The organism is Rhodococcus sp. 06-418-5 (assembly GCF_002258285.1).
GTDB lineage: Bacteria > Actinomycetota > Actinomycetes > Mycobacteriales > Mycobacteriaceae > Rhodococcoides.
The window spans coordinates 113750-224284 of sequence record NZ_NOYE01000018.1; the positions used below are offsets into that span (position 1 = coordinate 113750).

Genomic DNA, 110535 nt, shown 5'->3' on the forward strand with positions numbered 1-110535 from the left:
CATGGCCGCAGTGCTCGAATTCCTCAAGCCTGCTGAGAGCTGACCGTCAGGCGAGGGCGGCGTAGCTCGCGCGCACGTACTGCTCGGCTCGGTCGGAGCCGATGATTCCGGGACCCATTCGGTTCATCACGTAGGAGATGGTCAGGTTCGAGTCCGGGTGCAGAACGGTCAGCGATCCGCCCCAGCCGCCCCAGAAGCAGACCTTGCCGTCGGGGATGTAGGGCATCGATTCGGGCTGTGGCAAAGCGAAACCCAGGCCGAAGCGCAACGGAATGCCCAGGGCCAGATCGACTCCGTCGGATTGCTCCTCGAAGATCGTGTCGATCGTCTCCGGGCGCAGCAGTCGTACGCCGTCCACGGTTCCGCCTCGGGAGATGACGGACAGGATTCTCGCGACCGATCGGGCATTGCCGTGCCCGTTCAGTGCGCCCATGTCCGCGGCGCGCCACGCCGGGGTGTTCGCCGACGAGGCCTGCACCAACGGACCGAGAAAGGTCCTGCGACGCACCAACGTCGGATCGGGTACGCCATCATCGGTCGGCGGTGGTGGCGGTACGACGTCGGCGATCCGATCCCAGTCGGACTCGGCGGCACCGATCTGGAAGTCGGCACCGAGAGGGCCGGCGATCTCGTCGGCCACGAACTGCCGCAACGATGTTCCGGTGACTCGGCGGACGACTTCTCCGATCAGGTGGCCCTGGCTGGCCGCGTGATAACCCGAGGTAGTACGCGAATCCCACCACGGTGCCTGCGCCGCCAGCCGCGAGGTCGAGAGTTCCCAGTCGTAGAGGTTCTCTTCGCTGAACGGTCGGTCCCAGCCCGAGACCCCGGAGGTGTGCGATAACAGGTTCCGGATCGCGATGTCTTCCTTGCCTGCGGTCGCGAACTCGGGCCAGTACGACGCCACCGGCGCATCGGGATCGAGCAGTCCGCGATCGATCAGCATCAATGCCGCCAGGCACGTCACCATTTTCGTCGTCGACCACACGTTGGTGATGGTGTCCGACTCCCACGGCAGGCGACGTTCGGTGTCGCGGTAGCCGCCCCACAGGTCGACGGCGGTGTGGCCGTCGATGTCGACCACGATCGATGCGCCCAGTTCGGTACCGCTGTCGAGGTTGGCGCTCAGGTCTTCTCGTACCGCGGTGAAGCGTGCGTCGCAGTGACCGTCAATCGTCATGTGTTGCACCCAGAATGCGGTGGACCGCCAGTTCGACGTACCCGTCGGCGACGTCCTCGATGCTCAGCTCGCCGCCGTCGTGGAACCAGTTGCTGATGCCGTTGAGCATGTCGGTCAGGGCGAACGATGCCAATCGCGCGTCCGGGACGGTGAATTCGCCACTGCGCATTCCGGCGGTGATCACGTCGCGGACGCGTCGTTGGTACTGGCGGCGGTAGTCCTCGATAACGGTGCGGTGCTCAGGGGTGAGCGAGGCCAACTCGTGCAGGCCGACGATGTACTCGACCCGTCTCCGGTTCAGATGCACCAGGTGCGCACGCACCAGAGACGACAGGCGTTCGGTGGGGGTCCCGGCCGCGTCGAGCAGTGGCAGGTTCTCCTCGGCCGGTTCCTGCGTGACCGTCAGACAGATCGCGAAGAGGATGTCTTCCTTGGACGGGAAGTGGTGGTAGAGGCTGGCGCCCTTGATACCGACGGCGTCGGCGATGTCGCGCATCCCCACGTTCGAGTAGCCCTCACGCGCAAAGATATTGGCGGCATTGGCGACGATGTCGTCTCGTCGTTGGCGGGTGCGTTGCTGTCGGGGGAGAGCGGTGACCTCGGCCGGTTGCGTTGAATCGGGCTGCGTCATACGGTCTCCTCGACCGCCGCCAACAGTCGCAGTTCACGCTTGAGGATCTTGCCCTGCGGGTCGACCGGCAGTTCGGCCACGATGTGTACGGACTTCGGGGCCTTGTACGACGCCAACTCGGTGCGGCAGTACTCGATGATCGCGGCCGGGTCGGCGGTCACTCCGTCGCGTGCGATGACGAAGGCGGTGACGGCCTCGGACCAGTACGGGTCGGGTACTCCGACGACGGCGGCGCGCAGCACGTCCGGGTGCGTGTGGATGGTGCGTTCCACTTCCTGCGACGACACGTTCATCCCTCCCGACTTGATCATGTCCTTCATTCGATCGTAGAAGAACAGGTTGCCGTCGGCGTCGATACGGACCATGTCGCCGGTGTGTACCCAGCCGTCCCGGAACACCTCGGCGGTGCGTTCGGGGTCCTTTAAGTAGCCGAGCATCACCGACGGAGTGCGGCAGAGCAATTCACCGATCTCGCCCTCGTTGCCTGCGGCGTCGACCACCTTGATCTCGAGGTGGGTGACGGGCTTGCCGATCCACGACGCGTCGCCGTCGGGGATGTCGTCGAGGGTGGAGAACCAGCCGACCGAGCCGAGCTGCGAGAGTTCCGACTGGCCCCAGTAGGTGCCCCAGATGGCCTCGGGGGCGGCGGCGGCCCAGGCGCTGATCGTGTGTGGTGACACCTGGCCACCGTAGGTGAGGCAGCGCCTGACCTGGCTCACGGCCTCGGGGCCGAACTGCGCGTCACGGGCCAGGGCCAGGTAGAACGTCGGCGTCTGGGCGATGACGGAGATCTTCTCGGCGGCGATGATGCGCAGGGATTGCGCCGGGTCGACTGTCGCAGGCAGCACGAGCGTGGCACCCATCAGCGTCAGGGTCGTCATCGAGCCGAGTCCGGCGATGGTGTGGAACGGCATGACGAACAGCCAGGTGTCCTCCGGTCCGGTGCGCAGGCCCCAGCTCCACGCGGGCGCGGTGGAGATGAGGAAGTTGCGGTGCGGGATCATCACGCCCTTGGGGGCTGCCTCGGTTCCCGAGGTGTAGATGACCATCGCGACGTCGTTCTCGTCCATCTCGACGTCCGGCTCGGTGGACGGGGTGTTCGCTGTCAGTGTCTTGTATTCGGACCCGAACGTCACCAGGGTGGTGGTGTCCGGCTTCACCGAGGAGATGATCTCGGCATAGGCCGGATCGGCCACCACCACAGTCGGTTCCGCATGTTCGAGCTGGTGCTTCACCTCGGCCGCGCGGTACATCACGTTGATGCCGGTGAAGGCTGCTCCGGCTTTGAGCGTGCCGTAGTACGCGACCACCACGTCGACGCTGTTGCGCGCCATCGATGCGACGCGGTCGCCAGTGGTCACTCCGAGATCGACCAGCAGGTTCGCGAACCGGTTTGCACGAGAATCGAGATCGCCGTAGGTCGTGACCTCACGCGTGCCGTCCGCCGCGTAGCTGATGAACGCGACCTTGTTCGGCTGAGTGCGCGCATGACGACGCAGTTGATCGCCGATGGTGGCGCGTCCGATGGGGGAGCGATGGTGGGTGGCAGTACCGGGCACGGCGGACTCCTTCAGATACGAGCTTCTACAGGGCGGGGGAGAGTGCAGCGGAGTCGAACATCGGCTGCGAGAACGTCTCTGCCGCAACGATCTGCTCCACGGGATCGCGAGTGAGCTTGCGCGGGAACGACTTCTCCGGATAGCCGACGGCGATGTGTGCGGCGGTGATGTATTCGTCCGGGATGCCGAGCAGTTCGCGGATGGCCGGTTCCTCGTGGCACAGCAGCGTCGTCACCGCGGTGGCGACGCCCTGATCGCGCAGGCTCAGGCACAGGTTCTGCACGGTGGGGTAGATGGAGGCGCCGCCGACGACGGAGAGTCGTCCGAGTTCGTGGTCGGTGGGGTGCAGTCCGTCCAGCGCGGCGCAGACCACCACAATGGCGGGCACCTCGGCGAGGTGGCGGGCGAAGTAGTCGGCGTCCTGCACGGTCTTGGGCAATGCGCCGACGGCGACGGTTCCGCCGGTGATGCCGGCGAAGTACGCGTCCCACATCGGCAGGTAGAGATCGGCGAGGGCCTGCTTACGGGCGGCGTCGCGCACGACGATCCACCGCACGGGCTGACGGTTGCCGCCCTGCGGGCCGAAGCGGGCGACGTCGAACGCGGCCTTGAACACCTCGTCGGGAACGGGATCGCTGAGGTACCGCCTGCAGGTGCCGGTGGTGCGCATCGCCTCGGTGAGTTCCATGGGTGAATCCCTTCGCCTGTCCGCTGTTAGGTAGTGCCATGAAGCATCATGTGGCGTGGGCCACATTGTCAAGGGTCAAAAAGCTGTGAACGTCGGGATTGCGAATCCCTTGCGCAGAATTGCCTAACCGTGGTTAGTTGAGCTGTCGGAGTCGGATGGAGCAGCGCGCAACAGGAGGTACCGGTGTCCACAGACGCAGCAACGGCAGCGGAAACCGTGGGTGGGGTTGATCGGGACCGGCTCGCACGGGCTCTCTCTGCGGCCAACCTGCCCACGCTGGTGGCGGTGCTCTATCAGTTGACTGGCGATCGCACGTGGCTCGCCGATCCGTATCGCCCCACGCGCAGTCGGGGTATGGACGACAACGACAGGGGCGGATTCGACGACGCAGTGGCCGACCGCATCCGTGCCGCGGCCCTCGATGCAATCTGCGCCTTCCACGAGGGCGAGCCCATGGCGGTGCCCTCGCCGGACTCGGAGCACCTCGTCGAGATGATCAGCCTGGCCGTCGGCGAACAGGTGCCTCCCGAGTTCGGCGTCATGGTTGCCGAGGACATGGGCTTCGTGGTTGCGGAGACTCCGGTGGCCGCACCGAACGATCTGTCGGTGATCGTGATCGGTGCGGGTGTCTCCGGGATGCTCGCTGCCATCAAGCTGCACGAGGCGGGCATCAGCCACGTCGTACTGGAGAAGAACTCCGATGTCGGCGGTGGATGGTTCGAGAACACCTACCCCGGTGCGGGCGTCGACACACCGAGTCACCTGTACTCCTACTCCTTCGCGCCGCGGGCCTGGAGCACGCACTTCGGCAAGCGCGACGAGGTGTGGGAGTACCTCAGCGACGTGGCGTCCGAACACGATCTGCGGCATCGCATTCGGTTCGACACCGAGGTGGCGACCGCCGAGTACGACGCGCAGCGACAGGGCTGGACCGTCACGACGGTCGACGGCGAGACGCTGACCGCCGATGTGGTGATCACCGCAACCGGTCAGCTCAATCGGCCTAAGGTGCCGAATATCCCCGGCCTGGAGTCGTTCGACGGCCCGATCTTCCACACCGCGAACTGGCCGGCCGATCTGGATCTGACCGGTAAGCGCGTCGCCATCGTCGGTACCGGGGCCAGTGCCATGCAGGTGTTGCCGGCCATCGCGTCGACGGTGGGGCATGCGACGGTCTTTCAACGCTCACCTCAGTGGGTTGCGTCGAGCGACGTCTATTTCACCGAGATGAGCGACGACGCCAACTACCTGATGGATGTCGTTCCGTTGTATCGCCTGTGGTACCGAACGCGGTTGGCCTGGAACTTCAACGATCGGGTGCACAGCTCGCTGCAGGTCGATCCCGAGTGGGAGCATCCGGCGCGCTCGATCAACCCGGTGAACGACGCCCATCGACGCGTGTTCACGCGCTACATCGAAGCCGAGCTCGAGGGCCGACCAGATCTGATCGAGAAGTCGTTGCCCGATTACCCGCCCTTCGGTAAGCGGATGTTGCTCGACAACGGTTGGTACGCCGCGCTCAAGCGTGACAACGTCACCCTCGTCGCCGACGCCGTCGCGTTCATCACCACCAACTCGGTTGTGGCACGCGATGGTTCGGAGACCGAGGTCGATGTGGTGATCCTCGCGACGGGCTTCGAGACCCACAAACTGTTGACGCCGATCGACGTGCGCGGACGATCGGGGGACTCCATCCGCGATATCTGGGGCCCCGAGGATGCGCACGCGTATCTCGGTATCACCGTCCCGGACTTTCCGAACTTCTTCATCACCTGCGGCCCCGGAACCGTACTTGGCCACGGGGGCAGCTACATCACCATCGCCGAATGCCAGGTTCGCTACATCGTCGATGTCTTGATCGACATGGTGGACAAGCGAATCGGAGCCATCGAGTGCAAGGCCGACGTGGAAGCGGAATACGTTCGCAAGCACGACGAGGCGCACGCCAAGATGATCTGGTCGCACGGCGGCATGGACAACTGGTACCGCAACGATGCCGGACGCGTGGTCTCGACGTTGCCGTGGCGCATCGTCGACTACTGGGAGATGACGCGGCGGGCCGATCTGGACGACTTCGTCGTGGAGCCTCGACGGGATGAGGCTCGCTGATCAGTTGGACGTCGCCTGCTGCATCGACAGCACGAATCCGTGCCCGCCGCCCGCGTCGCAGATCATCGCCTCGACGCGGGAGAAGCACGTGAAGCCGTTGAAGGCGATGGAAGTGTTGTACTCCAACACTTTCTGACCCTCGGCTCCGAACACCCCCTGGTTGAAACACGTGGGGGTGACGTGTCCCGGGTCGAGGTAGAAGCCCTTCGACAGCATGTCGACGCTGAACGTGGTGTTCGGTGCGCAATCGTTGCCTGCGCCATCGGGTACCGGCGCATCGGATGCCTGGCAGCCGGAGGAGAACGGGCCCGATCCGATCTTGCAGTACACGTTGCCGGACGGGGACTTCCATGCAACTTGGTTGTCGGGCACCGAGTAGCTGGCCGGGTCGACCGGTGTGATGGGCGCGGTGTTGTTCGCGGGATTGTCGGCCGTCGGTTCCGTACCGGTCGCCGTGGGCGTGTCCGTCGGTTCGTCGGCACCATCGGTGTTCGACGGCGCTGCGATGGTCACCTGTGGTGGCGTGGGCATCTGCGCGGTGACGCTGGTGCTCTGGGTCGGCGCGGCAGCCGGGGTGTCCTCGCCGCCACAGGCCGTCAGCGCGAAAGCGGTCAGTGATGCCGTGGCAGCGAGGAGGGCGGTTCTGCGGAACACTCGGAGCTGCCTCATCAGAACGCGATGTTGACGTCGCGGGAGATCATGAAGCCTCGGTCGCCGTCGTAGCAGGTGATGCCCGCTTCGGTGGAGCGACAAAAATTGCCGGTGACTCCGATGACCTGACCGTATTGGAGAACCTGGGTGTCGCCGTTGTTCGGATCGCCGACGAAGATGCCCTGATTGGTGCAGATCTGTTCGACGGTGCCGTCTTGGTTGATCTGCACCCCGTAGGTGTTGTTCGCCGTGTTCGCGCATTCTCGGCCGGTGTTGCCCGGTACCGAGTAGCGGACCTGGCAGCCCACGATGGACCCGGGAGCGTTGAACGAATTGAATGCGCAGAACACATTTCCGCTGGGTGATTGGAAGAAGTACTGGCCGCCGGGCTGCTCGTAGTCGCGCGCATCGACGTTGACGTCGTCGCGGTTCGGGGCGGGCGGTACTGCTGCTGTGTCCGCAGCGGCGGGTTCTGCTTGTACCGGGGTGACTATGTCGGGAGCCTGTGCGATCCCGCCTGCGCCGCTACCACCGTCGGATTCGGTGGACCCGTTTGCCGACGGAGCAGCCGCTGCGCTGGTGGCAGGCGTGGGTGGGTTGCTCGCCGGCTCGTCGGAGCCGCAGGCCGTGGATGCGAGAGCAGTAGCGGCGATCAACGCGCTCATGGCCACGATATTTCGGACTTGCCTCATTCGATGGTCCTCACCGGTGGCTGCGGAGTGCGTCACCTCTGATCAGTGAATCGAACGGGCCAAGTGGTCTGTTAACGTCAGTCGTGTCACGACCCCATCACGAATCGGTATACGGGTGGTCCTTTTGTCGCTGTGACTGCGAGGGTGGGTTCGGTAAAGACTCAAGAACCACTTGATGTTTCAGGTTCAACCTGGAGTTCGTGGTGCGAGGCCACAAACGGTCCGGTATGTCGTTGTGCGACATGATCGAAAGGCGTGCTGTATGCGAAAGATATTGCGGCGAGCGGTCGTATCGATCGCACTCGCAGTTCCCCTGATGCTCGGCATCGGTACGGGAACGGCCGTGGCAACTCCGCAGACCACGCTGCTCCAGATTCCGGTGGTCACCGGCTTCCAGATCGCACCCGGTGCCGTGCCCGGCGGGTTGTTCCAGACCATTCCGATGAAGGCCACCGTGGGCGGCGAGCCCGGTGTCGCGCGCTTCTCGGCGTCGACCATTGCGCCGTTCGCCGATCAGTATCCGTACAGGTACTTGAACCTGAACTGGCGAAACCTGGCTACAGGTGCGACGGGCGCAGCTGATCTACGGCATTGGCAGGACGAGCCGACACCATCGCCGAGTGGACCCTACGGACGGGAAGATCTGCCCCTGGAGGTAGTCGCAAACACCGGGCCGGGTCCTGTGGTCGTAACGGTGACGCACACGAAGGACTACTCGAACGGCGGTCAGTGGGGCTCGCCGTACCTCGACACTCTTCTCCCCGGCGCGGGCGTAGTGCTCGTTCCCTGATTCGACCCCGACGAAAGGTTTCACGATGCAGCCATCGATGCGACGGGCCGCAGCAGTAATTGCGGTTTCGATACCCCTGGTCTTCGGCATTGGTGCCGGAACCGCAACCGCTGCTCCGCAGGAGTCGGTACTGCAGGTGCCTGTCGTCACCGGACCGGAATTCGTCCCTGCGGGCGTTCCCGGCGGGCTGATCCAAACAATTCCGATTCGCGCGGTGGTCGGCGAGAAGCCGGGTGAGGTGCGTTTCTCGGCCGCCGACATTCGGCCGTACTACTACCAGTTCAACTACCGGCACCTGACGGTTAATTGGCGCAACCTGTCTACAGGTGAGGCGGGTTCCGCAGGCTTGCGGCACTGGAACGACGAGATCGATCGGACGCAGCCGGCCAATCAGGGTGGTCCGCAGGCCTACCGCCTGCCGACCGAGGTGACGGCTCAGACGGGTGCAGGTCCGGTCTTCGTGACCGTCACCCACGACCGCGAGAATCCCGATGCGTCGAACGCCCTCATCCCCGGATTGGGAGTGTTGTTCGTACCCTGACGCGCGGTGTTGTAGGCGGTCAGGTACCCAGATCGCCTGCGATATCGGCGGCGGCGAGCATCGAAACCAAGAGCGGCACAACTCGTTTGGCGGCAATTCGATAGTCGCCGCGGCCGTGCTGCTCGACGATGTTCGCCGAACTGAGCGTCTTGAGGTGGTGATAGATCTGACCGGACGAGCCGAGTCCCACTGCTGCAAGGAGTTCTGCAGCATTCGCCGGGCCGCGCAGCAGTGTTCGCACGATCTGCAACCGCACCGGATGTCCCAGGGCAGCAAGCACTTCCGATGCCGATGGAACTGGTAACTCCACGATGGCGTCGGGGGAGTAACCGATGTCCCAGCGGACCGTTCCGTGCAGATGCACGTCGCCTTGGTAGGCGACCATGCCGCCCGTCGACGGGGCGGCCTCGGGCTGCTCGGGAGCGTCGCGTCGTTCGAGCTCGGCGACGCGGGCTTCCAGCTCTGCCAGTCTCGACTCGAACTCTGTGCTCACACCACGCAGGCTATCCGGTCGAGAACCTCGGGCGAGAGCATCGCCTCGACGATGAGTTGCTGTTGCACGCCGAATTGGGTCATGGCCTGATCGAATCTGTCGGCGGGGAGGCCATCGATCAGCCACACGGCCGTGGCGACTGTTCCGTCGTTGCGGCGCAGCTCGAATCCCTGGGTCAGTACTCCGGGGAGGCTGCCCCCTTTGAAGCCGATACCGCGGACGCTGTCGCCGGCAGGTTGCCATTCCAGTTGACGCAGAATGGTGTCGGATGCTTCGCCGTAAGTCCCGTCCGCGAAGGCGCGATACATTCCGTTCAATTCTTCGGCCGAACCGCCGCGGAAACTGCTCTGAACCCTGGATACCTGGTCCTCGTAGGTCGGCACTTGTACGGACGCCTCGGCCTGGGCCCGGAACTGCGGGTCGAATGCCCACTTCTGAGCGGTCTCCCAGGTATCTGCATCGGCGAGTCCAGGATCGAAGATCGAGAGCATGTCGGCCACCATGCTCGGTGCCTCGAAGTTCTCCCAACCTCCTGCGGCTGCGGCGTCGACGAGTGCTTGATCGCCGAGTCGGTAGCGGAGGTAGTCGGGCACCGAATTGTCGCTCTCCTGGATCATGGCCGAGACCATGTCGTCGATGCGGACCGTGGCGTTGGGGTCGGTTGCGTTGGTGCCGGCGTTCGCAATGCCCAACCGGGTCAAGGCCTTCGGATGTGCATTGGCGTCGGTGCGGGGTAAGTACCAGCGTTCCCAATCCGACAGGGCCACTTGCTCGTTCGGGTCGATGGTGCCGTTCGCGACTGCCTGCGCGTACGCGGCGAGATGCACCACCTTGATCGCGGATGCGAGTACCTGCTCTTGGTCAGCCCGATGTTCGACGGTTCGGCCGCGCCCGTCGTCGATGACGAGGCTGACGGTGTCGGGAGCCTGATCGATCAGCCCGATCCACCCGTCCTCGGTGGCGAGGTCGGTGGACGTGACGGGAGCGCAGTAATCCGGCGTCGGGGTAGTGGTGGCGGTCGTTGCAGTTGTGTCGGTGTCGGTGTCGGTGTCGGTGGCGCATCCGCCCACCAACAGCGCAGCTGCACAGGCTGTCGAGATCCAGGTCGAGCGTCGCATCGAATGCTCCTAATCTGTTATTCCGTAATTACGGAATAACCATAGAAGCTGATATGTGGCTCGGCAACCCCTCGTCAGGGGATCGAACTGTTCAGAACAGCGTCGGTGCGGTGTAGCGGCCGTGTCGTGCTTCGTTGAGTCGGGCGCTCCAGCGCTGCACGAGCCACATTTCGACGAGCTCGGGGCTGGTGCCGATGTCGGTGGCCCATGCGGTGATGAGTTCGACGTAGCGGTCGTAGCGGCGATGAGTGAATCCGGTGACCGACGGGTCTTCGAGCCACCCTTCATGGATGAGGGTCGAGACACCGTATTGGTCGATCAGTTGTGCCGGTCCGCCGTAGACGGAGGCTTTTACGGCCCACAGGAACGTGGCCATCAGGGACATTCCGACGCCGGGTGCGTCGGGCCATCCGGACCAGGTCGAGTTCGGATGGTCGGGCACGACGCGATTGCGGACGCAGCTGTCGAGCACAGCGAGAGTCTTGGCGACGGGGTTCTCGTCGGGACGGCTGAGGTGCGGGTTCATGACGTCCGGGAATCGGCGCATTGCTCTGCGGTGCCGATGGCTGCCCTGCCAGGCCGCGCAGAGAAACAGCAGTCCGAGCGAATGGTGTTCGCCTTCAGTCAGATCGGTGCCGACTCGAAGGTCGTTGCGCTGCACGGTGGCACCGCCGTACTCGACGATTTCGCCGTCGAGGTTGCGCCCGCGCAGCCGCAGATCATGCCCTGCCCTGTCGAGGTGGCCGTTCCACCAATCCAGGTCCACCTCCACACCGTCGTCGAGGACATGCAGGTCGTAACTGCGGTGCTGACACCACTGCACACAGGCCGTGGGCGGCGGGAACCCCTCGTCGAGTCGTGACATACCGCCATCGAAGCATCCGGTACCGACACATCCGGTGGCGTTTCCGATGTACCTGCGAACTGTCGGTCCCATATGGAACTGTGGAGGCTGGTTAGTGATCAGAACGAACAGGAGAGTGCCGGTGCCCGGCGAGGTGGAGAAACAAAGTCAGCGGGCTTGGTTGGCAATGACGAAGCAGAGCGAGGACTACCGGCGTTTGGGTGGAGGGGTGCGATACGACGACGACCCGACCTCCCATTACAGTTGGGACAGTAATGTGCCGAATTCGCGGCAAGTGTCGGTGGGCGATATCCTTGTGTTCTGGGACCAGCGTGAGCTGCTAGGTGCCTCTGTGATTGAGGATATATCGGAACGTCCTGGAATTAAGTCGATTGGGCGATGCCCCAACTGCAATAAGACAAACTATCTTTCGAGAAAGAAAATCAAGCCCAGATTTCGTTGTTATGATTGTGGCGCTCAGTTCGAAAATCCAAACTTCACCGAAACGGTCATTGTCAGCTACCGTTCCTCACACAATCGGAGCTGGGTTGATCTAGCAGGTGTCTTGACTGGCGAGGAACTGCGAGGATTGTGTTTTCATCGGCACTCGCAGAACAGTATTCGTGAACTGCATCTCGATGATTTTAAGGCGGCCGTCGGCAGACTTGCAATGGGTAACCCCTTGCAAGTAATCGAGGCCTGCACTTCGCAGATCGTTGGCGGCCATTTGGATCGTGTTGTAAGGGTCCGTGTCGGGCAGGCCGGTTTTCGTGCGACTCTCCTGCGTGAGTATGGACACGAATGTGCTTTTACTGGCACTGCGCCACCAGCTGTTTTGGAAGCTTGTCACCTCTACAATTACGCATCCGTCGGGCAGCACGATGTGGCAGGAGGTTTAATTCTGCGACGTGACGTGCACAGACTTTTCGACACCGGATTGCTTGCGGTGGACAAAGGCGGCAAAATAGATGTAGAGATTTCACTTCTAGGCTTCCCGATATACGCGAAACTACATGGAAAGCCAGTGCTCGCCAAGTTAAAGGATAAGCAATCTTCATGGCTGCGTCTGCATTGGAATCAATGGCGTTAGCATTAGTCGGACGCGCGGAACTTTGCGGTCATCCATGGCCCCAGATTAGGGGCCCGCGATCGCCGCAATTTGCGTAATCCAATGCCTAGGTCCAAATTGGATGTATTGCAGTTTTCTAGCGAATTCAATCAACGTTAATAACGCTGTAACGGACAAGATGAAGTTTTTCGGTGGGGTTGTTCGACGTTTGGTAGTAGTTGTGCCATTGTCAACTCAGCGACTGAGAGACGTTCTGATGAGGGTAATAACGAATGAAAGCGTTTCGTCTTCGCGCATCACCGATGTGATTCGTCGACCGCATGCGCGTATTTCGATGCACCGGTTCACCGGCGATGTCCGTCCCGCTGCGAACTGTCGCTCGCATATGGAGCTGTGGGGTCTGATTAGCATTCAGAACGAACAGGGGAGTGCCGTTGACCGTTTCCGACAATGCTGTCGACAGGCCACTGGTCGACTTGGTGATCGACGCCATCGATGCGGACTATGACCTGTCCGAAGGCGTAAAGTACTACGTGCTGGCCGCCCTCGAAGGGCCGAAAGCACTGCAAGAGCTGCTCGACGGCGTCTCGACTCCACATGTCCCCGAGCCATCGAGCGACAGGACTGTCGAAGAGCCGGTCGGTGCGTTCCTAACGTCCATCGGTGTGGGAGGCTTCCGCGGTATCGGTCCGAAGGCAAGGCTCGAACTGCACCCTGAACCCCGGCATCGCCGTCGTGAGAGGACGCAATGGGTCGGGTAAGTCGAGCTTCGCCGAGGCCCTCGAATTCGCGGTGACCGGCGAGGGCTATCGATGGAAGGACAAGGCCTCACTCTGGGCTGACAGCTGGCGCAATCTGCATCACGGACTCCGCGTGAGGTGCGGACAGGGCTCACGTTTGAAAGGTCCGAGCCGACGGTCGTAGGCATCGACGGAACCGCCGATGCCGAGCTCGAGAACTGTACGACGTGGACGCAGGTGGGTAACCAGAAGCGCAGCAGAGGAACCGACACGCTCGGCTGGAAATCTGCGGTCGAGCTACACCGACCGATTCTGTCGTACGACGAACTCGGAAAGCTCTTCGACTCCGTGCCGTCGGCCCTGCACGACGCTATCGCGCGAAATTTCTCGGCCTCGACGAGATCGCGCAGCCGAGAAGCTAGTGGCGGACACATTGAAGGGCTTGAAGGGGCCTCTTCAGCGGGCTGCGGACAGCCTGCGTGAACTGAAAGCCAGTCTGGTCGACTCGACCGATGATCGCGCGAATCCGCTGTAGCACTGATCAAGAAGAGAGTCGCCGATCTCGACGCCGCACTGGCGCTGGCGACCGGTACCGATGCCTCTGCGCCACCCGCGTTGAGTGCACTCAAGAAGATCGCCGCACTCACTGCGCCCACTCGGCAGCGGGTGAACGGGGTTGTTGCAGAGCTTGGTGCGGCGACAACGGAGACTGCGGATTAGGCCAGTGAAGCGCTGTCCGTAGTGGACAGCGCAGCGGTCTGCTCGACGCCGCCGAGCATCTGCCCGGCGAGACGGGAACGATCGAGTGTCCTGTCTGCGAGGCAGGAACTCTCGATGACGCGTGGGCGGCGCATTCGCGGGCGCAGCTGGCGGACCAGAGCGAGAAGCTCTTAGGTACAGGGCAATTTCGGTATAGATGCACGGGCATGTCGCCCGCCACTTGACGTGATGCCCAACACGTCGTATTCGACCGTAAAGCGAGGCCGCTTGCTTCGGCTGTACAACAATGGGCCACGGGACACGTTGCGGGAATGCGAGCAGGGTGTGTCCGGAGCGAGCATCTCGTCGGGTTATCGAGTGACCGCCGAGGCGGTGACCGGTGCAGGGAGACGCGTGTGTGAGGCTAGCGGCGACGCTCGGCATGCACGGTCGTCGCTGAGAAGTGGAAGTGGTGGTGTCGAGTGTTGCTCTGTTGAAGGAAAGGATCCGGGTGAGCCTGGCTCACTGTTAAGCGTTTACATCAATGCCTGGTGGCAAAGCGTTAGCTACTGTCGACGGTGTCTATGGCCTCTGAAGTTGATCGAAACCATCTCCATTGATGCATTTTCGGGCATAATGCCCCTATGGCCTCTGATCGAGCGAGTGAAGGTGACGTGTCAGCGGGGTTAGCATCGGACGCACACGATCCCAGTTTAGAGCACGACGATAGGTGCGTTTCGTGTGGTTTGAACCACCCGGTGGAACTGCCGGAAAAAATCTTAGAAGCAGCGCGAAGTCGAAATTTGGTGATTTTTGCAGGCGCTGGAATCAGTACTGAAACTCCTGCTGTATTTCCGAGAAATTTTTACCAAAGCATCTCGGAGGAGCTAGGTCTGTCCGATTCGGAGCTAAGCTTTCCTGACGTTATGCAGAAGTTTCAGGACAAATTTGGGCGTGTCTCCCTCATTCAAAAACTTAAGGATCGTCTAAGCTACATAGATTCCTTCAGGTCTACCCGGTACGAATCGAAGAAATTTCATCGCGAACTCGCTACAATGCCATACTTGGTCGACATCATAACCACCAATTGGGATGATAGTTTTGAAACTGAGTGTGCCGCTACGCCATTCGTAGTGGGAGAAGACTTTGCGTACCAGGGGGTTTTGGGACGCAAAGTCTACAAAATGCACGGATCAATCAGTTTGCTCTCGTCCATAGTCATAACCGAAAGCGACTATAAAAAATCCCTCCACTCTCTTTCGAGTAATGTTCTTGGCTCGTCAATCCGGCAGATGATGGCCACCCGAACGGTTGTCTTTATCGGTTACTCGTTATCGGATTGGAACTTTAATCGAATCTACTCTGCATTAAAACATGACATGGGGGACTATTGGACTCCTTCATATGTCGTTTCTCCGTTTGATAACCCGAATATCAATTCTCAGGAGCTACTGCATATAAGGACAAGCGGGCAGCAATTTCTTGTGGAGCTCAAAGGCCGGATGCTTGAGGAAGGATTTATACCGGACGCCCAGTATGCGAAGGTAGCCGATGCATTGGATGAACTCGCAGAAGCTATCGATATCGTATCGCGCTACCCAGCCAGTCGGCATCCTACTATCGTCCATTGCTGGGCTTATCAAGAAGGCCTTCGGGACGCTTTAGCGCGCATAATCGACCTTCGTCCTACTGGTTCGTACTCTGATTGCCATCATGTTTCCCATCTGATCCAGAGCTATCTTAGCTTGGTTCAAAAGGCAATAGGTCTTGGGGAATTTTTTAATGCGGCATATATGGATGGGTACCTAGCCGGATTGCTGTATTTAATCGATGCCGACAGCGAATTCGGTCCTCTGGCGTTGTACTACATATACGGAAGCGATAGTGAGATGAGGTCAATCGAGGAACTTGAGTTGGCACTACAACAGTCCAGGCGTCGAGCGCCGAAGCCAAGGGCAGAAGCAAGAAGGTTGGCTCAGGGAGTCCCCGACGGGATGGTTTTGCATCACGGCCCTCGGATAAGGGTCGCCATGGACTGATGTAGAAGTATAGTTTTCAACGTTGCTTAGACCCCTGGGGCGAGGCTACATTTAAGCGCCGAAGTTCGATAATCGGAATCGTCACGCGCAGGGGTCAGAATATCTTCAGCGGAACGTTGTCTGCACGCGGTTACCTTTCTCAAGGTTAATGAGAGCTTTGATGTACTTTTTTGAGTTTAGGGCAGGTGCGCCGCGTTCCATCTAGGATGCCGAGCTGTTGTCTCCGAAGGCGACGTCGATTGCTGCGTGGGTACGGCCGACTTTGAGTAGCGTGCCTGTTACTTGGGTCGACTGATTATGGCAACGTGGTGGTCTTTGCTATGTGGAGCGAATTTCGCTCGATCAGCGAAGAAGCCCATCGGGCCACCTCTTTTGATGGTTCTTGTTGAACGTTCTTAGATTGCCCCGGATTTGCTTAAGTTCAAGAGTTGAGGGCACGTCATCGTCGTGGCTGCCGGGATTCAGCACCTTAGGCAGCACGGTCCACTTTCCGGCCTCATCGTCTGTGACGGCGAACCCTCTCACCAAGGGGACGAGGTCTCCAAGCTGGGTCGCCTCGTTCTCCACATCGGACACTGCTGTGGCCATACCGGCCTCTGACCGGTTAGTAGCAACTATCTGTTTCGCGAGGCGTTCAGCCGCTGACCGGTAGGCGTTGCATGCAGCTCGTCTGCCTCCTGCGGTCGGTGCATTCAGGTTGTCCTCGGCCTGCAACATGAACCTACTGAACGCATCGGATGTCTGCGTAGGTTCGGTGCCAGAGATGACGTCGAGCAAATTTAGATCGTACGTCAGGGGGTCGATGTCCGTATGAGTACTAGCTGCCCAGTCAGCAAGCTTCGGATCGTAGGTAGTCAGGATAACCTGTCGCCCATTGCGAAGAAGGTCGCCAATAGTGTTTTGAACGAACGTCAGACGGTGATCTCCGTCACTACCGGGTATCGGATCATCGAGAATTACCGCACGTGCACCCGTGAGCTGGACTCGCGCAAGGAAAGTCGATAGACCTAGCGCGTTGAGTTGCGAATCGCTGTATACCCCCAACGCATCGCGTTCGACCGCATCAGCCTGCGATTGGGGCTGTAGGGCCGCGACCAGGTTCACGAATACCGCACCTGCTGCCCGGCGCTTGACCCCAGCAAAACCCACAAGTTCGCCTGGGCGGATAGTCAGCCACCAGCGTTCGATGGTGCTGCTCATCTCAGTGAACCTTGCATCGAGTACATTGCTCGATGCTTTCTTAAGGACGCGGTCGACGGTGTTCAAGCGTTTGACCAGCACACTTCGGTTATTGGCCGTGCGCAGCTCACCTAGTACGTTGGGGGCAAGATCAACTGCCTTCAGGAGGGCAGCGGCCCCGTCCATAGGCTGTACCCTTTGTAAAGCAGCTTTGACGAGGTCACGCAAATCTGTTAGAGGCTCGCTACGCTGGAGGAGCAGATCTAGCACTTCGGTTTGCTTTTCGATGTCTCGTCGCGGAACTGAGATGTCAGCCAGAGTCGCGGCGTGACGTTCCACGTCTTTTTCAAGCTGTTGCATGGAATGGTCGAAAGTATCTATTAGCGAGAGAAGAGTTTTTTGCTCCCGTACAATTTTGTGTGCGCATTCAATGGCCGCGCCTAGTTCTGGTCGCTCCTTGCCCAACAAGGCTTTAATCTTGGCGGCCGCAGTCTCTATCGCCGCCTCGTCCCACGTCCCAGCCTTTGGCGCGGATTCTGCTACTTCCGTCCGCCAAGACTTCCAAGCCTGACGGACTGTCGATATGTCTATCCGCGTGGACCGGACCGCCGAGTTGATTTCGTCTCCGTTTAGCAAGCTCTGTTTTAGAACTGAAATACGTTCAGGCGTCAATGAATTCGGTGTAGCGCAGATTGGGCAGTCTGCCACCTGATCTAGAGTTTCGTATTTCGGAACCGCCAGCAAAGCAGTGAGAACCGGCAAGAGGGTGGCTAGGTTCTGGTCCACATTTTTCATTGCCTTCGAGTACGCAGTCGTGTCCAGAGTCTCTGGTACGGGCAGTACTGTAGATGGCCGGGAGAACGCGGATAGCGGGAAAATATGGTCCTTCTCCCGAGCGACTATATTCGCCAGTGCTGCGCTTAACTCTATAAGATCCGTAGCATCAGGCGCTAGCTCCCGACCAGCTGACAGCAGGAGTGAAACAATCTCGGTATAACTGGATTCAGATGTTGGATCTATGGCGAGTACCTTGTTGATCACCTCACACATGGCGGGATGGGTCACGTTTCGCAACGCGGCGACTGCCGGGCCGTCAGGAGCCGGCTCGAATTTTGCTCGCTGGATTGCAATACGTTGACGGAGTAAATCAAGATCGGTGAGAGTGAGCAGGGCCTTGAAGTACGCCGCCCGCTGCTTGGGCTCAGTGGATAAAACGTAACGCAGCGTGTGCTGGAGTAGGACGGGCGCGCCCATTACACCGTCGCCGAGTAGGAGCCCGTAGCCGGGTAATTCGTTGCTGGGGACCCCGTCGATTGTAAGTTGCGAAGTGCAATCAGCCGCGCCGGCAAAGTCAGCCGTGAGGTTTCGGCGAACTTCGTGCACGACGCCGCTGGTCTGATCGCGAATACCTGCTGCCACCCAAACTCGGTCGTCTTCATCGGCGAGGTGAGCGTTCCTCAGACTTCCGTTGTACTCGGCCTTTGCTCCCCCGAACAGATCCCTGCGGCTAGATCGACCTGTCAGTAGAAACTCAATTGCTTCGGCGAAACTAGTTTTACCTTGGCTGTTTCCCGCGTGTATCACAACCAATTGTGCGGATAAATCCATCCGGCGAATGTCGGAACCGAAGGACCGAAAGCCGCGTATTTCCAACCAGACCAGAGCCGGGGCAGAAGCTTTACTCATGGCCCACCCACTGATGTAAGACAGTGAGGAGGTGGGTGTCAAGCTCGGCTTCGGTAGTCGCCAGCTGTGCGACGGCAGCGAGGGCGCGTGCGTCGTCGCCTTTGGCGTCTGATGGCAACGCAGAAACCAACGCGTCGAGGTTCGGCAGGAGTTCGCTCATAATGAAACGGGATCGAGGTGTAAAACCCAGGCAAGGATGGGCTGTGCCTCGGCCATGCCTGGCATCCTGCATCGGGGCGTCGTCAGACCGACCCGGTGCGTGCATATACGCACTTCGTGTGCCTCCATGTTGTCGCAGAGACATAAACCGTACCAGACGGTACGACTGCGGGTGCCCCGAGTTAGTTCGTGTGGCGCACTTAGACAAAACGGATGGGGTGTGTCTCAGGTCTGGTTGAAGTGCGACCGGAGAGGTCTGTTTCTCCCCGTAGAGCCCATCTTTGAAACATCGTCGCTCGGTACTACTCGTTGCGGTCGCAACCGTGCTGACCGTTTACCCAAGCTAAGCGTGTAGGAATGCGGCGCGCGATCAACAAGACTGGGGCATGAGAACAACCGCTCCAATCGGGCACCTCGACTTCAAGGTCGACATTATTGCGAGTGCGATCTTGAAAGGTTTAAGTGCCTTTTACCTGCCTCCGTCGAACAGGCGTGGACGGATTCTGCTGAACTGCGCGCTCGTGTGGACGGCCTTCCAAATTATCATCGCCAGATTTCGTAATCCGACCCCGGGATCGGTGCCGAATTCGGCAGCAGCTTCTCTAGACGTGCCGAAAGCTTGAGTCGTACGCCTGGGCGGCTCGGTTGATCATATTGGCGTAATGAAACTGGTTGCCCGGTTGCGGTGCGGGTGGGTTCGTCACCAGCGTGACCGGACTGCCGTCGTTCTTACAGTCCAGGACGATGATGCCGAGCGCGTCGAAGCCTCGTTGACCATCGTGCGAACCGGACCGCCGGTGGATCTCCTCGATCTTGGCGATCGTTCGTTCGGTGTCTTTGGGTTGATTATGGGTGCTCACGACTCGGTGACCGGGGATCTTGTTCAGGTCGCTACTCACAAAAGTGTTCGCATGATTAATGATCGAAAGACCAACAGCAAGAGCATTATTGCTGTCGCCGTGAATTGTCTGAAAGCTGGACGTCAGTTCGTCGTGCAGCCGTGGCAGAGCTCGAATATGGGCGGTCATGGTCGCCTTAGCCTCTAGTGCAACGAGGACAACAGACCCGGCGACACCGATAGGGCTGGTGGGGAGTCCGTCGAGCCTTGTCTGTTCGGCCGCTGTCAGCTTTATTCCGAACTTGTCCGCCATGGTACCTAGGTCGACGGTTTTCGCTCCTTCCTCCTCGCTGGTTCGGGCGACGACCAGATCGAGATTCTTCGTTCTGTTCGAAGTCCAATCGTTCAGTTTTCGGTTGATCCCGAACGCAACTTTGCCCTCTGCGGCGTGTGCTCGCATCAGAGATGAAGAGGTGAGCAGATCGAAGAGAACGGCCCAACAAGCAACCTTTGAATGATGGTCGCTTCGTGAGTTGTACTGCCACCACTGGCCCTGCTTATCCTCGACGTTGGGGCCCGACAACGTACGCGCGAGGATGTCTGGACCGAAAGTCACGCTGTCATGCCCGTCGTCGTCATGGCGTCGAGGTGGTCTTCGACCTCGGCGAGGAAGTTCGGTGCGAACCGCAGTGAGCCAGCCTTCGCCCGCTTGAGAAAACCTGCGGTTGCACGTAGCGACAGTGGTGCGGAATCTTCGAGAAATTTCTCAATAGGGTCCAGTGGCTGAGCTTCCGGCCACATTGATGTCACACCACCAGCGATGAACGAGCCGGTTTTGTCGCCCCATGCCGCTGCCGGCCAACGACCGGTGACTTCGAGATCGGCTTGTCCGTCATATAGTTGGTGGGTCTGGATCAGCTGCTCGCCGACCCACTTGGACATCCGTGTACTGACTGCATTGCCGACCAGCCTCCATCGGCTGCCTGCACGAGCGCCAGCGTCGATCGCAGGGAGAGTCCAGCCGACCGGAAAGCCCTGAAGCCTCTCGGCGCCGTTGATTCCGAGCGTGACGATGCCGCGGCCCGGCAGCCAGACCGCGGGAGGGCTCGCAATTCCGATCGTCGATCCCGATTTGATCGTGGGCACTCCGTTGACGGCCCAGCCCAGACCGGTTCTGCCTTCAGTCCAATAGAAGCCGCAAGGGTCATCGCCGTTAAGGAGGTCTGTTGGCGGCCGCGCGTTTCCGCTGAACAGAACTGCTCGGGGATCTTCGGTACGGGAAGCAAGCAACACGACGCGATGTCGCCGTTGGGGTAGCCCAAATGCCCGGGCGTCGACTACTCGATACGCCCAGCGGTAACCCAGCTCGGTCAACGTTTGAGTCAAATGGTGCATCGCTGCGCCGCGGTCGAGTTGGAGCATGAACGGTACGTTTTCGAGCAGCAGCCATCGCGGCCCCTGTTTCCGTTTGATAAGTCGAAACACCTCGCCAACCAAACCGGAGCGCGAACCGGTAATGCCAGCGGTCCTACCGGCTTGTGAAAGGTCCTGGCAGGGGAAGCCCGCTGCGACCAACTCGGTGCTCGTGGGGAGCGCACGCAACTTCCGAACGTCGGCCACCGTATCAACGCCGTCGAACTGCGAGTTCAGCACTTGCCTGGCCGCAGGATCAATTTCGCACATGAGGGTCGTCGTAAATCCAGCCTGGTTGAGACCCATCTCCAACCCACCGATGCCCGCAAAAAGCCCTACCGCGTCCACATGACCTCCACCTATTCCTTCTGAACGACCGTACGGCAGGGGTCCGACATTTGCTCGCTGCCACGCGGCATTCGGGCGTCGACTGAGGGCTCCGGCTCCTCAGACGTGACTGCTTCAATGCGGGTGTCGCAAGCACCGGAGCGGCAAGAAACCCGGGACCGGTTTAATCCGCTCAATTGCCCGTGCACCCGCTCGATCGATCCCGATGTGGTGCCGAGGTCTGACAAGAGCCTTCTCAGGGTGGAGTCTTGACTGCTGTAAACCGCTTCGGATTCAAGTGGTGTGAAGTAGTCGAAGGTGCTGTGGAGTCGGCGTTGCTTAAACCACCCTTTTGTCTGAACAGGCTCGTAGGACAGATACAGAAGAGAGTTGCGTCGATGGGCTTCCCGCGGATAGCAGTGCATCGCAAGGCCGCGGGCGATCCGCCTGGCCCGTTCGATCAGGGTGCCCGACGGCTACGCATCGTCCTCGACGTAGCGCCGGACCAGCGCCGGATCGAAGAGTGGAATAGAAGCATCGATGCCCCGGTCGACATGCCGGACCCGGAGATCTTTCTGTGGTCGCTGACAGAGGGCGAAAGTATCGACCGCTACTGGATCGGCACGGCCAACGACCCGGCAGACGCCGGCCGGGTCGTCATACCGCCAGGCCCCCTCGCCCCCAACGCCCACGACTACCTGCAGTTCTCGACCATCGAAGGACAGGGGCGACGGACCGGGTACGCGATCTCGCCCTACAGTACCTACGATGCGATCGCTCAGCGGGACGCTGGAGCCGAGGGAGTGAGCGCCGGGCAGTGGTTGACGGAACTTCTCGTCGCTAGGGCTAGCAGCACCATATGCGCAGATCTGCTGGCAACCACCAATCCGCGCATCCTGTCCAGCCAGGCGACCGACATTACGAACGCGCGCCCCTATTCCGCAGCCCAGGCCGTGGGGGTCGTCGGGCTGTACCTCCGCAGCAAGGGGAAATACCCCGTCATCGGACCGGAGCAACTGGTATTCGACGAGCACTCGACGTTCCTTCTGGCAGTCGAGGAACTACTCCCGTCGTGGCGGGTGTGGGCCTCCGAGCTCAGTCAACACAGTCGCGCGACCGGCGACGACACACCTGCACTGCTGGCGCAGACGGTCAGGGAACGCACCATCCGGATGTTGCGGTGCCGCGACCAACTGCTCATCGCATCTGCAGCGACGCAGACCAACACCACTGCGGACCGTGTGGTCGAATTTCTGGACTACTTTCTGGCCAATCTCGTCGGGGCTTTCGACGCTGCGGCTAGGGCCGCCCACCTCGTCTACGCTTTGCCGAAGGATGAACGTAGACGGGCAAGTTGGCAAAATAAGCAGTGGCTGAAAAAGCTGTGCAACGCCAACCTTATGGCCCTTTTCAAACGAGGCAGCGACGGCTATCGGCTGTTCGAGGTCTGTCGCATTCTCCGGAACACTGTCCACAGCGAAGGGCTTTCGCCTATTGCGTTGCAGGAACCACAGGTTGCGCACCTGCAGACTCTCGTGAGGCTGCCCCAGGAGGAAGCCGACGACCTTGTCCGCCTCTTCGACCAGCTCGGCGGACACGACGCTTGGGGATTGCGACGTTTGGGTATCGGGATCGGGGACTACATCGACGCGGCGACGTTCATCGAGCGGCTCATCCCAATGGCCATGGCTGTGCTGGATAAAGCCTTCGAGAACATGCCGACCTCGACGCTAACTGGCATCGGTCACTTTCGGACAGGCCCTGGTCCAGCGGACAATGCGCACGACAGCCCGGGGACGCGTGCACGTGTCATGCTTCTGCTCGGTCTGACTCAGGTGTCGTGAGTCGTTCTTCGCATCAGTTGGTTGCCGACAGTACTTACACGGCTATGCCGAAACCACGGATCAGAATCCGGCCGATACAGGTAGCCCGTTGAGAGCATGGCGGTGAACGTACTCGGGTGCGGTGTGCCGCGGGTCGAGCTACAGGTAGTACTCCGGATCATGGCTCTTGGTGGCGAGATTGACGCTACCGACGGCGTACGGAAGAGTGGCATTCTCCCCAGTGAACGGGTCCACCTTGACTGACAGTTGTGTCTTCGCGATCTTGGTTCATAGGGCCAAATAGAACCTAGGCTGGGCGAAATCAGAACTGGGCCGATGAAGACTGTGCGCATCCTGCCGGCCGATGACCCGACCGCTTCATGCAGAATGCAGTTGGGGTGACGGCCGTTGTCGAGGTGTCAGCGGCAATGATACGTAAGTAGCGGTGCCAGAACTGGTGGATGGGCTCCGATTCCGCGAAGGAACTCAAGGGGCGAGCAAAATAGTCCTACTTACCGGCCTCCATACTTCGAGGTGATGCGGCTTTCCAACCACTGCAGCGCAATCGTGGGTGGCAGTGCCATCACGAGGATCAGCACAACCGTGCCCATGATGTTTTCCATGCGTACCAGGCTGACGTTACGCAGGAGTTCGTATCCGATGCCGCTGGAGGACGAGAACATCTCGGCGAGAAGCAGTCCCAGGAACGCCAGGCCGAAGGTCATGCGCATACCCGTCGCCAATGTCGGAAGCACCGCGGGAATGACGATCTGACGGATCAATCTGGGCCAGCTCACCTGTAGCGACGCCGCCATCTTCAGGTGGATTCTCTGGACAGATGCCGTGGCCTCGACAGCGACGAGGAACATCGGGATGAAGGCGGCGTAGAAGGAGAAGCCGAACCGGCTCAATGCGCCGATACCCAGGAACGACAGGAAGATCGGGTACAGCACGATCTTCGGGATGCTGTTGATCGAGTAAACGATCGGGGCGATGGTACGGGTCCAGAACGGACTCAGGCCGAGCGTCAGGCCCAGCAGTGAACCCACGACGGTGCTGGCCAGAAACGCGAGCACGAGAATGCGCAGCGAGTCACCGACATTGGCTCGGAAGTCCGCCTTGCCCAGGTCCTCGACGAGCGAGGCCATGGCCTCGGCAGGCGTCGGGAAGATGAGACTGTCGACCAGAACGGCCGCGACCCACCAGATCAGTACCGCGAGGACGGCCACGACCAGAGGAGGAAGGAACCGTCGAGCGTTGGTGCGGCCCGCGGACGAGGTCACCTTCGCGGGAATTGTTGGGACGGTGGCCACTCTGTCCAAGGTGCTGCTCATCAGCGGCGCCTCCAATCGAATCGGTTGAGCGCGAGAGAGATCAGCGAGGTCGAGAGCAGAGCGATCAGCGCCACGATGAGTATCCCGGCGTACATGTCGGCGATGTCGAACCCGTCGTAGGCAATGGAGATGAAGTGGCCCAGGCCCTGAGTCGACAGGATGAACTCACTGGCCAGCACCGAGATGACGGCGTACGAGAGCCCCAGTTTGAGTCCGGTCACGATGCTCGGCAGCGCATACGGAAGCAGTACCGATCGGAAGTACTGCCACCGCGTGAGCATCAGTGTGGTGCCGAGCTTGGTGACGATCGGCGACACTGAGTTGAAACCGGTGCGGGCATTCAATGCGACCACACCGAAGGCGAAGATGGTGGACAGGATGGCGATCGGGGCCACACCGGCACCGAACAACACCACCATGATGGGGTAGAGCGCGAACGTCGGGACGGCGTAGTAGACGTTGAGGTACGGCTGAAATGCTCTGTCCCACAGCTCATACCGCCACAGCACGTAGGCGGCGGCGACACCGAGTACGGAGCTGAGCACAAACGCGAGAACGATGATCCCCAGCGTCCGGCCCAACTCGTCGATCAGGAAGTCCGGATCGGTCAACAGACCCAGCGACGTCGAGATCATGTCGGTCACCGGAACGATGTCCAGGGGTGAGGCGAAGAACCGTGCCGAGATGTCGATGGCCACCAGAGCCGCGACGAGGATGAGCACCGTCCATCCCCATGCGGGGAGACCGAGTTGTTTGGAGGGGGCAGGCCGGATGTATCCGGGGACCACGGATGCGCGCGTGCTCTCGCGCGTGGGGGCACTCATGGTGCGATGCTCATGGTCTTCTTGGCCTCGTCCCGCAGCCGCGACCAGATGCGTTCGTGCAGAGCGACAGCGTCGGGACTGGCCAGTACGTCCTCGGACCGTGGACGCGGGAGGTCGATGTCCACCTCATCGATGAATCGACCGGGCCGCGCACTCATCACCAGCACCCGATCGGACAGCAGTACTGCTTCCTGGATGCTGTGGGTGATGAACAGGACTCCGCACGTGAGCTTTTCGACAATCTTGAGTAGCTCGTACGACATGACCAGGCGCGTCTGCTCGTCGAGTGCGCCGAAAGGCTCGTCCGCGAGAATGAGGTCGGGCTCCATGGACAGGCAGCGCGCGATCGCCACACGCTGGCGCATACCGCCGGACAACTGGGTGGGGTAGTGGTCGCCGAACTTGGACAGGCCGACCGTCTCGAGGAGCTCGTCGGCGCGGGACCGACGCTCCTTCTTCCCGACACCCCGAACTTCGAGAGCGAACGCGACGTTGTCGCGGACGGTCCGCCAGGGCAGCGTCGCCGATTCCTGGAAGATCACTGCAGTCTTGGACCGAGGGCCGGTCAGTGGTTGGCCGTCGACGTGCACGGTGCCGCCGTCGTGATCCTGTAGGCCGGCGAACACTTCGAGGAGAGTGGACTTACCGCAGCCACTCGGTCCGACGACGGAGACGAATTCGCCTCGACCGATGGACAAGTCGATCTCGTGGAGGGCGGTCACATCACCGAAGCGCCGCGACACCGACGAGGCGACGGCGATGGCAGAGGTGGTGTCGGAACGGGGTCGAGTCGCTGCGTGAGTCACGTCGCTACCTTCTGGTGGTGGGAAATTGCTGTCAGGAGTCGCAGTCGCCGGGGACATCGTTCTCGACTCCTTCGGCGAGGAACTCCGGGTCGAACAGAGTGCAGAAATTGGGTACGCGATCGCTCCCCGACGCTTCCACGCCGTCCTGGGCGGATTCGACGGACGCTGTGTCGAAGCCGCCGCCCCACGTGCCGACCGAGGACGCGCGTTCGACCACTGCGGTGGCCGACTCCACGTCGAATCCTGTGTACGCCGCGTAGATCTCCGCGGCGGCAACAGGATCGGCCTCGATCGACGCGACCGCCTCCGTGTAGCCGGCGTTGATAGCACGCACGACGCCGGGGTTGCTCGCGGCGTAGTCCTTGGTCGTGGTGATCGTCGACTGCAGGAACCGCGACATGTAGTCGGGGCTGCTGACGATCAGCTTGAAGTCCTCGGGCCGCTGTTCGGCGACGATCGAGGGGACGAGGGCGATATCGACGTTGCCGGCTTCGAGCAGTGCGAAGCCTTCGCCGATTCCGCCGGACGCGACCCGCTCGATCTGGCCGGCGTCGACGCCCGCGAGAGAGGGAATGAGGCGGGTGAGGGCGTCGGAGGCCGAGTTGGGGCGGGTGTAAGCCCACCGGCGGACGTCCTCGATGGAATTGATGTTGGGGTTGGAGGCGAGCGCGTAGAAATTCATCGGGTACGGCCCCTGAGTGCCACCGCCGACGATGCGCAGTTCGGAGCCGGCCGCGTCCGCCTGCACGATCGACGGGTAGCTGACCTCGCCGATGGGGATGTTGCCGTCGAGCAGCGTGCGCATGGTCGCGCTGCCGCCCTTACCCGGCACGATGTTCTCCACGATCACACCGTGCTTCTCGAACAGTCCCTGCTTCTGCGCGACAAGCCAAGGGATGCTGTAGATTTCGGCCGCTGCCGAGACGGTGACGTCGATCGTGACCGGGTTGGCCGGGTCCGCGTCGGGACCGGGATCGGATCCACAGGCCACCAATGCAGTGGACAGCGTCAGTGCTGCCATGATGGACGTGGCTCGGCGTAAGTGCATCTGCGTCCTCGCTGGATGATCGGCGTCGCACGGAATGGATGTAGTCCGCGTATCGCCGGGGTCTGGAATGTCGGCTGCCACAGTGTGAGGCGTGGTGAGACCTAAGTAACAGCTGCGACCTACCTAAACATAAGATATATAGACCGTCAAGGGGCGTGTATTTGCGTCTTGATGCGTAGATTCGGACAGTTTCGGTCGCAAACATCTGATGTATGAAGCTGAAATTGGGTCAACCGGCACCGCGCACGCGATCGGTGCATGACCGTGGTTCGGCCAGGCTAGGCTCAAGCCGATCGTCAGCCGTCGTCGAGAAGCAGGGGGAGAAGTGGCCGAACCGGCATCGCTCAAGGGCTCGGCCAAGAGCGTCCCCGCGTATGCGGTTCTCGCGGGACATCTGCGTACGCGCATTCTGTCCGGTGAGCTGCAGCCAGGGGAGCGACTCCCCGGCGAGGCCGAGCTCACCGCCGAATTCGGCGTCGGGCGCAGCACCATTCGTGAAGCGCTCCGATCCCTGGCCAGCCAGAATCTGATCGAGACGACCCGGGGAGTCACCGGGGGAAGCTTCGTTGCCGTCCCCAGCGTCGGACACATCAGCGAGCACCTGGAAACCGGTGTGGCGTTGATGGCCGCCGCCGAGACCGTCACCGTCGACCAGCTCATGGAAGTGCGCAACCTGATGGAGGTTCCCGCCGCAGGTATCGCGGCGTTCCGCCGCACGGACGAGCATCTCGAGCAGCTCAACGCGACGATCTTCGACCCCAACGACGTGCAGGGGCCCGAAACCTTCGCAAAGAACCAGGAATTCCACCTCGTCCTGCTTCGCGCAGCCCACAACCCGCTGCTCGAGCTCATCACCGCTCCCGTCTTCCGTGTCCTGTCCGGCCGATTCGGTCGCGATCACGCGCCCGAGGGCTTCTGGCAGTGCGTCGACAGCGACCACCGCGGACTGCTCGACGTGGTGGAGGCCGGTGATTCGATGGCCGCCATGGATTTGATGCGTAAGCATCTCGACCACCTCGGCGACTCGTACCGACAGATGGATCGACTCCGCAACCCGTAAACATCTGCTCTTTATCAGGATGATCCGCCCGAAGTCCGTCGATTGCCGGTTTTGCCGAACCCTTGACGCCGTAAACATCTGATGTTTATGGTCTAGGTAAGGCACTCGCCAAACCGACACGAGGAGACACGGTGGCAATCCATCCGGCCGTTCTGGGGCGCTTCTTCGACGACTACGCCGTGGGGGACATCTACCAACATCCCTTCGGGCGGACGATCTCGGAGACCGACAACACGTGGATCACGCTGCTGTCGCTCAACACGAACCAGAACCACTTCAACGCGCACCTGGCATCGCAGAACCCCATCACCGATGGGAAGGTCATCGTCAACTCCGGCTTCACAGTCTCTGTGGTACTTGGGCTTTCGGTGATCGACATGAGCCAGAACGCAATCTCCAACCTCGCCTTCACCGACATCAAGATGTCCCACCCGGTCTACGCAGGCGACACGCTCTACGCCGAAAGTATCTGCACCGGACTGCGCAAATCCGAGTCACGCCCCTACGCCGGCATCGTCTCGATGATCACCCGCGGCCTCAATCAGGATGGCGTCGAAGTCATTTCATGGAAGCGCTCGGTCATGGTCGCCACCCGCGACAGTGGCATCGGGCAGAACTACTTCCCCGAAGCGCAGAACGGCCCGCTCGAACTCCCCACGACGAAAGATTCCGACGCATGAGGCCACTCGAAGACGTACGCATCATCTCCCTCGAGCAGTACGGGGCAGGCCCTTTCGGCAGCCTGCATCTGGCTGACCTCGGCGCGGATGTCATCAAGATCGAGGACCCCAGTGTGGGCGGCGACGTCGGCCGCTACGTCCCGCCCTACAACGAGGGCGAGGACTCGCTGTTCTTCGAGAGCTTCAACCGCAACAAGCGCAGTCTCTCCCTTGATCTCTCGACCCCGAGTGGCCGAGCGGTGTTCGAGGACCTCGTCCGTACCAGCGACGCCGTCTATTCCAACCTCCGCGGTGATGTGCCCGAGAAGATCGGCATCACCTACGACCAGCTCAAGCACCTCAATCCCGCGATCGTGTGCTGCAGTCTCACCGGCTTCGGTATGACCGGCCCTCGCGCGAAAGAGCCTGGCTACGACTACATTCTTCAGGGTCTCGCCGGCTGGATGAGCGTCACCGGCGACCCGGACGGCCCGCCCACCAAATCCGGTCTGTCGCTGGTCGATTACTCCGGTGGATTCGTCGCTGCCATTTCGCTGCTGTCGGGATTGCACGCTGCCCGACGCGACGGCATCGGCGGGGACTGCGACGTCTCGCTGTACGACACGGCGATGTCACTGCTCACGTATCCCGCAACGTGGCACCTCAACGCCGGCTTCGAACCGATCCGCACGAAGAACTCCGCTCACCCGTCCCTGGTGCCGTTCCAGGCCTTCGAGGCGACGGACGGCTGGCTCATCGTCGGCTGCGCGAAGGAGAAATTCTGGGACCGCTTGGTGGTTGCCATCGATCGCCCGGACCTCGGTGCCGATCCGCGGTTTACAAACTTCTCGCTGCGGGGCAAGAATCAGGACGTTCTCTTGCCAATCCTGGAAGCGGTGTTCGCTACGAATACCGTCGAGCACTGGCTATCGAAGCTCGGCCCGGCCGGGGTGCCGACCGGTCCGATCAACGACGTCGAGCGTGCGCTGACCGAACCTCACACGCTCGCACGCAATCTTGTGGTCGAGACCGAGCACCCGGTGTACAACACGGTTCGCCAGGTCGCCTCACCGGTGAACTTCGGTTCCGAGGCCAAGCAGTACCGCCGAGCGCCGCAGCGCAACGAGCACTTCGACGACATCGTGCGCGACCAACTGGGCTACGACGACGAACGCGTCGCAAAACTGAAGGCGGAGGGTGCCTTCGGAACGGCGAAGGACGAGGTTCGGGCGTGACCTCGGCGATCCTGGCGGAGTGGGCATCGGGTGTCACCGTTGCCGACCTGCCTGAGAACGTCCGGCACGCGGCCGCGCGTCACCTACTCGACGGCGTCGGCAATACCGTTGCGGCCCAACGCCTCGGCTACGGCCGACCGGGCTGGACAGTGGCCGACGCTCTCGGCGGGCCACCAGAGGCGCGGCCTCTCACCGGCACGCGGGGCTTGTCCGCGCCGGCGGCAGCCTTCGCGACCGGGGTGATGCTGCACTCTCTGGACTTCGACGATACGCATGCGGGCGCGCTCGTCCACGCGACGGCCGTATCTCTTCCCGCGGCATTCGCCGTCGGGCAACAGGTGTCGGCCTCGGGTTCGGATGTGCTGACCGCCGCGGCTCTCGGTCTCGAAACCGCCTGTCGCCTCGGTGAAGTCAGTCCGCACGGCTTTCACGCTCGGGGCGTGCACGCCACGGCAGCGGTGGGTCCGTTGACGGCCGCACTCGTTGCCGGACATCTCTCGAAATTCGACACCGAGACGTTGGTCAACGCTCTGGGGATCGCCGGATCGTCGAGTTCGGGATTGCTCGAGTTTCTCGACACCGACGCCGATACCAAGGCGCTGCATCCGGGATCGGCGAGTATGAACGGTGTTCTGGCCGCTCGGCTCGCGGCCGCCGGTGCCACCGGCCCGTCGTCGGTTCTCGAAGGTCGACGCGGAATCTACGCTGCGTTGACCGACCGGCCGACGAACTTTGCGGCACTGACCGAGGGACTCGGCACGCGGTGGGAAGCCACCCGGATCGGCATCAAGCCGTACCCCAGTTGCCAGCTGATGCACGTCACGCTCGACGCAGTGACGAAGGCGCTCGGGGACAGTTCGGTTCAAGCCAGAGACGTGGCCGACATCGAGGTCTTCGTTCACCCCGATTCGAGTCCCTTCGTGTGCGGCCCGAACACCGGTGTTGCGTCGCCGCGCAGCACCTACGACGGCAAGTTCGATCTGCCGTGGAGTGTGGCCGCGCTACTGCACGACGGAGCCATCACCGTCTCGACCTACACCGACGAATCCATCGCACGCGAGGACGTCCTCGTCACCGCCCGCAAGGTACGGGTAACGAACCTCCCGTCCGAGGTTCCCGCGGCCGCCGCGTCGGGCAGGGCGGTTCTCACCCTCACCGACGGTCGAGTGCTCGACGCCTCCGTCGGCGGCAGTCAGGGATCCGCCGGGTTCCCGCTGAGCGACGACCGTCTGCTGGAGAAGTTTCTCGCCAACTGCGGCAACGATTTTCGTGCCGGCGAGCTCGCCGACCGCATCCTCGGTCTGGTCGACGAAGCCGACTTGACCGCCATTCTCGATCTCGCCGCAGCCATCGCGCCGGCACCTTGACGCTTTGATCGACGACACCCCAATCGACAGGACTTCATCATGGACTTCACGTACGACGAACAGCAGATGGCATTCCGGAAAGCGTTGCGCACCTTCGTCGACAAGGAAATCATCCCCGTCGCGAACGAGTGGGAGAAGACGGGGCGATACCCCACCGAGATCGTCGAACACATGAAGGCCATGGGCCTGTTCGGGATCACGACGCCGGAGGAGTACGGCGGTCTCGACCTCGACAAGGTCTCGTTCACCCTCGTCTACGAGGAGCTCGCCCGCGGTTGGATGGGAGTCGCCGGCATTCTCGGTAGCCACAACCTCTCGTGCTGGATGATCGGTAAGCACGGTACCGAGGAGCAGAAGAAGACGCTGCTGCCCAAGCTCGCGTCCGGTGAATGGCGCACGGGAGTCGGCCTGACCGAGCCCGGAGCCGGAACCGACCTACAGGGAATCAAGACCACCGCCAAGCGCGACGGCGACCACTACGTCGTCAACGGCGCGAAGACATGGATCACCAACGCGCGACACGCGAATGTGCTTCCGGTACTGGTCAAGACCGACACCACCACGACCCCCGCGCACAAGGGCATGTCGCTGCTGCTGATCGACACCACGACCGACGGGTTCGAGGTGCAGCGCGACATGGGCAAGCTCGGCTACAAGGGCACCGAATCGTGTGAGATCACCTTCACCGACGTGCGCGTACCCGTCGACGCAGTGCTCGGTGGCGTCGAGGGGCGTGGTCTGCAGCAGGCACTGTCCGGTCTCGAGATCGGACGCCTGAACATCGCCGGACGGAGCGTCGGCATCGCTCAGGCCGCCTACGACGCCGCCCTCGAATATGCGAAGCAGCGCACCGCATTCGGTCAGACCATCGCCGAGTTCCAGGCCATTCAGCTCAAGATCGCCGACATCGCGACCCAGCTGCAGGCTGCGCGCCTGATGACGTACTGGGCTGCATCACAGGCAGATTCGGGTAAGCGCGTGGACATGGAGGCCGGCATGGCGAAGTACTTCGCCTCCGAGGCTGCCATCACCGCCAGCCTCGAGGCCATGCGCATTCACGGTGGCTACGGCTACTCGACCGAGTTCGTCGTCGAGCGCCTCTACCGTGACGCTCCGCTCATGGCTATCGGTGAGGGCACGAACGACATCATGCGCACCGTCATCGCGAAGTCCCTCGTCGCGGGTACGGGAGTGATCGGATGAGGACGGCTCTGACGTACCTCTACGTTCCCGGGGACGTGCCGGAGCGCTTCGACAAGGCACTGGCATCGGGCACGGACGCGGTGGTGTTGGATCTCGAGGACGCCGTCACCGCGGCGAACAAGGACCATGCGCGGGCGACGGTGGCCGAGTGGGTTGCCTCCGGCGAACCGGGTGACGTCCAGATCTGGGTGCGGGTGAACCCAGGGCCGTTGCAGGAGGGTGATATTCGTGCAGTGTTGCATCCGAACCTGACCGGCATCTGGCTGCCGAAGGTGTCGTCTGCTCGCGAGATCGAGCAGGCCGACGCTCTTCTCGACGACAGTAGCGCGGTGGTCTCGCCTCTGATCGAGACTGCCGCCGGAGTGTTCGCCGCTCTGGAGATTGCCCGTGCGCCTCGGGTCAAGTTTCTTCAGATCGGTGAGGTGGACCTCGCCGCCGATCTGGGCGTCGACGGCTCCGCGGAGTCACTGTCGTTCGTGCGGGCTCAGGTGGTGGCAGCCAGCGTGGCGGCTGGAATCGATCCGCCGCCGGCCGCGGTGTCGCGAAACTTCCGCGATGCGGATGCATTCGAGGCTGATACTCGAACGTTGGCCGGTCTCGGATTCGTCGGCCGTGCGTGTATCCATCCGGCCCAACTCGCACCGGTGCGAACAGTCTTCGTGCCCTCGGAAAACGAGGTGCGTGAGGCCGAGGAACTGTTGGCAGATTTGGAACGTGCCACCTCGGGTGTGGCCGTCGACAGCAAGGGATTCCTGATCGACGAGGCAGTGGCCCGAACCGCTCGACGAGTGGTGGAGCGTGGTACGAAGGACTCGGCCAGGACCTGACCTTCGGTCGTGTAGCCCAGGATTCGGCACTCAACGGAGCAAATAATAGAGGTAATAAAACAACCAAACGATTGGCATAATATAAGCTCGGTCTATGGCATCCGAACAGATTGGTGACCGACCGTGGACCGTCGTGACTGGAGCGACGGGAGGAATCGGTTCCAGTTGCGTCCGTCGACTGTCGGTCCAAGGCAAACCTATTGCGTTGCTGTACAGATCGAGCTCGGAGAAGGCGCAGGCACTCGAGAAGTCGGTCGACGAGGCCGGTGGACTCGCCCGGAGCTGGAAGACCGACCTCACGGACCCGAAAGCCGTGAAGGCGGTTGTCGACGAGATCGATAATGCGGGTAGCGGAATCGGAGCGGTCGTGCACGCTGCAGGACCGTTGGTTCCCATGACGCATTTGTCGAAGGTCGAACCATCGACGTATGCGGAGCATCTCACCGACGAGGCCGCATCATTTTTCAACCTTGTTCACGCGGTGCTACCCGCATTGCGACGCTCGCAGGGCAACGTTGTTGCGGTGACGACGGTCGCGACGAGCCGGTATCCCGTACGTGACGGTCTGTCTGCTGGTACCAAAGGCGCTGTCGAACAATTGGTTCGCGCCTTCGCCGTCGAGGAGGGTCGTTTCGGGGTCCGATTCAACAGTATCGGGCCCGCAATACTGGGGGACGGGATGGTGCAGAAGCTCCGCGTGCAGGGCGAGCTTACCGAAGCTGACCTCGAGGAAGTGTTGCGCAGAACTCCCATGCGCCGCTTCGGAAGTACGATGGACATCGCGAACGCCGTCGCTTTCCTTTCGTCGGACGAAGCAAATTGGATCACGGGGCAGAAGCTCAATGTCGATGGGGGATACTCGATCTGAGCGGATACCGGGAGGGCGGCCAACCGCCCTCCCGGTATTTCACGGCATGAAGTGCCCGCCGTTCACGTCCAGAACCGTTCCGGTCACGAAACCCGCACCATCGGAGATCAGATACTCGACGGCCGCAGCGATGTCTTCCGGTACGCCCAGACGGCCGGCGGGGAGCTGCGTCGCATGGGCCTCCGCGTCTCCGAAGCTGCGGCTCTGCGGTGTGTCGATACGCCCCGGTGCCACACAATTGGCAGTGATACCGTGTCGGCCAACCTGGCCTGCGAGGACGCGTGTGAATCCGATCAGGCCGGCCTTGGTCGCACCGTAATGCGCGCCGGACAACAGCGACCGGGTGCGTCCTCCCTGCGACGAGAAGTTGACGATGCGGCCCCAGCCGCCGCGCTTCATCAGTGGCAGCGCGGCGCGGCACATCAAGAAGCTGCCCGTGAGGTTGACGGCCAAGACGCGATCCCACTCACCCAGATCGATGTCCTCGACCGGCTGCGACCGCCCACCGTGCGATGGACTGATGCCTGCGTTGTTGATCAGGACGTCGAGCCGGCCGTACTCGTCGTCGATCGATCGAATGGCTTTCGCGACCTGGGCGTCGTCGGAGACATCGGTTGCGATTCCGTGAACACCCTGGGCTGCAGCAAAATTTGCGAGTTGGGATGCATCGTGATCGAGGCCGACCACCTGGTGGCCGAGCGCAGCCATCCGCTCGGCCACCCCGCGACCGATGCCCTGGGCGGCACCGGTCACGACGACTACCCGCCGAGAGCCCATCAGTAAGTTGCTCGCAGTGCCGTGTACGAGTAGTCCGACCGGTCCCGCGCCGGTGAGGTGATCTCGGCACCGGGGCTGTGCGCCTCGATCAACCGCTGGCCTTTCGCGGGGTCTGTGGGCTCCACTACCTCGTCGGTCCGGCTCCACTCTCGAATCGACCGGCGGTGTGTAATGGCCCAGACCCCATCGCGCCGCTCGAACATGTCGACGTAGCGCCCTCCGGACTGGGTGTCGACACTCCCTGTATTCGTTGCGGTTCGAAAAGTCAGGCTCCAGTAGCATTCGGTGCCGGCTCGGTCGCCTTGCAGATCGACGACGACATTCGTGACCACGTGCCGAGTGAGCTCCATTCCCGCATGAACCGGCCACAGCCACTCGAGGAAGTCGTCCGCGGTACCGACGAACAGCGGAGCATGATCGTCGGTACCGTCGGCGTGCCAGCACGACCTGGTCAATTCCTTGTCCATCCGGTCCAAACCCCGGCAATACCGAAACAGAACTCCGTTGATCTCGGCGAGATCGCTCAGTTCGTCGAGGTTCATGCGTTGTCCAGTTCTGCGCTGCTCTCCACCGTGGTCCCCTTCGGGATTTCCGGCCGGCTGTGTCCGATCTTCCTCGACAACAACAGAATTCCAGCCGCGGCGAGCAGGGTCGGGATCATCGTGAGGGTGAAGATGTTGACGGCACCGAGCCCGATGGCGATGAGGAACCCGCCGAGAGTCGGCCCGATTATGGAGCCGATACGGCCGACTCCGTACGCCCAACCGACGCCGGTGGCCCGGGCAATGGTCGGGTAGGCGGATGCTGCGACGGCGCTGATTCCGGTTTGACTTCCGGAGACGCCGACACCGACAACGAATACCGCGATGAGCATGAGTGGAACGATGTGGAATGCAACGGCGACCACACCGATGAACACCGCACCGAGAACGTAGGACGTAGCGATCACACCGAACGGGCGCTCGCGGCGGTCGGCCAAGCGGCCGATGGTGATTCCGCCGACTACTCCGCCGAGATTGAACAGCGCCGTGGCCACCAGCGCAACGGAGGCGGTCAAGCCGGCTTCCTTGAACAGAGATGGCATCCAGCTGAGGACGAAGTAGATGACGAGCAAGTTCATGAAGAAGATGCTCCACAAGATCACTGTTCGTGACGTACGGCCCTCGCTGAACAGCGCGCCGACCGACGATTTGTTGCTTGCAGTTTCGGGGAGGGTGAGAGAGCTGCCGGGCGGTACGGACCCGGGGGAGACCTGATCCAGGATGTTCGCTGCCTCGGCAGTTCTACCGTTCACCGTGAGATATCGGACCGATTCCGGCAGCGTGAAGTACGAGTACACCGCGAGGAACAACGGGAGAATGCCGCCGACGACGAAGAGGAAGTGCCAGCCGAAGGTCGGAATCAGATAGGCGGCCAGGAACCCGCCGAAGAAACCACCGAGCGAGAACCCACAGACGACGATGGTGACGACGGTGGATCGAATTCGGCCCGGTGCGTATTCCGATGCGAGTGCGATGAGATTGGGCGTGATGCCACCGAGACCGAGACCGGTCATGAAACGGAGGATCATCAACATCTCGACCGATGTCGACATCGATGTCGAGAGAGTGAACACGGCAAACGCGACAGTGCACCCGACGATGACGTTGCGTCGTCCGTACCGGTCGGAAATCGGTCCGAAAATCATGCCGCCCAGCATCATTCCGACCAAGCCGAGTGAAAAGACCAATCCGAACGACGACACCGGTACGTCCCAGTCCGCGGCAATGGCGGGTGCTGCGAAGCCGATGCTCTGAGCGTCGAAACCATCGATGATCGCAATCGCGATGCACAGCCCGATTGCCTTCTTCTGTATTCGTGAAAACGGCGCGTTGTCGATGACGCTGGTGACGTCGATGGATCGTGTGTTGGACATGGAGTGTCTCCCGAGGGTGGACGGCACCAATCGAGTGTGCCGCAATCTGATGGCGAAGGGCTACGCATCTCGTGATTCGCATCACAGCGAACGGTGCAGACGCTATCGTGGCAACTGATTTATTGCAACCAATCGTTTGGTGTAATTATTACGACTATTCAGGAGGCTCACGTGGTGGTCGATGATCGTTGGGATGTGCTCGATGTACGGACGAAGCTCGTCCAGGGCATCGACAGGCGCAACTGGGCGCAGTTCCGTAGTTGCATCACGGATGCCGTCCGGTTGGATTACAGCGCCCATGACCCGAGTCGGATTCCGGGTTCGGTCACGGGCGATCGGTGGACGGCGTATTGCCGAACACTCTTCACCGGACTGGATGCCACGCAGCATTCGTTGACGAATCCTCTGGTGCACATCACCGGCGAGACCGCTACGTCAACGGTGTACGTGGTGGCGGAGCATATGTTGCGCACCGGCGGCGACGCTAGGTTCTACACGCTGGGCGGATTCTACGAGGACACGCTCGTTCGTACCGATGGGAAATGGCTGCTCACCGATATGAGGCTCGCGGTGACGTGGAGTCGAGGTGATCGGTCGATATTGGCCGAGGCTGTGCAGCGTGGCGCGACTGCGCTGGGGGCATCGGCGGTGACGACTCCGCCGGGCGTCCCCGATTAGATAAATCAAACAATCGGTTGGCAGAATAAAGAATCTGCACTATCGTGATTCGCATCACCCCGACGGTTCGAGGATTGGCATCGATGACTACCGCTCCGGACACGAACGATCTCACGCTGCACGCGTCGCTGGAACGCGCCGCGAAGGCCCATCCCCACAACCTGTGTTTGGTCGTGGGCGAGGAAAGTTGTACGTACGAGCAGCTTTTCGTGGACAGCTGCGCGGCTGCGTCCTACCTCCACGCGCACGGTGTCGGCCCGCAGTCCAGGGTCGGCCTGCTGGTCCCCAACTCCTTCGGGGCGGTGCAGACGCTGTTCGCGTGCTCGTCGCTCGGTGCGGTGGCTGTTGTGCTGAACACCAGATTTTCCTCGCGAGAGCTGGCGCATGTACTTGCCGATTCGCGCATCGACACCCTCGTTGTCTCGGCCATGCGCAACGACCGCATCGATTTCGTCGGTCAATTGACCAGCGCGCTGACCGAGCTCGCGCACGTGGATCTGGGCGGTCCGATCGACATCGAATCGGCTCCGAGCCTGAAGCGGGTTCTGGTTCGGGATGTGACATCGGAATCCGAAGCACCGACGTCGATCGTGCCGGAAATGCTCGGGACTGCGACCGGCACCGATGTCGCGCTGATGATCTACACCTCGGGAACGACCTCGTTGCCCAAAGGTTGCCAGTTGACGCATCGATCATTGGTGCGCGGCGGGCACTCCATCGGCCGGTACCGCTTCGAGCTGACTGCCGAAGACCGACTGTGGGATCCCCTGCCGTTCTTCCATCTGAGCTTTGTTCTCCCGTTCCTGGCGTGCGTGGACGCTGGTGCGGGATTTGTGACTCAGCTGTACTTCGAGCCGCGGGCGGCATTGCAACAGATCGACCGGTGGGGGGTCACCTCGGCATGGCCCGCTTTTCCAGCAGTCACCGAGGCGCTGCTCGATCACTCCGACTACACCGAGGAATCGTTGAAGAACGTACGGGTCATGCTCAACGTCGCACCGCCTGATGCGTTGCGCAAGTTGCAAGCTCGCACTCCCCACACCGTTCAGGTCAGTGCCTACGGGTGCAGTGAGGGCGGGGGAGTCAGTGCCGTCAACGAAATCGACGAATCACTGGCCGATCGGGTGCTGTCGCAGGGGCGCGCATTTCCCGGTGTCGACATCGCTGCCATGGACAGCTTCACCGGTCGAATCCTCGAACCGGGCATGGTCGGTGAATTGGTCATCAGGGGCTGGGGTGTCTTCGCGGGCTACTGGAACGACGATGCCCGCACCGGTGAGGTGCTCGACGAGTCCGGATGGTTGCATACCGGCGATCGCGGGTCTGTCGACGAGCTCGGCCGGGTTACCTACCGCGGCCGCTTGAAAGACATGATCAAAGTGGGCGGCGAGAATGTCGCTGCGCTCGAGATCGAGAGTGTTCTGGTTTCGCATCCCGATGTTCTGGTTGCCGCTGTGGTCGCTGTGCCACACGACCGTCTGATCGAAGTTCCGGCGGCGGCAGTGGAATTGCGAACGGGGGCGGTGTTCGACGCCCAGATGTTGCTCGATCACTGTCGAGTCTCGTTGGCGCGATACAAGGTTCCGCACTATGTCGTCGCGAAGAAGACGTGGCCGATGTCGGCCACCAAGATTCAGAAGTACCGATTGCGGGACGAGATGTGCGTCGAGCTGGGTCTCGAATCGCAGTCGTCCGCGCCGGCCTGAGCTTGCTTGTCCGGCGCATCAAAACCTGCTCTATTAATTCAAACCACCGATTGGTATATTAAAATCATGATGGACAGAGAGCCAACCGTCACTCCCGATCCGAGGCCGCGTGTCGAGACGGTTTCAGGTTCGGCCGCGGTCGTGGGCGTGCGTTGTGGAACGTGCGCCTACCCGACTTTCGCAGCGTTGATCCGGTGTCCGGTGTGCGGTGCCGACACCGAGAGTTCTCGGTTCGCCCCGACCGGCACAGTGTTCGCGTCGACCTGCGTGCGCGTGCGTGTGCCGGACCGTCCAAGCCCCCGCGGGCTCGCGTACGTCGATCTCCGGGATGGGCCACGAGTGTTGGTCGAGACGCCCATCGACGAGTCCCCGGTGCAGGTGGGTGCTTCCGTGACGATCACCGGCGTCAACGGCTTCGGCGATCTTCAGGGGAGTGTCGATTCATGACCGCACATGTATGGGGCGTCGGAACCAGTTCGTTCGGACGGCAGCCGTCGCTCTCAGCCCCGCAGTTGGCCGAAAGCGCAGTGCGGGAGGCGTTGGCAGACGCCGGGCTGACCGGCATCGACGCGGTGTTCGCCGGAACGGTCTTCGGTGCCCCGGGCACGGCCCAGCGAGCTCTGTCGTCGATGGGCATCACGGGCGTTCCGATCGTGACGATCGAAAACGCCTGTGCCACAGGATCTACTGCACTTCACGAGGCCCGCTGGGCCATCGAGAGTGGGCGTTACGGCACCGTTCTGTGCCTCGGTATCGAAACCATGACCGCTCACTTCGCCGGACCCATCACACCGGAGTCGACCGATTCCGAAGGTCGCAGCGGTATGGCGTTGCCTGCGGTGTATGCCTCGGTTGCCAGCCGGTACGCGGCGTTGCACGGGCTTGCCGACATCGACTTGGCTGCGGTTGCGGTCAAGAACAGGCGTCACGGATCGCTCAATGACCGCGCGCAGCATGGGCGCACCGTCACGGCGGACGAGGTTCTGGCCTCGCGGATGGTGGCAGATCCATTGACGCTGCTGCAGTGCTGCGACCTGTCGGACGCTGCTGCGGCAGCAATCCTCGGGCCTCGACGCCGCACGAGCCGCGACATTCCACTCAGGGCCACTGCCCTTCTGTCCGGGCACCTGTGGGATCACCGCTCCGTACAACCTTGGGGTTACGAACTCGTCCGAGATACGGCGCGGATGGCATACGACGCTGCCGGTATCGGACCGGAGGACGCGGACCTGGTGGAGTTGCACGACGCCTTCACGATCGGAGAGCTCGTCACGTCTGAGGCGCTCGGCATCGCTGGCGAGGGCAAAGCTGCGTCGTTGCTCCACGAGGGGCATACCTCGCTGGGCGGAGCGCAGCCGATCAATCCCTCCGGTGGGTTGCTCAGTCGGGGGCACCCGCTCGGAGCCACAGGGCTGGCACAGGTTGCAGAGGCCGTGTGGCAACTGCGAGGTGACTGTGGTGCACGCCAGGTCGACGGTGCCGACGTCGCCGTGGTCGAAACGATGGGTGGCGGCACCGCCGGCATCGACGGAAACGGCTGTGTCGTAGCCGTACTGGGAGGATGAAATGAACACGATCGAGACGACGGACCACAACATCCTCCGCGAGGATCGGGTGGCCGATCCCTACGAGTACTTCGCGTACATGCGCGCCGAGCATCCGGTGCATTGGAACGAAGAATTTCGCGCCTGGTTCGTGTACCGGCACGCCGATGTTACTGCTGCGCTGCGTAACCCGGCTCTGTCGTCGGACCGGATCAAGCCGATCTACGAGTCCAAGTTGACGCCGCAGCAGCAGCGCGAGCGTAAGCCGACGTTCGACATCCTGGGCAACTGGATGGTCTTCATGGATCCGCCCGACCACACGCGGCTTCGCAAGATGGTCATGCCGGCCTTTGCCCCCAAAGCCGTCGAACGCATGCGTCCCCGGGTGGAATCCGTCGTTCGGGAAACGCTCGACCGAGTGGTCGACCGTACCGAGCTGGATCTGGTCGAGGATGTGGCCTACCCGATTCCGGCCGTGGTCATTGCGGAGTTGATGGGTGTGCCACCAGAGGACCGCGATCTGTTCAAGCGCTGGTCCGACCAAATTCTCGTGCTGGTTTTCGGTGCACGTGGCGTCGAAGGCCGGCGTGCCGAAGCGCAGCAGGGTCTGACCGATCTCGCCGACTACTTGCGTGAATTGATCGCCACATTCCGGAAGATGCCCGGCGACAACCTGATCAGTGCGTTACTGGCGGCGGACGAAGACGCGCCGCTCACCGACGACGAAATCGTTTCCACGTGCGTTCTGTTGGTCTTCGGAGGACACGAAACGACAACGAATCTGATCGCGAACGGAACCAAGGTTCTTCTCGAGCACCCGCATCAGCTCGCTCGACTACGTGCGGATCGTTCGCTGATCAGAGGCACGGTCGAAGAACTGTTGCGCTTCGACGGTCCGTCGAAGATGGAGATGCGACGCGTCATCGCGCCCGTGGACCTCGGCGGGCAGACACTCGGTGTGGGCGAGCAGGTGTATCTGGTTCAGGGTTCGGCGAACCGTGACGATGCTGCGTTCGAGTCGCCCGAGACTTTCGACATCACACGAACGCCGAACCGGCACGTGGGCTTCGGTTTCGGGCTGCACCATTGCCTGGGTAACTTTCTGGCGCGCCTCGAGGCGTCCGTCGCCATCGAGTCGATTGTGGACAGGTTGCCCGGGCTCGTCCCGGCAACCACACTTCCGCATTGGCACCCGACGTTGATCAGTCGGGGAATGACCGCCTACCCGGTGCGGGTCGAGTCGTGACCACGGGGGGATTGGCCGGTCGGACGGCACTGATCACCGGCGCATCCGGCGATATCGGACACGCCACGACCGTCGCCCTCGCCGCTGCCGGTGCCGACGTGGTGTGTGTGGGGCGCCGACTGGAACCGCTCGACAAGGTCGCCGCTCACGTCCGGGAAATCGGTGGCCGCGCTCTCGTCGTCGTCGCCGATGTCACCGACGAAGACGCCGTGAAAGCCGCGGTGGCTGCCGCGAACGACGAATTCGGCCACCTCGACATCGTCGTCAACAACGCTGGCGGAGCGCGATTCTTGGCACCCATCACCGATATGGAACAGCAAGGCTGGGACAAGACGATCGCACTGAACCTGACTGCTCCGTACCTCGTGAGCCGCGCTGCATCGTCCGGCATGATCGCGCGCGGGAGCGGGGTGATCGTCAACATCGGATCTCTCGCAGGACTGCAAGCCCAGGACTCGATGGCGCACTACTCCGCCGCAAAAGGCGGTCTTCAAATGTTGACCAGATCGATGTCGAAAGAATGGGGCGCCCACGGCATCCGCGTCAACACGGTCGTACCAGGTCTCATTCGAACCGAGGGATGGTCTCACTACGAGGGGACAGGCGCGATGGACGCCCTGTTGGATCAGGACATTCCGCTCGGACGCTGGGGCCGGGCCGAGGAAATCGCTATGCCCGTGGTGTTTCTCTGCAGCGACGACGCCTCGTTCATCACCGGGTCCACGCTCGTCGTCGACGGAGGAGCACTCGCATGACCGCATTCACAGTCGACGACGTCCAGGCTCTGCCCGGCCGCACGCTGCCGGGTGGGTCGTTCGTCATCGAGCCCTATCAGCAATGGTTGATGAACGACGTCGTGCTCGGCATGCAAACCGGTGATCGCACAGCGCATCCCATTTTCGTGTACGTCGCGGCAACAGGTGCGATGGGACTGACCTGGGACGAGCTGTTCGAGATGTGTGGCGCGTCCGCTGCAGACGGGCCCATGTTCGGTGAGAGCGAGACCATTGTCGATACTCCGCTCCGGGTGCAGCGGGGTTACGAGGTACGCGGCCAGTTCTGCAGTGCCGAGCGCAAGCAGGGCCGCAAAGCGGGGACGTTCGACATCGTCGGGTTCGAGCTCGAGATCGTCGACGGCGATCACGTAGTCGCCCGCACCCGAAACTCGATCGTGTTCCCCAGGAGGACACCATGACCGACGTTCTTGATTTGCGTTTCGGCGCAACGCTTCCGACAGTCGTCTTGCCGGCCGTCAGCGCGGAGAAGATGAAGACAATGGCCGCGCTGTTGTCGGACAGCAACCCGATCCACTTCGACGTCGATGCTGTTCGCGCGCTCGGAATGGGTGAGCGGCCGGTGAACCAGGGGCCGACCAATATGGCCTACATCATGAATTACCTGGGCGAGGTGTTCGGGTCGGTGAACGATGTTCGGAAACTGTCGGTGCGTTTCGTCGGAAACGTCTGTGCTGGAGACGTTCTGGAAGTCAGCGGCACGGTCGACGACGTCGACGTAGATCTCTGCACCGTGACGGTCGAACTGCGCATTCAGGGTGGGCCACTCGCGTTGACGGGCCACGCGAGCGTCGCCAGAAGGGCTGTCGCGTGATGACCATGGACATCGGTGTCGGGTTGTGGACCATGCAGTCGACGGTCGCCGACCCTCGCAACCATCAGCGCCTCTATGCCGACATGCTCGAATCCGCCCGCGAACTCGAACAGCTCGGCTTCGACTCGATGTGGTTCGCCGAGCACCGGTTCTGGTACGACGGGTGGTGCCCGTCTCCGCTGACTGCGATTGCCGCTGCAGCGGGCGTCACCTCGACACTTCGATTCGGCACCGCGATGTTGCTGCTCCCTCAACACGATCCCGACCGAATCGCGTCGATGGCGCAAGAAGTAGCGGCGATGTCCGGAGATCGGCTCGAACTTGGAGTCGGTCTGGGACATCGAGACGCAGAATTCGACGCGCTCGGACTTCGACGACGGGACCGCGGACGCCGAATGGAGGCCGGTCTGGACCGACTGCTCGGCGGAACGCACCCCATGGATCCAGCGCGGATCTGGATCGGCGGAATGGCCGATGCGGCGATCGAGAGAATCGGCCGCCGTAATGCGTCGGCTCTGCTACCTCAGACCCTGTATCCGGACGAACTCGACGCTGCCGTTGCGCGTATTCATCGAGCGGCAGGTGGCCGGAGTGCCGGCCGGATCGGGGTTTTGAAAGACGTGTTCGTCGACGTCGATGGTGCCCGCGCGCGCGAGACTTTCCTGCCCGCACTCGAATCGCATTACCGGGAGGAGGCAGGAGCCTGGTGGGTCCTCGACGGTGACGCCAACGGCTTCACCCGGCCGGAACTGCTCGACAAGCAGATGCAGCGCATCACGCGCACGGCCATCGTCGGTAGTCCGGACGAGGTCTCCGCTCAACTGTCCGCGCTCGCATCGGCGGGGGTGGATACCGTCGTCGCCCGATTGAACTTCGATGTGCTTACCCCCCAGCAGTATCGAGACAGTCTCATGCTCTTCGCGTCTGCGGTCCTCCCTGTGGCGGTGTCCGCATGAAATTGGGAATCGCCGTCGACCCATCGGCACTGAAGCGCGGCGACCTCGCTCGTTGTGCGCAGCTTATCGACGACAGCGCACTCGATCTCCTGTGGCTCGAGGCACCGTCCGACCGGACCGCGGCGGTGGTGGCGGCCGCGGCAAGTCTGGCCGGCACGACAGAGCGGGTCACCATCGGTGGTCGGTTGTACCTCGGCCACACTCACCCCATTTACACGGCTGAAGAATGTGCGGTCCTCGACAACCTCTTGGGCGGCCGATGGATTTCGTCTCTGGCCCCGGCTCCAGGGCACGAATCCAGCTTCGACGAAGCGGCGCGCATCATCCTGAAGGCCGCACGGTCGCGGCCGTTCGTGCACCGCGGAGCGGTGTGGACCGTGCCGGCTCAACTTCGCGCCAACACTCATGCCCCGGACGACGCGGTGATGGTCACCCCCTCCCGCGTTCGTTCCGACGGCACCTGGGTCCAGGCCGAGTCGGCTGAGGCGCTGGGCGCGCCTTACCTGGCAGACAATTCTGCGCCGAGAGGTCGCGGACTACGACCTGCCGTGTTCGACGTGGACAGCGTCGACGGCCACGACGCGGTAGTGCGCGTGGTCGAGGAATTGCGCGCAGCCGGACGCGACGACGGCGTAGACACGGCCATCCTTCGCCTCCCGGCGGTGGGCGCGAGCAACGCAGCGTTCGTGATCGACAAGATCGCCCGCCGAATTCGAGCGGCCGTGCAATTGCCTGCTCTGCCCGCGGGCCTCGAGCAGTTCTGGGACCGACACAACTTCGACGAAGAACTGGTGAGCATCGATGTCTGAACACACTCGACCGGCGGTCTACATCGTCGACGCCGTACGAACACCCACCGGACGCCGCGGCGGCGGTGCGAGCGCGATCCATCCTGTGGATCTCGCCGCACATACGTTGCGGGCACTGATCGAACGGACCGGGATCGATCCCGCTGCCGTCGACGACGTCATCATGGGATGCGTCGGGCAGATCGGGGCTCAGGCTTGGAACACAGGGCGCAACGCATGGCTGTCGGCAGGGCTCCCCGAGGAAGTACCCGCAGTCACCATCGATCGCCAGTGCGGCTCGTCCCAACAGGCAGTTGCCTTTGCGGCGCAGGGGATCAGGTCCGGCGACTACGACTTGGTCGTTGCCGCCGGCGTCGAGTCGATGAGTACCGTGCCGCTGAACTCATCGGGGACGGTCGGGCCGGACCTGAACATGCGCTATCCCTTCGACGGCGAGGGCTGGCAAGCTCGATTCGGCGAGCAGGAGATACATCAGTTTCGCGGTGGCGACCTGATCGTCGAGCAGTGGGGTATCACCGACGACGAGATGGTGTCGCTCGCCGAACGCAGTCACCGAAATGCAGCGCGGGCGTGGGACGAGGGCCGATTCGACGCCGAGGTTGCCCCACTCGGCGAGCTCACCATCGATGAGGGGTTCCGGCGAACACTCGATACCGAGAAGATGCGGGGTCTGGCACCGATCCGTGCTGGTGGTCGTCACACCGCGGCCTTGGCGAGCCAGCTGGCCGACGGATCGTCGGCGATCCTTCTCGCGTCGGAAGCGGCTGTGCGGCACCACGGTTTGACGCCGTTGGCCCGTGTGCACTCGAACGCCGTCGTCGGCAGTGATCCCGTTCTGATCCTTTCGGGTCCGATACCTGCTACCCGGAGGGTACTGAAAAGGGCCGGCCTCGAGATCGACGACATCGACCTCTTCGAGTGCAACGAGGCTTTTGCCGGGGTCGTTGCCGCCTGGTCCAAGGACACGGGTGCACCGATCGAGAAGACGAACGTCAACGGCGGCGCAATGGCTTTGGGTCATCCACTCGGAGCCAGCGGAGCCAAACTGATGACGACCCTCGTCCACGAACTGCGTCGCTCGGGAGGGCGATGGGGACTGCAGACGATGTGCGAGGGCGGGGGCCTGGCCAACGCCACGATCATCGAAAACCTCGACACTTAACCACTTTTCACCCACTCAATAGGAGAACATCATGGACTTTTCGTTGACGGACGAACAAGAGCAGTTCCGCAAATCGCTCCGCGCATGGATCGACTCGGAATTGGACAAGAACACCGCTCGGGAATGGGAAGGGCGAGAATTCGAGTACCCCTTCGAGCTGTGGGACAAGATGTCGAAGCAGGGCCTGCACGGCATAGGTCTGCCGGAGGAATACGGTGGACAGGGCGGCGACGTGATGACTCAGATGATCGTCGCCCGCGAGCTCGCGCGGACGCTCGGAGGACTCACCTGGATTTGGGGCGTCTCATCGTTCTGCGCCAAATCCGTTGCACTGTATGCCCAGGAAGAAGTCAAGCAGGAGCTGCTGCCGAAGTTGGCGGACGGTGAGATCCGTATGTCCATCGCCCTGACGGAACCGTCGGGCGGTACGGATGTGCTGGGCTCGATGAAGACCGTCGCCAAGAAGGTAGACGGTGGGTGGCGCATCACCGGACAGAAGATCTGGTCCACGGCAGCCCATGTCGCGGACTACCTCATGCTCGTTGCGAAGAGCGACCCGAACGCGGACAAGGCGAGTCGCGGTATGACGATCTTCTTGGTACCCGGCAAAGCCGAGGGCATCACCACTCGTCAGATTCCCAAGGTCGGCATGAAGTCGGTCGGTTCGTGCGAAGTGTGGCTCGACGAAGTGTTCGTCGAGGACCGTCTCGTCGTGGGCGAGGTCAACAAGGGCTGGTACCAGATGCTCGAGACTCTCAACAACGAGCGAATCATGGTGGGTGCCCTCTGCACCGGAGTGCTCGACGGTGTCTTCGAGGACGCGCTGGCCTACCTGAAGGAGCGCGAAGCGTTCGGTAAGCCCATCGGCCAGTTCCAATCGCTGCAGCACTTCGTAGCCGATATGGCGATGTGGCAGAAGCAAGCCGAGTTGATGACCAACTACGCGGCCTGGCGTCAGGAGCAGGGCTTGCCCTGTGGCACCGAATCGACGATGGCAAAGGTGGTAGCGTCCGAATTGGCAGGCAAGGCAGCCGATCTGGGCATGCAAATCCTGGGCGGAATGGGCTACGCGCTCGAGACGGACATGCAGAGGTACTGGCGAGATGTGCGCCTTTACCGCATCGGACCCATCACGAGCGAAATGGCGCGCAATCAAATTGCCGAGTCCTACGGTCTGCCGAGATCGTTCTGAGGTCTCTCATGCGAATAGCAAATTCGGTCGTCGTCGTCACCGGCGGAGCGTCGGGACTCGGTGAGCAGGTCGCCAGAATGGTCGTCGCCGAGGGCGGTCGCGTCGTGATCCTCGACCGTCCGGAGTCGGCGGGGAATGAACTGGCAACCGAGATGGGTGACGCGGCCGCCTTCGAGCCGGTCGACGTCTCGGTACCCGATCAGGTCGAGCGTGCTGTCTCGCGGTCGGTCACCCGATTCGGACGCGTCGATGTGCTGGTCGGATGCGCAGGCATCAGTCCGCCGGGACGGGTGGTCAACAAAGCGAAGCGTCCGTTCCCGCTGGACCGGTACCGCCAGTGCCTGGACGTCAATCTGATCGGTGCGTTCGACGTCATTCGTACCTGTGCTGCGGCGATGGTAGAGAACGAGCCGGACGGCGACGGCAGCCGAGGAATCGTCATCAGCATCGGCTCGATTGCGGGTATCGAGGGTCAGGTCGGCCAGGCCGCTTATGCGGCTTCCAAGGGCGGCTTGATTGCCATGACGTTGCCGATCGCCCGTGACCTCGCAGAGTGGGGGATCCGGTCGATGACGGTGTGCCCGGGCAGCATGGACACCCCCATGCTGGCCGCGGCCGCGCCGTCGGTCCGACAGAGCTTGATCAGCGAGGCCGTTTTCCCGAAGCGGTTGGGCGCGGCGTCCGAGCTCGCTCGACTGGTCCAGCACATAGTCGAAAACGGCTTCTTGAACGGGGAAGTGATTCGCCTCGACGGTGCGTTGCGACTCGGACCTTCGCCGGCGTCGTAGGGTGGGGAGATTCGCCGTTGTCGAGAGGGGTGTGCATGGTCGAGGAAGCGACGCGCCGCGGGCCGGGCCGTCCGCGCAAGGACCAGCCCGATCCACAGCGGTTCCAGGAGATCCTCGATGGTGCCGCCACGGTTTTCCTCGCCCGTGGCTACGATGCGTCGAGCATCCAGGAGGTAGCCGACGAGGTCGGCATGCTGAAGGGAAGCCTCTACCACTACGTCAAGACCAAGGAAGACTTTCTCTACGAGATCATCAAGCGTGCCTTCGACGCTGCGCTGATAGAGGTTGGCAATGCCGTCGACTTGGACGGCAATGCTCTCGATCGATTGACTGCGTTCGTTCGTGCGCATGTCGAGTTCACCGTCGCCAACTTCACATCGATGAGCATTCAGTTCCGCGAGCGACGTGCGTTGTCGGAGAACCGACGTCGTGAGATCACCGAGCTCGGTGACGCATACACGGGCCTACTGCGATCGATACTTGCCGAGGGCCGTGCGGAGAAGTTGATCAGCGACAGCCTGGACGTCTCGTTGGCTACCTGGACCATTCTGGGGCAGCTCAACTCGCTGGTGAATTGGTTCCATGTGGGCGGCCGGATGTCGGTCGAGGAACTCGTACAAAGGCTCACCGGGATGATCTTGGCGTCCGTGGTCTCGGACGAAGGCGTGAAGCGGGCCGGGTCACTCGAGGCGGTACGAACCTCCGGTCCTGCCGCATTGCGCGCGACTCGGTAGCAACGAATCTTCTTGTGGGCTTCGGTCACTTGTAGGTATACAATTACACCAACCGATTGGTTGAATTAACTTGAGGAGGCTCGATGGCCAGCGTTCATATCGACCACGTCTCGATGTGTGTGAAGGACCTAGATCGTGCAATTGCGGACTGGCAGGACATTCTCGGTGTCCTCACCCCCGAACTGACCACCACCTTGACCCGGGGGAACGGTGCCTCCGACGGGACCGCGATGAATTGGGCCACGTATCAGAATCCGGATCCCACCGGAGTGTCGATTCAATTGTGGGCACCTGCGACCGACGACTCCTGGGTGCACAAGGTGTTGAAGAAGCGCGGCGAGTTCGTGCACCACATCGCGTTCCTTTCGACGAATTTCGGTCACACCGTGCAGCAGTGCCGAGATGCAGGTTTGCCGCTCGTCCTCGACGAAAGCAGCTCGCCGGACACCATGCCCTGGTTGCACTGGAACTTCATTCCCGAGGAGAAGTGCCATGGCGTTTTGATCGAACTTGCAACTCGCTACCAAGTAGGCGGCGACAAGTGGCTGCCGCACCCGGGTAACGAAGAGAACAAGAAATTCCAACAAGAGCTCGTCGGGCAGTTCTACCGGTAGGGAGTGCGACATGAAGATTTCAGTCGACCTGGCTCTGTGTCAGGATTACGGTCAGTGCGTTTACGCAGCGCCGACGGTGTTCACATTGAACGACACTGGCCTCGAGTTCGAGTCGAATCCCTCTGAAGATGACCGTACGGATGTGGAAGCAGCCGTCGATGCGTGTCCACTGCAGGCGATTTCGATAGTCGGCAGCTGATGTCGTGCGGTATCGCCATTGTGGGTGCGGGTCTGGCGTCGCTGCGGACAGTCGATGCACTGCGCGCCGAGGGATACACAGGTGACATCACGGTGTTCGGTGCCGAGAAATACATGCCCTACACCAGGCCGCCGATATCGAAGGCGTTGCTGCACGATTCCGCGGTACACGACGCAGTGGCTCTGACGAGACGGTCGACCTCCGCGCGTGACCGGTGGCTACTCCGAACACGCATCGTAGGCAGCGATTTGACGAAACGGACCCTGACAGCCGACGACGGCTCCACATTCGGGTACGAGGCGCTCGTAGCGGCGTCGGGCGTGGAACCGCGGCGGCTTTCGGCGACCGCCGGCCGAGCGGACTGCAGGAGTCTGCGATCGCTCGACGATGCACAGTTCGTCCAAGCGAACGTCGCAGACGGTGCCACGGTCGTCGTCCTGGGTGCCGGCTTCATCGGCTGTGAGGCCGCGGCGTCATTGACCGGCAGGGGAATTCGAGTTCACGTGGTCGCGCTCGACGACGCGCCGATGGTGCGGCCGCTCGGTGCTCTCGTCGGCGGCGAAATTCGGCGCAGGCACGAAGCCCATGGTGTGGTCTTCCATCTCGGCGTCGGTGTCTCCGCGGTTGAAGGCGACGACTTTGCACCCGTCGTGACGTTGAGCGATGGGTCGTCCATAGCGGCATCGCTCGTGATCGAAGCCGTCGGTTCGAGGCCGAGCACGTCATGGATGGAAGGAAATGGTCTCGACTTGACCGATGGCGTGCTGTGCAGCAACGACTTACGGGTTGTTGGCACTGCCGACGTTGTGGCCGTCGGCGATGTCGCAAGATTTCCCAATCCGATGTTCGACGACGTCGCCCGACGCGTCGAACACTGGCAGATGCCGATGTTCTCCGCGAAGCGAGCTGCAAGGTCTTTGCTGGCAGGTTCGGTAACGACAGCCCCGGCATTCGACTCTTTCGCTCCGATGCCTTGGTTCTGGTCCGATCAATTCGACGTGAAGATCCAGTCGTTCGGTCAGCCTGGTCTGGGTACCGACGTCACTGTTGTAGACGGTGAACTGGGTGCGGACTTCTGTGCGGCGTACATCCGGGACGGGGTCGTCGTAGGTGTCGTTCATATCGGTGAGGCCAAGAAGGCGGCCAAGTTTCGAGGGTTGATCGGCACGTCGATGATGGTGCGTTCATGATAGCCGGAGTTCTCCCATTGCGTCGAGCGACCGACGCAGGCCAGCATTGGACCGAAGCCGGTGTATTCGAGGTCGCCGACGGTGTGCATCGGATTCCGTTGCCGATGCCGGGCGACGGGTTGGCTGCAATAAATGTCTATGCACTCGAGACGGGCAAGGGGCTCGTACTGATCGATACGGGGCAATCGAGCGACGCCGCACGGGAGACGTTGGCACGCGGACTCGCTGCGCTGGGGGAATCGTTCGAGTCCGTTCACGCCGTCGCGGTGACGCACGTTCACGCCGATCATTATTCGAACGCAGCCGAGATCAGACGCTGTTCCGGAGCTGAGGTAGCTCTGCACGTCGACGAGCGGGAGTCACTGCGACGCGCAGCCGAACCCGAGTTCGTCGGTCATGAGCCGCATTTGCGTTCGTTGTTGCGTGCAGGAGCAACGGGCTGGACGGATGACGTGCCAGCGCGGCCGGAGTGGCGTTCGTGGAGTTTCAGGGATTTCGAGGATCCCGATCGGTGGCTGGTCGACGGGGATTCCGTCGCTGAGGGCACCCTCGAAGTCGTCCATACGCCGGGGCACACGAGAGGCAACTGTGTGTTCGTCGATCCGTTACGCGGGGCCGTCTTCACAGGCGATCATGTGCTGCCGCGCATCACGCCGTCCGTCGGCTTCGAGTCGGTGTTGTCGGTCAATCCTCTCGGTGCGTATCTTGCGTCCCTTGGCGCTCTTCTCGACCTGCCCGATGCGCGCATGTTTCCGGCGCACGGCCCAGTGGTGCCGGTGCTGCATGCCAGGGTTCGTGAGTTGATCGCTCACCATGAAACGCGACTGAGCGGTTTTGCTGACGCCGTGGCGAGCGGAGCGAACACCGCGTACGACGTTGCACTCGTGTCCACCTGGACTCGGCACGAAAGAGCGCTGCCCGAACTCGATCTCTTCAACCGCACGTTGGCTGTCAACGAGACGCTGGCGCACCTGGAGCTTTTGGTGGTGCGAGGACATCTGACAGAAGTTGTCGATGATCGCGGTGTTGCCATGTTCCGGATGGCCGATCAGCCGTAGCGCGAGCCTCCAGTCGGCGTCCGAAAGAACATCGTTTTTCATCGCACAGCTGATACCGCGACAGAGGTCACCCGAAGGCGATGCGCAGTCCGACGCTCGCTGTGGCCCCGCCGGCGCTGAGGATGAAGTTGTGCCGTCCTTCGTCGCGGAACACCATCTGCATCGGGAGGAACCAGAATCGATTCTCGCCGGTGAAGCCGGCACCGGGGATCTGGAGGCCGCGTTGATTGACGATGTGTTCCCCGTTGGCGTCGAGTACTTCGAGAGTCGCTGGAAAGTCCTTGCCGATGTCGTCGGGCCCGGTCTGCAGTAGCGCGACCAGGCGGCATTCGAGCATGCGCGTGTCGCGAGGGACGGTGCAGGTGTCCCAGACGCCGCCGAGAATGTCGAGCATGTCGTTGGCGGCTCGCGCATACTCGGCGAAGAACAATCCGGTGATGATCATTGGCTTCCTCTCCCGTTAATGAATTGGTCTGAGTAAAAAGAACTTTGCTCACCGCGTCGACCGAGGAAGTCGAGCGCACCACTCCCGGCGGCGCGGCGGTCGACCCTCGAGCTCCTACGCTGTCGTACGCAACGCCCACGCCCGCGCGAGCGCAAAGGTTGCCACGAGTACGCACAACACCGCCACGATCACGGCGACGAAAGTGGATGCCGCCGTGGAGAATCCGAGAATCCAGGCAGTCCCCGTTCCGACCAGGGTGGCGAGGACACCCCCGATCGGGAGAAAGGCAGCCACCACCTTGGTCGTCCGGGACGGCAACGGATCGTGACTTACTTTGAGCAGCAACCGAACCGAGGCGACTCCGAGCACGTAGGCCATCGCTCCGGTACCTGCGTATATCGGCAGCAGGTAGTCGGTCGAGACGCCCGAATTCAGACCGGAAAAGCTCGTTCCGACGAGAATCACTACGGGCGTCATTCCCAGCGTCACTCCGATCAGACCGGCAACGGCGACGAGCCCAACGCGCCGAGTGGGCTCGTCGGCGAATCGAAACCCGCACAGGTGGAGCACCAGGCCTGCGAGCATGCCGACTATTGCTCCGACTGTGGCAGCGACAATGGGCTGCACCCACGGCCCCAGCGTGGTGTCCGGACCATAGAAGGACTCGCCGGAGACGTACGCCGAGTACCCCGCAGTTCCGGTCGCCGAGTAACCCAGAACCGCAATCACTGCGCCGAGCAAAGCAAAACCACTTCCCTGTTTGATCACGCGTCAATGATGACGGATGTCCGATCTGCGTAGAGAAATTCGGCCGGAGTGTTGCTGGTTCACCTGTTGGTTCCTGATTCCGTTGCCAATTCGTCGAGTTGGTCCGCCGATTCACAGGATTGTCCAACCCGTACCCCTCGGCTATTGTCGAAGAAGGTTCAAGAGCAATAGCCGTAGGTACCTGGCCGGCTGTTCGGCAACCCCGTCTCCATCGACAGGGTGCCCCAGGGGAAGAACCGGCGCGTCCCGCAAACCGCGGGCGTGCAAGTCGATGGAGGGTTGCACCTCCGGGGTGAGGTGAACGATGTCCGTTAGTGACGATCTTCAAGCTGCGCAGGCGAAGTGGGAACCTATTCCGCCGGAACGCCGTCGTACTTGGTGCCAAACCCTACTGAGTTACCCGCCGATCTGGTACGGAGTGTTCCCGATGATCGAGACTCGGAGGCGGGTGCTCGAAGGCGGATACGCCAATGCGGAAGCCTGGATCGACCTTGCGAAACGTGCTGAGGCAGTGGGTTTCACGCCGCAGACGTGGTTGATCTTTCGGCAGAGTCTCGAGCCCGCGTATCTGAAGGATCGGTTCCCGTCCCATCCCGAGAACATGCCGAAGCGGCGCGGTAACGGCGGTGTCGAGACGGTGGTGGTCGATCCCGAGGACTTCTCCGAATGGCCATGGCTGTTCGAGGCGGGGTATCGAGCGGGCGAGGCGACCTGGCAGGCGTTGGCTCGATGACTCACTCGAGCTCGGACAGGACCGGTTCGTCGGTGCCGCCTATGCGTCCTCCCCGATGTCCTCGAACCACAGGCTCGGTCGCTCGGCGAGCATGCGTTCCATCAGTCGAACGCATTCCGCGTCGTCGACGACGTCGACCTGCACGCCGTGCTCGCGCAGCAGGCTTTCCGATGTCTCGAAGGAGCGGTTTTCACCTACGACGATCCGAGGAATCTCGTACAGCAGAGCGGTTCCCGCGCACATAAAGCACGGAGACAACGTGGTGTAGAGCACCGACTTTCGGTACACCGAGGCGGGAAGTCGGCCTGCTCGTTCGATGCAGTCGGTTTCACCGTGACGGATTGCGCTGTCCATCTGGACTCGGCGGTTTCGACCCACCGCAAGAACTTCGCCATCGTGGACGAGTGCCGCGCCTATCGGAACGCCGCCCTCATCCCAGCCGATCTGGGCCTGTTCGATTGCAAGTCCGAGGAAGTACTCGTCGGTGCGTGCAGGATCGGTCATGGGTCCTCCTCGGCGTCTATGAATTGTAAGAGTGATCCTTTCAGTCGACCAGGCATCGAACAGATTGCCAAGGGGATCGTGTTGATTGAGCAGGCGTCGATCTGACGCACTCTGTCCTGTCCGCAACTGGGTCGCCAAGAAATCTGATAGCCGCAACCGCGCGCGGAAGCTGCGATCGCGCCCCGCCCGAATCGGGCTTCGCCGAACGACGCAAGTTGATCTTTGAAGGGAGCGATGTGAACGACCTTCAAACGGGGTCGCTCTTCATGGGCATTGGTAAGAATGGTTCGGGCCGACCCGAAGGAGTTCGCTGCCGAGGCGGTTAAGCGGGATCGGTATCCGCCCTCATCCACGGACAGATAGGTCTGTCCTTAGCCCGAAACGCAGCCAGGATTGGCCAGATACCCTCTGGAATTCTGGACGGCATTTATCGACTTCAGCGAGACGGCACTCAACAGACCGTGCTCGCATATGAAGGATCGAACGACTGCCCCTCGGACGGGAAGTACCACTGAACCTTGACGTACGCAGGCAGACCGTTGCACGTACTCGGCTCGTAGGCAACGATTTCTGCCGGGGTCATGGGTGCACTCGCAACCGTGCCCGTCGGGGATACGTACGGTGCCATGCCGTGGCCCACCGCCCGTTCGCCACCCCAGGAATCCCACACGATGTCACCGATGTAACCGCTTGGAGAGCCGCCGAAGTACACGGCTTCCGGACGAATTTCGCCATACCCCTCCGAGTTGCTCAGTGGGGTGCCGCCGAGAACCATGTTCGGATTCTCCTGCGCTGCAATCGGAGCGAATGCTGGGGGCGCGGAATGCGCGGCCTGGCACTCGAAGGTTCCCGACAGAGCCGAACGATCCGCACTCACGTACTGACCGGCCACACGGTTCGTGTCGGCAACGGTCCAGTTGTCGCCGACCCAGCGTGAGGTGGTCGTCTCGTTATAGGCCCCACCGGGCGTGACGATACCGAAGCTGACGTCTGCCTCAGTCTTCACCACACCGACCGAACCTGGCTCGGGGCATCGAACGAACACCCGATACATCTCGGTCGGCACCGCCCACATGTACGCGGTTTCGCCCGGACTGATGACACCTTCGGGTGCAGGCACTGAAACTGGGCCGTCGTCCCAACCGATCACCCCGAACAGTTCGAAGCCGCCCAACCCCATCTTGGCGTCGACGACGATATCGGCACCCTGTTCACGAGTGATGTTGAAGGCTCCGACGAACACCCCGGACGGAGTGATGTCGTCGGGAAATATGTGCTTGTTCGGCACACTCGATGTCGTGAGCGATGTTCCGGTGTCGATTCGTACAGTGATCTGGGCGTCGACGAGTTCGATTCCCACATTGTCGGGGTTGTTGTCGCCGTCGACGTCGACGGACGCAACTACCTCGCATGCACCTCTGGTGCCCACACATGGATTTCCAGCCGGAGTGGCCGGGGGTGTCGGCGTTTCGGAGATGCCTTCGGTCGGAACATCGGTGACCGACGCGACTGCTGGATCGCCTGAGTCCGTCGACAGCGTAGATGCTTCGTCTGCGCCGCATCCACCGATCAGCAGAGCGACGGAAACGGCAAGGACGTGAACATGTTTGACGCGACGGAGCATATCGACAATCTAGATGAGTGGGCTGTTTCCCGGCATCGGCTGAACAACCGACCTCGCAACCTGCTGGTCGATCATGTCGGTTGAACGTGGGATAGCAAATGGGTTGGGACGAATTTATCGTCGTGTGACTCAACGGGCTTTTCCCGCGGTCGTTCGCGGATCGGCGTGTGTCAATTGTGGGGAAGGAATCACTGTTCATGAACTCCGATGCAGGGGATTTCCCAGACGAACTCGACGACCAGCAGACTCGAGGGGCTCAGCCTGACCTGCGATTCGACCTGCACCTGTGGCATGCGCTCGCAGCTCTGGCGGCTGTTTCGTTACTGGCCGCGATGCTTTCGGATTCCACGTTCGGATGGGTTTTGATCGCACTGGCCGCAGGTGCCGGAAGTTGGTACATCCGTCAGCGAGAGATCGGCTGGACGCCCGACATTCGTGAGGTGCTCGAACAGCACCGACTTGCTGCCCCGGTCCTGGGTGCGCGGCCGCCCGCCGAACCGAAACGCACCGAACCGGCACCGCCGATTCCGTTCCGAGCCATGACAATAGCCGAACTGTTCTACGGAGCTTGGAAAGTGGTCTCCAAGAATTGGCCCACGCTGGTGGGTATCCCAGCGGCAATCCTGCTCGTGTTCCTCGCGATTGTCTTCGTGTCGATCTCCGCGATCGGGATGTTCGCGCTCGGTGCGTCGTCATCGTTCAGTGACAGCGCACTTGTGTTGTCGGACAATCCGTTTTCGAGTTTGTTGCTCCTGTTCCTCGCCTGGTTGCTGCTCATCATGGCGATCGCGCTGCCGGCCGACGCGTTGCTGTTGGCGTTGTCGGTAGTCGCGAGTGAACGAGCCGTGCGCGGACTGCCGGTTGGATTGCTCGACGTGTGGAACACCGCACGGAGCCGGATGTTCGCGGTATGCCGGATGACGCTGACGTTCTATGGTCTGTCCGCTCTACCCAGCCTCGTCTTTGTAGCACTGTTGTCGCAGGGTGGCGGACTGGGCAGCCTCATGTTGGTGCCGTTCGTCAGCCTCGGCGTGTTCGCTGCGTCCATCCTGTTCAGCTTGTCGCCGGTCGTTCTGGTCGTCGAGAGTCGAGGCGTGGTCGATTCCCTACGTCGATCGGTGAGTCTGTCGAAACCCGCCTGGGGCAGGCTGATCGGGATCCACCTGCTCTGGTCACTGTGCTTCGTTCCGTTGATGCTCGTCACGACGATCTTCGGTTTCAACCTGCTGGTCTACGCGGTGGTAATTGGAATCATGATTGCGGGATTCCGTGTATTGCAGCTGCTCATCTACACCGATCTGCGTATTCGAGCCGAGCAGTACGACCACGAACTCATCGCAGAGTGGGCCCGCAACAGCGGGACCAGCTCGATCTGATGCGCGCCGGTACGTCGCTGCTCATCGTGTGTGCCTCGCTTCTTGTCGTCGTGGCGGGGTGTTCCCGTGTAAGTGCTCCGGTCTCTGCCTTCGCTGAGACGACCGCCGTGCCGGAACAGTCGACATTCGAGGTCTCGACGACCGATCCGCTGCCATCGCCACCGTCAGCCGCGGCCATCTCGCTCGTGGACCCGGCGACCTTCGCCTGGGGAGAAGGAGGTCTGCAGGGATTCTTCTTCACGACGCCCAGTGGATTGTGGCGATGTGCCATTCTGGCGGACAGTGCGCAGGGCGGCAGTGACGATCTGATGGCTGGTTGTCAGCCGTCGTCGAGCATGCCGATGAACGTGGCGGGTGCGCCATCGGTACCCGACCACTACAGCCGCGATGCGACTGCCCCGAACGCGATCCTCGTGAACGCAACGGAAGACGCCAGATTCGCGAGCCTGAGCCAGGCGTTGTTCTGGCGTAACGACACAACTCCTGTCCTTTCGTACGGACAAACGTTGTCTACCATCGGGTTTTCCTGCAACGTGCAGGAGTCCGGCGTGTCGTGCCGCTCGGACCGATCCGGTAAAGGGTTCACGTTCTCGACCGACGGATATCAGTTCGAGTACATCGAGGCACGTGGTGCCGCGACACCGGTGTCGACGGTTACGTCGGGTGGCGTCGACCCTGTGCTCGGAATGGCAACCGACACATATCAAGTGGGGTACGGGGAGGTCCGGCCTCCGGAGATCAGCAACGGTGGTGCGTCCTTGTCCGGGATTGTCACCGACATCGTGTGGGATTCGTGGGGTGGGCCGACGGCCATCGGAACCGGCACGACCGCTCATGTCACCCCGGAGACCCCTTCACCCGGCGCTGCACCACAGGAACGGGCATCGATCGTTGCCTTCGACCTCGGTGCATGCGACGGGATCTCGATGTACAGGTCATTCGTGTGGTTCTTCCCGCAGGACCAGTCACTCGAGGCTGCGAAGGCGAACGCTGTTCACACGTGCTGAGGCGGCGGATTCTGAAGCGCTCGAGTACCAGTGACGGCCGGGATCGACTAGTCGTCGCTGTGGTGTTCGTCGACTTATGAACATATTCCGATGCAGTAGGGCGAGACAGTGCTGTCTTTATAAGCGCGGATCGAGCGGCGGCACAGGGATATCAGCCCGAGTGTTCAGAGAGATGCTGCAGCCCAGAGCATCCGCAATTGCGATTAGACCGTCGAGTTGGACCGAGTTCTTCCCGCCTTCGAGAGCTTGGACTGTCGATCGACCAACTCCTGCAAGCAATGCCAGTTCTGCTTGAGTGAGGCGCAATTGATGCCGACGAGCGACGAAGGATTCGGCCAGCTCACTCGAGGGCAGTCGGGTTCGTCGTCGTGGGGTGGCCACATTTGCTCCTTGTGCTTGCATAGACATGCATAGAGGAGATTACCCGTGAAAATTGTCGTGTGGAACCCGCTTACGCATGCGTATTAAGGCATAGCGCTCGATCCGAACATCGAATCATGCGTTTTCGCGCGCAGATCCCTGCGATACTGAGCCGACATGGCCTGTGCCGTGGGCGGGTCCACGCATTCTCGACCGGTTCGGAGTTGCCATGTCCATGAGAACGTTCATTGCAATCACCGCAATAGCCCTCGCTTGCGTCGGCTGCTCGAGCAGTCCCACCGAGACACCGAGCGACGCTGTTTCTGCGACGAGCAGCTCGAGCGCTGCTGTGTCGGCATTGCCTACCTCCACCGTGGCCGCTCCGGCTGCACCTGACCCGCCAGTTCCTCAGCCTCAACCAGTCACCTACGAGTGCGGAGACTTGGACCTGTATCAATCCGGAACCGCCTTGTACTCAGACGGAACGACAGGGTACGAAGCCGAATGCGACACGTTCGTCGCGCCTGCGGCTCCTGAATTGAGATATTGCGATTACGGCGGCACCGCAGTCTTCACCGACGGCTCGTACGCGGTGAACGACCCGAGATGTGCTGCGACCGCGCCGTCGCCCGAGTCCGGGTATCCGTACGACGAGTCCGAAGATCGAAACGGTGATGGCGCGGTGAATGGGTATGAGCGGTGCGGAGTTCTGTGCGGCGAGGAACCGACCAGCGGAGACGTACAGACCCAGTATGGCTGCGAGCAGGGCTACATCACCGGTTCGCAGTGTGAATAGAGGGACCCGCGATCGGCATTTTCCGTACTGAGGATCGCCCGTACGGCATAGTGACCACCACTGTCCGACGCGGTCGAAGGTGGAAGCTCTGTGAGGAACGCGCTCAGAAGCGGCAGCGACAGGTGGGTCGTCGTCGATGTCGAGACTTCGGGTCTGAAGGCGTCCCGTGATCGGGTACTCAGCGTGGCCGCTCTGACGGTCGACGAGGACGGACGCGTCGGACGCGAACTGTCGACTCTGGTCAACCCGGGCTGCGATCCCGGTCCGGTGCACATCCACAAACTGACGCCCGAACGACTCGCCGGTGCACCGACGTTCGACATGATCGCCCCGCAACTCATGGATTTGCTGGACGGTCGAACCATGGTCGCGCACAACGCGAGTTTCGACCACGGCTTCTTGAAGCTCGAATCGATGCGTGCGGGCATCGACATGCCGACGAAGCAACGATTGTGCACCGTGGCATTGTCGAGGCGGCTACAACTCGATACTCCCAACCACAAGCTATCCACCCTCGCCGCGCACTGGAAAGTGTTGCAGTCCAATGCACACGACGCCTACGACGATGCCCGCGTGCTGGCGCAGGTGTTCACCCACAGTGCTCGACTGGCCAGGTCGCTCGAACTTCCCCTTCCCGTCGTCACGTGCACCGAGCGCCTGACTCTGTATCCGGATACTGTTCCTCGCACACATTGCACGTGGGAGAACCCCGGTCCTCTTGCTGAAGACGGCGGTCTGATTCAGGGCATGCGAGTCGTCATCAGCGGCGACACGCGCATTCCGCGATTGCGTTTGGCCGCGCAGCTCACCGAAGCGGGCCTGGACGTGATGAACTCCGTCAGCCGGTTCACCAGCGTGGTGGTGTGTTCGGATCCCACAACGGAAAGCCGAAAGGTCGAACGGGCTCGCGCCCATGGCCTTCGGATCATCTCGGAGTCGGAGTTGCTCGACTTACTCCGGGATGTGCAGCCAGGAACGCCGAAAGGTACTCGGCCGCAGACCCAGCTGAAGCCACCCGTGCAGCAGTCCTCTCCCGTCGATAAGCCCTGGCAGGCAAGAAGGGTCCTGGTCATGGGTGGTTCCCACGCTGAGTCCGTGCTGATGCGGTCGCGCCTGATCCAACTCGGTGCCACACCGGCTGTGAATCTCAGTGCAGGCGTGACCGACATCCTGATCCTCGACGGCGGCGACGGAGATCCTCGAATGCCGAAGGTCAAAGAACGGGACCTGACGCTGCTGACGCCCGCATCGATCGACCGTGAACTGAAGATCGAGGTGCCTGCGCCACTGCCTGCTCGGCGGCCTCGAATCACCCCGCTGGTGCCACGGGGTGGCGTCGTCGACCTCGACCCTGATCGGACAGTGCTGACGGTCAACAGTTCCTGGCGCGCCGTCGACTCCGGACAGGTCGGTGTCGACGTCGTTGCTTTCCTGGTCAATGACGACGAATTGGTCTCCAGCGACGAGGATTTCGTCTTCTACAACGCTCCGGCCACCTCGGATGGTGCCGTCTCGATGTCGATCGACGGTGACAGTGAGCAGGGTGTGCGGATCGATCTGGCGCTGGTTCCCGAGGACTGCGCACGCATCGTCGTCGCCGCAGCCATAGACGGCGACAAGACGTTCGGCGATGTCGGCGCGGTCTCGATATCGCTCGATGGAGTCGATTCGACCGTCGCCACGGCCGTGCTCGACGCAGCCACGACCGAACAGTCGATGCTGCTCGCCGAGATCTACCGCCGGGGGAGCGGTTGGCGCTTTCGGCCCATCGGTCAGGGCTACGACGACGGGTTGGCGGAACTGGCCGTGAGATACGGCGTCGAGGTCGACGAGTAGTCCGAAGCGATCGGCGGTCAGTCGTGGCTGTTGAGGTCCACGACCAACCGGATCACGAGTTCGTCGTCGACGATTCGCGTTCGTTGCTCGCAGATGGTGTTCATCAATGCCGTGCCCTCGTCTATCCCGCGTCGGTGGGTGAGAAGTCCATCGATCGAGTCCTCGGCGAATGTCAGTGCCGTTGCTGCTGCGGTGAGTTGACCGTTCGTGACGCCCCGGTTGCCCGTCAGCGCCACGCGCTGAGAGCCGCGCGTGAACGTGGTCACCGCAGGCGGAGTCGGGCCGCCGGTATTGGCCTGCCGCACGCCGGCGATATCCACGCCGGGGAGCAGATCGGAGGTGGCCTTGGCAGGCACCCCGCCGATCGGGTGTACCGCCACCACTCGATCGCCGAGACGTCGCAAAGCCGCGTCGATGGACGCCACCGTCCCGGCGCGATGGGTGGCAACGAGTACTGCGACCGATCCGGTGAGGTGTCGCTCCCACTCGTCATCGACGGCGAAGTTCTTCACGTACGGGAGATGGTTCGCAGTCCACTTCGTACCCAGTTCGGTACGGTGCACCATCGCGACGTCCACGGTGGGGAACAGGACGGACCGAGCGAGTGTGGCTGCGAGATTGCCGATCAAACCGTCCCCGAAGATCAGCAGTGTCTCTGGGGTCTCCCGCGCCAGGCACGAGAGTGCATAGCGCACGACGGCGTACGGTTCGACGAGAGTCGCCCGGGCACTGGACAAATCAGTCGGAAGTAGCGACACCAATCCGCCGCCGACAGCGGACGCGCCGATGACGACGCGCTGCTGGAACAACCCCTCGACGTTGTGGCCGAGGAGGAACGACGAGTCGTGGGGGTGCGTCGGATTGACGACAACACGATCGCCGACGGCGAACCCCGACACCCCGGTACCGACCTCTATAACACGGGCAGCTCCCTCGTGCCCGACGATCGGGGACGGATCGTCTCGGTCACCGCGCACGATCTGAATGTCCGTCCCGCACAACGACACCGACTCCGGGGCAATCAGAAGCTCTCCCGGCCCGGGCGTCGGCGTCCGACGCTCTTCGACGGTCGAGTGGCTGCCCTGTCGAACGATGGCGCGATGAGTCGATTGCGTTGTCATGGAGCCTCTTTCAGGTCTTGGTGGCGCGCAGATAGCCGTCGGCGATGGCGTCGGCTCCGGCCAGAGTGTCGATGTCGCCGGGCTTGCAGAGGTGGATGATCTCGGTGACACGCTCCGAGGTGAGGGAGTCGGCGTACGAGCGTGTCTCCGCGAGTTGTTCCTCGAGCTCACGTCCGTAGAACTCGCACAGTCCCTCCGCGACGCCACCGCCGATGCCGATTCGGTCCAAGCGCGGGTCGAGGGTGATCATGGTCCTGATCAGTTCGGCGATCGGTTCCACCACAATCCGTAGCAACCTGACCGCGTCTACGTGTCCGGCCGTAAGCGACGCCGCGAAGGTGTCGACGTCGTAACCAATGCCGAGTACCTCCGCCACCGCCTCTACTCCGGGGCCGGACGAGATGGACGACACGTGCCCGATGCCGCCGCATGCGCAGGGCAACGTCCGCACTGCCTCGGGGGCGGAACTCGTTGCCCGCAGATGGCCGATCTCACCCTGTAGACCTCGGTGGTCGACCGGGATGGTTCTGTCGGTGAGAACTGCAGTGCGCGCGGCGATTCCGCTGCTGATCGTGAGGTAGGCGATGTGACGGTCGGTAGGTCGAGCGAACCCGAGTGCGAAGGACGCCAGCCCAGCCGTCACGTCGTTGACGAGCCGCCATCGCACATCGGGGCGTCGAGAGGTCAGGACGTCGAGCAGGGGAATCTCACCGGTCGGCGCGCCTCCCCACAGGGGCCCGGAACCGAGGGCAACACCGTTCTGCTCGTCGAGCGCAGCGCCACACGAAATGTTGGCCGCAGCACCCTGTGGAACATGGAGATCGAGGGTATCCACCAGTTGCTCCAACAGCTCGTCGGACGGTGTGCCGGGCTGCCTGATCGAGCTGGGAGACGGCAGCCGCTCGGTGGCACCGCCGTGTCGGATGCGCAGCCACGTCCCGCCGAGATCGACCGAGACTGTGGTGTTCACGTCACCCCGTCCACGTCGATCACCAGACCGCCGTCGCTTACCGCCACCCGCATCGATTCGAAGTCGTGTACGCGGGCAACCTGTGGACCGGACTCGTTGCCGATCGCGATGCACCGCGCGCCGGCGGCATGAGCTGCGGCAATCCCGGCGTCGGCATCCTCGAAAACGATGCACGACTCGATCGCCACACCCAATTGCTCTGCGGCATACTGAAATCCCTCGGGATCAGGCTTGCCGACGGCGACGTCCTCGGCGCACACGGCAACACGCGGCGTCGGAAGTCCGGCCGCGGTGAGGCGTCGCACCATCATCGAACGCGATGCCGACGTCACCACCGCCCATCGGTCCGGTGGCACCGCGTCGAGAAACTTCTGCGCACCGGCGATGGGCCGAACCGGCACCAGGTTCTGGTGTTCGCGTTCTCGAATCCATCGGAGCGCGGCACGGAGGTCTGCAGTGGGGCCGAGTACACGCAGAACGATGTCGGCGGCCAGTCGCCCCGGCAGGGCCTTGGCCATCACGGCCTTGTCGACGCCGTGGCGTTCGGCGAACTCGAACCACACCGCCTCGATCGACTCGTGGGAATCGACGAGTGTGCCGTCCATGTCGAACAGGAATGCAGCTGCCGTGATGGATCCGCGAAGCGGGCCGGGCTGCAGACTCATACCGTAGCCTCCGCTCGCATCCCCAAGGCGTCGCCGGCGTAGCGGACGAGCTCGAGATCGTCTGCGGTGGAGCGGCGTAGTCGTTGGTCGCCCGGGTCGGTATCGAGAACCACGGTGCCGGCACCCAATTCGCTGAGGAATTCGATGTCGGTACGGATCTGGTCCACGGTCCCGTACCCGAGGGGACGATTGGGCGACTGCACCGGAGTGTCGGTGGGGAGAAAGTAGATTCTCGGGACGAACTCCTTGTCCTCGTGCAGGGCTCGCGATCCTGCGATGCACAGTTGTCTCGACGGGTGCAGTGGATGCCAACCGGTGCCGCGGGTATTGGTCCGGTCGATCGCCGCCGGGCCGTTGCCACCGATCCACAGCGGCGGATGTGGCGACTGCACCGGCATCGGCCCACCGTGGATACGGCGGGATGTGCCGCTGGCACCGGGGGATTCGTAGGTCTCCGACGCCCAGGCGGCTGCCAGGGTGTCGAGTGTGGTGTCGGTCAGCCTGCCCCGGCGGTGGAACGGAACACCCAGAACGTCGAACGCCTGCGCCGTCCAACCCACGCCGACTCCGACGATGAGTCGTCCGGCGCTGAGCTGGTCGATCGTTGCGGTGGCATGCGCGAGGTATGCCGGATGGCGATGGCTCCCGATCAGCACTCCGCTACCGAGACGGATCGAGTCGGTCTGCCCGGCAAGCCACGACAGCGTCGTCAGGCATTCGTAGAACGGCGCGGGGGAGCGGCGATTCGCATCGTCGGTCAGTACCACGTGATCCGAGAGCAGGATGTTGTCGAATCCGGCCGATTCGGCAGTGCGTGCCCATCCGAGGAGCCCGTCCGGATCGATCTGTGGCCCGAAGTTCGGCAGATTGAGCCCGTACTTCACGGCGCACCCGGAAACAGTCGACGTGCGCCGGTGTTCCGATCACTGGTGGGCAGGGTGAGGAAATTGCCACCGTTGGCCGTCAGCGGCCGGGCACCGTGCTTGCGTCCGATGTGATGCTCGAACAGTTCCACATTGAGCTCACCGACCGACACCATTGCCATCCTGGACGTACCTTCCACTTCGAGATCGAATTGCGCTCGCATGAATCCGCGGTCTGCTTCGATCTCGGTGCGCAGTACCTCGGTTGCGGAGTGCGAGCCCACCAGCTGCGCGATGGTCGCATCGAGATCCGCCACGCTGTACCCGGAATGGTCGAGCCCTCGGCAGGTCGGCAGCAGCGCCGAGGGGATATCGTCACGTCGATGATGCAGCCGGGCGTCGGTGTGGCCGAAGTAGCCCGGGGTCTCGGGCCACTGCTGCAGCTCGAACAACGTGCCCCACGGCGATCTGAAGTAGATCCACTTGTTGCCGGCAATCGGACCCTCGGGGACGGTGATCACATCGCCGAGCAACGAAACATCCTGCTGTTCATCGAGGTAACCCGCTGCAGCGTCGATGTCTCCGACGGTGAAGCACAGGTGATTGGTTCCCACATCTACTATTCGCGGCGGGGTCTGTTCGGCCGAAGCCGAGGACGTGAACTCGACGGTGACGCTGCCCGAGACCGGCACCGAGGCACCGTCCGTGGCAGTCGCGCCGACGAGCGATGCGACGAAGTCAGCGGCCTGGTGGGCGTCCGGGACGGTGATACCTATTGTGGTGAGCGATGTTTGGATTCCTTCGGTCGTGGTCATGGGATCAGCAGTACCTTTCCTCGGGTTCCACCGGCCGCAAGGAGCGCATGCGCCTGCGAGGCCTCGTCGAATCCGAATTCGCGGGCAACGGGGACAGTGAGCGTGCCCGCCGAGACGAGCGCGGAGATCTCCGCCAGTCCCGGTCCGTCCTCGTTCACATAGCTCTTGCCCGGGGTGATCCCGCGTTGTGGTTGTGGTTGGTCGCCGTCCTCGATCGAGACGTACGCGCCGCCGTCGCGCACGGAGTCGATGGTCTCCACCACGCCTGCGGTGTCGACGACGGCGTCGTACTCACCGGCCTGCACGTCGACGGGTTTGGCGAACACTCGGCGCGCGCCGAGCGCGAGCAGATCCTCGGTGTCGGACTCACGCGCGAGGGCGTCCACTCGGTGGCCGCGGCCGATCAGAATCGCCGACGCGATGCGTCCCACCGCGCCCGCAGCCCCGGTCACCAAGACTGTCGAGTGCGCTGCGAGGGCGATCTTGTCGAGTTGCGGCACGGCGGTGAGAGATGCGAGCGGGATCGCTGCCGCATGCGCCAGGCCGACGCCGGTGGGCGCGTGTGCGAACAGAGATTCGTCGGCGACCACACGCTCGGCATAGGTACCGAAACGATGTGCCGGCTGCGCAATCATCCCGATCACGGTGTCGCCCGGTGCAAATCGAGTCACCGACTGTCCGACGGCGACGACGGTGCCCGACACATCCCAACCGAGGACCGCGGGGTACGTCAGTTCGATCGGTAGAAATCCCGAGCGGGTCTTGAGGTCGACCGGATTGACGGCGGCCGCAGCCACCGACACCGTGATGTCTCCCGGTCCGGCGACGGGTTCGTCCACGTCGGCGACAGTCAGTACTTCGGGTTCACCCTTGGCGGTGATGACAACGGCCTTCATGCGATCTCCTCTCGTTCGGCTGCGGGCACCAACTCGCCCGCGTACCGTGCGTTTTCCTCCGCTGCGGTCAGCACGAGGCCGCCGTCGACGGTGATGGTGGTACCGGTGAGGTAACTCGATGCCGGTCCGGCGAGAAAGACTGCGGCTGCGGCAACCTCGTTCACCCCGGCGGGCCTGCCGAGGGGAATGGCCGGCCTCGAAATCTCCGCGTAGGCGGATTCGTCGACAACTCCGTTCATCGCGGTTGCTGTCTCCCCGGGAGCCACCGAATTGACGCGAACACCGTGCCGCGCGAACTCGAGCGCGAGTACCTTCCCCGACGCAGCCAACGCTGCCTTGCTGGCGCAGTAGATCGCGCCGCCGGTGATGGGCACCGAATCGTGAACCGAGGTGATGTTGACGATCGAGCCCGCGATGCCGTCCGAGATCATGCGACGACCGACAGCCGATGCCAACGTAAGTGGCGTGACGGTGTTGATCGCCAGGACATCCTCGATCCGTTGGACATCGAGACCGTCGGCCGAGGACCGGTCGTTGACGCCGGCGTTGTTGACAAGGCATCGGATCTCGCCGAACATGCCGATCGCGCCCTCGACTGCGGCGACCGTGGCCCGCGCGTCGCGCAGATCGAGCTGGAGCGCAGTCGCGTCGACGGGATACGACGCTCGAATATCGTCGATCAGTCGACTGACTCGGTCGGTGCCGTTGCCGTATCCGAGGATCAGGTTGTGTCCCTCGCGTGCGAGGGCCACGGCGATCGCGCGTCCGATTCCGCTACTGGCACCGGTGACGACGGTGTAGCCGGGTCTACTCAACTGCGATCACCACCTTCGGGCGTGTCCTGTGGCTTTCGAGACGATCGAAGGCCGCCTTGGCGTCGGACAACGGGACCACGCTGTCGATGAGCGCCGCCAGGGCGGGACGAATGAGCGGGAAGAGCGCCGCAGCACGGCGATAGTGATCGACACCGTGACGAATCCCGATGATCGAGATACCCGCCAGCGCAACCGCTCCGGGGTCGATGGACTCGCAGTGCGCAGCCACGCCGACGAGAATGCACTTTCCACCGGGGCGCAGTACCCCGATTGCGGTGCTCAGTGCGCCGACGCCGCCCGATGCCTCCACGACGATGTCGTAGGGCCCGGTCAGAGCGTCGGCCTCGGTGAAGGTCCGAGCCACCGCGCTTGGGTCGAGGTGCTCGATGCATCGTGGTTCGAGAATGTCGACGGTGACGGGGTAGCGGGAGAGCATGGCCACCGCGAGACTGCCGATGGTTCCCGCACCGACGACGAGGACCCGATCGCCCGGCGACACCGATGCCGCGTCGACAGCTTCGATTACGGTCACCAGCGGTTCGATGAGGACATGTTCGGGTTCGGCTGTCACCCGTCCCAGCGAGACCACGGCGCGCCGCGGCATGACGAGGAATTGTGCTGCAGCACCGCCGTGTTCGTAGAGGCCGACCTCGCGAAGATCCGAACACTGGTTTCGTTTACCCGATCCGCAGGCCGTGCAGGACTGACAGAAGAGCATGGTGCTTCCGGTGACCGCGTCACCGGCATCGAGATCGCGGACGCCGCTGCCCGTCCGTTCGACCACGCCGACCCACTCGTGGCCGAAGTGGTGCGGAAAGGACGTCTTCCCGTCGGTCAGGTACGAGGACGTGCCGTGCAACAGTTCCAGATCCGTACCGCACAGCCCGACGTACGAGACAGCGACCACGACGTCGTCCGGGCCGCAGACCGGTGCGTCGAGCTCGACGATCGAAACGGAATGCGGCGCGTCGATCACCGCGGCTCTCATGCGGCCACCTGTGACGCGCGACGACTGACGAACAGCAGCACCACCGCGCCGACGGCGAGGACCGCTCCGATGGCAGGCAGGACCGAGACGCTGCTGCCTCCCGACAGGGCGATGGAACCGATCCAGGCACCCGCTGCGTTGGCGAGTTGGAACCCGGCGATGTTGACGGTGGCCGCGAGGTGGGGCGCTTCACTGGCCGCGCCGATCAACTTCGAGGCCAGTGGCGGGATGATCGAGAAGCCCGCGGCACCGAGAACGAACATCCACGCGAACGCGAACCATGCTGTGCCGCCGAAGAGGAACAGGACGACGAGTGCGCCCGCGAGTGCCGTCAGCGCCGTGTACAGCGTCGTGTCCAGTGTTTTGTCTGCGAAGTATCCGCCGAGCTGGTTGCCGACCACCGAGCCGACGCCGAAGACGAACAGCACGATGGTGACGGTCGATGCGGAGATGCCGGCGTGATCGGTCAGGTAGGGCGCGATGTAGGTGAACACCACGAACAGCGCGGCCTGGCTCAGCGCCGTGAGACCGATTGCCCACAACACCGGTCCGCGGGTGAACACGCTCAGTTCCGAAGTGACACTGCCGGTCTGATGTGACGGTGCTGCTCGTCGGGTCGAGGCGATCAAGGCGGCGGTGACCAACAATTGGAAGAGCGCGACGATGGCGAACGACCAACGCCAACCGAGCTGCGAGCCGATCAGCGTCCCCAACGGAACTCCGAGGACGGTGGCGAGGTTGAGCCCCAGTGTCACGCGTGCGATGACGCGGCCCTGAAATTCCGGTTCCACCAACGATGTTGCCAACACCAGGCACAGTGCGAAGAACGTCGCGTGGGGGAGTGCGGTGATGATTCGGAAGACCACGAGGGTCGCGAAGTTCGGGGCCAGTGCGGTGCCGATGTTGCCGATGACGAACAAGGCCATCAAAGCGGCGATGAGCGGGGTGCGAGGGACTTTGGTGGTGGCGATGGTGAGAAGGGGGCCGCCGATGACCACCGTGACGGCGTAGATCGTGATCAGCAGGCCCGCAGTCGAATTACTCACACCGACATCGGAGGAGATGTCCTGTAGAACTCCGGCGACGAGGTATTCGACGGTTCCCACCCCGAACACTGCGAGCAGCATCCAGATGATGGCCGCGTTCGCGTTGACCGCGGGCGCTTCGTGACGTGTCTCGGTGACCATTGGTCTATCCCTTCGTGGTGTTGTCGTGGCCGGTGTACTCGACGACTGCGCATCCCCAGGTGAACCCGACGCCGATGCCGGTGAGCATGATTCGGTCACCGGGCTGCAGGGTTTCGGTGTGCCGGAGCAGGTCGAGGCCGAGCAACGGGTCGGCAGCACCGGTGTGGCCGATCTCGCGCCCGAGTTCGACCAGCGTCTGGTCGGGCTTGATCTTGAGAGGCTCGAAACACTGCTTGCGCAGCAGAACGTTGCCGAAGTTCGGGACGATCCACCTGCCGATCTCGCCGTGATGGGTCGCCGAGTCACCCAGTGCCGTTTCGGCACAACGGGACAGAGCCGCTGCGTTGCGGGACCAGAACTCGTCGATGGAGTGTGTCGCGGTGAAGCCCGCGACGCGTGCTCTCAGGTCGATGGGCCCGTCGGTGTCGTAGACCGGCATGTCCAGGCTGTCGAAGCCGCGGTGCATCTGTTCGAGGTGCGCATCGCTGACCACGGATGTCGACAGGATGCGGAACGGGCCGAGATCGGGGCCGACGACGGCGGCGGCCGCACCGTCGCCGTAGACGAGTCCGCTGTCGGACTTCCACCGGTCGAACAGTGGCATTCGCCATGCGTCGGACGCGGTCACCAATCCCTTGCCGCGTCCGTCGAACCAACGACCGATCATCTCTATGCCGACGATCGCGCCGGCACATGCGGTGCGGATCTCGATGGGCAGACAGTCGTCGATGCCGAGTTCGTTCTGGATGTACGCACCGCAGTTCCAGGCCTCCAGACCGTTGTGCAGAACGACAGCGTGTACCAGAAGATCGATCTCGTCACTGTTGATTCCGCTGTCCTGCACCGCGGCTCGGCCCGCGAGGACGGCCATGTCCGGCGCGGACTCGCCGAGGTCGGGATTCGAGACCGCGACCGACGTCTGCCCGGTCTTCTGGTGCTCGACCGAGTCGAATCGCCCCGCCGCGACCATATCGGCCGCCTGCACTCGGCTTTCGGGTAGATAGGACCCGAAGCCCTCGATGTACAGGCTGTCCCACTTCATGACGCGACCTTCGTCACCGAGACTTCACCGTTGGCCAGCCCGGTGTTCTTGCGCGCGAGAAGAGTCAGCGCGGACGCGATCTCCTCGTTGGTCACATCGTTGGCGAAATGGTGTCCGCCGATACCGACGGGCAGCGGCAGTCGCTGACGTCCGTCTCGATGGCGGACGGTGTCTGCGAGTGCGGCGTCGAGCACGCCTGCGGTGGACAACACGTCGTTCCAGACGGGGAGGCCGAGCCGTTTCATCACCGTGAGAATCCGGTCCAGATCCTCTCTGCTGAGGCTTCCGCGCAGGAAACCCAGCGCGGAGGTGAGCGCCATGTCGATGCTGACGGCCTCGCCGTGCAGCAGAGCGGGCAGAGCCTCCATCTCGAGTGTGGGCGAGAACGTGTGGCCGTAGTCCACGCACCGTTCGAGGCAGGACTCCCACAGGTTGGGTTGAAGCTCCTCGAGCATGAGGTGGATCGATTCGGCAATGACCTGCGTTGCAGCAGTGTCGAGTTCGCTGCACGTACCTTGAAAATTGTCGGCGATCAGGCGTTGACCGTAGGTTTCGAGCAGCTCGAACAGGTCGACCGACTTGATCAACGCCATCTTCAGGATCTCGGCGAGACCGTTGGACAGGTGTCGGTCGTCGAGGGTGCGCAGGAATGAGCGGTCCACGTAGGTGGCGATGGCGGGGGCGTACGTTCCGAGACGGTTCTTGCCCATGCCGTAGTTGACACCCGTCTTGACGCCCACTCCGGCGTCGACGAGACCGATCAAGGTGGTGGGAATCCTGATGTACGGAGTGCCGCGCCGATAGACACTCGCGGCGAATCCGACGACGTCGAGCAGCACGCCACCGCCGACGGCGATGACCGGCTCGCGTCGTCGGTCGATACCGAATCCGTTCATCGCGTCGACGACGCGGATGACCGAGCTCCATTCCTTCACCGTTTCGTCTGCGCGCATCGGCACGAACGATGCGGCCACCCCGTGGTGCTCGAAGTATCTCCTGATGCGGTCGCCGTGGATGCGATCGACATTGGAGTCGATCACGACGAGGCGTCTGTCTCCCCGGGTCAGCGGTGCTGCGCTGCAGCCGGTCAACAGCTGGGCGTTTTCCGTCTCGAACAGATTCCGTGCGGCGATGACGTGGTACTCGACCTGCTTCACCGCCTCGACCTTCCACGCCGAGTCGGTGTCTGCGCTGTGACTGAGTCCGAGTTTGAATGAAGCGGCACTACGCATTTCGATCCCCCTGGACGGTGATATGCACTCTCGGGCTGTATTCGCTCTCTTCCGTGCGGCGCCGAACCGAAGTTCTTGCAGAAGCGTAGGGGATTCGCTTAGTGATCGCTACAGGAGTAGAGTAGATCACAGCTGAACAGAACTGTTGCGATGTGACACAGGAGGGCCTATGGCCGGCGTGCGAGGACAGGGGCGCAAGTTCGATGTCGACTCTGCGCTGGATCAAGCGATGTTCGCATTCTGGGAGCACGGGTACGAGGGCACCTCGGTGTCGATGCTGACCGGCGCCATGGGCATCAACCCGCCCAGTCTCTACAGTGCATTCGGCGGCAAGGAGGGGCTGTTCTTCGCAGCGGTGGACCGCTACCTCGCTACGCGCGGGGACTTCATGGCCCGGGCGTTCGCCGAGGAGCCGCAGGCCGCCAAGCTCATCTCACGGCTGCTGTACGACGCGGCTTTGCATTACACCGACGATTCGTGTCCGGGGGGCTGTCTGATCATCAGCTCGGCCGTCGGCGTCACCGACGCCAACCGAGGGATAGCAGATCGGTTGCGGGACATGCGTAATGCCAACGTCGCGCTGCTCTCGGAGCGCATTTCGGAGAACATCGCCGACGGCACCCTGCCCCCGTCATGGGAGCCCGTCGATGTAGCGGAATTGATCGGTGTGATCATTCAGGGCATGTCCCAGCGAGCCCGGGACGGCGCAACGCGGGGTCAACTCGAACGAGTGGCCGACAGAACCTTGGCGTCGCTGGGCCCGACCGACGCCTGACAGACATTCGTATCAGTCCACGACCGCCGCGAACATGTCGAGGAACAGGTCGACGTCTGCCGACTCGATGGTCAACGGCGGTCTGATCTTCAATGTGTTTCCGTACGAGCCGGTGGCCGAGATCAACACCCCGCGTTCCTTCATGGCGTTGACCACCCGCAATGCCTCGGCCGGGTCCGGTTCACCCGCCGGGTCGATGAATTCGACTCCGACGAACAACCCCGCACCACGGATGTCACCGATGGAATCGATACCAGGGGCAAGTCCTCGCAGGCCCGTCAGCATGCGCGAACCCATCGAGGCGGAGTTGGCGACCAGGTCCTCCTCGCGGATCACGTCGAGAACCGCCTGGGCCGCAGCGACAGTCACCGGATTGCCACCGAAGGTGTTGAAGTAGCGCAGGTCTCGTCCGAACGACTCGGCCAACGAACTCTGCATGACCAGTCCGGCAATGGGCATCCCGTTACCCATCGGTTTGCCCATCGTCACGATGTCGGGCAGCAAGCCGTGCCGCTCGAAGCCCCACATCGAGTCGCCAAGGCGACCGAACCCCGGCTGCACCTCGTCGGCGATCAACAGCCCACCCGCGGCGTGAACGACGTCCGCTGCAGGCTTCAGGAACGGTGTCGGCTCCGGCAAGATCCCGTCGGAGGCGAAGATCGAATCGACCATCAGCGCAGCGAAACCGACACCGCTGCAGACCAAGTCGTCGATCTGTGCCTGCACCTTCTCGGCGAACCACGTGCCCAGATCGCCGTTCACCCGGTACGCATCCGGTGCCGGAACCGTCCGCACCCACTCCGCGTCGCGGACGGACGCCGGACCCATCGACGGCGAACACGCCGCCACATCCGCGGTTCCACCGTGATACGCGCTTTCGGTGACGATGATGCCCTGACGACCGGTCGCATGCCGTGCGATCCGGAGAGCGAGGTCGTTCGCCTCGGACCCGGTACACGTGAACATCGCCGTGCTCAGGTTTTCCGGGAAAGTGCCGACCAGATCTTCTGCGTAGCCGATCACGGCCTCGTGCAGGTACCGCGTGTGCGTGTTGATCCTCGACATCTGCCGGGTGACGGCGTCGACAACCCGGGGATGGCAATGCCCCACGCTGGCGACGTTGTTGTACATGTCGAGGTATCGAGTGCCGTCGGCGTCGTAGACGTACACACCCTCTCCGCGTAACAACTCGAGCGGAGACTCGTACATCAGGTGGTAGGCGGGCCCGAGGACGCGCCTCCGGCGTTCGACCAGATCGAGCGTGCGAGTGCTGAGTCCCACAGTCGAGGATGCATCGAATCCGTTGACGCTCAGGGCTCCGACGCGATCGAGAGTGGTCACCTCACAACCCCTGCAGCCAGAACGCCCAACGCGGATCCGCCATCTTCATCCTGGCGCGGGCGAGCTTCCAGGTTCCGTACTTGTGGTAGTCGAAATCCCATGCGGTGCTGAGCTTGTGGTTCATGCAACCCCACAGGCCCCACTTCACGTCCGCGAGCGCGCTGCACACCTGCACGCGAGAGATCATCGACCACTCGGCCTTGCCGTAGAACTCCTCGATCAATTCCATCGTCTGCTGCTCGCCGTAGAACATCTCGGTGATCATGACGGCGAGCTCGTAGGCGCGGTCGTTGTTGGATGCGAACTCGTAGTCCACCAGTTTCATCGGCAGGCCGTCGCCGATGAGGATGTTTCCTGGCATCGGGTCGTTGTGACATGCAACCAGATCCAGGCCGGACGCCAGCATCGCGTTCTTCGCCTGCCCGTACTCGGCGAGGATCAGCTCTGCGTCGCGCGGCAACCGCACACCGAGTTCGGCAACCTGATCGAGGTGTTCGTCGATCATGTCGAAAATCGTCTTCGTGATGCTGAGCTTGCTTCCCGAATGAAGCACGCGATACACATCGATCATGCCCATCGGGATCTCGGGACGCTTGAGGTCGCCGTTGGTGCACGCCCGGTAGCCTTCCAGGAATTCGATCACCTCCACTCCGGTCACCGGATCGAACAGCACCACCTCCGGCCCGATGTCCAGAGCGCCTGCCCGGCGAGCGGCTTCGTTGGCCAGTGACCGGTCGATGAACGAATCCGTCCCGGCGCCGGGGAGTTTCATGAAGTAGCGCTTGGGTTTCCCTTCGACGGTGATGCGCCAATTGCTGTTCATCAACCCTCCGGGTACCGGAGCGTAGGTGATGTTCAGGCCCTCCCACTCCGCAACAGCGGCCAGAGCCTTCTCCACCTGCCGTTCGGGCTCGGTTCGGGCAGATCCCAGTGCGATCTCGTTCATGGCCACCTCAGATATTCCGTACTCGGTCGTCGAAATGGGGGTCGCGCAATCCAGCCCGCGCTCTCAGGAACTGCCAGTCGGAGAACTTCGAATACTCCTGCGTGCCTGGCCTCATCGCGTCGGCATACGAGCCGATGAGGGCCCACCGCAGGGAGTCGGCGATGCCGTATACACGGGCGCGATCGAACAGCGCACTGTCGAACGATCCCCACATCATCTCGAACACCTCGCGTGCGTCGGTGTCGAACGGACGGATCTCCGCGAGCAAGGCACCGATGTCCTGCAACGGATCCATCAGCGCCGCAACGTCCCAGTCGACGAGCCGCATACCGCCGTCGTCGAGCATCAGGACATTGGAGACGTTGCCGTCGCCGTGGCAGGGGACCGCGTCGAACCCGGCACCGTCGATGCGGACTCGAGCAGGCGCGAGAGTCCGCAGCATCCAATCGAAGTCGGCCGGGAACAACCCCCCGACCTTCTCGACCAAACCGATCACGTGCGCCAGGTCCTCGAACACCGACGCACGTCTGGTGATTCCGCTGAGCCGGTGAACGGATGTCCGCAGCGCCACCAGCTTCTCCACATTCGCGTCCTCGTCGAACAGATCGAGCGTTGCGGTCGAACACCGTCCGGTGAAGTCCTCCATGACCAGCACACCGGAGGCTGCGTCGGAGAAGAAGACTTTCGGTCCGATGCCGGCGTCGCCGGCCGCGGTCGCCGCCGAGAACGTCGCTGCGACATCGATGTAGTCGCGAGCGTGCGGTTCCGTCACTTTCACGTATGCGGCCGAGCCCGCGCCGGAGTCCGCAACCTCGGCCCGCGCCGAATACCGCTCGGAGTCCGCGCCCCACCAACTGGGGCTCGCCATGGTGGTACCTGGGTCCAACGTCAGGTCGCCCGTTGCCCAGATACCCAACTCGCTCAGTGTCTGCCGCACAGTCATCCCAGCACTCCGATCTTGTCAGCGGCCACAGCCGTCGGCCAGTTCATCTCGAATCCCCGTGCACCTTCGAGCCATTTCGTCAGCCTCAGCACCGCCTGGTCGGCGAACCGAGGTCCGACGACCTGTATCCCGACAGGCATGTGTCCGGCGAAGCCGAAACAGAGCGCCGAGGCCGGTTGCGCGGTCTGGTTGAACCACGCGGTGAAACTGCAGTGGCCCAACGGTTGTGCCGGGTCGAGCCCGACTTCCTCGGCACCGAAGCCCACTGTGGGAACGACCGGAGAAATGACGAAGTCGAATTCGGACGTCTGCGCCCGAACAGACTCCTGCGAGCGCATCACCGCATCGGTATCTCGCGTGAACTGAGCGGCCGAATACTGCGCCGCCGCCGAGGCCCACTCCGCGACCGCGGGCAGTACCTGCGATCGACGACTCTCGGGAATGGCCTCCCACTCCGTGCGCGCACGAACCTGGAACAGGCGATCCAACGCCGGGTACGGATCCACGCCGAAGATCGGCGGCATGTCGGTGACCACGGCACCCGCTGCACTCAGTTGCATTGCGGCAGAACGCACCACGGCCTGTACGTCGTCGGAAACGGTGGGACCGTAGCCCATGTCGAGCATGACGCCGATGCGAAGCCCGGCAGGAGCGAGAACCGCGTGTATGTCGGAGGTGTCCTCGTACGGCAGACTCCACGTGTCGCGTGGATCGGGCCTCGAGACAACGCCGTAGAGGTCGATGAGATCGTCGACGGTGCGCGCCATCGGACCGGCCGATCGCATTGTCGACGGAGCAGTGTGCGGAATGCGGCCCTGCGTCGGCTTCAAGGCAACGAGCCCGCAGTGTCCCGCAGGCAACCGCACCGACCCGGCGATATCGGAACCGACAGAACCGAACCCGATGCCCGACGCCAGCGACGCACCTGCACCGGCACTGGATCCACCGGTGTTGCGAGAAGGGTCCCAAGGATTGCGGGTGATTCCGTACAGCGAGCTGACGCCGGCTGCCATCATCCCCATGTCCGGCATCGTGGTCTTGCCGACGATGACAGCACCCGCTTCCTTCAGCCGGGCGGCCGGCGGCGCGTCGACCGTGGACATCGGCAGGTCCGCATTCGCGGCGACGCCGTGCCGCCACGGCATCCCGATCGCATGGACGCTGTCCTTGATCGTCACCGGAATCCCGTCCAGGCCTCCTCGGGCACGGCCGGATACGAGTCGGTCGGTCGCGGCCGCCGCGGCTGCACGGGCACCCGACTCGTCCACGTACGCCATCGCATTGATCACGGGGTCGGTCGCCGACAGATGCTCCAGCGTGGCGTCGAGCAACTGCACGGGAGTGAGCTCACCGGTGCCGAATGCCGCACGTATCTCGGCGACGGTTTTGGTCAACATGGGATTCATCGCGTGCCTTTCATGCCGATACCGCGGTTGCCACCGGTATCACTGGAACCACGGGAGTGCCGACGAGCCAGCCGCCGTCCACGGCCACGATCTCTCCGCAGATGTGGTCCGAGAGCGACGAGGCCAGGAACAACACGGTGTCGGCGATGTGCTGCGGATCTGCCCACTTGCCGTTGGGGGTCTGCGCCTCCAGAGCGCCGCGGATGGACGCGTCGTAGATCGCGGTCATGTCGGTCTCGACGAAGCCGGGCGCAACGCCGTTGACGTTGATTCCCATCGGTGCATAGTCGATGCCGACCTGCCGAGTGAAGTTGACCATCGCTCCCTTCGCCGCGCAGTACCCGGCAAATCCTGGATTGGCCCGCAGGCCGCTGATCGACGCGACGTTGACGACCTTGCCGCCCCGCCCGGCGTCGACCATGTGCCGTATCGCCGCTCGGGTGCAGAAGAACGTCCCGTCCACGTTCACTGCGAAAAGTGACCGCCACGCATCGTCGGTCGTGTCGAGGACCGTTCCGGCACTGAGCACTCCGGCGTTGTTGACGAGGATGTCGATGCCCGATCGGCCCGCGACGTCCGCGAAGACCGCGTCGACCTGCCGGGAATCGGAGATGTCCAGCAGGACGGACTCGGCGGTGCCTCCCGCAGCGCAGATCAGATTCGATGTCGATGCGCCGTCGGTGCGGAGTGCGTCGCTGCGGTCGGCGATCACCACGTGCGCGCCGGCCGCCGCCAAAGTGGTCGCGACTGCGCGTCCGATGCCGCGGGACCCGCCTGTGACCATTGCAGTCTTGCCGCTCAAATCGATCATCTGGCTCTGCTTTCTATGCTCGAGTGCGGCTGGTGGCGGCGAGTTCGGAAGATCGGCCGACTCCGATATCGCCGCGGACCATGCGCGCGACCGTCTCGGCGAGCATTTTCACGCCGTCGAGCAGGTCGCTGTCGTGGGTCAGTTCTTTCTCGCTGTGCGAGATTCCGTCGATGCTGGGGACGAACAGCATCACCGTCGGTACGACGTCCTTGAGGTTCACCGAGTCGTGGCCGGCCATCGTGAGCATCCGTCGGGACGACAATCCGAGTGCCTCGGCTGCCTCCTCCGCCAGTTCGACGCCCTCGATCTGGTAGCTCGTGGACGGCCGTAGCGCCGAGGTGTCGACGCTGACCCGCACCTCCCCGTCGGTGTTGACGGAATCGATTGCTGCAAGCAGCTTGTCGTGGGCCTGCTCGAGAACCTCGGGATCGGAGGACCGGATGTCGATGGCCATGGTGACCTTCGACGGCACGACGATGGGGGAGTTGGGTTCGACATCGAACTCGCCGACCGATGCCAGTAGGGCCTCCTCGGGGAACTGCGTGGTGAGATCCCGTGCAGCGAGCACGATGCGTGATGCGCCGACCAACGCGTCGTGACGCAGGGCCATATGCGTTGCTCCGGTGTGCGACTGCTCACCGTGAACGGTGATCGAGTACTTCCGTGCGGCCCAGTTGGCGGTGACGATGCCGATCGTCGTGCCCGTGTCCGCGAGAATGGGGCCCTGTTCGATGTGGATCTCGGCGTAGGACGCGGCCTCGGGTGCATCGTCGTTGCCGTGAAATCCGATATCGCACAAAGCATCCCGCACGCTGACGCCATTGCGATCGGTGACCTTCAGGATGTTCTCGGCGTCGAACTTGCCGATGAAGACCCCGCTTCCCATGAGGCTGGGCGAGAAACGAGAACCTTCCTCGTTGAACCAGTTCACCACCGCGAGGTTGAATTGTGGAGCGACCGAGCCCCGTTCGACGCATTCCGAGACCTCGTACGCGGCGTGTGCCGCGGCGAGGACCCCGTAGGCCCCGTCGTACTTTCCGGCCGTCGGCTGACTGTCGAGATGCGAGCCGACGAGCACGTACGGTGCGCCGGGAACCAACTCGACGGTGCCGTACATGTTTCCCACCGCGTCGACGGTGGTGGTGAAGCCGTGCCGGTCGAACCAGTCGGCAAGGAACCGCCTGGTTCGACCGTCGTCCGCGGTCGCTGCCTCGCGGTGCACGCCGCCGGCGGCGGTGGCACCGAACTGCGACATCGCGGCGAAATCGTCGAGAAAGGTCACTAGATCTTCTCCGGTGCGGGGTTGGCAGCGAGTTCGTCGATCCGGTCCTCGAAGGACAGGTCGACCGGTGCTGTGCGGGTAGGACGCTTACCGACCGCGAACATCTCGTCGACGCGTGCCTTCTCCTCGGCCGTGATTCCGGTGACCTTGGAGACGATGAGGAAGACGGCCAGGTTGACGGCCATGCCGACGACTCCGCCGGTGAGGCTGCCCAGTCCGACGATGTCGTCGGGGAAGATCGCGGTGAGCACCAGGGCGACGGTGAAGCCGGAGATCATTCCGGCGACTGCGCCCTTACCGTTGCCGCCTCGCCAGAAGATGCCGAGGAACAGTGGAATGGCAAGCTGCACAACGCCTTGGTACGAGATCTGCGCGAGGAGTTGCAGACGCGTCATGTTGAAGGTGGCGTAGGCGACGATAGCCGCCGCTGCCATGAACGCGAGCATGCTCGTCTTGGCCACCTTGGTGAGCTGGCTGTCGGAGAGTTTGCGCTTGTCGGAGTTGACGATGTCGTTGGCGATCTGCAGTCCGCAGACCTGCACGCTGCCGTCGATGTGGCCCATGGATGCGGCGAACACCATGGTGGCGGCGAGTCCCAGAAGCCACGTCCCACCGTAGCTCTCGGCAATGGTGAACCAGCCGGTCTGCGGTGAATCGGCGACGGCGGGAATGACCGTGCCTGCGATACCGACGAGCATGAGCAGTGAGTAGAAGACGCCGGAGATCAGCACGGTGCGGATGGTGCCGGACTTGACTGCGCGGACGCTGGATGCGGTGTAGATCCGCTGAAAACTTGTCGGCCAGCAGAGGGATCCGACGACACCGGTGAAGATGAGGGCGAAGAGATAGAACGGGCCGTAGGAGTCGCCGTCGCCGGGGACGCGGAGATACTGGTCGGCGACGTCTCCCAGAGTCGAGAAGCTGATCGGGCCGCCGGCGACACCGGAGAGCAGAATCAGGCACAGTGCCGCGGAGAAGACATACGCGACGATGCCTTGGAACATGTCGGTCATGATCAACCCGCGCATGCCCATCTTGACGGTCCAGTACTGACGGATGACGATGACGGCCAGGCCGACGAACAGGCACGTGGTGACCGACCATGCTCCGGCACTGGCGATCTGGAAGACCTCGCCGAGTGCCTGCATACCGAGTACCACCCAGGGGAAGAGCGAGACGATACCGATGACGCTGGCGACGATCTTGGTGCCGCGCGAGTTGAAGCGCAGGCCGAGCAGGTCGGGCTGTGAGCGGAGGTTGTACTTCGCTCCCCATCGCCAGGCGCGGGTGGCCATGAAGTACATCATGGCGACACCGAGGCTGGAGTAGGCGAGGCCGTACATGCCGAATACGCCTGCGCCGCTGGCGAGTCCGAAGAACGCGATGAACACCGAACCCGGCCACCACGAGTTGACGTAGCTCATCGCGACATACCAGGGGCCGTAGCTGCGACCGCCCACCGAGTACTCGTCGAACGTCGGGGAGGTCTTCTGTTGGGTGGTGTACAGAATGAAGATGACGACGGCGTAGAAGACGCCGAGCATTCCCAGCATGATCAACATGTCATTCTCCAGTCAGCGGTGCGGTAGCGGGGAGGAGGTCCTCGTCGAGTTCGCCTCGGATGTCCTCGACGATGTAGAGGCCCCACAGGGTCAGTCCGAGCACGACCCCGTTGATCAGCCAGTACATGATGGCGAACGGGATACCGAGGATTTCGTAGCGAATTCCGCTGCCCCACATGTAGAGCGGTGGGAACAGTGCGAACAGCAGAGCGAGAGCGTAGGTACCGCCGAAGAACGTCATGATGCTCTTTCGGCTCAGGCCGCGAATGTACTCTTTCATGTGCGTCATCCTTGGTTGACTATTTTGAGAACCGAGTCGTGAATTACGCCGTTGGTCGCAATCCCGTTGCCTTTGTCGAAGTCTCGCGCGCCGTCGAGCGAGGTGAAGGTGCCGCCGGCTTCCTCGATGATCACCGGCATGGGGGCAAGATCGTAGATCTGCGTCGTGTAGTCGACCACGGCATCGGCCTGGCCGCTCGCGACCATCATGTAGCCGTAGGCGTCGCCCCAGGTGCGTAGTACGGCACCCGTGGCGTGGAGGTCGACGATGGTATCCGGGTGCCAGTCCTCGAGCCAGGTTGCCATCACGTAGGCACCGTCGAGATCGGTCCTGCTCGAAACATGCACCTGCTCACCATTTTTCCAGCACCCTTTGCCGCGCTCGGCGTGCATGAGGATGTCGACGCTGGGTAGGTTGATGGCACCGAAGACGATCTCGTCACCTTCCTCGATCGCAATCAGGTTGGCGTACAGAGGAACTCCGTGCACGAACGATTTGGTGCCGTCGATCGGGTCGACGATCCAGCGGTAGTCGGAGGTGCCGCCGGTTTCACCGAACTCCTCTCCGAGAAAGCCGTCGGTGGGGAAGTGCTCGGCGACGCCGGCTCTGATGTGCGTCTCGATATCGCGATCCGCCTGTGTAACAGGGGAACCGTCCTGTTTCTGTTCGACGGTGAGGCCTGAGGTGTCGAACCAGCGACGAGCGATCTCGCCCGCCGAGCGGGCGAGCTCCACGCCGAGAGCGGCGCGTGCCGACCTGGAATCCTCCACGGTGTTGCACCCTTCGGTAGATGTTGCGTTCTCGGGTAGGTGCAACGATGGGCGTAGACCATTTCTGGTTTTCTCGTCGATACGTGAACGTCGTGTAACGCATGACCTGGTTGCGGGTCATAGGACACCCGCCGTGTTAATCGTGCGTTAATGCCCAGGTCGAGGGGTGTTGCGCGGGCCTGATTGAAGATTGAATGGACACTGCAGTCATTCCAGGAGAAATCGAGGTGGTCCGGTGCTGTTGATGGAACAGACGCACGCGGCGCTTCTTCGGCTGGCGGCCGAGCTCGAATCGCGCTCCGTTGCCCGGTTGCCTCCCGAACGCGAACTGGCCGAGCGGCTCGGCACGTCGCGGACGACACTGCGCAAAGCGCTGGATCTCCTCGAACGCGACGGTGTCATCCGACGGACGAAGGGTAGGGCAGGCGGTGCCTTTCTGACCTCTGTGACACCGGGTTCGTCCTCGCCGGAAAGTGCGCAGTCCCTCTGTCAGAGCCGGCGACTGCTCCGAAGCCTCAACACCGTCAAGGGCGTCCCACAGATGCTGCACGAGCAGGGATTTCGAGACGGGACCAAAGTCATCTCGGCGCGCATCGCCGAGCCGAGCCCGGAGGCGGCGCAGGTCCTGGGAGACGGACCGGTGGTATCGCTGCTGCGCCTGCGCTTCGCCGACGGCGACACGCTGTCGCTGGAGCAGATGTACCTCAGCGACAGCATCTGTGGCCGAGTTCTGGAGACTCCGTTGGACTCGGTGTACGAGGCTCTGCGTACCCGGCTCGGCGTATCGGTGTGTATGGCAGACGAATCCATCGAACTGGCGACGATCAGTGCGCCCGCGGGCTCGCTGCTCCGCCAACCCGAGGGAACACCCATCCTGAAACTCGAACGCATCGGATACGACCAGTCCGAACGACCCGTCGAATATTCCGTCGACCTGTTCCGAGCCGATCGAACGCGATTGAGTGTGCGCACCTCGTCGCTGGTGAGTGCCTCGGTCACCGAGACTGCGACTTAGACGCGTAGGCCCGGAGACCGCGGTCCCCGGGCCTGGGCGCGGACAATTACTCGTTGCAGCAATGCGCGGCGGGCTTCGGCGTCTCCGGTGCCAGATCCAGCATCGGATTGCCGTCGAAGAACCCGGTGGGCTTGAGGTGCAGACTCACATGACTGACCGGCATCACCGGCCAATCCTCGGGGCGCACCACATGGTGTGCGGCGATCGTGGGCCAGATGACCAGGTCGGCGTTCTCGAGGGAACGGTCACCGCTCGTGTACTTCACCAGCCCGTCGGGTCCCGGATTCTGGGCCACGTACTCACCGGCCGCATAGCGCTCCCGTTCTGCGTACGGCGTCGCCCACAGGTGCTTGGTGGCGAACCCGCCTCGGCGCGCCTGCTGCGAACCTGGCTGTGCCAGAGGCAGAGCGACCGCACCGGACGGCTCGATCTTGTACCCGATGTGCCCACCGAGCTTGTTCTTCTTGTCCGCGTTGGCAATCAACCAGGAACGAGCCCGGAGTGGATCGGCGACGCGTTGCGCTTCTGATTCGCGGGTGAGCTGTCGTTTGGTCTGACGCCAGGCGTTGCCGTGGGGATTGTCCGGCCCGGCGGGGACGGCCTCGGCTTCGAGCTCGTAGAGGTTGTTGCGTGCCCCATCCACGTTCATGTCCAGACGAACACTGAAGAAGTGTTGATGATGCGGCCCATAGAGACCGGGCGCGACAAGAGTGCCGAACTCGGGGACCGTGCCCGGCTCGATCGCACCGGTGGAGATGATGCCGGTCAGCTTGATCTCGAACTCGATGGACCCGTCGAGATACAGATGCCAGTAGAAGCCGTAGTCGTAATTGCCCACGGTGGCGAAGAACGAGACGACGAGACGACGGTTGCGTCGGACCTGGCCTACGTTGTCGCGAAAGTCGGTGTGCTTCCAGCCGATGCTGTAGTCCTCCTCGTGCATGCAGATCGCGTTCGGAAGTTCGATCGGCTGACCGTCCTGATCGTTGACGTACGCGTCGAAATAATGGATCTCGCCGAGGCAATCACAGCCCAGCTGAAGCGAATTGGCGAGAACGCCGAGGCCGTACTCGCCCTCGTCGAACACGTTCTTGTTCCACTGGCTGTCGCCCGGATCGCCGTACGGTACGTACATCTCCGACAGGGATGCTCGATGGATGACCGGGCGTAGGGTTCCCCGATCGACGTATCCGACATCGTGCAGCACGAGACCCTCCCGCGGCGTGAAGCCGACGCGCAAGCGCCAATTCGCCCACTCGACGTAATGGCCGTCCACCGTAAACGACGGACCGTCGGGTTGAGTGATGTCGATCTTCTTCATCGGTGCGCGTTGTTGCGCGAACTCCGGGACGTTGCCGGGGCGTTCGTAGAATCCGGGCAGATAGTTCCCGGGCGCGTGTGGGATGGGAACCACTCCGGTGTCTGCGACGTCGACCACCTCCATCGTGTCCATATCGACTGTGACGACCAGATTCTCGACGGGTCGCGCATATCCGTTCTCCTGCGCTTCGCTGCGTACGAACGTCAGTGGCCGGGCGAGGCGTCGACCACCGGGGTTGTCGCCATCCATGGTGTGGCCGCTGGCCCACTTGTCCACCATCGCCAGCGAGAAGTCGGTGACACCACGCTTGACCATCGCTTCCTGCCACCGCTGATCGGCTTTGATGACGTCCTCGCAGCGAAGGAACTCTTCCAATGTGATGGGTGGCTGGGCGTCGGCGATCTCGGTGTAGCTGATCAGGGCGTCGTGGGTGAGCGAGACAACGGCCTCGAAAGTGGCATGGGCGTCACGGTCACGCAGGACGACGAATGCTCGACGGTCCGTATCCGATTGCTGCAGATCAGTTTTCGTCGGCTCCAGCAGTTCGATGTAGACGAAGCGTGCAGCGGAGGTCAGGTTCCGCTCGCGAACGACTATCGCCGACGTCCTCGAAATCTCCTGCGGGCTCAGCGGTTCGAGGGGATGAACTACAACGGGCGCAAAGGTATCGGTCATCGAGGCTCCTGCAGTCGGTGATGGAGAAGTTCCGGCGGAATGCCGCGCGTGCGAACGAAAACCACGACGGCGGCGAGCGTGAGTTCGACCGCCGCGAGAATCGAGGCCGCGGAGGCACCGCTGACAGCGTCGGTCACGACAGGCTGATGGTGCCCTGATGGACTGGAGGCATGTGCAAGCAGCATGACGGCACTCGATGCCGCCATCACTACCCACGCGCGATTGTTCGTCGACCGCCACAGATCGGCGGCGCACACAACGCACACCACCGCCATGGCGGTCACCAACATGCCCGACGCGCCGCCGACGCCCATTTCCAGATGCAGAACGGCCGATATCACCGCGAGTGCCGATGCACAACGGTTGATCAACACAGTTCGCCACTTCCCGCCGTCGCTGTCCGTTACGACGCTAGGGGTAGACCATTACTGGTATTCGCAGTTCGCGTGAGGAACGTGTAACTCACCGAACGGATCAGACCAGCTCGATGACCTCCAATGCACCGTCGGCATGGGAACTCCGCAGCCTCTTCTTGTCGTATTTGCCGACACTGGTTTTCGGGACCTCGTCGATGAATGTCCACCGCTCCGGCAGCTGCCAATGCGCGACACGACTGTCGAGGAATTCCTTCAACTCCTCGGCCGTCACCGACGCCCCCTCGCGAACGACGACGGCCACCAACGGGCGCTCGTCCCACTTCGGGTCGGGCACACCGATGACCGCGGCCTCCCGCACGGCCGGATGTCCCATCACCTGGTTCTCGAGCTCGACCGAGGAGATCCATTCGCCACCGGACTTGATGATGTCCTTGGCGCGATCGGTCAGGCGCAGGTACCCGCCCTCGGAGATCGTTCCCACGTCACCGGTGCGCAGCCAACCGTCGTCGAACTTGTCGTCGGCGTCGGCGCGGTAGTAGCTGCCGGTGATCCACGGGCCACGCACTTCGAGTTCCCCGACGGTCGCACCGTCCCATGGCAACACCGTGCCTGCATCGTCGACGAGTCGCGCCCGGACTCCGGCGACGAATCTGCCTTGCGTACAGCGCAAGTCGAATTCGTCCTCCGGCGACAGGCCCGCATCGGGCTTGCCCGAGGTGCCCAGTGGGGAGGTTTCGGTCATGCCCCACGCCTGAGAGATGTGCACTCCGTACTTCTCGTGGAACGCCCGCATCAGGCTCGGGGGGCACGCGGCACCGCCGACCACCACGTCACGCAGGCTCGACAGATCCGCCGGGTGCTCGTCGAGATGAGCGAGCAGGGCCTGCCAGATGGTCGGAACCGCTGCTGCGGCCGTTGGACGCAGCGTCGACATCATCTCCGCCAGCGGTGCCGGCTGCAGAAACCTGTCGGGCATGATCAGCGACGCACCGACCATCAGCGCCGCATACGGCAAGCCCCAGGACATCGCGTGGAACATCGGCACGATGGCCAACACCTTGTCGGACTGCGCAATCGCCATCGCGTCGGTCATACACGCTTGCATCGAGTGCAGGTAGATGGAGCGGTGCGAGTACACCACGCCCTTGGGATCACCGGTGGTGCCCGAGGTGTAACACATTGCGGCAGCTGATCGTTCGTCGAGCTCCGGCCAGTCGAACTCCTCCGACTTGCCTCCGAGCAGGTCCTCGTAGCCGAGCACCTCGATGCCGTCGGGTGCGGTGACCTGTGCCGGGTCGACGCCGACGACGATGAGGTGCCGCACGGTCTCGAACGTCGGCAGCAACGGCGTCAACAGGGGGAGCAGACTTGCGTCGGCGATGATGACCTGGTCCTCGGCATGGTTGACGATGTAGGTGAGCTGCTCGGGAAAGAGCCGAATGTTCAGTGTGTGCAGCACAGCGCCCATCGCGGGAATCGCCATGTAGGCCTCCATGTGCGGGGCGTTGTTCCACATGAACGTTCCGACGCGCTGATCGTCGTCGATGCCGATCGACCGCAGACCGTGCGCCAGTTGCGCTGCCCGCCTGCCCAATTCCCCGAAGGTCACCGTGGTCGGACCGGTGTCGGTCCAGGTGGTGATCTCGGCCGAGGAGTGAATGGACGTCCCGAATCGAACCAGCTGGCCGATGGACAATGGGGTGTCCTGCATGGTGCTCTTCATCGATCTCGCTCCTGAAGTCTCGGCATACACATCGTTGTGCTGCGCGTCACACCATGCACGATACGGACTTACTCGGACGCGTGGTCTCGGGTACCTCGGATTCGTGCGTCGACCTCGCGAACGATGTCCTGAAAGATCTCCGACGCGGGGTCGATGACGGCGAAATGGCCCCCGGGCCCTTCGATCGAGGCGACCGAATCCGGGCCGGCCGACGCGGCGGCGTAGTACGCCCGGCTGATCTCGAGCAGGTTGGGGTCGTCGTCGAGTGCACTCACCACAAGCTGCGGGACGCCGAGCGGAAGCCTCGAGATGGGCGACGATTTCTCGTACGTCTCCTGCGCACCGGCGAATCGTGCGCCGATCGCGTTCGACACTGCCCCTTCGCCGAGCCACCGCTCGTCCCCGACCCGCAGATCGAGTACCCCGGCCAGACTCACTGCGAGAGCGGGTGTCCCTGGCTTTCCTGAGGAATCGGCCGCGGCTCGCAGTGCGAGTTGACCGCCCGCCGAATGGCCGAACAGAACTACCTGAGACAGATCCAGATCGCCGGGTGCCGTCTCCAATGCTGCGAGCGCGGACGCGACATCGTCGGTCATCACATCCCAGCCGTGTTCGTCGGGTCGACGGTATTCGATGTTCCAGGTGGCATAGCCACGTGCCGTCAGATCGACGGCCATCGCGTCCATCAGATCGAATTCCCATCGCGAACGCCAATACCCACCGTGGATCAGCACGGCGACAGGGAACGGACCGTCGCTCTCGGGCACCCGCAGCTCGACGCGTTGTTCCGGGTGATCCCCGTAGGACAGGATCGTTCCGGGGTGGAAGCGGTGGAAATACACGCTGTCGATCGCGAATCGCAGACCGTCGAGTCCACGGCCGCGAATATGAGTGCGTATGCCCGGTGATCTGTCCGGAGTGCACTGACCCAGATCGACCCGAACTGCACTGCTGTACGGCGACGTATCGATCGGGATTCCGTCACCTGGAACGACGATCGCCTCATCGGAACTGGTTGCGGCATCGACGATGTCACCGGTCAGGCCACGAGCAGCGAGAGCCCGGTTCGCCAGTTCCTCCGCCGTCGCTAGATCGGCGAAGACTCCGGGAGCGGCAACGATATGGATGTGTCTCGAAACGTCGGTCATGGGTTCACGCTACCCAGAACGGCGTCGACCGAGCCCGGGACGGTGCGTCCGGACTCGGTCGAAGAACGTGCAGTCGAAGAATGCGGATCAGTTGTCGACGGCCTCGTTCAGTTCGCGCAGGCGGGGGAGTGCGCGGTTGGTGAGCAGGTCCTCGCGGGTCGCGGCGGAGACGGCCATGCTGTCCTTCCACAGTGACCGGCCGGCCATCGCGCCGCGCGCGCCGTTCGCTACAGCGACGCGTACCTGCTCGATGAACGTCTCGTGGTCGACGCCTGCCGAGAGCACTGCCCACGGAACACCCTGTGCCGCTTCGGTAACGGCGGCGCAGGCCTCGGCGGAGCCGGGGTAGGGGAGCTTGAGGACCTTGGCACCGCATTCGACCGAGATGCGGGTGGAGTCGGCGATGATCTTGCCGAAGCCTGCCTTGTAGTCCTCGTCCGATTCGCCCTCGAGCTTGTAGGTCAGGATTTCGACGATGAGCAGCAGGCCTTCGGCGGAGCACGCCTTGACGAGGTCGCGAATCTCCTCGGCGACACGGGAATCGACGCCCTGCCGTTCGGGACGCATGTAGAAGAGCATCTTGGCGACATCGCCACCCAGGTCGCGTACGACGCGCGGGGTGACGCCGTCGACGTACCGGGTGTAGCGCAGGCCGTCGGTCTCCTCGAAGCCCGAGGCGTCCATGCCGACCACCAGCGCGGTGCCCCGCGAGAGCACACCCTCGTCGACGATCTTGGGCAGTGCGACCTCCGGGTCGAGCAGGATCGCCGGGGCGTGATTGCCGAGGTAGCGAACCAGATCGGCCTTGGCGTCGGCGAGCTGCTCGAACGTGACCGAACCGGGCCCGTCGGGAGCGTCCGTCATGACCGCCTTCATGCCGTTGCGTTGATCTCCTGCGACGATGAGCATGTTGCCGTCGGCGGTGGAGATGGCGGCCATTCCGCGACGTTCGAGTGTGGTCAGTTCGTTCATTGTTTTCTCCTGGTGCTGGGTTGGGGTCGAGAGCGAGCGAGACAACGTTGTCTCACTGCAGAAATGTGGGCTCAGATCTCTATGAGCGTCAGTAGTCGCGCCGCGAACAACGCTGCGCCGTAGGCGGTGTCCTGGGCGCGGGTGGAGACCGAGACATCGGGGAGCACTTGCGCGCGGGCATCTCGAACGCTGGCCATGCTCGCCCAGCCGCCGGTGAGCAGCGTGGAACGGGCCGGGGCAACCTCCGCGTCGAGGGCGGCGATGAGCCGTGCGATCTCGTCGTTGCCGTGCAACAGAATCGAACGGAACAACTCCGCCGCGTTCACCCCGTCCGTCCGCACGGTGATCGACAGAACCCCGTCGTCGTTGCGGGCTCCGGCGATGTCGATACCGCCGTCGGTGGACGGTCCACCGGCAGGCAATGCGCACACCCGCTGATCGAGCAGGTCACGCCCGGCGCGGTCGGTGATGTCGCACAACTGCAACGCCCGTCGCATCAACAGCCCGGTCTTGACTCCGGCGACGAGTACGTGTTGGCCCGGAACCACATGCCGCACCGAATTGATCAGATGATCGGCCAGACGGCTTCGTGCATCGGGCGTCAGCGGAGCGTCGAGCACTCGCAGCAGCACCTCGGCGGTTCCCATCGACACGTGATAGCGGTCGTTGGGGATTGCCCCACCCGATACGGCGGAGACGAGGTGGTCATGGCCGGCCACGGTCAACCGTGCCCCCGCGATGGCGTCGGGGAGGGCGGGTCCGGTTGCCGTTCCCAGATCCGTGCCCGCATCGACGAGAGGCGGGATGAATTCGGTCCCGACGCCCAAGTGCGTCAACATTTCCGACCACGGCTCGCCGGTGTCCTGATCGAGCAGGCCGGTTCGGGAACCGAGTGAGTAATCGGCCACCGCGCGGCCACCGAGGGACAGCACGACGAACTCGGGAAGGTTGAACCATCGCAGTCCGGCCAGCTTCAGTCCGTTGTCGCGCAGGTGCGCGATCTTGACCACCGACACCTGGACACCGACGGGAAGGCCTGTCTTCCCGGCGAACCGGTCACGTAGATCCTGGGGTAGTGCGTCGACCTGCTGTTGCCCTCGGGGATCGAACCACGCGAAGGCCGGCGCTCGGACAACGTTGTCTTGATCCAGAAGGAAACCCGTCTCACCCATTCCGGACACTGCGATCGCATCGATGCGCGACGCGGGATCGCCGGTCACCTCGGGCAGTCGGCGCGCGACGGCCTCGAGTAGATTCGCGATGGTGGCGAGCAGGTCCTCGGCCGCGAGGTCGGTGGTACCGCCCGGGCCGTGACGCCACGGTGTCGGACTCTGCTCGATGAGCATTTCGGTGCCGGCATCGTCGGTGACGAGTACTTTGACGCCGGTGCTCCCGAGGTCCAGTCCCGCAACAAGTCTGGGGTTCACGGAGTTGGTCTCATTTCTGTACGGGTAGGGGGAGTGCATGCGAGAGTCTTTCCACCAACGTGGTGGGCGCGACCTGTTGCTCCGGTTCGAGGTAGGGATCGTCGAAACGCTGCACCAGCCGATCGAACGCGAGTGTGCCGATGCGATACGGGTCTTGGTCGATGCACGTCACCGATGGACTGACGGCATCGGCGAGCGAGAAATTACCGAACGAGACCATCGCCACGTCGGTGCGATCCATCTCGTGCAGCACCGATACCACGGCCGTCGCATGACGTGCGTTGGCGACGAAGAAGGCGGTCGGCGGATTGCGTAGTGCCAGTAGCTTCTTCACCACGGGCCGTACCGAATCGGCGGCGTGCGACACCGGGGGAGCAAGTGCCACGTCCGGCTTCTGGCCGAGGTTCGCGAGAACATCGAAATACGCCTCACGGCGCAACTGCGCGGTCTGCAGTCGATCGTCGAAGCCGAGCAACGCAATTCGGGTGTGCCCGCCCTCCACCAGTTTCTCGACGGCTCGTTTGGCAGCGCCGTAATCGTCGACGATGACCGAATCGAATCCCGGGATGGAACGGTCGATGGTCACCGTGGGCAATGTCCGACGCCGAGGCACGAGGAAGTCGCTGTGATCGCCGACCGGCGCGAGAATGATGCCGCGCACGTGTTGACCGGCCAGCAGTGCCAGCTGGTCACGTTCGCGCTGGGCGTCGAACCCGGTGCTGCCGACGATGACGGCGAGTCCGTGTTCGAGAGCCCGATCCTCGACGGCACTGACCAGGGAAGCGAAGAACACGTCGTCGATGGAGTCGACGACGATGCCGATGGTGTTGCCCGATCCCGATTTCAACGAGCGCGCAGCCGAATTGGGGACGTAGTTCAGCGTCTGCACCGCGGCCTCGACGCGTTCGCGCAACTCGGGCAAGACGGTGTCCACGCCGTTGACGACGCGGGAGACGGTCTTGAAGCTGACGCCTGCCAATGCGGCGACGTCTTTGATGCTTGCGCGCTCGGTCACGTGAACTCTCGATCGGAGGGATTGCGTTTCGCTGTAGCACGGTGCGAGACAACGTTGTCTTGTATGATTGCCGCTATGCCTCATGTCTGTCAAGACGTTTCCGTGATCGATCGGGATCGACTGCCGGTCCTGCTCGTCGCGGGTGCTGCCGGGAGTGGAAAGACCACCCTGGGACGCGAGCTGGCGCGCCGTTTCCGCATCCCCTTGCTCGACCTCGACACCCTGACGAATCCGCTTCTCGATCAGCTGGATTCGGTGTCGGTCGGCCCGCACTGGAACAGTCCAGGGCCGCACTCGGAGCAGATTCGAGCCGGCCGATATGCAGTATTGCTGGCCGCTGCCACCGATCTCGTGGACATCGGTCAGCGGCCGGTCCTCGTGGCTCCGTTCACCCGTGAGCTGACCGGTGGCGCGGAATGGGAGCAGCTGATCGCGCAATTAGCACCGGCCGCAACGTCGGTCGTGCACGTGGACGGCTCGCCGGAACTGCTGGCGCGTCGACGGGCCGCCCGTGGGGCAGAGCGCGACGCACATCGGCCGTCGGATACTCCGGCGGAGAAGCCGCGTGTTCCTCATCTACGGGTCGATGCCGAGCTGTCCACCGAGCAGCAGGTAGAGCTGGTCGCGGGAACTCTCGAGGGCTACGTGCAGCGGTGATCGCTTCCGGGCGTGCACGATCGACGTTCGATCAGCTCGACCCCGAGTATGTTGCGCCGCTTGAAGCGCTTGCCGGGATTCTCGATTCGGCCCAGTAGCCGCTCGATGGCCAACCGGCCCAGCCGAGCAGGATTCTGGTCGATCACCGTCACCGGTGGCATCACGGCATCGGCAAGGGGAAAGTCGCCGAATCCGACGAACGCCAGATGCAGCAAGTTCATCTGCTGCAGAACGGGGACACATGCCATGGCCACGCGTGCGTTGGAGAGAAACAGCGCTGTCGGTGGATCGTCGAGCGCGGTCAGTGCGGTCAGGGCGCTGCGTGCATCGTCGCGGCCCATGACGCCGAGCGCAACGAGGGATTCGTCGAACTCGATTCCTCGGGCCTGCAACGACTCTCGATACCCCTTCAGCCGATTTCGGCTGGTAGGAATGTTGGCACTGTCGCCGATGACCGCGATCCGAGTGTGGCCGAGTCGTAGCAGATGATCGGTGGCCAGCACCGCCCCACCGTGATCGTCGTCGACGAAGCTGTCGGCCTTGAGGCCATCGGGTCCGCGATCGACGAAGACCGTGGGAGTCTTGTCGATCCACCGCTCCAGATAGCCGTGGTCGGCACCCGTGGGTGCAATGATCAAGCCGCTCAACTGCCTCCGCAACAGTGACTCGACCAGCGCCTGCTCCTGATCACCGTCGTGGCCCAGGCTGGTGACCAGCACGGCCATGTCGTCCTCACGGGCGCGCTCCTCCACCGCGCGTGCGATGGAGGAGAAGAACGGATCGTCGATGTCGGGCACGGCCACACCGATCGCCGCGGCTTGACCGTTGCGAAACGACGTCGCCATCGTGTTCGGAACGTAATTGAGCGAGTTCAGGGCATCGGTGACGCGAGCGCGCGTGTCGGGGTCGACGTGCGGGTCGTTGTTGTACACCCGTGAGACGGTCTTGGCGCTGACTCTGGCCAGCGCCGCGACATCCTGCATCGTGGTCATGATCTACCCCCGTCTGCTCGTCGTCCGCTCGTCATCGACTGGTGTAGCCGCCGTCCACCGGCAACGACACTCCCGTCACCATGGAAGCATCATCGCTCAACAAGAAGGCAATCGGCGCGGCAATCTCGTCCTCGGTGGCCCAGCGACCCAACGGCATCTGTGCCAGGAACGGCTCCTCGATCTCCGGACGACCCCAGTAGAACGCGGACATCTCCGTCATCACGACGGTCGGATTGACTCCGTTGACCCGGATTCCGTGGCGGCCGAGTTCGAGGGCCGAGACGCGAGTGATGTTGTCCAGGGCTGCTTTCGAGGAACCGTATGAGACGTGTCCTGTCAGCGCGACGAGACTGGCCTGGCTCGAGACGTTGACGATCGATCCGACACCGGCGGCGATCATCGCGGGGACGGTGTACTTGATGACGAGCAGAGCGCCGCGCGCGTTGATGGCGATGACCTTGTCGAAGATCGAGATGTCGGTGTCCTGAGGCGTCGCGATCTCGCCGCCGAAGCCCGCGCAGTTCACCACCCCGTACAGCTCCAAGCCGGAGACGGCGTCACGCACGCTGTCTTCCGACGTCAGATCGAAGGCCAGGGGTTGTGCGCCGGTCTCGTCGGCGAGCTTGTCCAATGCATCCACCGACTGGCCCGCGGCAACGACATCGGCACCGTCGGCCACGAGCCGTCGCACCGTCGCCGAGCCGATGCCTCCGCTGGCACCGGTCACCAAGATCGTCCGGCCGTCGAACTTCGCCATGGGGTCTACCTCTGCTGTTCCGAATGGATATGTCATCGATGTCATCGGCTCGCTGAGCGGGCGCAATGTCATCGGTGTCATGGACGGTACCTCAGGACACCTCCGACGGCTCGAAAATCGAACAGATCGGTTATTTCTGCAGCTGAGAGACGGTACCGTCCGGTCCGATAGTGGTTCGACAGTGCGCCACCATCCATGTGCATCGTTTGTGTCATGTCACCGGTGACATGAATTTTCGCGAAACACGTGACAACGCGGGTTGCGTGGGTCACACTCGTTTACACAACGAGCCCCGCGGGGAGCTCGACCCGCCTCGCAGATCACGTTCACCGACCGAGCTGCACGGGCACCGGTGGGGGTGTCCATCCCGCACCCGAAGGTTTTCGATCCGACCTAGGAGTATCCATGGCCAGCGTTGCACCTGTTGCGACACCGATCCTCGAAGCGAGGGGATTGTCGAGGAGCTTCGGAAACGTGCGCGCCCTCGACGACGCCGATTTCGACATCTACCCCGGCGAGGTCGTCGCCCTCATCGGCGACAACGGTGCCGGCAAGTCGACGTTGGTCAAGGCGCTCTCGGGAAGCCTTGCCGTCGACACCGGAGAGATCCTGTTCGACGGCACCGCCGTCGATCTCGACAGCCCAACGGTGGCAGCGGAACTCGGCATCGAGACGGTGTTCCAGGATCTCGCGCTCGCGCCGCACCTCAACGCACAGCAGAACATGTTCCTCGGCCGGGAGCTGCCGGCGAGAGGCCCGCTCGGCCGACTCGGTTTCCTCGACGTGTCCACGATGCGCAAGCAATCGCAGGCCGCTCTCGACGAACTGGGAGCCACCGTTCGCAGTCTGACCGTCCCGGTCGGCTCGATGTCCGGTGGACAGCAGCAGGCCATCGCCATCGCACGTGCCGTCGCATGGGCCAAGGGCGTGGTGTTCCTCGACGAACCGACCGCTGCGCTCGGCGTGGTGCAGACCCGCAACGTACTCGACACCATTCGTCGGGTGGCAGATCGGGGAGTGGCAGTGGTCTTCATCAGTCACTCGATGCCACACGTCATCGAGGTCGCGGACCGCGTGCAAGTGCTGCGGATGGGCAGACGCGTCGCCACTCTCGACGCCAAGAACACGACCATGGAAGAACTCGTCGGTGCGATGACCGGCGCGACCACCGGAGCCACACGATGAGCAATCAGATCATCACCCCATCCATCGAACCGTTGCCGCCGAGCGAGAAGCCGTCGAAGCACACGTTCGACCTCGTCGAATCGCTCCGTAACCTCGCTCGCGTCCAGGTCTTCCAGATCGTCCTGGTGTTGGCAGCCATCTGCATCGTGTTCTCGATCATGGCTCCCGGGAGTTTCCCCGAGTGGGGCAACATTCGGCAGATCATCCAGAACGTCTCCATCCTGGCCGTCCTCGGGATCGGCATGACGTTCGTGATCGTCACCAGCGGCATCGACCTTTCCGTCGGGTCGGTTCTCGTCTTCTCCGGTGTCGTCTCGGCCAAGACCATGGCAGCCATCGGTGGCGACGGATGGGGAGTCGCCGCCGTCGGGATCGTGGTGGCCCTGGGATGCGGCCTCTGCTGGGGATTGCTCAACGGATTTCTGATCGGCAAGGCCAATGTGCCTCCACTGATCGTCACGCTCGGTACCCTGGGCGGCGCACTCGGGCTCTCGCAGGTCATCACCGGCGGCGTCGACATCCGAGACGTTCCACCGGTACTGGTCGACACGATCGGGTACGGAAATCTACCGGCCACCACCATCCCGCTGATCTCGAGCATCGCCCTGGTGCTGGTGGTCATCTTCGGAATCGTGCTGCATCGCACCAAGTTCGGTCTCTACACGTTTGCCGTCGGCTCGAAGGAACAGTCCGCTCGTCGAGTCGGCATCAAGGTGGACATGCACCTGGTCAAGATCTACGCACTCTCGGGCACCCTCGCCGGACTCGCAGGAATTCTGTCGCTCTCGCAGTACGGCACCACCGCCATCGCGGGTCAGTCGCAGACCAACCTCAATGTCATTGCGGCCGTTGTCATCGGCGGAACGAGCCTGTTCGGTGGCATCGGCACGATGTTCGGCACCGTCGTCGGACTCTTCATTCCCGCAGTGCTGCAGAACGGATTCGTCATCGTCGGCGTTCAGCCGTTCTGGCAGCAGGTCGCCGTCGGCGCCGTCCTCATCGCCGCCGTGTACTTCGATCAGCGTCGTCGTGACGCAGCGAGTCGAGGTCAGTCGCCCAGCTCGCTCAAGAAACTCTGGTCCCGAAGTCCGTAGCTCGGGCCGGCCCACAACTCCCTCCCGCACAGTCCCTTACAAGAAAGTCGACCATGATCACATCACGCACCGCCGTCGTTGCACTGAGTGTCGCTTCGGTCTCCGCCATGTTTCTGGCGGGCTGCTCGTCCGACTCCGGAAGCGGTGACGGCAGCGGCAAGATCGCCTTCATCCAGGGCGTGAGCGGCGACGAGTTCTACATCAGCATGCAGTGCGGAATCGAAGCTGCAGCCGAGGCCGCCGGCGTCACCGTCGACACTCAGGGCCCGGTCAAGTTCGATCCCACGCTGCAGAAGCCGATCGTCGATTCCGTCGTCGCATCGCGGCCGTCGGCCATCCTGATCGCGCCCACCGATGTCGCGGCGATGCAGGCACCGTTGGCGGCTGCGGCAAACGCGGGCATCAAGGTCGTCCTCGTCGACACCACCCTCGAAGATCCGTCCATCGCGGTGTCGTCGATCTCCTCGGACAACAAGGGCGGTGGAGCGGAAGCATTCAACGCCATCCAGGAGCTCAACCCCTCCGGCGGCAAGGTTCTGGTCATCTCCACCGACCCCGGTATATCCACCGCCGATGCGCGTGTCGAAGGCTTCGAAGAGGCCGTAGGAGCCAATTCGGCATTCGACTACCTTGGAGTGCAGTACAGCCACAACGACCCGGCCGAAGCTGCCCGTCTGGTCTCGGCCGCTCTGGCCAAGGACCCCGACATCGTCGGCATCTTCGCCGCCAATACCTTTGCAGCCGAGGGCACCGCGACGGGCGTCCGACAGGCAGGCAAGCAGGACCAGGTCAAGATCGTCGGATTCGATGCCGGTCCCGCACAGGTCAAGCAGCTGCGTGAGGGAACAGTGCAGGCACTGATCGCCCAGCAGCCCGACACGATCGGCACCGACGGCGTCGAGCAGGCCATGGCTGCGATCGACAACAAGCCGGTCACGTCCGAGATCTCCACCGGCTTCCACGTCATCACCGCCGACAACATCGACGGCGACGGTGCGCAGTACGTCTACAAGTCGTCCTGCTGACCTGTAGCACCTCGAACTGCGGTGGTGCTCCTGGTGGCAGCACATGCCCGGGAGCGCCACCGCTCATCAATTCCATCCGAATCGTTCGACCCGAGGAACCTGTCATGACCATGCTTCGCCGCGCGACGTTGGAAGAGCTGCCCGCGACCGTCACGAAGCCGGCCTACGACTTGGACGAACTGCATTGCGGTGTGGTGCATTTCGGCGTCGGCGCGTTCCATCGCGCACATCAGGCGGTGTACTTCGATCGGCTGCTCGCGGCCGGACATCTCGACTGGGCTCTGTGCGGAGTGGGAGTGTTGTCGGGAGACAGGAAGATCGGGGACGTCCTCGACTCGCAGGACCACCTCTACACCCTCGTCACAGTGGATCCGGACGGTCGACGGGACGCCCGGGTGATCGGCTCGGTCGCCGACTTCGTCTACGCGCCCGACGATCCGCAGGGCGTGCTCGATGTGCTCAGCTCGCCCGCCACGATGATCGTGTCCTTGACCATCACCGAGTCCGGTTACGGCGTCGACGACGCCACCGGAGCGTTCGCGCCCACCGATCCCGGAGTGCTGCAGGACCTTCGGGATATCACGGTACCGTCGAGTGTATTCGGCTTCCTCACCGTTGCCCTCGCCACCCGCAGACGCCACGGGATCCCGCCCTTCACCGTGATGTCGTGCGACAACATCGTTCACAACGGGTCGGTGACCCGAACGGCATTGACCTCGTTCGCCCGCCATCACGACGCCGATCTCGCCGACTGGATCGATACCACGGTCGCGTTTCCCAACTCGATGGTCGACCGCATCACCCCCGCTACGACGACCGCCGTCGTCGACGACGTGCGCAACGACTTCGGAATCGACGACGGCTGGCCGGTACGGTCGGAATCGTTCTCGCAGTGGGTGGTCGAAGACACGTTCTCGTTCGGGCGGCCGCCCTTCGACGAGGTCGGAGTGCAACTCGTCGCCGACGTCGCGCCGTACGAACACATGAAACTGCGGCTGCTCAACGGCTCCCATCAGGCGATGAGCTACCTCGGCATACTCGCCGAGTACACCCACGTGCACGAGGTGATGGCCAGCCCCGACCTGCACGAATTCGTGGCGTCGTACATGCGGAACGAGGCCGCACCCACCCTCGCCCCTGTACCGGGAATCGACATCGAGGGCTACATAGACCAACTGCTGCAACGCTTTTCCAGCCTTGCCGTTCGCGACACGCTCGAACGGCAGATCGTCGACGCGTCCGCCCGCATTCCGAAGTTCGTACTGCCGGTGATCCGCGACCTGCTGGCCCGGGATCGATGCGTCGACCACTGCGCGTTGATACTCGCAGCGTGGTGCGGTGTCTACGAGCGCGGAGACGTGCCGATGCTCGACGCGGATGCCGAACATCTTCAGCGGCTGTCCTGGGAAGACCACGACAACCCCGGTGCCTTCCTGGCGAATCCTGCTGTGTTCGGGGGTCTCTCGACCAGTCCTCGGCTGCGAGGCGCGTACCAGAGGGCCAAACGGTCGCTTCAGGACAGCGGAGCGCGCGGAGCCGTACGGCGCGTGCTGGAACAGTCGGTCGGTCAGGCCTTGTAATAGACCACCTGGTGACTCGTCGCCAGCAATGTCCCGCCCCCGGTCCACAGTTCGGCCGTCTGGTCGAAGTAACCTCGGTGGAAGCGGCGCGCTCGGGCAGTGCCGAGGATGTACCCGTCGGAGTGGCTGACGAGATCCTCGGGCGTCGCGAAGAAGTGGGTCGTCAGTGAGATGGTGCCCGCCGGAACGTAGCGACCGAGACGCTGAAAGATCCTGGGATAGAACACATCGCTGAGCGATGTCAGTGCCGGGAAGTCCAACGGACGCGGCGGTGTGTCTCGAATCCACAGGGTTTCGGTCGAGTCCGCAGATTCCTGATCGCTCAGAGCGCCTGCCACGAAACGCATCTCGTAGTTCTGTGCCCAGGCGATTGCATCGGGAAAGGTGCCTCGGGGCGTCTCGGCGGGGGAGGGAACGGTCGGTGCCACTGCCTCGATGGTGTCCCACGTCTCGCGCCTCGTACCGAACACTGCTGTTGCGGTGGTGGCGACGTCGCCACCCTGAGTCAGTTCGAGATACCAGTGTTGATTGCTTCGGTTGGTGCGCACGGCACGCGCCGAGATATCGAACTCACCCTCGGCGACGGGGCCGGCGAAGTTCACCGTCAGCGAGACCGGTGAACCCAGACATTCGGGATGCAGCTCGATGGCACGGACGAACGTTGCGGCGGTGAGACCACCGAACGGGCCGACCATGTTGTTGTACGGTGCCGACGTCCTACCGCGGTAAGTGCCGTCGGAAACGGTCTCGAGTGCCACTGCTGTGTCGAACGGATGCATTGTTCTCCCGTAGGTCTCGATCGGCGTTGGTGCCGATTCAAACTATCCGGCTCACCTACACGGCACGCAGGGTGGCTCCTCACGGAATGATTCGCCGGCTGCGTAGCTCGGCGAAGATCCCGGCGAACATGGCCTCGGTGTCGACGAAGCGGTGAAATCCCATGCGACGGGCCTTGGAACCGTCGGCGATGACGTCGTAATCCCAGGAGAACACGAAATCACCGAATGCCCAGGAAGAGACGTCGGAATACGGAGTCGACTGCAGTCCGTGCTCGGCGACGATGGAATCCCACAGCGGCTCCTTGTCTGCCATGACGTCCGCCAGGGACATCGGTAACGGAGTTGCGGTGTCGAGGTCGAACAGACCCGCGATGCGCGGCCACATCTCGCTCCAGCGAAACAGGTCGCCGTTGGTGATGTTGAACGCCTGATTGGCGCAGGTCGGCGTGGTGGCCGCCCATACCGTCGCCTCGGCGAGCAACGATGCGTCGGTCATCTCGAGCAGCGCGCCGAAGGCACCGGGCTTTCCCGGAAACCGCATGGGGACGCCCAGTTTCGCGCACATGGTGGCGTACACGGCGATGACGGTGGCCAGGTTCATCGGGTTCCCCAGAGCGACACCGCACACCACCGATGGCCGGATGGCCGACCAGGTCCACCGCTTGCCGAATTGCCGCGCCTCGAGAAACTGCTGCTGATCGACGTTGAACTCGGGCGGCATGTGGGGCGGATCGGATTCTCGCGCCGGGGTTTTGAAGGGCCCCAGGTGTGCGCCGTACACCTTGTATCCCTGCATCAGACTCACGTGCTCGAGGTCCGGTGAACTGTCCTCGATGGCCGTGACCACGTTGACGAGCATCGAGAGATTGGGGGCGACGAGTTCGGCCCAGCTCGGTCTCTCCTGATACGCGGCGTAGAAGATGTGCGTGACGTCGGTGAGCTCGGCCAGTCTGCGGTGCGTCTCGTCGGCGTCGAGCAGATCCACCGCGATGTGCCGGACGCGTCCGTCGTCGATACCGCCGCGGCGTGAGAGCCCGACGATGTCCCAATCACCTGTTCGCTGCAGGTGATCGACCAAGTTACCGCCGATCACTCCGTTGGCTCCCACTACCACTGCTACGCGTGACATGAACTTCTCCTATCTAGATATCGCGATATTGCGATGTCATTAGTAGACCACATATCGGGATATTGCGATATTGGAGTAGGCTTCGAGGGTGGCTGACGAACTGGACCCCGCAGAGCTCGCGGCGGTGTTCGGTGCGCTGAGCAATCCCGCGCGATTGGCGATCATGCGGTGGCTCAAGGATCCCACTGACTTTCCGCCCCAGCTCGAGCCCGCCGAGGACGTGGGAGTGTGCCTCAAGCACATTCGATCGCGGGCGGGTGTTTCGCAGTCCACAGCCTCGCAGTACATGGCCGTGCTGCAACGCGCGCAGCTGGTGACAAGCACCAAGATCGGCCCCTGGGTGCACTACAAACGTAACGACGAATTCCTCGACCGACTGGCCGAGACGATCAAGTCCGATCTGTGAAGTCGTCGATCGCCTGATCGATCGAACTGCTGTCCGTGTGCACATCTCGCACCCGGTCCCGCAGTGTGCGCCGGTCGGTTGTACGTGCGATGGCGCTCAGGTCGATGCGTTGGAGCAGCTTCTTCGTCACCGGTCGCTTGCTGTCCCAGAATGCGAGGGCCGCGATGAGATCAGTCGCTTCCGGTCCGGTCAACAGTGCATGGGCGACGGCGCATGCCGCTGGGTCCTCGAATGGCAGTAGATAGGTGGCGTCGTCGAACACCGCAGGTTTTCCGTCGTAGGGGCCGACCATCCTGAACTGCGGAATCTTGTGGAATCCGGAGATCGCGATCTTGTAGGGCGCAAACGTGTACGGCCCGACACCGAAGATGCAGAACCGGGCGCGATTTCGGTAGATCGACGACTTCCGGCCATCGAGAGCTGTCGCGTTGTCGGTCAGGTACTTCCACAACTTCGGTGCGCTGTCCGCCAACTGTGCGGTGTCGTCACCGGTGTGGGATTGCGGCACGATCATCCATCGCGAGACCACGCTCAACTTGTCGCGATAGACGTCGGTGCATTTGAACAGGGGAAACAGGAAGTCTGTCTCGACGTCGACCGTAGCTCCGAGTTTGGTTCGTGGGCCGTCGTTCTCGGCCAGTTCCATGACGGCAGACGCATCGTGTTTGATGCCCTGACGCCACATCAATGGACTGATGCCATCGAACTGCTTGCTTCGCTCGTAGGCGTCGACGTCCGCGACGAGTTGTCCGTCGACCACTCCGATCCTGCTGCTGGGGTGCAGTGCGTCCATGCTCGAATACATCTGCGCGGTGTGGTCGGTTGCACCGGTTCCGAGTTCGACCACGAACCAGCAGGCATCGACTCCGGCGTCGAACCACTTCTTGGCGTCGATGGGGCGCAGACTCGAACCGGTGATCGGAAGGCCGTGCCGAGCGCAGTGCAACAGGACGTTTCGAGCTACCTGGGTTTTGCAGATCATCGCAACGGTGACCGGGCGATCTGCGAACTCGGTGAGCAACTTGATCCAAATGAACTCCGCAACATCGAAATTCGAGCTTCCGGTGATCGCATCGATGCCGCGCACGTTCCCGATGTTCGCACGAGCCGGTCTGTTGTTGGAACCCAGAACCGACAGCTGTGAGTTGGTCACCCACGGTGGGTTGCCGACGACGAGGGTCGGGCCCGACTCCGACGTCCATGCGATGTCGCGCGCCAGGTCGAAATCGAAGATCGATGCTGTGATCACCCTGCCGAATATCGATGCTGCCGCGGCGTACTCGGGCTGCACTTCGATTCCGACCCGTTCTGTGTCGGGGTGACGCTCACCGATGACCGACAAGAAGTTCCCGACACCACACGTGGGTTCCAGGACACGAGTCCACTGCCGTCGAGGCAGGGTGTTCACCAACGCACGTGCCAACTCGATCGGGGTCTGGAAGTCCCCGAACTCGTTGTTGGGCATCGATGCCTCCGGCGGTGGTGCGAACAAGTTCCTTCTACGGCACTCAACCACACCACTGCCGAAGGCATTAAAGTCGACTGGGATGAAGCTCTCGCGTGCGGCCCTACTGCTGTCAACTCTGGCGTTCATCGTCGCTCTGATCTGGGTCGCCGTCACTGCGGGGGATCAAGTGCCCGCGCACTTCGACGGGTCCGGTCAGGTCGATCGCATGGAGTCGAAGCTGTCCTTCCTGCTCACGATGGGCGGCATCGGATTCGCGATCATCGGGTTGTTCGCGAGCATCGGGTGGTGGTTCCCCAAGGTTCCGGGGTCCATGGTGAATCTGCCGAGCCGGACGATGCACGAGTATTGGACTGCCGCCGAGAACCGACCCGAGCTGAACCGAAAGATGGCCGAGGACCTCGAGTGGATCGGTGCGGCAACGGCATTGCTGTTCGCCTGGATCACCGGCGTTGCGGGTGCAACGACGGGCGACTCGGTCGGCGTCTGGGTTCTCGCCGTCCCGACGGCGCTGTACCTGCTGGCCGTTCTGGGATACGTGGTGTTCGTCGTCAAAGGCGGCCGGTACCGCGTATCGAAGAACTGAATCAGGGGAGTGGTTGCAGCATCGCCAATTTCGATCCGGACTGCACCAGATATCCGCCCTCGGTTGCGTCGACCAACAGCTCGAAGCTCATCGACTCGTCGTCCGGAAACATCATCGACGTCGATGCAGTCCACTCGGTCCCACCGGTGGTCACGTCGACCGCGGAGAGATCTGTTCCGGCCGAGGTCAACACCAGATCGTTGTCGCGCCCGATGATGCTGCCGTTCAGCTCGGCCTGCCACAGGTGCTCGCCGTCTCGCAGGTCGATCGCGGTGGTGCCATTGGATGCCTGCAGCAACCCGACATGGCCGATGACATGCGTCAGGGTGGCGTACGTGCGGGGCTCGTTGAGTTCGTCGCCGGGAAAGTCGTACGACAGGGCGTCGTCGCGCCACAGTTCCTCGCCGGTGTTGCGGTCGAAGGCCGTTTCACCGAGAACGATCGGTATCGCCGTGTCGGTGGGCTCGTCCAGCGAAGGTTGTTGTACGACAGGGCTGTCCGATCGTGCGAGGACCGTGCCGTCCGAACGGAAGGCGGCGGACCCTTTCGATTCCGTACTTGTACCCTCACAATCTCTCAACGACGCAATGGCCAGGTCGCCTGCGGTGCGTCCCACGGCTCCGAGACAATCCTCGAGGCTGTCCGTCTTCCAGAGCTGCCGTCCGGTCGAGGCGTCGAACGTGGAGAAGTCGCCCCCGACGTCGAAGGTTCCGATGTCGTCATCCACCTTCAATGCGGTGGCGTAATCGTCCTCCCATCCGGCCCACGCATGCAGTGGAACCGTCCAGTCGGCGCTCGGATTCTCCAGCGTTCCGCGGTGCAACAGTACGTCGTCGTCCTCGAGGTTGCCCGACGTCGTGTAGATGCGGTCGTTCGCGACAGTGACGGCGAAAAGATCGAGATCAGTGGGGTAGTTTCGTGATTCGCCGGTCTCCGGATCGAAGGTGACGTAGCCCGGCGTCGCACCCCAGATCGGTTGATGGCACACGAGTCGGCCGCCGAGCGGCTCGTCGGCGCACGCGGCCAGGTCCGGAGCGGGGGTCTTCCACAGAACGCTGCCGTCCGCGGTGTCGATTCCGACCATGACTGCCTCGTCGTTGCCGGATTCCGAGGACACGACAGCCAGTGTCAGAGCGGTGTGGCCGATCAGAATCGAGCCGGCCTGCCATGCGTACATCGAACCTGTCCTCGGAGAGGCGAAGGTGGCTGCCTCCAGTCCCATGTCCGCCGCGTCGACGGACCACGCCAACCCCGGTGCGTCGTCCGAGGAGTCGGTGATCTTCTTGATGGTCGTCGATCGGTTCTGGGTCACAACGGCTATCGAGGCACCGACCGACAGTGTTGCGACGATCGCCGCAACGACCAGTGTGGTGTTCTGGTTCCATCGCATCATCGAAGGTCCAATCCTGCTGTGTTCGCCAGGTTCTCGAGCAGTGCCGGATCCTGCACCGGTTGTGTCGTATACACCACGATCTCGAGCCCCGACGGCGTGGCGACGGAGACCGAGGAACCCGGCCCGTATTCGTTCGGTGAGACCAGCTGGGGCTCCTCCGTTGTCGCCGAATCGGATTCGAGGTCGGGCGTGGCCCGAGCAACGCTGATCGTGAGTTGACCGGCAGTGCTGTTCACTGCCTGACACAGCCCGGAACCGAATTCACTGGTGTGCAACGCACCCAACGGTGGTGTCGGAGCGAGCGCCGCCGCGTCTGCCCGACGGAGAGCGTCGTTGAGCGTTCGAATCTCTTCGCGGGAGAACGACGGCGTCGGTGAGTCGTCCCAGCCGACACCCCAGCCTGCGTAGCAGTCGGCGGCATTGCCCGGTGTTCCGGCAGGGATGGGAGCAGTGATCCTGAGGGCAGGGTCGGCGGCTATTCGGACCAGGTCGTCGAGCGTCAGTTTCAACGTGTCCGGGTCGTTCCCGCCGGAAACCGAGGCGGAGACGACGGACCCGTCCGGCGTGTACGCGGTGGCCGTCCGGGAGTAGGACCTCTGACCGTTGGTTTCGCGCCACGTGTCGTCGGTGTCCAGCACCGTTCCGTCTGGCAGACTCCGTCGCTCATCGACTTGGCCTGCCACGCACGGTGGTGGTTCGGCCGAGTCTGCCGGGCCGACACCGACACTGAGATAGTCGGACTCGCTACGCGAGGCCAGTGGGGTGGATGCGTGCGCCGAATCGAGGACGAAATCCTCGGATTCGCTCGACGCGGGTATCGGGCCGAAGTACATGGACGTGGTCGACGAGATCGCGGAGGGAAGTGCTGCCATCAACGCCTCGGACATGAGGTGCGCTCGGGGTCCGCTGTACCAGGGGGCCGCGGGATTGTCGTACGATTCATCGCCCGAGGTCAAGAAGGCGAGGGATGAGGATTCGCTCGGAGGCTCGACGGTGTCGCACCCCGGAATGCTTGCCGACGCGTCGACCTCCGGGGTGACCACCACGTATTCCTGCTGCGGAGGCTCCGGAACGGGTGTCGCCGATGTCGTTGGTAACGAGGTCAATTCAGGCTCCTCGGCCGGAGCGGTCAGTCCCGCTGCGACTACACCGAGTGCCACTATCGATACGAGGACGAGTGTGTTCAGCAGCGCGGAACGATTGCGTTCGGTGGGCTGCGTGTCCCCGTTCATGACCCTCGCTTCGTTCGCCGCATTAGCGACGAATGTCGCGCAACATTCATACCATTCGTTTTGCTAATCGTGCCGGGTGTAGCAGCCAGATGACATCCTGGCAGCCCCCGATCACCTCGCCGGCGGGATCCGGCGTTCGATGACACACGGCCGGTCGATGTTCAGTGCGTACCGAGTCCGTCGAGGAGAAGTTCACCGACGAACGTCGCGTTGTCATGCGGGCTGTTCTGTCGTCGGGTGAAGCATCGCATCAGCAGAGTGTTGGTGATTCCGGCAGCGAGATCCACTGGGCTCGAGCTCGTTCGGAAGACGCCGGTGTCCTGTCCTCGCGCGATGACCGGTGCAATGATCGCCGGCAGGTTGAGCTTCTCCTTGATCGAGATCAGCCCCTCCGGCTCGCCGTAGGTGTCGTGTGCGACGGCGACGAGGAGAGCGTCCATGAACTCGAGTTCGTCGGCGGCGAGTTGCGCGCACCGCAGCATGTGATTCCGCAGAATCGTGAGCTCGTCGAGGCCCAGCAACTGGTCGTCGGCCACCGACTCGCGAAGGCGATCGACTCGACTCTGCAGTGCTGCAACGATGACGGACGGTTTGGTCGGAAACAGTGTCTTACACGCCGCCCTCGGCACTCCCGCGATATCGGCGACGTCGTCCATTCGCGTCATGAAGTAGCCACGCTTTCCGAACTCGTCGCGCGCAGCGGTGACGATCGCAGCACGCGGATCGCGGGGCAGCGGCCGCTCCTCGCCCGAGACACCGACTTCCCCCACGACGTCATCGAGGTGCTGATGATGCCCCGACGTGTCGACGACGGCCCCGAGGAAGGCGAGCAGCGCATCGGACAACACATCGGCCGATACGGAAGCGGCGTCGACCTGACTGCGGATGCGAAAGCCGTCCACGACGGCATTGACCGTCACGGCGAACGATCGGGCCGTGAAGGGACGGCGAAAGGCTCCACCGTCGGGAGCGAACAGCACCTCGAATGCGTCGAGCGCGGCGTCGTCACGCATGCGGTACTCAGCGGCGAGTGCCGCGGAAGCGGGTCCGCGGAAAACATGGTCGAGAAGAGACGCGGTAGTGCTCTTCCGGTCGACGATTGCCGGGAAGTGGTCCGCGACGAGCGCCGACACCGATGCGCGAATCGACGCGCCGCTGTTCGTCATCTGCGCGCGAACGATGTCGTGGATGTCGACCGGTGGAGGAGTACGGGACAAATGTTCGACGACCGCGGTGAGGAAGTCGGATTTGGTCTTGAACTTGCGGAAGAACGTCGCCGTCGACGAGTCGGTCTCGTGGACGACGTCCTCGATGCGCAGTCCGCGTTCGAGGATCTTGCGCGGATGTGCGATCAGCAATGACACACCCGCCTCGACGAAGTGGGCGGCGGTCGCGTCGAGCTCGGTCATAGAGGCGGACTTTACCCAGGTGGGGACAAGATCGAGGTCGCGGGCGACAGTATTCACTCTCAGGTGAGAGCGACCTCGGTCATTCCTCGGAGTGACCCAGCGGAGCGGTTGCGGTGTCATTGGCCGTGTTCGCGCCACCGGGACAGCGGCGGTGCCCGACATCAAGGATCTCCATGACAGTGCTCGATATCCGCGTCGGCGACGCACCCGACCCCCGGCTCAGCGCTCGTGAAATCGAAGTACTCACGGCCTGGCTCATCTCGGATTCCAAAGCGCAGGCGTCGCGTTCGCTCTATCTGTCGATGGGAACCGTCAACACACATCTGACTCGCATCAGAGCGAAATACACGGCGGTGGGGCGAACTGCACCGACCAAGGCGACGTTGCTGGTGCGTGCGCTGCAGGACGGGTTCATCGACATCGACGATCTGTAAGCGGCTATTGCACCTCGACGCGTCTGGACTTGATCTTCTTCACCACGAACCAGGCGATCAGCGCGACGACTACGCCGATGACGACGTACTGGAACACCGAGGCGTAGTTCTCCACGTAATGCCAGTTCTCGCCGAGGAAGTAGCCGGCGAGTACAAAGATCGAGTTCCAGATCAGGCTGCCGAGAGTGGTGTACAGGGTGAACTGCAGAATCGGCATCCGGGACACGCCGGCCGGGATGGATATGCCCGAACGGACGACCGGGATCATGCGGCCGAAGAACACTGCCGACCGACCGTGACGGGTGAACCAGTCCTCTGCCTTGGTCAGATCCTCGGTGCCGACGAACGGCATCTTCTCGACGATGGCATACATCCGATCGCGGCCGAGCTTGATGCCGAGCCAGTACAGGACGAGTGCGCCGATCACCGAGCCTGCCGTCGTCCAGAACAACGCACTCAGCAGCGTCATGCCGCCCTGCGACGCGGTGAACCCGGCGAGAGGGAGGATGATCTCGCTGGGAAGGGGCGGGAAGAAGTTCTCCGCGGCGACGGCGATTCCGGCCCCAGGGCCGCCGATGGCCTCCATCAAACTCACTGCCCATCCGGCGATCCCTCCGAGGTCGCTGTCGGCTGCGGCAAGGGAGGAAAGGGCACTCATGGCAACGACTGTACGAAACCGACGCCAGGAAAATCTGCTCACCAGGACAAATGCCCGAGAATTGAGACATATGGAACACTCGACGGTGTGAACCGAGTCTCCCGAGTAGTCCCCGCTGTTGCCGTTGCCACACTCCTGCTGAGTGCCTGCGGGTCCTCGGATTCGGCCGAGCCGGCACCGAGCACCCCGAGCGGTTCCTCCTCGTCGGCGGCAACGTCATCGAGTTCGAGCACCGCAACGGTCTACGACCTGCCCGGTAGCGGAGTGTTCCCCGAGGGCATCACCGCCGCGGACGACACGTTCTACGTGACGTCGACGTCCGACGGAGCGGTGTTCCGCGGAACCGTCGGATCTCCCGATGTGTCGGTGTTCCTACCCGGCGGCGCGGACGGACGCACCGGTGCTGCGGGTATCGATGTGACCGATGACGACGATCGCGCCGACTACCTGGTGATCGCCGGTGGAGCCACCGGCAAGGTGTGGGTGTACGACGCCGAATCCGGTGACCTGGTGGCCACGTTCACCAACGGTCTCGGTGCAGACGCGACATTCCTCAACGACGTCGCCATTGCCGACAACGGCGATGCCTACGTCACCGACTCGCGCAGCCCGGCGTTGTACCGCATTCCCGCCGAACAGATGACCGCCGGAACGCAGGACGGACCGTTGGAAACGTTCGTGAGCTTCGACGGCACTCCGTTCGCGTACGGGGAGGGGTTCAACGCCAACGGCATCGTGGAGAACGACGACGAATCTGCGTTGATCGTCGTGCAGTCGAGCACCGGCAACCTGTATCGGATCGACAAGACTTCCAAGGAGGTCACACAGGTCGATCTCGGGGGAGCGACACTCATGAACGGCGACGGGATGGAGATGGACGACGACACGCTGTACGTCGTTCGCAATCGCGACGGTCTCATCGCGAAGGTGGATCTCGACGACGACGGAAGAACCGGCGCGGTCACCGGCGAGATCACCGACGCATCGTTCGCGTATCCGACAACCGTTGCAGCGATGGACGATCGGCTGTACGTGGTGAACAGTCAGTTCGACAAGCGTGGGGGAGAGCCCGTCGAGCCGTTCACCGTCAGCTCGGTTCCGGAGTAGAGCGGCTGCGCCGCACGTGCACGGAAACTCGTCGCCGAGTCCGTGTTGAGTCCGGAGACATATGAGACACGAGATGTCCAGGGACATGTGACACACGGGCTGTGGTGATACTGCGGGGCACTGTGACCGGCTATGGAGTA

109 protein-coding genes and 1 riboswitch (1 of these 110 running past the window's edge) are annotated in these 110535 nt (G+C 62.8%); of the genes, 49 read left to right on the forward strand and 60 right to left on the reverse strand.

What is annotated here, in order from left to right; translation table 11 throughout:
* Positions 1-43, forward strand: the final stretch of a protein-coding gene (locus CH274_RS16440; protein ID WP_094658128.1) for an NAD(P)-dependent oxidoreductase. It extends 836 nt beyond the left edge of the window; only the last 43 of its 879 coding nucleotides appear in the window; its start codon lies beyond the left edge, outside the window; the stop codon is at positions 41-43.
* A 3-nt stretch (positions 44-46) separates the two neighbouring features.
* Here CH274_RS16440 and CH274_RS16445 read toward each other — a convergent pair whose 3' ends face one another.
* Genes CH274_RS16445 through CH274_RS16460 form a run of 4 tightly spaced genes read right to left on the reverse strand, consistent with a single transcriptional unit; the run spans position 47 to position 4058 of the window.
* Complete coding sequence (locus CH274_RS16445) at positions 47-1180, reverse strand: serine hydrolase domain-containing protein (protein ID WP_094658129.1); 1134 nt, start codon at positions 1178-1180, stop codon at positions 47-49.
* Positions 1170-1811, reverse strand: a complete 642-nt coding sequence (locus tag CH274_RS16450) for a TetR/AcrR family transcriptional regulator (protein ID WP_094658130.1) — start codon at positions 1809-1811, stop codon at positions 1170-1172. The genes CH274_RS16445 and CH274_RS16450 overlap by 11 nt, the downstream gene beginning before the upstream one ends.
* A complete protein-coding gene (locus CH274_RS16455; protein ID WP_094658131.1) occupies positions 1808-3370 on the reverse strand; it encodes a class I adenylate-forming enzyme family protein in 1563 nt (520 codons plus the stop codon). Before CH274_RS16455 ends, CH274_RS16450 begins: the two co-directional genes overlap by 4 nt.
* A gap of 25 nt (positions 3371-3395) precedes the next feature.
* Entirely contained in the window at positions 3396-4058 is a 663-nt protein-coding gene (locus tag CH274_RS16460) for a nitroreductase family protein (protein WP_094647190.1), read from the reverse strand.
* A 183-nt stretch (positions 4059-4241) separates the two neighbouring features.
* On the opposite strand from CH274_RS16460, the gene CH274_RS16465 reads away from it, so the two are divergent.
* Positions 4242-6167 carry a flavin-containing monooxygenase gene (locus CH274_RS16465; RefSeq protein WP_179275775.1) on the forward strand — a complete coding sequence of 642 codons (1926 nt, stop codon included), beginning with the start codon at positions 4242-4244 and terminating at the stop codon, positions 6165-6167.
* Here the strand turns inward: CH274_RS16465 and CH274_RS16470 are convergent, their stop codons facing one another.
* Positions 6168-6821 carry a hypothetical protein gene (locus CH274_RS16470; protein ID WP_179275776.1) on the reverse strand — a complete coding sequence of 218 codons (654 nt, stop codon included), beginning with the start codon at positions 6819-6821 and terminating at the stop codon, positions 6168-6170. It abuts the gene before it with no gap.
* A gap of 14 nt (positions 6822-6835) precedes the next feature.
* Positions 6836-7483 carry a hypothetical protein gene (locus CH274_RS16475; RefSeq protein WP_256993607.1) on the reverse strand — a complete coding sequence of 216 codons (648 nt, stop codon included), beginning with the start codon at positions 7481-7483 and terminating at the stop codon, positions 6836-6838.
* A gap of 289 nt (positions 7484-7772) precedes the next feature.
* Between CH274_RS16475 and CH274_RS16480 the strand changes: the two genes are divergently transcribed.
* Positions 7773-8300 carry a hypothetical protein gene (locus tag CH274_RS16480; RefSeq protein WP_256993608.1) on the forward strand — a complete coding sequence of 176 codons (528 nt, stop codon included), beginning with the start codon at positions 7773-7775 and terminating at the stop codon, positions 8298-8300.
* 25 nt (positions 8301-8325) lie between these two features.
* Entirely contained in the window at positions 8326-8841 is a 516-nt protein-coding gene (locus tag CH274_RS16485; protein ID WP_256993609.1) for a hypothetical protein, read from the forward strand.
* A 19-nt stretch (positions 8842-8860) separates the two neighbouring features.
* On the opposite strand, the gene CH274_RS16490 is transcribed toward CH274_RS16485, so the two are convergent.
* The 3 genes from CH274_RS16490 to CH274_RS16500 form a co-directional block, all read right to left on the reverse strand.
* Positions 8861-9334, reverse strand: coding sequence for an ArsR/SmtB family transcription factor (locus CH274_RS16490; RefSeq protein WP_094658134.1), 474 nt, complete (start codon positions 9332-9334; stop codon positions 8861-8863).
* The gene (locus CH274_RS16495) at positions 9331-10452 is read right to left on the reverse strand and encodes a serine hydrolase (RefSeq protein WP_094658135.1); all 1122 of its coding nucleotides are present in this window, start codon (positions 10450-10452) and stop codon (positions 9331-9333) included. The genes CH274_RS16490 and CH274_RS16495 overlap by 4 nt, the downstream gene beginning before the upstream one ends.
* 91 nt (positions 10453-10543) lie before the next feature.
* Positions 10544-11317: an 8-oxoguanine DNA glycosylase OGG fold protein gene (locus CH274_RS16500; protein ID WP_094658136.1), complete on the reverse strand. Its 774-nt coding sequence runs from the start codon at positions 11315-11317 to the stop codon at positions 10544-10546.
* A gap of 121 nt (positions 11318-11438) precedes the next feature.
* Here CH274_RS16500 and CH274_RS16505 point away from each other — a divergent pair, with 121 nt between their 5' ends.
* The 4 genes from CH274_RS16505 (at position 11439) to CH274_RS16520 (ending at position 15843) form a co-directional block, all read left to right on the forward strand.
* Positions 11439-12386, forward strand: coding sequence for an HNH endonuclease (locus tag CH274_RS16505; protein WP_179275777.1), 948 nt, complete (start codon positions 11439-11441; stop codon positions 12384-12386).
* 413 nt (positions 12387-12799) lie between these two features.
* Entirely contained in the window at positions 12800-13126 is a 327-nt protein-coding gene (locus tag CH274_RS29270) for a hypothetical protein (protein WP_179275778.1), read from the forward strand.
* Positions 13101-13289, forward strand: a complete 189-nt coding sequence (locus CH274_RS16515) for an ATP-binding protein (RefSeq protein WP_179275779.1) — start codon at positions 13101-13103, stop codon at positions 13287-13289. The genes CH274_RS29270 and CH274_RS16515 overlap by 26 nt, the downstream gene beginning before the upstream one ends.
* 1273 nt (positions 13290-14562) lie before the next feature.
* Complete coding sequence (locus tag CH274_RS16520) at positions 14563-15843, forward strand: SIR2 family protein (RefSeq protein ID WP_179275780.1); 1281 nt, start codon at positions 14563-14565, stop codon at positions 15841-15843.
* Between the two features lie 342 nt (positions 15844-16185).
* Here the strand turns inward: CH274_RS16520 and CH274_RS16525 are convergent, their stop codons facing one another.
* From CH274_RS16525 to CH274_RS16535, 3 genes are all read right to left on the reverse strand, one after another.
* Positions 16186-18708 (reverse strand): AAA family ATPase, encoded by a 2523-nt coding sequence (locus tag CH274_RS16525; protein WP_094658141.1) that lies wholly within the window; start codon positions 18706-18708, stop codon positions 16186-16188.
* Positions 18709-19469: 761 nt separating this feature from the next.
* Entirely contained in the window at positions 19470-20321 is an 852-nt protein-coding gene (locus CH274_RS16530; protein ID WP_179275781.1) for a hypothetical protein, read from the reverse strand.
* Positions 20318-21466 carry a DNA cytosine methyltransferase gene (locus CH274_RS16535; protein ID WP_256993610.1) on the reverse strand — a complete coding sequence of 383 codons (1149 nt, stop codon included), beginning with the start codon at positions 21464-21466 and terminating at the stop codon, positions 20318-20320. Before CH274_RS16535 ends, CH274_RS16530 begins: the two co-directional genes overlap by 4 nt.
* 248 nt (positions 21467-21714) lie before the next feature.
* On the opposite strand from CH274_RS16535, the gene CH274_RS16540 reads away from it, so the two are divergent.
* Positions 21715-23289 (forward strand): hypothetical protein, encoded by a 1575-nt coding sequence (locus CH274_RS16540; protein ID WP_179275782.1) that lies wholly within the window; start codon positions 21715-21717, stop codon positions 23287-23289.
* Between the two features lie 491 nt (positions 23290-23780).
* Here CH274_RS16540 and CH274_RS16545 read toward each other — a convergent pair whose 3' ends face one another.
* From CH274_RS16545 to CH274_RS16560, 4 genes are all read right to left on the reverse strand, one after another.
* A complete protein-coding gene (locus CH274_RS16545; RefSeq protein WP_094658144.1) occupies positions 23781-24602 on the reverse strand; it encodes an ABC transporter permease in 822 nt (273 codons plus the stop codon).
* Complete coding sequence (locus CH274_RS16550) at positions 24602-25426, reverse strand: ABC transporter permease (protein WP_094658145.1); 825 nt, start codon at positions 25424-25426, stop codon at positions 24602-24604. Before CH274_RS16550 ends, CH274_RS16545 begins: the two co-directional genes overlap by 1 nt.
* Positions 25423-26187, reverse strand: a complete 765-nt coding sequence (locus CH274_RS16555) for an ABC transporter ATP-binding protein (RefSeq protein ID WP_373453934.1) — start codon at positions 26185-26187, stop codon at positions 25423-25425. Before CH274_RS16555 ends, CH274_RS16550 begins: the two co-directional genes overlap by 4 nt.
* Before the next feature lie 76 nt (positions 26188-26263).
* Positions 26264-27253: an ABC transporter substrate-binding protein gene (locus CH274_RS16560; protein WP_256993612.1), complete on the reverse strand. Its 990-nt coding sequence runs from the start codon at positions 27251-27253 to the stop codon at positions 26264-26266.
* Positions 27254-27605: 352 nt separating this feature from the next.
* Here CH274_RS16560 and CH274_RS16565 point away from each other — a divergent pair, with 352 nt between their 5' ends.
* The 7 genes from CH274_RS16565 (at position 27606) to CH274_RS16595 (ending at position 34499) form a co-directional block, all read left to right on the forward strand.
* Positions 27606-28340: a FadR/GntR family transcriptional regulator gene (locus tag CH274_RS16565; protein ID WP_094658148.1), complete on the forward strand. Its 735-nt coding sequence runs from the start codon at positions 27606-27608 to the stop codon at positions 28338-28340.
* A gap of 131 nt (positions 28341-28471) precedes the next feature.
* Positions 28472-29020 carry a MaoC family dehydratase gene (locus tag CH274_RS16570; protein ID WP_094658149.1) on the forward strand — a complete coding sequence of 183 codons (549 nt, stop codon included), beginning with the start codon at positions 28472-28474 and terminating at the stop codon, positions 29018-29020.
* Positions 29017-30234, forward strand: coding sequence for a CaiB/BaiF CoA transferase family protein (locus CH274_RS16575; protein ID WP_094658150.1), 1218 nt, complete (start codon positions 29017-29019; stop codon positions 30232-30234). The genes CH274_RS16570 and CH274_RS16575 overlap by 4 nt, the downstream gene beginning before the upstream one ends.
* The gene (locus CH274_RS16580) at positions 30231-31601 is read left to right on the forward strand and encodes an MmgE/PrpD family protein (RefSeq protein ID WP_094658151.1); all 1371 of its coding nucleotides are present in this window, start codon (positions 30231-30233) and stop codon (positions 31599-31601) included. The genes CH274_RS16575 and CH274_RS16580 overlap by 4 nt, the downstream gene beginning before the upstream one ends.
* A gap of 39 nt (positions 31602-31640) precedes the next feature.
* The gene (locus CH274_RS16585; RefSeq protein WP_094658152.1) at positions 31641-32804 is read left to right on the forward strand and encodes an acyl-CoA dehydrogenase family protein; all 1164 of its coding nucleotides are present in this window, start codon (positions 31641-31643) and stop codon (positions 32802-32804) included.
* Positions 32801-33631: an HpcH/HpaI aldolase/citrate lyase family protein gene (locus tag CH274_RS16590; RefSeq protein ID WP_094658153.1), complete on the forward strand. Its 831-nt coding sequence runs from the start codon at positions 32801-32803 to the stop codon at positions 33629-33631. The genes CH274_RS16585 and CH274_RS16590 overlap by 4 nt, the downstream gene beginning before the upstream one ends.
* A gap of 94 nt (positions 33632-33725) precedes the next feature.
* Positions 33726-34499: an SDR family NAD(P)-dependent oxidoreductase gene (locus tag CH274_RS16595; RefSeq protein ID WP_094658154.1), complete on the forward strand. Its 774-nt coding sequence runs from the start codon at positions 33726-33728 to the stop codon at positions 34497-34499.
* 39 nt (positions 34500-34538) lie between these two features.
* On the opposite strand, the gene CH274_RS16600 is transcribed toward CH274_RS16595, so the two are convergent.
* Genes CH274_RS16600 through CH274_RS16610 form a run of 3 tightly spaced genes read right to left on the reverse strand, consistent with a single transcriptional unit; the run spans position 34539 to position 37191 of the window.
* Entirely contained in the window at positions 34539-35276 is a 738-nt protein-coding gene (locus CH274_RS16600; protein ID WP_094658155.1) for an SDR family NAD(P)-dependent oxidoreductase, read from the reverse strand.
* Positions 35276-35818, reverse strand: coding sequence for a nuclear transport factor 2 family protein (locus tag CH274_RS16605; RefSeq protein ID WP_094658156.1), 543 nt, complete (start codon positions 35816-35818; stop codon positions 35276-35278). The genes CH274_RS16600 and CH274_RS16605 overlap by 1 nt, the downstream gene beginning before the upstream one ends.
* Entirely contained in the window at positions 35815-37191 is a 1377-nt protein-coding gene (locus tag CH274_RS16610; protein ID WP_256993613.1) for an MFS transporter, read from the reverse strand. The genes CH274_RS16605 and CH274_RS16610 overlap by 4 nt, the downstream gene beginning before the upstream one ends.
* Positions 37192-37362: 171 nt before the next feature.
* On the opposite strand from CH274_RS16610, the gene CH274_RS16615 reads away from it, so the two are divergent.
* The 18 genes from CH274_RS16615 (at position 37363) to CH274_RS16700 (ending at position 52675) form a co-directional block, all read left to right on the forward strand.
* Entirely contained in the window at positions 37363-37869 is a 507-nt protein-coding gene (locus tag CH274_RS16615) for a nuclear transport factor 2 family protein (RefSeq protein ID WP_179275783.1), read from the forward strand.
* Positions 37870-37952: 83 nt separating this feature from the next.
* Positions 37953-39575 carry a class I adenylate-forming enzyme family protein gene (locus tag CH274_RS16620; RefSeq protein ID WP_143546594.1) on the forward strand — a complete coding sequence of 541 codons (1623 nt, stop codon included), beginning with the start codon at positions 37953-37955 and terminating at the stop codon, positions 39573-39575.
* A gap of 66 nt (positions 39576-39641) precedes the next feature.
* Positions 39642-40022 (forward strand): Zn-ribbon domain-containing OB-fold protein, encoded by a 381-nt coding sequence (locus tag CH274_RS16625; protein WP_094658159.1) that lies wholly within the window; start codon positions 39642-39644, stop codon positions 40020-40022.
* Positions 40019-41140, forward strand: coding sequence for a thiolase family protein (locus tag CH274_RS16630; protein ID WP_094658160.1), 1122 nt, complete (start codon positions 40019-40021; stop codon positions 41138-41140). Before CH274_RS16625 ends, CH274_RS16630 begins: the two co-directional genes overlap by 4 nt.
* Before the next feature lies 1 nt (position 41141).
* On the forward strand, positions 41142-42365 hold the full coding sequence (locus CH274_RS16635; RefSeq protein ID WP_094658161.1) for a cytochrome P450: 1224 nt from the start codon (positions 41142-41144) through the stop codon (positions 42363-42365).
* Positions 42362-43120, forward strand: a complete 759-nt coding sequence (locus tag CH274_RS16640) for an SDR family NAD(P)-dependent oxidoreductase (RefSeq protein ID WP_179275784.1) — start codon at positions 42362-42364, stop codon at positions 43118-43120. The genes CH274_RS16635 and CH274_RS16640 overlap by 4 nt, the downstream gene beginning before the upstream one ends.
* The gene (locus CH274_RS16645; RefSeq protein ID WP_094658162.1) at positions 43117-43560 is read left to right on the forward strand and encodes a hypothetical protein; all 444 of its coding nucleotides are present in this window, start codon (positions 43117-43119) and stop codon (positions 43558-43560) included. Before CH274_RS16640 ends, CH274_RS16645 begins: the two co-directional genes overlap by 4 nt.
* A complete protein-coding gene (locus CH274_RS16650; RefSeq protein ID WP_094658164.1) occupies positions 43557-43973 on the forward strand; it encodes a MaoC family dehydratase in 417 nt (138 codons plus the stop codon). The genes CH274_RS16645 and CH274_RS16650 overlap by 4 nt, the downstream gene beginning before the upstream one ends.
* Positions 43973-44929 carry an LLM class flavin-dependent oxidoreductase gene (locus CH274_RS16655; RefSeq protein ID WP_094658166.1) on the forward strand — a complete coding sequence of 319 codons (957 nt, stop codon included), beginning with the start codon at positions 43973-43975 and terminating at the stop codon, positions 44927-44929. The genes CH274_RS16650 and CH274_RS16655 overlap by 1 nt, the downstream gene beginning before the upstream one ends.
* Positions 44926-45738: an LLM class flavin-dependent oxidoreductase gene (locus CH274_RS16660; protein ID WP_094658168.1), complete on the forward strand. Its 813-nt coding sequence runs from the start codon at positions 44926-44928 to the stop codon at positions 45736-45738. Before CH274_RS16655 ends, CH274_RS16660 begins: the two co-directional genes overlap by 4 nt.
* Entirely contained in the window at positions 45731-46900 is a 1170-nt protein-coding gene (locus CH274_RS16665; RefSeq protein WP_094658170.1) for an acetyl-CoA C-acyltransferase, read from the forward strand. The genes CH274_RS16660 and CH274_RS16665 overlap by 8 nt, the downstream gene beginning before the upstream one ends.
* A gap of 31 nt (positions 46901-46931) precedes the next feature.
* Positions 46932-48092: an acyl-CoA dehydrogenase family protein gene (locus CH274_RS16670; protein WP_094658172.1), complete on the forward strand. Its 1161-nt coding sequence runs from the start codon at positions 46932-46934 to the stop codon at positions 48090-48092.
* A gap of 8 nt (positions 48093-48100) precedes the next feature.
* The gene (locus CH274_RS16675; protein ID WP_094658174.1) at positions 48101-48880 is read left to right on the forward strand and encodes an SDR family NAD(P)-dependent oxidoreductase; all 780 of its coding nucleotides are present in this window, start codon (positions 48101-48103) and stop codon (positions 48878-48880) included.
* Between the two features lie 35 nt (positions 48881-48915).
* Positions 48916-49614: a TetR/AcrR family transcriptional regulator gene (locus tag CH274_RS29275; RefSeq protein WP_179275786.1), complete on the forward strand. Its 699-nt coding sequence runs from the start codon at positions 48916-48918 to the stop codon at positions 49612-49614.
* A gap of 83 nt (positions 49615-49697) precedes the next feature.
* Positions 49698-50228, forward strand: coding sequence for a VOC family protein (locus CH274_RS16685; protein WP_094658176.1), 531 nt, complete (start codon positions 49698-49700; stop codon positions 50226-50228).
* 10 nt (positions 50229-50238) lie between these two features.
* Entirely contained in the window at positions 50239-50427 is a 189-nt protein-coding gene (locus CH274_RS16690; RefSeq protein WP_094658178.1) for a ferredoxin, read from the forward strand.
* Positions 50391-51617 (forward strand): NAD(P)/FAD-dependent oxidoreductase, encoded by a 1227-nt coding sequence (locus tag CH274_RS16695; RefSeq protein ID WP_143546595.1) that lies wholly within the window; start codon positions 50391-50393, stop codon positions 51615-51617. Before CH274_RS16690 ends, CH274_RS16695 begins: the two co-directional genes overlap by 37 nt.
* On the forward strand, positions 51614-52675 hold the full coding sequence (locus CH274_RS16700) for an MBL fold metallo-hydrolase (protein WP_094658182.1): 1062 nt from the start codon (positions 51614-51616) through the stop codon (positions 52673-52675). Before CH274_RS16695 ends, CH274_RS16700 begins: the two co-directional genes overlap by 4 nt.
* A 67-nt stretch (positions 52676-52742) precedes the next feature.
* On the opposite strand, the gene CH274_RS16705 is transcribed toward CH274_RS16700, so the two are convergent.
* On the reverse strand, positions 52743-53120 hold the full coding sequence (locus CH274_RS16705; RefSeq protein ID WP_094658184.1) for a DUF6941 family protein: 378 nt from the start codon (positions 53118-53120) through the stop codon (positions 52743-52745).
* 114 nt (positions 53121-53234) lie between these two features.
* Positions 53235-53888: a hypothetical protein gene (locus CH274_RS16710; protein ID WP_094658186.1), complete on the reverse strand. Its 654-nt coding sequence runs from the start codon at positions 53886-53888 to the stop codon at positions 53235-53237.
* Positions 53889-54044: 156 nt separating this feature from the next.
* Positions 54045-54164: riboswitch (SAM riboswitch) on the forward strand.
* A 151-nt stretch (positions 54165-54315) separates the two neighbouring features.
* Here CH274_RS16710 and CH274_RS16715 point away from each other — a divergent pair.
* Positions 54316-54621: a mandelate racemase/muconate lactonizing protein gene (locus tag CH274_RS16715; RefSeq protein WP_256993614.1), complete on the forward strand. Its 306-nt coding sequence runs from the start codon at positions 54316-54318 to the stop codon at positions 54619-54621.
* Between the two features lie 39 nt (positions 54622-54660).
* Here the strand turns inward: CH274_RS16715 and CH274_RS16720 are convergent, their stop codons facing one another.
* Both CH274_RS16720 and CH274_RS16725 read right to left on the reverse strand, forming a co-directional pair.
* Entirely contained in the window at positions 54661-55125 is a 465-nt protein-coding gene (locus tag CH274_RS16720) for a nucleoside deaminase (protein ID WP_094658188.1), read from the reverse strand.
* A 451-nt stretch (positions 55126-55576) separates the two neighbouring features.
* A complete protein-coding gene (locus CH274_RS16725) occupies positions 55577-56749 on the reverse strand; it encodes a hypothetical protein (RefSeq protein ID WP_094658189.1) in 1173 nt (390 codons plus the stop codon).
* Between the two features lie 197 nt (positions 56750-56946).
* Between CH274_RS16725 and CH274_RS16730 the strand changes: the two genes are divergently transcribed.
* Positions 56947-58125, forward strand: coding sequence for a hypothetical protein (locus CH274_RS16730; protein ID WP_143546597.1), 1179 nt, complete (start codon positions 56947-56949; stop codon positions 58123-58125).
* A 107-nt stretch (positions 58126-58232) separates the two neighbouring features.
* Positions 58233-59132, forward strand: a complete 900-nt coding sequence (locus CH274_RS16735) for a DUF6636 domain-containing protein (RefSeq protein ID WP_143546598.1) — start codon at positions 58233-58235, stop codon at positions 59130-59132.
* A 117-nt stretch (positions 59133-59249) separates the two neighbouring features.
* Here the strand turns inward: CH274_RS16735 and CH274_RS16740 are convergent, their stop codons facing one another.
* Positions 59250-59540 carry a helix-turn-helix domain-containing protein gene (locus CH274_RS16740; protein WP_306436607.1) on the reverse strand — a complete coding sequence of 97 codons (291 nt, stop codon included), beginning with the start codon at positions 59538-59540 and terminating at the stop codon, positions 59250-59252.
* Between the two features lie 838 nt (positions 59541-60378).
* Between CH274_RS16740 and CH274_RS16755 the strand changes: the two genes are divergently transcribed.
* A complete protein-coding gene (locus CH274_RS16755; RefSeq protein ID WP_094658198.1) occupies positions 60379-62124 on the forward strand; it encodes a TerD family protein in 1746 nt (581 codons plus the stop codon).
* 17 nt (positions 62125-62141) lie between these two features.
* Here CH274_RS16755 and CH274_RS16760 read toward each other — a convergent pair whose 3' ends face one another.
* From CH274_RS16760 to CH274_RS16810, 11 genes are read right to left on the reverse strand one after another with little or no spacing between them, the layout of a single operon-like run.
* Positions 62142-63245 carry an alcohol dehydrogenase catalytic domain-containing protein gene (locus CH274_RS16760; protein WP_094658199.1) on the reverse strand — a complete coding sequence of 368 codons (1104 nt, stop codon included), beginning with the start codon at positions 63243-63245 and terminating at the stop codon, positions 62142-62144.
* Between the two features lie 10 nt (positions 63246-63255).
* Positions 63256-64215 (reverse strand): ROK family protein, encoded by a 960-nt coding sequence (locus CH274_RS16765; protein ID WP_094658201.1) that lies wholly within the window; start codon positions 64213-64215, stop codon positions 63256-63258.
* Positions 64212-64880, reverse strand: a complete 669-nt coding sequence (locus tag CH274_RS16770; RefSeq protein WP_094658203.1) for an HAD-IA family hydrolase — start codon at positions 64878-64880, stop codon at positions 64212-64214. The genes CH274_RS16765 and CH274_RS16770 overlap by 4 nt, the downstream gene beginning before the upstream one ends.
* Positions 64877-65764: a TIGR03619 family F420-dependent LLM class oxidoreductase gene (locus CH274_RS16775; RefSeq protein ID WP_094658205.1), complete on the reverse strand. Its 888-nt coding sequence runs from the start codon at positions 65762-65764 to the stop codon at positions 64877-64879. Before CH274_RS16775 ends, CH274_RS16770 begins: the two co-directional genes overlap by 4 nt.
* Positions 65761-66558 (reverse strand): VOC family protein, encoded by a 798-nt coding sequence (locus CH274_RS16780; RefSeq protein WP_094658207.1) that lies wholly within the window; start codon positions 66556-66558, stop codon positions 65761-65763. The genes CH274_RS16775 and CH274_RS16780 overlap by 4 nt, the downstream gene beginning before the upstream one ends.
* Positions 66555-67454, reverse strand: coding sequence for an NADP-dependent oxidoreductase (locus CH274_RS16785; protein WP_094658209.1), 900 nt, complete (start codon positions 67452-67454; stop codon positions 66555-66557). Before CH274_RS16785 ends, CH274_RS16780 begins: the two co-directional genes overlap by 4 nt.
* Complete coding sequence (locus tag CH274_RS16790; protein ID WP_094658210.1) at positions 67451-68269, reverse strand: SDR family NAD(P)-dependent oxidoreductase; 819 nt, start codon at positions 68267-68269, stop codon at positions 67451-67453. Before CH274_RS16790 ends, CH274_RS16785 begins: the two co-directional genes overlap by 4 nt.
* Entirely contained in the window at positions 68262-69257 is a 996-nt protein-coding gene (locus CH274_RS16795; protein ID WP_094658212.1) for a zinc-dependent alcohol dehydrogenase, read from the reverse strand. The genes CH274_RS16790 and CH274_RS16795 overlap by 8 nt, the downstream gene beginning before the upstream one ends.
* Positions 69254-70444 (reverse strand): MFS transporter, encoded by a 1191-nt coding sequence (locus tag CH274_RS16800; RefSeq protein ID WP_094658213.1) that lies wholly within the window; start codon positions 70442-70444, stop codon positions 69254-69256. Before CH274_RS16800 ends, CH274_RS16795 begins: the two co-directional genes overlap by 4 nt.
* 4 nt (positions 70445-70448) lie before the next feature.
* On the reverse strand, positions 70449-71486 hold the full coding sequence (locus tag CH274_RS16805) for a ketoacyl-ACP synthase III family protein (protein WP_094658215.1): 1038 nt from the start codon (positions 71484-71486) through the stop codon (positions 70449-70451).
* The gene (locus CH274_RS16810) at positions 71483-72718 is read right to left on the reverse strand and encodes a sedoheptulose 7-phosphate cyclase (RefSeq protein ID WP_032395032.1); all 1236 of its coding nucleotides are present in this window, start codon (positions 72716-72718) and stop codon (positions 71483-71485) included. The genes CH274_RS16805 and CH274_RS16810 overlap by 4 nt, the downstream gene beginning before the upstream one ends.
* A 169-nt stretch (positions 72719-72887) precedes the next feature.
* On the opposite strand from CH274_RS16810, the gene CH274_RS16815 reads away from it, so the two are divergent.
* Positions 72888-73493, forward strand: coding sequence for a TetR/AcrR family transcriptional regulator (locus CH274_RS16815; RefSeq protein WP_094658216.1), 606 nt, complete (start codon positions 72888-72890; stop codon positions 73491-73493).
* A 12-nt stretch (positions 73494-73505) separates the two neighbouring features.
* Here the strand turns inward: CH274_RS16815 and CH274_RS16820 are convergent, their stop codons facing one another.
* The 9 genes from CH274_RS16820 to CH274_RS16860 are packed head-to-tail and all read right to left on the reverse strand — an operon-like array spanning position 73506 to position 82834.
* Entirely contained in the window at positions 73506-74834 is a 1329-nt protein-coding gene (locus tag CH274_RS16820; protein WP_256993615.1) for an aspartate aminotransferase family protein, read from the reverse strand.
* Position 74835: 1 nt separating this feature from the next.
* Complete coding sequence (locus CH274_RS16825) at positions 74836-75780, reverse strand: choline kinase family protein (RefSeq protein ID WP_032395136.1); 945 nt, start codon at positions 75778-75780, stop codon at positions 74836-74838.
* 7 nt (positions 75781-75787) lie between these two features.
* The gene (locus CH274_RS16830) at positions 75788-76723 is read right to left on the reverse strand and encodes a phosphotransferase family protein (RefSeq protein WP_094658217.1); all 936 of its coding nucleotides are present in this window, start codon (positions 76721-76723) and stop codon (positions 75788-75790) included.
* On the reverse strand, positions 76720-78129 hold the full coding sequence (locus tag CH274_RS16835) for an amidase (protein ID WP_094658219.1): 1410 nt from the start codon (positions 78127-78129) through the stop codon (positions 76720-76722). The genes CH274_RS16830 and CH274_RS16835 overlap by 4 nt, the downstream gene beginning before the upstream one ends.
* 10 nt (positions 78130-78139) lie before the next feature.
* On the reverse strand, positions 78140-78940 hold the full coding sequence (locus CH274_RS16840; RefSeq protein WP_094658221.1) for an SDR family NAD(P)-dependent oxidoreductase: 801 nt from the start codon (positions 78938-78940) through the stop codon (positions 78140-78142).
* 13 nt (positions 78941-78953) lie between these two features.
* Positions 78954-80222, reverse strand: a complete 1269-nt coding sequence (locus CH274_RS16845; protein ID WP_256993616.1) for a M20 family metallo-hydrolase — start codon at positions 80220-80222, stop codon at positions 78954-78956.
* Positions 80222-81784, reverse strand: coding sequence for a sodium:solute symporter family protein (locus CH274_RS16850; RefSeq protein WP_094647269.1), 1563 nt, complete (start codon positions 81782-81784; stop codon positions 80222-80224). The genes CH274_RS16845 and CH274_RS16850 overlap by 1 nt, the downstream gene beginning before the upstream one ends.
* A gap of 1 nt (position 81785) precedes the next feature.
* Entirely contained in the window at positions 81786-82064 is a 279-nt protein-coding gene (locus CH274_RS16855) for a hypothetical protein (RefSeq protein WP_045199456.1), read from the reverse strand.
* 5 nt (positions 82065-82069) lie between these two features.
* Positions 82070-82834 carry an inositol monophosphatase family protein gene (locus CH274_RS16860; protein WP_052049432.1) on the reverse strand — a complete coding sequence of 255 codons (765 nt, stop codon included), beginning with the start codon at positions 82832-82834 and terminating at the stop codon, positions 82070-82072.
* A gap of 244 nt (positions 82835-83078) precedes the next feature.
* On the opposite strand from CH274_RS16860, the gene CH274_RS16865 reads away from it, so the two are divergent.
* The gene (locus CH274_RS16865) at positions 83079-83849 is read left to right on the forward strand and encodes a GntR family transcriptional regulator (protein WP_045199458.1); all 771 of its coding nucleotides are present in this window, start codon (positions 83079-83081) and stop codon (positions 83847-83849) included.
* A 46-nt stretch (positions 83850-83895) separates the two neighbouring features.
* Here the strand turns inward: CH274_RS16865 and CH274_RS16870 are convergent, their stop codons facing one another.
* From CH274_RS16870 to CH274_RS16900, 7 genes are all read right to left on the reverse strand, one after another.
* Positions 83896-85845 (reverse strand): primary-amine oxidase, encoded by a 1950-nt coding sequence (locus CH274_RS16870; protein ID WP_094658223.1) that lies wholly within the window; start codon positions 85843-85845, stop codon positions 83896-83898.
* The gene (locus CH274_RS16875; protein WP_094658224.1) at positions 85842-86219 is read right to left on the reverse strand and encodes a hypothetical protein; all 378 of its coding nucleotides are present in this window, start codon (positions 86217-86219) and stop codon (positions 85842-85844) included. The genes CH274_RS16870 and CH274_RS16875 overlap by 4 nt, the downstream gene beginning before the upstream one ends.
* 100 nt (positions 86220-86319) lie before the next feature.
* The gene (locus tag CH274_RS16880) at positions 86320-87945 is read right to left on the reverse strand and encodes a long-chain fatty acid--CoA ligase (RefSeq protein WP_094658226.1); all 1626 of its coding nucleotides are present in this window, start codon (positions 87943-87945) and stop codon (positions 86320-86322) included.
* Positions 87946-88013: 68 nt separating this feature from the next.
* Entirely contained in the window at positions 88014-89093 is a 1080-nt protein-coding gene (locus CH274_RS16885) for an alpha/beta hydrolase family protein (protein WP_094658227.1), read from the reverse strand.
* An 87-nt stretch (positions 89094-89180) separates the two neighbouring features.
* Positions 89181-90065, reverse strand: a complete 885-nt coding sequence (locus CH274_RS16890) for a tagatose-bisphosphate aldolase (protein WP_094630728.1) — start codon at positions 90063-90065, stop codon at positions 89181-89183.
* Between the two features lie 71 nt (positions 90066-90136).
* Positions 90137-91492, reverse strand: coding sequence for an FGGY-family carbohydrate kinase (locus CH274_RS16895; protein WP_218829221.1), 1356 nt, complete (start codon positions 91490-91492; stop codon positions 90137-90139).
* Positions 91493-91502: 10 nt separating this feature from the next.
* Positions 91503-92507 carry a LacI family DNA-binding transcriptional regulator gene (locus CH274_RS16900; protein WP_032395043.1) on the reverse strand — a complete coding sequence of 335 codons (1005 nt, stop codon included), beginning with the start codon at positions 92505-92507 and terminating at the stop codon, positions 91503-91505.
* A 102-nt stretch (positions 92508-92609) separates the two neighbouring features.
* Between CH274_RS16900 and CH274_RS16905 the strand changes: the two genes are divergently transcribed.
* Positions 92610-93164, forward strand: a complete 555-nt coding sequence (locus tag CH274_RS16905) for an AAA family ATPase (protein ID WP_176459245.1) — start codon at positions 92610-92612, stop codon at positions 93162-93164.
* Here the strand turns inward: CH274_RS16905 and CH274_RS16910 are convergent.
* Both CH274_RS16910 and CH274_RS16915 read right to left on the reverse strand, forming a co-directional pair.
* Complete coding sequence (locus tag CH274_RS16910; protein ID WP_032395044.1) at positions 93149-94156, reverse strand: LacI family DNA-binding transcriptional regulator; 1008 nt, start codon at positions 94154-94156, stop codon at positions 93149-93151. The two genes, CH274_RS16905 and CH274_RS16910, sit on opposite strands and share 16 nt — an antisense overlap.
* Positions 94157-94187: 31 nt before the next feature.
* Positions 94188-94913 carry an SDR family oxidoreductase gene (locus CH274_RS16915; protein ID WP_032395045.1) on the reverse strand — a complete coding sequence of 242 codons (726 nt, stop codon included), beginning with the start codon at positions 94911-94913 and terminating at the stop codon, positions 94188-94190.
* A 405-nt stretch (positions 94914-95318) separates the two neighbouring features.
* On the opposite strand from CH274_RS16915, the gene CH274_RS16920 reads away from it, so the two are divergent.
* The 4 genes from CH274_RS16920 (at position 95319) to CH274_RS16935 (ending at position 99797) form a co-directional block, all read left to right on the forward strand.
* Positions 95319-96098 (forward strand): ATP-binding cassette domain-containing protein, encoded by a 780-nt coding sequence (locus CH274_RS16920; protein WP_032395046.1) that lies wholly within the window; start codon positions 95319-95321, stop codon positions 96096-96098.
* The gene (locus tag CH274_RS16925; RefSeq protein WP_082073654.1) at positions 96095-97192 is read left to right on the forward strand and encodes an ABC transporter permease; all 1098 of its coding nucleotides are present in this window, start codon (positions 96095-96097) and stop codon (positions 97190-97192) included. The genes CH274_RS16920 and CH274_RS16925 overlap by 4 nt, the downstream gene beginning before the upstream one ends.
* 53 nt (positions 97193-97245) lie before the next feature.
* Positions 97246-98217: an ABC transporter substrate-binding protein gene (locus tag CH274_RS16930; RefSeq protein WP_032395047.1), complete on the forward strand. Its 972-nt coding sequence runs from the start codon at positions 97246-97248 to the stop codon at positions 98215-98217.
* Positions 98218-98321: 104 nt separating this feature from the next.
* The gene (locus tag CH274_RS16935) at positions 98322-99797 is read left to right on the forward strand and encodes a mannitol dehydrogenase family protein (RefSeq protein ID WP_094658233.1); all 1476 of its coding nucleotides are present in this window, start codon (positions 98322-98324) and stop codon (positions 99795-99797) included.
* On the opposite strand, the gene CH274_RS16940 is transcribed toward CH274_RS16935, so the two are convergent.
* Both CH274_RS16940 and CH274_RS16945 read right to left on the reverse strand, forming a co-directional pair.
* Positions 99785-100576, reverse strand: coding sequence for an acyl-CoA thioesterase (locus tag CH274_RS16940; protein WP_094658235.1), 792 nt, complete (start codon positions 100574-100576; stop codon positions 99785-99787). The two genes, CH274_RS16935 and CH274_RS16940, sit on opposite strands and share 13 nt — an antisense overlap.
* 79 nt (positions 100577-100655) lie before the next feature.
* Positions 100656-101705 (reverse strand): SDR family oxidoreductase, encoded by a 1050-nt coding sequence (locus CH274_RS16945; RefSeq protein ID WP_094658237.1) that lies wholly within the window; start codon positions 101703-101705, stop codon positions 100656-100658.
* A gap of 88 nt (positions 101706-101793) precedes the next feature.
* Between CH274_RS16945 and CH274_RS16950 the strand changes: the two genes are divergently transcribed.
* Complete coding sequence (locus CH274_RS16950; protein WP_094658238.1) at positions 101794-102111, forward strand: ArsR/SmtB family transcription factor; 318 nt, start codon at positions 101794-101796, stop codon at positions 102109-102111.
* On the opposite strand, the gene CH274_RS16955 is transcribed toward CH274_RS16950, so the two are convergent.
* Positions 102095-103576 (reverse strand): SAM-dependent methyltransferase, encoded by a 1482-nt coding sequence (locus CH274_RS16955; protein ID WP_179275787.1) that lies wholly within the window; start codon positions 103574-103576, stop codon positions 102095-102097. The genes CH274_RS16950 and CH274_RS16955 overlap by 17 nt on opposite strands.
* Positions 103577-103658: 82 nt before the next feature.
* Here CH274_RS16955 and CH274_RS16960 point away from each other — a divergent pair, with 82 nt between their 5' ends.
* A complete protein-coding gene (locus CH274_RS16960; RefSeq protein WP_094630719.1) occupies positions 103659-104162 on the forward strand; it encodes a DUF1648 domain-containing protein in 504 nt (167 codons plus the stop codon).
* Position 104163: 1 nt separating this feature from the next.
* Here the strand turns inward: CH274_RS16960 and CH274_RS16965 are convergent, their stop codons facing one another.
* The 3 genes from CH274_RS16965 to CH274_RS16975 all read right to left on the reverse strand — a co-directional run bounded on the left by CH274_RS16965 (position 104164) and on the right by CH274_RS16975 (position 108196).
* Positions 104164-105555, reverse strand: coding sequence for an outer membrane protein assembly factor BamB family protein (locus CH274_RS16965; protein WP_094658239.1), 1392 nt, complete (start codon positions 105553-105555; stop codon positions 104164-104166).
* Complete coding sequence (locus tag CH274_RS16970) at positions 105552-106787, reverse strand: hypothetical protein (RefSeq protein ID WP_094658241.1); 1236 nt, start codon at positions 106785-106787, stop codon at positions 105552-105554. Before CH274_RS16970 ends, CH274_RS16965 begins: the two co-directional genes overlap by 4 nt.
* A 161-nt stretch (positions 106788-106948) precedes the next feature.
* Positions 106949-108196 (reverse strand): TetR family transcriptional regulator, encoded by a 1248-nt coding sequence (locus tag CH274_RS16975; protein ID WP_094658242.1) that lies wholly within the window; start codon positions 108194-108196, stop codon positions 106949-106951.
* A gap of 173 nt (positions 108197-108369) precedes the next feature.
* Between CH274_RS16975 and CH274_RS16980 the strand changes: the two genes are divergently transcribed.
* Entirely contained in the window at positions 108370-108630 is a 261-nt protein-coding gene (locus CH274_RS16980; RefSeq protein ID WP_094658244.1) for a LuxR C-terminal-related transcriptional regulator, read from the forward strand.
* Between the two features lie 4 nt (positions 108631-108634).
* On the opposite strand, the gene CH274_RS16985 is transcribed toward CH274_RS16980, so the two are convergent.
* Entirely contained in the window at positions 108635-109288 is a 654-nt protein-coding gene (locus tag CH274_RS16985) for a DedA family protein (RefSeq protein ID WP_094647297.1), read from the reverse strand.
* An 87-nt stretch (positions 109289-109375) separates the two neighbouring features.
* Between CH274_RS16985 and CH274_RS16990 the strand changes: the two genes are divergently transcribed.
* Positions 109376-110395: an SMP-30/gluconolactonase/LRE family protein gene (locus tag CH274_RS16990; RefSeq protein WP_094658246.1), complete on the forward strand. Its 1020-nt coding sequence runs from the start codon at positions 109376-109378 to the stop codon at positions 110393-110395.
* Positions 110396-110535: the final 140 nt, after the last annotated feature.

Excerpts from the sequence above, each read along its gene's own strand:
- CH274_RS16920 (WP_032395046.1), top strand. The coding sequence starts at position 95,319 with ATGGCCAGCGTTGCACCTGTTGCGACACCGATCCTCGAAGCGAGGGGA.
- CH274_RS16525 (WP_094658141.1), bottom strand. The coding sequence starts at position 18,708 with ATGAGTAAAGCTTCTGCCCCGGCTCTGGTCTGGTTGGAAATACGCGGC.
- CH274_RS16825 (WP_032395136.1), bottom strand. The coding sequence starts at position 75,780 with ATGAACGAGATCGCACTGGGATCTGCCCGAACCGAGCCCGAACGGCAG.
- CH274_RS16870 (WP_094658223.1), bottom strand. The coding sequence starts at position 85,845 with ATGACCGATACCTTTGCGCCCGTTGTAGTTCATCCCCTCGAACCGCTG.
- CH274_RS16805 (WP_094658215.1), bottom strand. The coding sequence starts at position 71,486 with ATGAAGTGGGACAGCCTGTACATCGAGGGCTTCGGGTCCTATCTACCC.
- CH274_RS16655 (WP_094658166.1), top strand. The coding sequence starts at position 43,973 with ATGACCATGGACATCGGTGTCGGGTTGTGGACCATGCAGTCGACGGTC.
- CH274_RS16675 (WP_094658174.1), top strand. The coding sequence starts at position 48,101 with ATGCGAATAGCAAATTCGGTCGTCGTCGTCACCGGCGGAGCGTCGGGA.
- CH274_RS16830 (WP_094658217.1), bottom strand. The coding sequence starts at position 76,723 with ATGACTGTGCGGCAGACACTGAGCGAGTTGGGTATCTGGGCAACGGGC.
- CH274_RS16810 (WP_032395032.1), bottom strand. The coding sequence starts at position 72,718 with ATGCGTAGTGCCGCTTCATTCAAACTCGGACTCAGTCACAGCGCAGAC.
- CH274_RS16475 (WP_256993607.1), bottom strand. The coding sequence starts at position 7,483 with ATGAGCGCGTTGATCGCCGCTACTGCTCTCGCATCCACGGCCTGCGGC.
- CH274_RS16850 (WP_094647269.1), bottom strand. The coding sequence starts at position 81,784 with ATGTTGATCATGCTGGGAATGCTCGGCGTCTTCTACGCCGTCGTCATC.
- CH274_RS16740 (WP_306436607.1), bottom strand. The coding sequence starts at position 59,540 with ATGTCTATGCAAGCACAAGGAGCAAATGTGGCCACCCCACGACGACGA.
- CH274_RS29275 (WP_179275786.1), top strand. The coding sequence starts at position 48,916 with ATGGTCGAGGAAGCGACGCGCCGCGGGCCGGGCCGTCCGCGCAAGGAC.
- CH274_RS16865 (WP_045199458.1), top strand. The coding sequence starts at position 83,079 with ATGGAACAGACGCACGCGGCGCTTCTTCGGCTGGCGGCCGAGCTCGAA.
- CH274_RS16665 (WP_094658170.1), top strand. The coding sequence starts at position 45,731 with ATGTCTGAACACACTCGACCGGCGGTCTACATCGTCGACGCCGTACGA.
- CH274_RS16915 (WP_032395045.1), bottom strand. The coding sequence starts at position 94,913 with ATGGCGAAGTTCGACGGCCGGACGATCTTGGTGACCGGTGCCAGCGGA.
- CH274_RS16935 (WP_094658233.1), top strand. The coding sequence starts at position 98,322 with ATGACCATGCTTCGCCGCGCGACGTTGGAAGAGCTGCCCGCGACCGTC.
- CH274_RS16800 (WP_094658213.1), bottom strand. The coding sequence starts at position 70,444 with ATGGTCACCGAGACACGTCACGAAGCGCCCGCGGTCAACGCGAACGCG.
- CH274_RS16975 (WP_094658242.1), bottom strand. The coding sequence starts at position 108,196 with ATGACCGAGCTCGACGCGACCGCCGCCCACTTCGTCGAGGCGGGTGTG.
- CH274_RS16690 (WP_094658178.1), top strand. The coding sequence starts at position 50,239 with ATGAAGATTTCAGTCGACCTGGCTCTGTGTCAGGATTACGGTCAGTGC.
- CH274_RS16785 (WP_094658209.1), bottom strand. The coding sequence starts at position 67,454 with ATGAAGGCCGTTGTCATCACCGCCAAGGGTGAACCCGAAGTACTGACT.
- CH274_RS16930 (WP_032395047.1), top strand. The coding sequence starts at position 97,246 with ATGATCACATCACGCACCGCCGTCGTTGCACTGAGTGTCGCTTCGGTC.
- CH274_RS16495 (WP_094658135.1), bottom strand. The coding sequence starts at position 10,452 with ATGCGACGCTCGACCTGGATCTCGACAGCCTGTGCAGCTGCGCTGTTG.
- CH274_RS16885 (WP_094658227.1), bottom strand. The coding sequence starts at position 89,093 with ATGACCGACGTTTCGAGACACATCCATATCGTTGCCGCTCCCGGAGTC.
- CH274_RS16770 (WP_094658203.1), bottom strand. The coding sequence starts at position 64,880 with ATGAGTCTGCAGCCCGGCCCGCTTCGCGGATCCATCACGGCAGCTGCA.
- CH274_RS16450 (WP_094658130.1), bottom strand. The coding sequence starts at position 1,811 with ATGACGCAGCCCGATTCAACGCAACCGGCCGAGGTCACCGCTCTCCCC.
- CH274_RS16650 (WP_094658164.1), top strand. The coding sequence starts at position 43,557 with ATGACCGACGTTCTTGATTTGCGTTTCGGCGCAACGCTTCCGACAGTC.
- CH274_RS16685 (WP_094658176.1), top strand. The coding sequence starts at position 49,698 with ATGGCCAGCGTTCATATCGACCACGTCTCGATGTGTGTGAAGGACCTA.
- CH274_RS16985 (WP_094647297.1), bottom strand. The coding sequence starts at position 109,288 with ATGAGTGCCCTTTCCTCCCTTGCCGCAGCCGACAGCGACCTCGGAGGG.
- CH274_RS16625 (WP_094658159.1), top strand. The coding sequence starts at position 39,642 with ATGATGGACAGAGAGCCAACCGTCACTCCCGATCCGAGGCCGCGTGTC.
- CH274_RS16970 (WP_094658241.1), bottom strand. The coding sequence starts at position 106,787 with ATGAACGGGGACACGCAGCCCACCGAACGCAATCGTTCCGCGCTGCTG.
- CH274_RS16945 (WP_094658237.1), bottom strand. The coding sequence starts at position 101,705 with ATGTCACGCGTAGCAGTGGTAGTGGGAGCCAACGGAGTGATCGGCGGT.
- CH274_RS16720 (WP_094658188.1), bottom strand. The coding sequence starts at position 55,125 with ATGACCGATCCTGCACGCACCGACGAGTACTTCCTCGGACTTGCAATC.
- CH274_RS16795 (WP_094658212.1), bottom strand. The coding sequence starts at position 69,257 with ATGAGAGCCGCGGTGATCGACGCGCCGCATTCCGTTTCGATCGTCGAG.
- CH274_RS16550 (WP_094658145.1), bottom strand. The coding sequence starts at position 25,426 with ATGAGTGCCCCCACGCGCGAGAGCACGCGCGCATCCGTGGTCCCCGGA.
- CH274_RS16635 (WP_094658161.1), top strand. The coding sequence starts at position 41,142 with ATGAACACGATCGAGACGACGGACCACAACATCCTCCGCGAGGATCGG.
- CH274_RS16700 (WP_094658182.1), top strand. The coding sequence starts at position 51,614 with ATGATAGCCGGAGTTCTCCCATTGCGTCGAGCGACCGACGCAGGCCAG.
- CH274_RS16610 (WP_256993613.1), bottom strand. The coding sequence starts at position 37,191 with ATGTCCAACACACGATCCATCGACGTCACCAGCGTCATCGACAACGCG.
- CH274_RS16835 (WP_094658219.1), bottom strand. The coding sequence starts at position 78,129 with ATGAATCCCATGTTGACCAAAACCGTCGCCGAGATACGTGCGGCATTC.
- CH274_RS16670 (WP_094658172.1), top strand. The coding sequence starts at position 46,932 with ATGGACTTTTCGTTGACGGACGAACAAGAGCAGTTCCGCAAATCGCTC.
- CH274_RS16840 (WP_094658221.1), bottom strand. The coding sequence starts at position 78,940 with ATGATCGATTTGAGCGGCAAGACTGCAATGGTCACAGGCGGGTCCCGC.
- CH274_RS16705 (WP_094658184.1), bottom strand. The coding sequence starts at position 53,120 with ATGATCATCACCGGATTGTTCTTCGCCGAGTATGCGCGAGCCGCCAAC.
- CH274_RS16760 (WP_094658199.1), bottom strand. The coding sequence starts at position 63,245 with ATGACAACGCAATCGACTCATCGCGCCATCGTTCGACAGGGCAGCCAC.
- CH274_RS16715 (WP_256993614.1), top strand. The coding sequence starts at position 54,316 with ATGATCGAGACTCGGAGGCGGGTGCTCGAAGGCGGATACGCCAATGCG.
- CH274_RS16595 (WP_094658154.1), top strand. The coding sequence starts at position 33,726 with ATGGCATCCGAACAGATTGGTGACCGACCGTGGACCGTCGTGACTGGA.
- CH274_RS16545 (WP_094658144.1), bottom strand. The coding sequence starts at position 24,602 with ATGAGCAGCACCTTGGACAGAGTGGCCACCGTCCCAACAATTCCCGCG.
- CH274_RS16500 (WP_094658136.1), bottom strand. The coding sequence starts at position 11,317 with ATGTCACGACTCGACGAGGGGTTCCCGCCGCCCACGGCCTGTGTGCAG.
- CH274_RS16780 (WP_094658207.1), bottom strand. The coding sequence starts at position 66,558 with ATGACCACGACCGAAGGAATCCAAACATCGCTCACCACAATAGGTATC.
- CH274_RS16940 (WP_094658235.1), bottom strand. The coding sequence starts at position 100,576 with ATGCATCCGTTCGACACAGCAGTGGCACTCGAGACCGTTTCCGACGGC.
- CH274_RS16485 (WP_256993609.1), top strand. The coding sequence starts at position 8,326 with ATGCAGCCATCGATGCGACGGGCCGCAGCAGTAATTGCGGTTTCGATA.
- CH274_RS16815 (WP_094658216.1), top strand. The coding sequence starts at position 72,888 with ATGGCCGGCGTGCGAGGACAGGGGCGCAAGTTCGATGTCGACTCTGCG.
- CH274_RS16725 (WP_094658189.1), bottom strand. The coding sequence starts at position 56,749 with ATGCTCCGTCGCGTCAAACATGTTCACGTCCTTGCCGTTTCCGTCGCT.
- CH274_RS16630 (WP_094658160.1), top strand. The coding sequence starts at position 40,019 with ATGACCGCACATGTATGGGGCGTCGGAACCAGTTCGTTCGGACGGCAG.
- CH274_RS16620 (WP_143546594.1), top strand. The coding sequence starts at position 37,953 with ATGACTACCGCTCCGGACACGAACGATCTCACGCTGCACGCGTCGCTG.
- CH274_RS16730 (WP_143546597.1), top strand. The coding sequence starts at position 56,947 with ATGAACTCCGATGCAGGGGATTTCCCAGACGAACTCGACGACCAGCAG.
- CH274_RS16460 (WP_094647190.1), bottom strand. The coding sequence starts at position 4,058 with ATGGAACTCACCGAGGCGATGCGCACCACCGGCACCTGCAGGCGGTAC.
- CH274_RS16855 (WP_045199456.1), bottom strand. The coding sequence starts at position 82,064 with ATGAAAGAGTACATTCGCGGCCTGAGCCGAAAGAGCATCATGACGTTC.
- CH274_RS16480 (WP_256993608.1), top strand. The coding sequence starts at position 7,773 with ATGCGAAAGATATTGCGGCGAGCGGTCGTATCGATCGCACTCGCAGTT.
- CH274_RS16605 (WP_094658156.1), bottom strand. The coding sequence starts at position 35,818 with ATGAACCTCGACGAACTGAGCGATCTCGCCGAGATCAACGGAGTTCTG.
- CH274_RS16590 (WP_094658153.1), top strand. The coding sequence starts at position 32,801 with ATGAGGACGGCTCTGACGTACCTCTACGTTCCCGGGGACGTGCCGGAG.
- CH274_RS16980 (WP_094658244.1), top strand. The coding sequence starts at position 108,370 with ATGACAGTGCTCGATATCCGCGTCGGCGACGCACCCGACCCCCGGCTC.
- CH274_RS16965 (WP_094658239.1), bottom strand. The coding sequence starts at position 105,555 with ATGATGCGATGGAACCAGAACACCACACTGGTCGTTGCGGCGATCGTC.
- CH274_RS16575 (WP_094658150.1), top strand. The coding sequence starts at position 29,017 with ATGAGGCCACTCGAAGACGTACGCATCATCTCCCTCGAGCAGTACGGG.
- CH274_RS16890 (WP_094630728.1), bottom strand. The coding sequence starts at position 90,065 with ATGAACGAACTGACCACACTCGAACGTCGCGGAATGGCCGCCATCTCC.
- CH274_RS16925 (WP_082073654.1), top strand. The coding sequence starts at position 96,095 with ATGAGCAATCAGATCATCACCCCATCCATCGAACCGTTGCCGCCGAGC.
- CH274_RS16955 (WP_179275787.1), bottom strand. The coding sequence starts at position 103,576 with ATGCCCAACAACGAGTTCGGGGACTTCCAGACCCCGATCGAGTTGGCA.
- CH274_RS16880 (WP_094658226.1), bottom strand. The coding sequence starts at position 87,945 with ATGAAGAGCACCATGCAGGACACCCCATTGTCCATCGGCCAGCTGGTT.
- CH274_RS16560 (WP_256993612.1), bottom strand. The coding sequence starts at position 27,253 with ATGGCAGCACTGACGCTGTCCACTGCATTGGTGGCCTGTGGATCCGAT.
- CH274_RS16960 (WP_094630719.1), top strand. The coding sequence starts at position 103,659 with ATGAAGCTCTCGCGTGCGGCCCTACTGCTGTCAACTCTGGCGTTCATC.
- CH274_RS16660 (WP_094658168.1), top strand. The coding sequence starts at position 44,926 with ATGAAATTGGGAATCGCCGTCGACCCATCGGCACTGAAGCGCGGCGAC.
- CH274_RS16910 (WP_032395044.1), bottom strand. The coding sequence starts at position 94,156 with ATGACCACGATGCAGGATGTCGCGGCGCTGGCCAGAGTCAGCGCCAAG.
- CH274_RS16445 (WP_094658129.1), bottom strand. The coding sequence starts at position 1,180 with ATGACGATTGACGGTCACTGCGACGCACGCTTCACCGCGGTACGAGAA.
- CH274_RS16600 (WP_094658155.1), bottom strand. The coding sequence starts at position 35,276 with ATGGGCTCTCGGCGGGTAGTCGTCGTGACCGGTGCCGCCCAGGGCATC.
- CH274_RS16585 (WP_094658152.1), top strand. The coding sequence starts at position 31,641 with ATGGACTTCACGTACGACGAACAGCAGATGGCATTCCGGAAAGCGTTG.
- CH274_RS16645 (WP_094658162.1), top strand. The coding sequence starts at position 43,117 with ATGACCGCATTCACAGTCGACGACGTCCAGGCTCTGCCCGGCCGCACG.